At 44.6% G+C, this 108,609-nt stretch carries 106 protein-coding genes and 1 other annotated feature; of the genes, 47 read left to right on the top strand and 59 right to left on the bottom strand.

From position 1 onward, the window contains the following. Nucleotides 1-81: 81 nt before the first annotated feature. From rplL to DW938_RS05755, 11 genes are all read right to left on the bottom strand, one after another. Nucleotides 82-453 carry a 50S ribosomal protein L7/L12 gene (gene rplL / locus DW938_RS05805; protein ID WP_117891382.1) on the bottom strand — a complete coding sequence of 124 codons (372 nt, stop codon included), beginning with the start codon at nt 451-453 and terminating at the stop codon, nt 82-84. A gap of 66 nt (nt 454-519) precedes the next feature. After that, complete coding sequence (gene rplJ / locus DW938_RS05800; protein ID WP_022288200.1) at nt 520-1,029, bottom strand: 50S ribosomal protein L10; 510 nt, start codon at nt 1,027-1,029, stop codon at nt 520-522. Nucleotides 1,030-1,071: 42 nt separating this feature from the next. Further along, nucleotides 1,072-1,205, bottom strand: a sequence feature (ribosomal protein L10 leader region). A 64-nt stretch (nt 1,206-1,269) separates the two neighbouring features. Then, the gene (locus tag DW938_RS05795; RefSeq protein ID WP_118124166.1) at nt 1,270-1,695 is read right to left on the bottom strand and encodes a F0F1 ATP synthase subunit epsilon; all 426 of its coding nucleotides are present in this window, start codon (nt 1,693-1,695) and stop codon (nt 1,270-1,272) included. A 27-nt stretch (nt 1,696-1,722) separates the two neighbouring features. Continuing rightward, nucleotides 1,723-3,117 carry a F0F1 ATP synthase subunit beta gene (gene atpD / locus DW938_RS05790; RefSeq protein ID WP_118124170.1) on the bottom strand — a complete coding sequence of 465 codons (1,395 nt, stop codon included), beginning with the start codon at nt 3,115-3,117 and terminating at the stop codon, nt 1,723-1,725. A gap of 28 nt (nt 3,118-3,145) precedes the next feature. Beyond that, nucleotides 3,146-4,030: an ATP synthase F1 subunit gamma gene (gene atpG / locus DW938_RS05785; RefSeq protein ID WP_038672510.1), complete on the bottom strand. Its 885-nt coding sequence runs from the start codon at nt 4,028-4,030 to the stop codon at nt 3,146-3,148. Nucleotides 4,031-4,059: 29 nt separating this feature from the next. Continuing rightward, on the bottom strand, nt 4,060-5,574 hold the full coding sequence (gene atpA / locus DW938_RS05780; protein WP_337399820.1) for a F0F1 ATP synthase subunit alpha: 1,515 nt from the start codon (nt 5,572-5,574) through the stop codon (nt 4,060-4,062). Next, nucleotides 5,571-6,077 (bottom strand): ATP synthase F1 subunit delta, encoded by a 507-nt coding sequence (gene atpH, locus DW938_RS05775; protein ID WP_118124165.1) that lies wholly within the window; start codon nt 6,075-6,077, stop codon nt 5,571-5,573. Before atpH ends, atpA begins: the two co-directional genes overlap by 4 nt. Continuing rightward, nucleotides 6,074-6,559 carry a F0F1 ATP synthase subunit B gene (gene atpF, locus DW938_RS05770; protein ID WP_046441676.1) on the bottom strand — a complete coding sequence of 162 codons (486 nt, stop codon included), beginning with the start codon at nt 6,557-6,559 and terminating at the stop codon, nt 6,074-6,076. The genes atpH and atpF overlap by 4 nt, the downstream gene beginning before the upstream one ends. 34 nt (nt 6,560-6,593) lie before the next feature. Continuing rightward, a complete protein-coding gene (gene atpE, locus DW938_RS05765; RefSeq protein WP_022288193.1) occupies nt 6,594-6,812 on the bottom strand; it encodes an ATP synthase F0 subunit C in 219 nt (72 codons plus the stop codon). Nucleotides 6,813-6,859: 47 nt separating this feature from the next. Continuing rightward, complete coding sequence (gene atpE / locus DW938_RS05760; RefSeq protein WP_022288192.1) at nt 6,860-7,078, bottom strand: ATP synthase F0 subunit C; 219 nt, start codon at nt 7,076-7,078, stop codon at nt 6,860-6,862. 27 nt (nt 7,079-7,105) lie between these two features. Beyond that, on the bottom strand, nt 7,106-7,801 hold the full coding sequence (locus DW938_RS05755; RefSeq protein WP_022288191.1) for a F0F1 ATP synthase subunit A: 696 nt from the start codon (nt 7,799-7,801) through the stop codon (nt 7,106-7,108). 276 nt (nt 7,802-8,077) lie between these two features. Here DW938_RS05755 and DW938_RS05750 point away from each other — a divergent pair, with 276 nt between their 5' ends. Then, nucleotides 8,078-8,983, top strand: a complete 906-nt coding sequence (locus tag DW938_RS05750; protein WP_118124164.1) for a LysR family transcriptional regulator — start codon at nt 8,078-8,080, stop codon at nt 8,981-8,983. A 280-nt stretch (nt 8,984-9,263) separates the two neighbouring features. On the opposite strand, the gene DW938_RS05745 is transcribed toward DW938_RS05750, so the two are convergent. Together DW938_RS05745 and DW938_RS05740 are read right to left on the bottom strand one after the other, a co-directional pair. Further along, a complete protein-coding gene (locus DW938_RS05745) occupies nt 9,264-10,163 on the bottom strand; it encodes an FAD-dependent oxidoreductase (RefSeq protein ID WP_118124163.1) in 900 nt (299 codons plus the stop codon). A 71-nt stretch (nt 10,164-10,234) separates the two neighbouring features. After that, nucleotides 10,235-10,687: an Rrf2 family transcriptional regulator gene (locus DW938_RS05740; RefSeq protein ID WP_118124162.1), complete on the bottom strand. Its 453-nt coding sequence runs from the start codon at nt 10,685-10,687 to the stop codon at nt 10,235-10,237. Nucleotides 10,688-10,973: 286 nt separating this feature from the next. Between DW938_RS05740 and DW938_RS05735 the strand changes: the two genes are divergently transcribed. From DW938_RS05735 to DW938_RS05705, 7 genes are read left to right on the top strand one after another with little or no spacing between them, the layout of a single operon-like run. Next, nucleotides 10,974-12,200 (top strand): PLP-dependent transferase, encoded by a 1,227-nt coding sequence (locus DW938_RS05735; RefSeq protein WP_118124161.1) that lies wholly within the window; start codon nt 10,974-10,976, stop codon nt 12,198-12,200. Between the two features lie 12 nt (nt 12,201-12,212). Then, nucleotides 12,213-13,076 (top strand): 4Fe-4S binding protein, encoded by an 864-nt coding sequence (locus tag DW938_RS05730; protein ID WP_038672496.1) that lies wholly within the window; start codon nt 12,213-12,215, stop codon nt 13,074-13,076. Then, nucleotides 13,069-13,314 carry a sulfurtransferase TusA family protein gene (locus DW938_RS05725; RefSeq protein WP_022288185.1) on the top strand — a complete coding sequence of 82 codons (246 nt, stop codon included), beginning with the start codon at nt 13,069-13,071 and terminating at the stop codon, nt 13,312-13,314. Before DW938_RS05730 ends, DW938_RS05725 begins: the two co-directional genes overlap by 8 nt. Further along, nucleotides 13,314-13,631, top strand: a complete 318-nt coding sequence (locus DW938_RS05720; protein ID WP_118124160.1) for a thioredoxin family protein — start codon at nt 13,314-13,316, stop codon at nt 13,629-13,631. The genes DW938_RS05725 and DW938_RS05720 overlap by 1 nt, the downstream gene beginning before the upstream one ends. Nucleotides 13,632-13,644: 13 nt before the next feature. After that, nucleotides 13,645-13,851 carry a sulfur carrier protein ThiS gene (gene thiS / locus DW938_RS05715; RefSeq protein ID WP_022288183.1) on the top strand — a complete coding sequence of 69 codons (207 nt, stop codon included), beginning with the start codon at nt 13,645-13,647 and terminating at the stop codon, nt 13,849-13,851. After that, on the top strand, nt 13,851-14,663 hold the full coding sequence (gene thiF, locus DW938_RS05710) for a thiazole biosynthesis adenylyltransferase ThiF (RefSeq protein WP_117865199.1): 813 nt from the start codon (nt 13,851-13,853) through the stop codon (nt 14,661-14,663). The genes thiS and thiF overlap by 1 nt, the downstream gene beginning before the upstream one ends. After that, a complete protein-coding gene (locus DW938_RS05705) occupies nt 14,660-15,070 on the top strand; it encodes a M67 family metallopeptidase (RefSeq protein ID WP_117858160.1) in 411 nt (136 codons plus the stop codon). Before thiF ends, DW938_RS05705 begins: the two co-directional genes overlap by 4 nt. A 173-nt stretch (nt 15,071-15,243) precedes the next feature. Here DW938_RS05705 and DW938_RS05700 read toward each other — a convergent pair whose 3' ends face one another. Further along, a complete protein-coding gene (locus DW938_RS05700) occupies nt 15,244-16,521 on the bottom strand; it encodes a glycoside hydrolase family 5 protein (protein ID WP_117858157.1) in 1,278 nt (425 codons plus the stop codon). A 256-nt stretch (nt 16,522-16,777) separates the two neighbouring features. Between DW938_RS05700 and DW938_RS05695 the strand changes: the two genes are divergently transcribed. The 6 genes from DW938_RS05695 (at nt 16,778) to DW938_RS05670 (ending at nt 22,017) form a co-directional block, all read left to right on the top strand. Further along, a complete protein-coding gene (locus DW938_RS05695) occupies nt 16,778-17,947 on the top strand; it encodes a cation diffusion facilitator family transporter (protein WP_118124159.1) in 1,170 nt (389 codons plus the stop codon). Between the two features lie 97 nt (nt 17,948-18,044). Further along, entirely contained in the window at nt 18,045-18,248 is a 204-nt protein-coding gene (locus DW938_RS05690; RefSeq protein ID WP_022288179.1) for a DUF1858 domain-containing protein, read from the top strand. Nucleotides 18,249-18,323: 75 nt separating this feature from the next. Next, nucleotides 18,324-18,995 carry a class I SAM-dependent methyltransferase gene (locus tag DW938_RS05685; RefSeq protein ID WP_118124158.1) on the top strand — a complete coding sequence of 224 codons (672 nt, stop codon included), beginning with the start codon at nt 18,324-18,326 and terminating at the stop codon, nt 18,993-18,995. A gap of 23 nt (nt 18,996-19,018) precedes the next feature. Beyond that, on the top strand, nt 19,019-19,504 hold the full coding sequence (locus tag DW938_RS05680; protein WP_118124157.1) for a spore coat associated protein CotJA: 486 nt from the start codon (nt 19,019-19,021) through the stop codon (nt 19,502-19,504). Continuing rightward, complete coding sequence (locus DW938_RS05675; protein WP_118124156.1) at nt 19,488-20,249, top strand: Nif3-like dinuclear metal center hexameric protein; 762 nt, start codon at nt 19,488-19,490, stop codon at nt 20,247-20,249. The genes DW938_RS05680 and DW938_RS05675 overlap by 17 nt, the downstream gene beginning before the upstream one ends. Nucleotides 20,250-20,265: 16 nt before the next feature. After that, nucleotides 20,266-22,017 carry an NFACT RNA binding domain-containing protein gene (locus DW938_RS05670; protein ID WP_118124155.1) on the top strand — a complete coding sequence of 584 codons (1,752 nt, stop codon included), beginning with the start codon at nt 20,266-20,268 and terminating at the stop codon, nt 22,015-22,017. 46 nt (nt 22,018-22,063) lie between these two features. On the opposite strand, the gene DW938_RS05665 is transcribed toward DW938_RS05670, so the two are convergent. Then, nucleotides 22,064-22,573, bottom strand: a complete 510-nt coding sequence (locus DW938_RS05665) for a hypothetical protein (protein WP_118124154.1) — start codon at nt 22,571-22,573, stop codon at nt 22,064-22,066. Nucleotides 22,574-22,746: 173 nt separating this feature from the next. Here DW938_RS05665 and DW938_RS14735 point away from each other — a divergent pair, with 173 nt between their 5' ends. From DW938_RS14735 to DW938_RS05615, 11 genes are all read left to right on the top strand, one after another. After that, on the top strand, nt 22,747-22,917 hold the full coding sequence (locus DW938_RS14735) for a YlcI/YnfO family protein (RefSeq protein ID WP_171028765.1): 171 nt from the start codon (nt 22,747-22,749) through the stop codon (nt 22,915-22,917). Between the two features lie 298 nt (nt 22,918-23,215). Beyond that, nucleotides 23,216-25,462, top strand: coding sequence for an NPXTG-anchored protein (locus tag DW938_RS05660; RefSeq protein WP_147342363.1), 2,247 nt, complete (start codon nt 23,216-23,218; stop codon nt 25,460-25,462). Between the two features lie 79 nt (nt 25,463-25,541). Next, nucleotides 25,542-27,521, top strand: coding sequence for a DUF4430 domain-containing protein (locus DW938_RS05655; protein ID WP_118124152.1), 1,980 nt, complete (start codon nt 25,542-25,544; stop codon nt 27,519-27,521). Between the two features lie 10 nt (nt 27,522-27,531). Beyond that, nucleotides 27,532-29,253 carry a prenyltransferase/squalene oxidase repeat-containing protein gene (locus DW938_RS05650; protein WP_181984379.1) on the top strand — a complete coding sequence of 574 codons (1,722 nt, stop codon included), beginning with the start codon at nt 27,532-27,534 and terminating at the stop codon, nt 29,251-29,253. Beyond that, nucleotides 29,241-30,173 carry a MoxR family ATPase gene (locus tag DW938_RS05645; RefSeq protein ID WP_117891398.1) on the top strand — a complete coding sequence of 311 codons (933 nt, stop codon included), beginning with the start codon at nt 29,241-29,243 and terminating at the stop codon, nt 30,171-30,173. Before DW938_RS05650 ends, DW938_RS05645 begins: the two co-directional genes overlap by 13 nt. Further along, a complete protein-coding gene (locus DW938_RS05640; protein ID WP_118124150.1) occupies nt 30,170-31,138 on the top strand; it encodes a DUF58 domain-containing protein in 969 nt (322 codons plus the stop codon). Before DW938_RS05645 ends, DW938_RS05640 begins: the two co-directional genes overlap by 4 nt. Before the next feature lie 17 nt (nt 31,139-31,155). Beyond that, nucleotides 31,156-33,177, top strand: coding sequence for a transglutaminase family protein (locus DW938_RS05635; protein WP_118124149.1), 2,022 nt, complete (start codon nt 31,156-31,158; stop codon nt 33,175-33,177). Then, entirely contained in the window at nt 33,174-33,704 is a 531-nt protein-coding gene (locus tag DW938_RS05630; protein ID WP_117897180.1) for a DUF4430 domain-containing protein, read from the top strand. Before DW938_RS05635 ends, DW938_RS05630 begins: the two co-directional genes overlap by 4 nt. Beyond that, nucleotides 33,701-34,567: an energy-coupling factor transporter transmembrane component T gene (locus DW938_RS05625; protein WP_118124148.1), complete on the top strand. Its 867-nt coding sequence runs from the start codon at nt 33,701-33,703 to the stop codon at nt 34,565-34,567. Before DW938_RS05630 ends, DW938_RS05625 begins: the two co-directional genes overlap by 4 nt. Beyond that, nucleotides 34,540-36,180 (top strand): ABC transporter ATP-binding protein, encoded by a 1,641-nt coding sequence (locus tag DW938_RS05620; protein WP_118124147.1) that lies wholly within the window; start codon nt 34,540-34,542, stop codon nt 36,178-36,180. The genes DW938_RS05625 and DW938_RS05620 overlap by 28 nt, the downstream gene beginning before the upstream one ends. Beyond that, nucleotides 36,170-36,856, top strand: coding sequence for an ECF transporter S component (locus tag DW938_RS05615; RefSeq protein ID WP_118124146.1), 687 nt, complete (start codon nt 36,170-36,172; stop codon nt 36,854-36,856). Before DW938_RS05620 ends, DW938_RS05615 begins: the two co-directional genes overlap by 11 nt. Nucleotides 36,857-36,887: 31 nt before the next feature. Here DW938_RS05615 and DW938_RS05610 read toward each other — a convergent pair whose 3' ends face one another. Beyond that, nucleotides 36,888-39,569 (bottom strand): cation-translocating P-type ATPase, encoded by a 2,682-nt coding sequence (locus DW938_RS05610; RefSeq protein WP_242992401.1) that lies wholly within the window; start codon nt 39,567-39,569, stop codon nt 36,888-36,890. A 180-nt stretch (nt 39,570-39,749) separates the two neighbouring features. On the opposite strand from DW938_RS05610, the gene DW938_RS05605 reads away from it, so the two are divergent. Next, nucleotides 39,750-40,541, top strand: coding sequence for a Bax inhibitor-1/YccA family protein (locus tag DW938_RS05605; RefSeq protein ID WP_117863366.1), 792 nt, complete (start codon nt 39,750-39,752; stop codon nt 40,539-40,541). A 130-nt stretch (nt 40,542-40,671) separates the two neighbouring features. On the opposite strand, the gene DW938_RS05600 is transcribed toward DW938_RS05605, so the two are convergent. The 5 genes from DW938_RS05600 to DW938_RS05580 form a co-directional block, all read right to left on the bottom strand. Then, the gene (locus DW938_RS05600) at nt 40,672-43,032 is read right to left on the bottom strand and encodes a phosphoketolase family protein (RefSeq protein WP_118124144.1); all 2,361 of its coding nucleotides are present in this window, start codon (nt 43,030-43,032) and stop codon (nt 40,672-40,674) included. A 276-nt stretch (nt 43,033-43,308) separates the two neighbouring features. Continuing rightward, entirely contained in the window at nt 43,309-43,629 is a 321-nt protein-coding gene (locus DW938_RS05595; protein WP_022288164.1) for an AzlD domain-containing protein, read from the bottom strand. After that, complete coding sequence (locus tag DW938_RS05590) at nt 43,623-44,333, bottom strand: AzlC family ABC transporter permease (RefSeq protein WP_118124143.1); 711 nt, start codon at nt 44,331-44,333, stop codon at nt 43,623-43,625. Before DW938_RS05590 ends, DW938_RS05595 begins: the two co-directional genes overlap by 7 nt. 34 nt (nt 44,334-44,367) lie before the next feature. Next, nucleotides 44,368-44,898 carry an isochorismatase family cysteine hydrolase gene (locus tag DW938_RS05585; RefSeq protein ID WP_118124142.1) on the bottom strand — a complete coding sequence of 177 codons (531 nt, stop codon included), beginning with the start codon at nt 44,896-44,898 and terminating at the stop codon, nt 44,368-44,370. A 591-nt stretch (nt 44,899-45,489) separates the two neighbouring features. Beyond that, on the bottom strand, nt 45,490-45,696 hold the full coding sequence (locus tag DW938_RS05580; protein WP_022288161.1) for a DUF378 domain-containing protein: 207 nt from the start codon (nt 45,694-45,696) through the stop codon (nt 45,490-45,492). 274 nt (nt 45,697-45,970) lie between these two features. On the opposite strand from DW938_RS05580, the gene DW938_RS05575 reads away from it, so the two are divergent. The 4 genes from DW938_RS05575 to DW938_RS05560 all read left to right on the top strand — a co-directional run bounded on the left by DW938_RS05575 (nt 45,971) and on the right by DW938_RS05560 (nt 50,407). Continuing rightward, nucleotides 45,971-46,975 (top strand): aldose 1-epimerase, encoded by a 1,005-nt coding sequence (locus DW938_RS05575; RefSeq protein WP_117927232.1) that lies wholly within the window; start codon nt 45,971-45,973, stop codon nt 46,973-46,975. Between the two features lie 112 nt (nt 46,976-47,087). Next, a complete protein-coding gene (locus DW938_RS05570) occupies nt 47,088-49,547 on the top strand; it encodes a glycosyl transferase (RefSeq protein ID WP_118124141.1) in 2,460 nt (819 codons plus the stop codon). A gap of 26 nt (nt 49,548-49,573) precedes the next feature. Then, nucleotides 49,574-50,086 (top strand): hypothetical protein, encoded by a 513-nt coding sequence (locus tag DW938_RS05565; RefSeq protein ID WP_118124140.1) that lies wholly within the window; start codon nt 49,574-49,576, stop codon nt 50,084-50,086. Between the two features lie 99 nt (nt 50,087-50,185). Next, a complete protein-coding gene (locus DW938_RS05560) occupies nt 50,186-50,407 on the top strand; it encodes a helix-turn-helix domain-containing protein (protein WP_242843639.1) in 222 nt (73 codons plus the stop codon). A gap of 120 nt (nt 50,408-50,527) precedes the next feature. On the opposite strand, the gene argF is transcribed toward DW938_RS05560, so the two are convergent. The 9 genes from argF to DW938_RS05515 form a co-directional block, all read right to left on the bottom strand. Further along, complete coding sequence (argF, locus tag DW938_RS05555) at nt 50,528-51,442, bottom strand: ornithine carbamoyltransferase (protein ID WP_022288156.1); 915 nt, start codon at nt 51,440-51,442, stop codon at nt 50,528-50,530. Nucleotides 51,443-51,519: 77 nt separating this feature from the next. After that, nucleotides 51,520-52,704 (bottom strand): aspartate aminotransferase family protein, encoded by a 1,185-nt coding sequence (locus DW938_RS05550; RefSeq protein WP_117876979.1) that lies wholly within the window; start codon nt 52,702-52,704, stop codon nt 51,520-51,522. A gap of 32 nt (nt 52,705-52,736) precedes the next feature. Beyond that, nucleotides 52,737-53,594, bottom strand: a complete 858-nt coding sequence (gene argB, locus DW938_RS05545; RefSeq protein ID WP_022288154.1) for an acetylglutamate kinase — start codon at nt 53,592-53,594, stop codon at nt 52,737-52,739. 34 nt (nt 53,595-53,628) lie between these two features. Then, nucleotides 53,629-54,885 carry a bifunctional glutamate N-acetyltransferase/amino-acid acetyltransferase ArgJ gene (gene argJ / locus DW938_RS05540; protein WP_118124139.1) on the bottom strand — a complete coding sequence of 419 codons (1,257 nt, stop codon included), beginning with the start codon at nt 54,883-54,885 and terminating at the stop codon, nt 53,629-53,631. Between the two features lie 462 nt (nt 54,886-55,347). Then, entirely contained in the window at nt 55,348-56,295 is a 948-nt protein-coding gene (gene argC, locus DW938_RS05535; protein ID WP_118124138.1) for an N-acetyl-gamma-glutamyl-phosphate reductase, read from the bottom strand. 135 nt (nt 56,296-56,430) lie between these two features. Further along, on the bottom strand, nt 56,431-56,874 hold the full coding sequence (locus DW938_RS05530; RefSeq protein ID WP_117863358.1) for a hypothetical protein: 444 nt from the start codon (nt 56,872-56,874) through the stop codon (nt 56,431-56,433). Continuing rightward, nucleotides 56,855-58,228 (bottom strand): argininosuccinate lyase, encoded by a 1,374-nt coding sequence (gene argH, locus DW938_RS05525; RefSeq protein WP_118124137.1) that lies wholly within the window; start codon nt 58,226-58,228, stop codon nt 56,855-56,857. Before argH ends, DW938_RS05530 begins: the two co-directional genes overlap by 20 nt. A gap of 107 nt (nt 58,229-58,335) precedes the next feature. Then, complete coding sequence (locus DW938_RS05520; RefSeq protein WP_117876987.1) at nt 58,336-58,770, bottom strand: pentapeptide repeat-containing protein; 435 nt, start codon at nt 58,768-58,770, stop codon at nt 58,336-58,338. Between the two features lie 79 nt (nt 58,771-58,849). Further along, entirely contained in the window at nt 58,850-60,085 is a 1,236-nt protein-coding gene (locus DW938_RS05515; protein WP_038672450.1) for an argininosuccinate synthase, read from the bottom strand. Nucleotides 60,086-60,560: 475 nt separating this feature from the next. On the opposite strand from DW938_RS05515, the gene DW938_RS05510 reads away from it, so the two are divergent. From DW938_RS05510 to DW938_RS05495, 4 genes are all read left to right on the top strand, one after another. Continuing rightward, nucleotides 60,561-61,097, top strand: coding sequence for a flavin reductase (locus tag DW938_RS05510; RefSeq protein ID WP_118124136.1), 537 nt, complete (start codon nt 60,561-60,563; stop codon nt 61,095-61,097). Nucleotides 61,098-61,127: 30 nt separating this feature from the next. Then, nucleotides 61,128-61,325: a ferredoxin-thioredoxin reductase catalytic domain-containing protein gene (locus tag DW938_RS05505; protein WP_022288146.1), complete on the top strand. Its 198-nt coding sequence runs from the start codon at nt 61,128-61,130 to the stop codon at nt 61,323-61,325. Between the two features lie 17 nt (nt 61,326-61,342). After that, the gene (gene trxA, locus DW938_RS05500; RefSeq protein WP_117858087.1) at nt 61,343-61,666 is read left to right on the top strand and encodes a thioredoxin; all 324 of its coding nucleotides are present in this window, start codon (nt 61,343-61,345) and stop codon (nt 61,664-61,666) included. Between the two features lie 193 nt (nt 61,667-61,859). Further along, nucleotides 61,860-63,671 (top strand): beta-L-arabinofuranosidase domain-containing protein, encoded by a 1,812-nt coding sequence (locus DW938_RS05495; RefSeq protein ID WP_118124135.1) that lies wholly within the window; start codon nt 61,860-61,862, stop codon nt 63,669-63,671. 223 nt (nt 63,672-63,894) lie between these two features. On the opposite strand, the gene DW938_RS05490 is transcribed toward DW938_RS05495, so the two are convergent. The 14 genes from DW938_RS05490 to fabD all read right to left on the bottom strand — a co-directional run bounded on the left by DW938_RS05490 (nt 63,895) and on the right by fabD (nt 77,963). Further along, nucleotides 63,895-64,725, bottom strand: a complete 831-nt coding sequence (locus DW938_RS05490; RefSeq protein ID WP_118124134.1) for an AraC family transcriptional regulator — start codon at nt 64,723-64,725, stop codon at nt 63,895-63,897. Between the two features lie 211 nt (nt 64,726-64,936). Further along, a complete protein-coding gene (locus tag DW938_RS05485) occupies nt 64,937-65,896 on the bottom strand; it encodes an ABC transporter permease (protein ID WP_022288142.1) in 960 nt (319 codons plus the stop codon). Then, nucleotides 65,889-66,995 carry an ABC transporter permease gene (locus DW938_RS05480; RefSeq protein ID WP_117858082.1) on the bottom strand — a complete coding sequence of 369 codons (1,107 nt, stop codon included), beginning with the start codon at nt 66,993-66,995 and terminating at the stop codon, nt 65,889-65,891. Before DW938_RS05480 ends, DW938_RS05485 begins: the two co-directional genes overlap by 8 nt. Then, entirely contained in the window at nt 66,988-68,523 is a 1,536-nt protein-coding gene (locus DW938_RS05475) for an ABC transporter ATP-binding protein (RefSeq protein WP_242992399.1), read from the bottom strand. Before DW938_RS05475 ends, DW938_RS05480 begins: the two co-directional genes overlap by 8 nt. Before the next feature lie 153 nt (nt 68,524-68,676). Continuing rightward, entirely contained in the window at nt 68,677-69,828 is a 1,152-nt protein-coding gene (locus DW938_RS05470; protein ID WP_117877001.1) for a BMP family ABC transporter substrate-binding protein, read from the bottom strand. Nucleotides 69,829-69,873: 45 nt separating this feature from the next. Beyond that, complete coding sequence (locus DW938_RS05465; RefSeq protein ID WP_022288138.1) at nt 69,874-70,449, bottom strand: xanthine phosphoribosyltransferase; 576 nt, start codon at nt 70,447-70,449, stop codon at nt 69,874-69,876. Nucleotides 70,450-70,650: 201 nt separating this feature from the next. Continuing rightward, nucleotides 70,651-71,433, bottom strand: a complete 783-nt coding sequence (locus DW938_RS05460; RefSeq protein ID WP_118124133.1) for a hypothetical protein — start codon at nt 71,431-71,433, stop codon at nt 70,651-70,653. Between the two features lie 122 nt (nt 71,434-71,555). Next, nucleotides 71,556-74,096, bottom strand: a complete 2,541-nt coding sequence (locus DW938_RS05455) for an EAL domain-containing protein (protein WP_118124132.1) — start codon at nt 74,094-74,096, stop codon at nt 71,556-71,558. 184 nt (nt 74,097-74,280) lie between these two features. Beyond that, nucleotides 74,281-74,409, bottom strand: coding sequence for a hypothetical protein (locus DW938_RS15255; protein ID WP_278278277.1), 129 nt, complete (start codon nt 74,407-74,409; stop codon nt 74,281-74,283). Nucleotides 74,410-74,439: 30 nt separating this feature from the next. Continuing rightward, complete coding sequence (locus DW938_RS05450) at nt 74,440-74,955, bottom strand: shikimate kinase (protein WP_117905015.1); 516 nt, start codon at nt 74,953-74,955, stop codon at nt 74,440-74,442. 26 nt (nt 74,956-74,981) lie between these two features. After that, complete coding sequence (locus tag DW938_RS05445; RefSeq protein WP_118124131.1) at nt 74,982-75,830, bottom strand: shikimate dehydrogenase; 849 nt, start codon at nt 75,828-75,830, stop codon at nt 74,982-74,984. 165 nt (nt 75,831-75,995) lie between these two features. Beyond that, on the bottom strand, nt 75,996-76,475 hold the full coding sequence (locus tag DW938_RS05440) for a dCMP deaminase family protein (protein ID WP_022288133.1): 480 nt from the start codon (nt 76,473-76,475) through the stop codon (nt 75,996-75,998). 18 nt (nt 76,476-76,493) lie between these two features. After that, nucleotides 76,494-77,021: a hypothetical protein gene (locus DW938_RS05435; protein WP_118124130.1), complete on the bottom strand. Its 528-nt coding sequence runs from the start codon at nt 77,019-77,021 to the stop codon at nt 76,494-76,496. An 18-nt stretch (nt 77,022-77,039) separates the two neighbouring features. Next, the gene (gene fabD, locus DW938_RS05430) at nt 77,040-77,963 is read right to left on the bottom strand and encodes an ACP S-malonyltransferase (protein WP_118124129.1); all 924 of its coding nucleotides are present in this window, start codon (nt 77,961-77,963) and stop codon (nt 77,040-77,042) included. 413 nt (nt 77,964-78,376) lie between these two features. Between fabD and DW938_RS05425 the strand changes: the two genes are divergently transcribed. From DW938_RS05425 to DW938_RS05370, 12 genes are all read left to right on the top strand, one after another. Beyond that, nucleotides 78,377-79,384: a beta-ketoacyl-ACP synthase III gene (locus tag DW938_RS05425; protein WP_242992397.1), complete on the top strand. Its 1,008-nt coding sequence runs from the start codon at nt 78,377-78,379 to the stop codon at nt 79,382-79,384. 90 nt (nt 79,385-79,474) lie between these two features. Beyond that, a complete protein-coding gene (gene fabK / locus DW938_RS05420; protein ID WP_118124128.1) occupies nt 79,475-80,413 on the top strand; it encodes an enoyl-[acyl-carrier-protein] reductase FabK in 939 nt (312 codons plus the stop codon). 18 nt (nt 80,414-80,431) lie between these two features. Continuing rightward, a complete protein-coding gene (gene fabG / locus DW938_RS05415; protein ID WP_038672431.1) occupies nt 80,432-81,166 on the top strand; it encodes a 3-oxoacyl-[acyl-carrier-protein] reductase in 735 nt (244 codons plus the stop codon). 91 nt (nt 81,167-81,257) lie between these two features. Beyond that, nucleotides 81,258-82,490: a beta-ketoacyl-ACP synthase II gene (fabF, locus tag DW938_RS05410; protein WP_117891419.1), complete on the top strand. Its 1,233-nt coding sequence runs from the start codon at nt 81,258-81,260 to the stop codon at nt 82,488-82,490. Nucleotides 82,491-82,505: 15 nt separating this feature from the next. Beyond that, the gene (accB, locus tag DW938_RS05405; protein ID WP_038672426.1) at nt 82,506-82,982 is read left to right on the top strand and encodes an acetyl-CoA carboxylase biotin carboxyl carrier protein; all 477 of its coding nucleotides are present in this window, start codon (nt 82,506-82,508) and stop codon (nt 82,980-82,982) included. Nucleotides 82,983-83,002: 20 nt separating this feature from the next. Continuing rightward, entirely contained in the window at nt 83,003-83,434 is a 432-nt protein-coding gene (gene fabZ, locus DW938_RS05400; RefSeq protein WP_022288125.1) for a 3-hydroxyacyl-ACP dehydratase FabZ, read from the top strand. A 38-nt stretch (nt 83,435-83,472) separates the two neighbouring features. Further along, a complete protein-coding gene (locus DW938_RS05395; RefSeq protein ID WP_038672424.1) occupies nt 83,473-84,843 on the top strand; it encodes an acetyl-CoA carboxylase biotin carboxylase subunit in 1,371 nt (456 codons plus the stop codon). Continuing rightward, a complete protein-coding gene (gene accD, locus DW938_RS05390; RefSeq protein ID WP_118124127.1) occupies nt 84,843-85,721 on the top strand; it encodes an acetyl-CoA carboxylase, carboxyltransferase subunit beta in 879 nt (292 codons plus the stop codon). Before DW938_RS05395 ends, accD begins: the two co-directional genes overlap by 1 nt. After that, nucleotides 85,714-86,529 (top strand): acetyl-CoA carboxylase carboxyltransferase subunit alpha, encoded by an 816-nt coding sequence (locus tag DW938_RS05385; protein ID WP_022288122.1) that lies wholly within the window; start codon nt 85,714-85,716, stop codon nt 86,527-86,529. The genes accD and DW938_RS05385 overlap by 8 nt, the downstream gene beginning before the upstream one ends. Before the next feature lie 110 nt (nt 86,530-86,639). Continuing rightward, nucleotides 86,640-86,873 (top strand): acyl carrier protein, encoded by a 234-nt coding sequence (acpP, locus tag DW938_RS05380; RefSeq protein WP_038672418.1) that lies wholly within the window; start codon nt 86,640-86,642, stop codon nt 86,871-86,873. Nucleotides 86,874-87,048: 175 nt separating this feature from the next. Beyond that, complete coding sequence (locus tag DW938_RS05375) at nt 87,049-87,453, top strand: NUDIX domain-containing protein (protein WP_046439839.1); 405 nt, start codon at nt 87,049-87,051, stop codon at nt 87,451-87,453. Between the two features lie 225 nt (nt 87,454-87,678). Further along, the gene (locus DW938_RS05370; protein WP_118124126.1) at nt 87,679-88,224 is read left to right on the top strand and encodes a hypothetical protein; all 546 of its coding nucleotides are present in this window, start codon (nt 87,679-87,681) and stop codon (nt 88,222-88,224) included. A 92-nt stretch (nt 88,225-88,316) separates the two neighbouring features. Here the strand turns inward: DW938_RS05370 and DW938_RS05365 are convergent, their stop codons facing one another. The 5 genes from DW938_RS05365 to DW938_RS05345 all read right to left on the bottom strand — a co-directional run bounded on the left by DW938_RS05365 (nt 88,317) and on the right by DW938_RS05345 (nt 98,183). Continuing rightward, nucleotides 88,317-89,810, bottom strand: a complete 1,494-nt coding sequence (locus DW938_RS05365; RefSeq protein ID WP_118124167.1) for a sodium/solute symporter — start codon at nt 89,808-89,810, stop codon at nt 88,317-88,319. A gap of 241 nt (nt 89,811-90,051) precedes the next feature. Beyond that, nucleotides 90,052-90,156, bottom strand: coding sequence for a DUF3789 domain-containing protein (locus tag DW938_RS05360; protein ID WP_118124125.1), 105 nt, complete (start codon nt 90,154-90,156; stop codon nt 90,052-90,054). Nucleotides 90,157-90,214: 58 nt separating this feature from the next. Further along, complete coding sequence (locus DW938_RS05355; RefSeq protein ID WP_022288117.1) at nt 90,215-90,814, bottom strand: hypothetical protein; 600 nt, start codon at nt 90,812-90,814, stop codon at nt 90,215-90,217. Between the two features lie 82 nt (nt 90,815-90,896). Next, complete coding sequence (locus DW938_RS05350) at nt 90,897-92,045, bottom strand: SLC13 family permease (RefSeq protein ID WP_118124124.1); 1,149 nt, start codon at nt 92,043-92,045, stop codon at nt 90,897-90,899. A gap of 369 nt (nt 92,046-92,414) precedes the next feature. Next, nucleotides 92,415-98,183 carry a DUF3320 domain-containing protein gene (locus DW938_RS05345; RefSeq protein ID WP_118124123.1) on the bottom strand — a complete coding sequence of 1,923 codons (5,769 nt, stop codon included), beginning with the start codon at nt 98,181-98,183 and terminating at the stop codon, nt 92,415-92,417. Nucleotides 98,184-98,419: 236 nt separating this feature from the next. On the opposite strand from DW938_RS05345, the gene DW938_RS05340 reads away from it, so the two are divergent. Continuing rightward, nucleotides 98,420-101,170: a glycoside hydrolase family 3 protein gene (locus DW938_RS05340; RefSeq protein WP_118124122.1), complete on the top strand. Its 2,751-nt coding sequence runs from the start codon at nt 98,420-98,422 to the stop codon at nt 101,168-101,170. A gap of 224 nt (nt 101,171-101,394) precedes the next feature. On the opposite strand, the gene DW938_RS05335 is transcribed toward DW938_RS05340, so the two are convergent. The 10 genes from DW938_RS05335 to DW938_RS05295 form a co-directional block, all read right to left on the bottom strand. Next, nucleotides 101,395-101,664: a hypothetical protein gene (locus tag DW938_RS05335; RefSeq protein ID WP_117877033.1), complete on the bottom strand. Its 270-nt coding sequence runs from the start codon at nt 101,662-101,664 to the stop codon at nt 101,395-101,397. A gap of 13 nt (nt 101,665-101,677) precedes the next feature. Beyond that, a complete protein-coding gene (locus DW938_RS05330; protein ID WP_118124121.1) occupies nt 101,678-102,169 on the bottom strand; it encodes a gamma-glutamylcyclotransferase family protein in 492 nt (163 codons plus the stop codon). A gap of 11 nt (nt 102,170-102,180) precedes the next feature. Further along, complete coding sequence (locus DW938_RS05325; RefSeq protein WP_118124120.1) at nt 102,181-103,293, bottom strand: amidoligase family protein; 1,113 nt, start codon at nt 103,291-103,293, stop codon at nt 102,181-102,183. Between the two features lie 60 nt (nt 103,294-103,353). Then, nucleotides 103,354-104,970, bottom strand: a complete 1,617-nt coding sequence (locus DW938_RS05320) for a recombinase family protein (protein ID WP_118124119.1) — start codon at nt 104,968-104,970, stop codon at nt 103,354-103,356. After that, nucleotides 104,906-105,847: a recombinase family protein gene (locus DW938_RS05315; RefSeq protein ID WP_118124118.1), complete on the bottom strand. Its 942-nt coding sequence runs from the start codon at nt 105,845-105,847 to the stop codon at nt 104,906-104,908. Before DW938_RS05315 ends, DW938_RS05320 begins: the two co-directional genes overlap by 65 nt. A 106-nt stretch (nt 105,848-105,953) precedes the next feature. Then, nucleotides 105,954-107,480, bottom strand: a complete 1,527-nt coding sequence (locus tag DW938_RS05310; RefSeq protein WP_118124117.1) for a recombinase family protein — start codon at nt 107,478-107,480, stop codon at nt 105,954-105,956. A gap of 72 nt (nt 107,481-107,552) precedes the next feature. Next, nucleotides 107,553-107,666, bottom strand: coding sequence for a DUF3789 domain-containing protein (locus DW938_RS05305; RefSeq protein ID WP_117897719.1), 114 nt, complete (start codon nt 107,664-107,666; stop codon nt 107,553-107,555). A gap of 12 nt (nt 107,667-107,678) precedes the next feature. Then, nucleotides 107,679-107,837, bottom strand: coding sequence for a hypothetical protein (locus tag DW938_RS14730; protein WP_181982725.1), 159 nt, complete (start codon nt 107,835-107,837; stop codon nt 107,679-107,681). Beyond that, nucleotides 107,830-108,177: a type II toxin-antitoxin system PemK/MazF family toxin gene (locus DW938_RS05300; RefSeq protein ID WP_117864168.1), complete on the bottom strand. Its 348-nt coding sequence runs from the start codon at nt 108,175-108,177 to the stop codon at nt 107,830-107,832. The genes DW938_RS14730 and DW938_RS05300 overlap by 8 nt, the downstream gene beginning before the upstream one ends. Before the next feature lies 1 nt (nt 108,178). After that, nucleotides 108,179-108,382, bottom strand: coding sequence for a hypothetical protein (locus tag DW938_RS05295; protein ID WP_117905928.1), 204 nt, complete (start codon nt 108,380-108,382; stop codon nt 108,179-108,181). Nucleotides 108,383-108,609 lie beyond the last annotated feature (227 nt).

Genomic DNA, 108,609 nt, shown 5'->3' with positions numbered 1-108,609 from the left:
GATTTCCCAAAAGCAGGAAATCTCGGCTCTTTGAGCGCTGTTTTTTTTACAACGCCTTTAATTATTTGTGCAAACTCAGAATTACTTGAGCTCAACAGAAGCGCCAGCAGCCTCAAGCTTTGTCTTGATCTCCTCAGCGTCAGCCTTTGAAACACCTTCCTTGATAGCCTTAGGAGCACTCTCAACGAGTTCCTTAGACTCCTTAAGACCAAGACCTGTGATCTCCTTAACAGCCTTGATAACAGCCATCTTAGCATCGCCGAATGAAGTCAGAACTACGTCGAACTCTGTCTTCTCCTCAGCAGCAGCGCCAGCAGCACCAGCAGCTGGAGCAGCAGCAACAGCAGCTGTTACACCGAATTCTTCCTGGATAGCGTCAACAAGCTCTGAAAGCTCGAGAACGGAAAGTTTCTTGATCTCTTCTACAAAATTCATAATCTTCTCTGAAGCCATGATAAAAATCTCCTTTTTATTAAATAATTTTTCGGGTCAAAGCCCATTCGTTAAGCGGCATATAAATTATGCAGCCTCGTTGTCCTTGTCCACAACAGCCTGAAGTGTTGCGGCAAGCTTCTGGATAGGGCCCTGAAGGGAACCAACCAGCTGTGCGAGCAGTGTTTCTCTTGAAGGGATCTTCGAGAGAGCCTTAACGCCTGCCTCGTCATAAACGTCCTCACCAATGTAACCAGCCTTGAGGAAGAACTTTTCGTCCTTGCAGTCCTCAGCAAACTTACCGAGTATTCTTGCAGGAGCTGTCTGGTCGTCGTTAGAGATAGCGATAGCTGTTGTACCCTCGAGTACGTTTGTGATACCGTCAAGACCAGCTTCCTTAAGAGCAAATCTCAGGATAGTGTTCTTCTCAACGAAATAACTTACGCCAGCCTCTCTCAGCTCTTTTCTGAGCTTTGTATCCTCTTCAACAGTGATACCCTTGTAATCAACGAGTACGCCTGCAGCAGAGTTCTTGAGCATTTCAACGAGCTGTGCAACTCTTTCCTTCTTAGCGGACAATGTCTTTTCGCTTGGCATTTCAATTTCACCTCTTTGAACTAATTTACGCAAACCGTAAACTAACAAAAGAAAAAATCCCTTTCGTCGCAAGACAAAAGAGATACAAAGTCATAACTACTTTGCTATTCCTTTCCTCGGCTGGACTTCTGCAGTTTCCTGCTGCCAACTGTCTTTAGATACGAATGCTCTAATATTATAACAGACCCCTGACCTTTTGTCAAGAGCCTGTTACATTTCTAATGTAAATTTTTTGTGAACTTAAATATTTATCTTATGCTTTGTATACTTGCTTGATATTTTAAGTCTTGCTAAAGCCTTGTTAAGAGCCGCCTGCGTGTGGTAATATTCTGAAATGCTCTGCTTCTGCCTGAGCTTCTCCTCAGCTCTCTCCTTGGCGGCTTCTGCACGCTTTTCGTCTATCTCCTCAGGGCGTTCCACAGTGTCCGCAAGAAGCGTCACATATGACGGCATTATCTCCACAAAACCGTCGCTTACCACTGCATAGTGCCACTCGTCCCCCGTCCTGAAACGCAGCTCACCTGCGTTAAGACAGGTTATCATGGGCTGATGATTAGGCAGTATTCCGAAAGAGCCGTCCTGACCCGGAAATATAAGCTCGTCACATTCTCCCGAATAGAAAACGTGGTCGCTGGCAAGTATTTCAAGCTTGAATGTCTTTACCATTTCAGCTTCTCCTTTCGGTGAGGGTCATCACTCGTTTTCAAGCTGTTTAGCCTTTTCGATAACATCGTCGATAGTGCCTGCGTTAAGGAATGCAGCCTCCGGATATTCGTCCATTTCGCCGTCGATTATCTTCTTGAAGCCTCTGATCGTTTCTTTCAGAGGAACATATTTGCCCTCTATGCCTGTGAAGTTTTCTGCAACATGGAAAGGCTGTGAAAGGAATTTCTGTATCTTTCTTGCCCTGTAAACAGCCGTCTTGTCGGCGTCGTCAAGCTCCTCCATGCCCAGGATAGAAATGATATCCTGAAGTTCCTTGTATTTCTGCAAAAGCTCCTGAGTCTTTCTTGCAACTTCGTAATGCTCCTGACCTACTACGTCAGGCTCCAGTATTCTTGAAGTTGACTCCAGAGGGTCAACGGCAGGATAGATGCCCTGCTCAACTATCTTTCTTGACAGCACCGTTGTTGCGTCAAGATGCGAGAACGTGATAGCAGGTGCAGGGTCTGTCAGGTCGTCCGCAGGGACGTATACAGCCTGAACAGATGTGATAGAGCCTTGCTTTGTGGAAGCGATACGCTCCTGCAAAGCGCCCATTTCGTTTGCAAGGGTTGGCTGATAACCAACGGCTGACGGCATTCTGCCAAGAAGTGCAGATACCTCAGAGCCTGCCTGAACGAATCTGAATATGTTGTCTATGAAAAGCAGTACGTCCTGATGTTCCTTATCCCTGAAATACTCAGCCATTGTAAGTCCTGTCTGAGCAACTCTCATTCTTGATCCTGGTGGCTCGTTCATCTGACCGAACACTAGGGCTGTCTTTTTGATAACGCCTGAGTCTGTCATTTCGTGCCATAGGTCATTGCCCTCTCTTGAACGCTCTCCAACGCCTGTGAATATGGAATATCCGCCATGCTCTGTGGCAACGTTTGTGATAAGCTCCTGAATAAGTACAGTTTTACCAACGCCTGCACCGCCGAACAGACCTATTTTACCGCCCTTTGCATATGGAGCAAGAAGGTCTATTACCTTTATGCCTGTTTCAAGGATCTCTGTTGCAGGCTTCTGATCTTCAAATTTTGGCGGCTCTCTGTGTATCTCCCAGTAGTCGTCAGCCTTGACAGGCTCGCCGCCGTCAATGCTCTCACCAAGGACATTGAACATTCTTCCAAGGGTAGCGTCGCCTACAGGAACTTTTATGCAAGCGCCTGTGGCAGTGACCTCCATATCCTTTTCAAGTCCGTCGCTTGAAGCAAGCATGATAGCTCTGACAGTGTTGTTGCCAAGCTGCTGAGCCACTTCCATGACCTTTCTCTTGCCGTCAAGCTGTACAGTAAGAGCGTCCTTTATCATAGGTAGCTTGCCGTTTTCAAATTCAACGTCAACGACAGGTCCCATTATTTCAACGATCTTTCCTTTTTCCATTTTAATCTCAACACCTTTCCCGAAAGCCTTAACTCTCGTCCTTTTGAGCATTTGCTCCGCTGACGATCTCGGTTATCTCCTGTGTGATAGCCGCCTGTCTTGCTCGGTTATACTGCAATGACAGCTCCTTTATCATCTCCGAAGCACTTGTGGTAGCACCGCTCATGGCGGTCATTCTGGCATTCTGCTCACTAGAGAACGCCTCTACCAAAACGCCGAATATAAGACCTTTCATGTAGTTCGGCACAAGATGATCCATTACCTTTTCAGGACTTGGTCTGAACGTTACGATATCGTGATCCTGCTTTTGCAGAGGGTGTTCAAAGTCCTCACGCTCCAGCGGAAAAAGCTTGAGCATCTCAGGCTCCATATCCATGGAATTTATCATCTTGGTGTAAATAACATAAACCTCGTCAAGATATTTTCTCTCAAAAAGATCTGTGACAGTTTCGGCGATCGCCCTCGCCCTGTAAAGGGTAGGATTTTGAGCCGTGTAAAGGAATTCGGCGTCGATTGTCACGTTCTTTCTTGAAAAATAATGTCTTCCGATCTGTCCCACAACGAAAAGGCAGGTGTTCTTGTGCTTAGCCATTTCCTGCTCTGCAAGCTTTAAAACGTTGTGGTTATAAGCTCCTGCCAGACCCTTGTCGGCTGTTACCACTATGTAGCCTATCATTTTGTCCTCAGGCTTTTTCTCCTCACGCTGGTCGAAATACTTGTGCTCGAACTCAGGTGTGTGGAGCAGTATGTGGTGAATGGTAGACTGGAGCTTTTCAAAGTAAGGCTCGGTGTTTTCAAGCCTTTTCTTGGCTTTTTTCAGATTTGAGGAAGAGATAAGGTACATAGCGTTTGTGATCTTCATGATCTCGCTTACGCTTGCGATCCTTTCTCTTATCTCTCTCATTCCTGCCATGCCTTATGCCTCCTTTCGGTGCAGAGCCCTTATCTGCCCTGCTTAAATTCCTTTGCGGCAGCAACTATCTTTGCGTCAAGCTCGTCTGTCATGACCTTTTTGTCGTTTATCTCGGCAATTATATCGCTGTGATTTGCCTCAAAGTAGGAAAGCATATCCAGTGTGAATTTTCTTATCTCCTTAACAGGCACGTCAAGCAAAAGCTTGTGCTGTGCACAGCAGAGGATAATTACCTCCTCGTGCATTGAATAAGGGTGATAGAGCGGCTGTTTGAGTATCTCAACGAGCCTGTGACCATGGTCGAGAAGCTCCTGCGTTGTCTTATCAAGCTCAGAGCTGAACTGTGTGAACACTTCCATTTCTCTGAACTGTGCAAGGTCGATACGCAGATTGCCTGATACTTTCTTTACTATCTTGGTCTGTGCCGCACCGCCTACACGGGATACTGAAAGACCAACGTTTACAGCAGGTCTTACGCCTGAGAAGAACAGCTCTGTTTCAAGGAAGATCTGTCCGTCTGTGATAGAAATAACGTTTGTAGGGATATATGCGGAAACGTCGCCTGCCTGTGTTTCGATTATAGGCAGGGCAGTGATAGAACCGCCGCCGTGGGCGTCGTCAAGTCTGCATGAACGCTCCAGCAGTCTTGAATGAAGATAGAATACATCTCCAGGGTAAGCCTCACGTCCCGGAGAACGTTTCAGAAGCAGGCTCATTGCTCTGTATGCAACTGCGTGCTTTGAAAGGTCATCGTATACTATAAGAACGTCCTTGCCCTTATCCATGAAATATTCAGCCATTGCTGTGCCTGCGTATGGGCATATGTACTGCAAAGGCGCAAGGTCGCTGGCCATAGCTGTTACAACTATGGTGTAATCCATAGCACCATGCTTTTTCAGATCCTCAACGAACTTTGCGACTGTGGAAGCTTTTTGTCCGATAGCCACATATACGCATATCATATCCTTGCCCTTTTGGTTAAGAATGGTATCAAGAGCAATGGAAGTTTTACCTGTCTGACGGTCGCCTATGATAAGCTCACGCTGACCTCTGCCGATAGGGAACATTGAGTCGATAGAAAGTATACCTGTTTCCAGCGGCACTGTAACAGACTTTCTGTCGCAAACGCCTGCGGCTTCACGTTCGATAGGGTAATAATCGTCATACTCTATCTCGCCCATGCCGTCGATAGGAGCGCCCAGAGCGTCAACAACTCTGCCCAGAAGCTTTTCGCCAACGCCGACGCCTGCCCTTTTCTTTGTTCTGACTACCTTTGAACCTTCCGTAAGACCATGGTCAGAGCCAAGAAGAACGCAGCCGAGAGTTTTTCTCTCCACATTCTGAACTATTCCTTTAACGCCTGTTTCAAATTCAACAAGCTCACCATACATTGCATGATTAAGACCGTAAATATTTACGATACCGTCATTTATGGATATTATCCTGCCTGTTTCGTTGACCTGAGTTTTCGCCTCAAAGTCAGCTATCTCACTTTTAAGCACCGAGATAATATCGCTTCTGCTTGAACCTGCCAAGCCGTTCACCTCCCTGATATCCTGTTCTGCAAAGCTTTTATCATACCCTGAACGCTCTTGTCATACTCGACCCCGTTCACTTCAAGACGATAGCCGCCCATGAGGGCTTCGTCGGTATTCACTTCCAGCAGAACATCGCTCACGCCGTATTTCTTTTTCAGCGTTTCTTTTATTTTATCCGTCTGTGCCTTTTCAGGCGGGCAGACGCAGTAAAGCTCAGCTTTAAGTATATTTTTGCTTTTGAGAACCTCCTCATCGTATGCGTCAAAAATGTCGCTTATCTTATCCATGTGACCCCACTGACACATAACTTTCAGAAAGTTTCTCATGTCCTCAGGAAAAAGCCTGTCTATAACTTTCTCCTTTTCCTTTATTTCCACAGCAGGGCTTGCGAGAGCATCCCTAAGCTCGTCACAGCTTTCAAAAAGCTCTCTTGAAGCCTTTACGCTCTCAGCCTTTGGCGAAAGCTCAAAAAGCACTCTGCCGCAGACTTCCTCAGGATAAAAGATCATTTGGCAGCACCTACCTCGGAGAGAAATTCATCAACAGTTTCTCTGTCGGAGTCGCCTCCCACATTTTTCTTAATGACCTTAGCAGCCGCCAGTATAGCAAGGTCTGCGATCTGGTATTTTGCGTCGTCCATAGCCTTTTCCTTTTCGTTTGCAATGGACTTTTCAGCTTCTTTCATTATCTTAGCAGACTCGGCTCTTGCATTTTCAAGCATAAGGTCGCATTCTCTGCCTGCCTGTGCTTTAGCCTTGTTTGTTATCTCAACAGCCTGACTGTGTGCGTCGGCTATCTCAGCTTCATAGTCAGCTTTTATTTTTTCAGCGTCCGCCTTAGCCTGTGCCGCACCGTCAAGGTCGCTTTGTATCTTTGCAGACCTCTCGTCCATCATTTTGCACACGGGCTTGAAAAGAAACTTTTTAAGGAGCAGATACAGTACCAGCAGATTTATTATTACCCATACCAAACTTATATCAAGACTTATCATAGCTATGCTCCTTTCATAAAGATGTTTTGTTTTATTACTTCAGGAAGAAGATGATAAGGATAGCTACGATAAGACCATAAATAGCGGTTGCCTCTGCAAGTGCGCAGCCGAGAAGCAGTGAGCTTCTTATATCCTTTTTTGCTTCAGGCTGTCTTGCGATAGACTCTGTTGCCTTTCCTGTTGCAAGACCTATTCCGATGCCTGCGCCTATTCCTGTAATAACGGCTACAGCCGCACCAATTGCTACTAACATGATATATACCTCCGTTTTTATTCTTTTACTTTTCTACGCTTATTCTCTTACTTCAGGAAGAAGATGATAAGGATAGCTACGATAAGGCCGTAGATAGCTGTTGCCTCTGCAAGTGCGCAGCCGAGAAGCAGTGAGCTTCTTATATCCTTTTTAGCCTCAGGCTGTCTTGCGATAGACTCTGTTGCTTTTCCTGTTGCGATACCTATTCCGATACCTGCTCCTATTCCTGTAATAACGGCTACAGCCGCACCGATTGCTACTAACATAGATCATACCTCCGAATTTCTGTTATCTTAGTCGTCGTCCTCTATTGCTTCATTTATGAACAGGGACGTGAGGAACACGAAAACATATGCCTGAATGAAGCCGTCGAAAATATCAAAGTATGCCGAGAATGCCAGCGGTATCACTATCGGGCAAACGGCGTCGATAAGCTCCATGATGATATAAGATGCAAGCACGTTTCCGAAAAGTCGCATACAAAGCGACAGCGGTCTGATAACAAGCTCCATTACATTCAGCGGAGCGATTATCGCCACAGGTTTGGCAAAGCTTTTCAGCCAGCCCTTTGTTCCTTTTGCTCTTATTCCTGCAACCTCCACAAGCACAATGCTCATGATCGCAAGTCCTGCGGTAACATTCAGGTCTTTTGTAGGCGGTGTAAAGCCCAGCAGACCGATGATGTTCGCAAAGCCTATGTAGATAATGACAGTTGCAAGGAACGGAAAATACGCCATACCCTTTTCTCCAAGCTGTTCTCTGAAGAAATCTCTGAGAAAGCCTACGAATGATTCAAGCATCATCTGTTTCCTGTCAGGGATAAGTTTAAGGTTTCTTGTGAGAAGTATTGAAGCTATCACAAGTATCGCCATTATTATCCATGTTACCACGCAGGACACAGGAACGGGTATGCCTCCGAAAATCGGTATCCTGAAAGCTACTTTGTTTTGCATAGCCTCGGAAAGATTTTCGGAAATTCTCTCCAGCATTTTATCACCTCCAAAAAAATAAAACCAATAAGAATGCCAGCCTCATAAGGGTATAATAAGGTCCACACCGTTTACCCCCAAGCGGTCTAATGCAATCGTCATTGATTTTATCATGATAAAACTATTTTTTGTATGCGTCCCCCTATGGGCGCAGTGATGTAAGACTTGCTTTTTGTCTACGAATATATTATAATACAATCATAAGCATATGTCAAATAGATATTTTCTATTGTAAACATACTCATAGTGTATGGATAGAGAGGAGAGAAACGGTTTATGAGAGAGATAAATTTCGAGCATTATAAGATATTCTATTATGTGGCAAAGTTCCAGAACATAACAATGGCGGCGAACTATCTGTTTTTGTCGCAGCCGAGCATAAGCCGATGCGTAAAAAATCTTGAGGACGAGCTTGGGTGTAAGCTTTTTGTGCGGTCAAAAAAGGGCGTAGAGCTAACAACGGGCGGAGAGATGCTCTTTAAGCATATATCCATAGCCTGCAAGCATATATTCTCGGCAGAGGAGGAGCTTGCGCTGATAAGCGAGCGTGACAGGGCGATAGTAAGGCTTGGAGGAAGCGAGGTGGCACTGCAAAGCTTTCTTATAGACCGCATTGTAGAATTTCACAGAGAACACCCGAAGATACAGATAAAGATAGACAGTATGTCCACCCCTGACGCTATAGAAGCGCTGAGGGCAAATCTAATAGACGTGGCTGTAGTTACCTCGCCGTTTGCAGACAAAACGGGGCTTAACATAAATGTGATAAAGAAGCTTCAGGACATCGTTGCCGCAGGAAATGGCTTTTTCTATCTTAAAGACAAGGAGATATCCCTGCATGAGCTTGTGAAATATCCTCTTATATGCCTGAAAAATACCACCACCACCCGAAACTATCTTGACCACATATTCAGACAGCACAATCTGCTTTTGCGACCTGATATTGAGCTTACGTCCATAAACTTTGTAATGCCAATGGTAAAGAACAATCTTGGCATAGGCTTCATGCAGTATGCGACCACCAAGGCGGAGATAGAGGCAGGGAACATCTTCAGGGTGAACACAAAAGAGCAGATACCGCCCAGGAGCATATGTGCGGTGACGGCTTCCCAGTATGAAACTCCTGAGCCTGTGCAGAGGTTTATAGACAGCCTGCTTGAAAAGGAAAGCGTGAATATATAAAAGCAATTTGGGGCGTTGGTGACAGCGTCCTTTTTTTGCGGTTTACACACAACGTTTGGCACATTGTTTCAAACACTATACGGCACGTCTACACAAATTCGTGATAAAACCAAACCTTGCCGCCCTCAGAGCGGGCTGTCGAGGGCGCCAGCCCCTACATTTATACCTGCAGTTTCTACTGCCGCAAAATCGCTGTCGCCCTTTGCAGGGGTTACTTTGTATAAGGATATAGAAAAAGCGGTGCAGAGTTTTACGCTCCGACACCGCTTTGTTTTGCTTTTTACAGCTCCATTATATATTTTTCCGCAGAAGAAAGTGCGTTTGCACCGTCTGCCGCTGCTGTTATTACCTGCCTGAGAGGTGTAGTACGGACATCTCCTGCCACAAAAAGACCCTTTGCAGTGGTGATCCCGTCCTCGCCTGCTTTCACATATCCGCTTTCGTCAAGCTCGCAAACGCCCTCTAAAGCTTGTGTATTCGGCACGCTTCCGATTGCGCAGAACACTCCGTCCACGGCAATGTTCTTTTCTTCGCCGTTTTGTATATAGGTAATACCCTCTGCATTCTCGCCCCCTGTTACCTCTTTTATAACTGCGTTCATAACAGGCACGATATTATCTGTTTCAGCGACTTTTTTCTGCAAAGCCTTATTTGCTCTGAACTCGTCACGTCTGTGGATAAGGTAAACAGTTTTTGCAAGCTTTGAAAGATAAAGTGCGTCGCCAAGTGCAGTATCTCCTCCGCCCACAACAGCCACAACTTTATCCTTATAGAAGAAGCCGTCGCACACTGCACAGTAAGAAATGCGCTGTTTCTCACCGCCTGCCACGGCAAGATGACGATATGAAGTGCCTGCGGTGTAAATAACCGTTTTTCCTTCTTTTACAGAGCCGTCCTTGAATATGACCTTCCAGCCCTCGGCTGTTTTCTCAAAGCTCTCAGCCTCACCCTCGTAAAACTCAGCACCAAGAGTTTCAGCCTGCTCTCTGAACTTTTCTCCAAGGTCATAGCCGTTTATGCCGTAAAGACCCGGGTAGTTCTCAACTCTGTCTGTAACAGATATCTGACCTGTGCCCATGTAGTCCTTTTCGCACACCAGTGCGGAAAGCATTGCTCTGCCTGCATATATCGCCGCAGTAAGCCCCGCAGGACCACTGCCTATTATTATAACGTCATACATAAAAACACTTCCTTTATATATAGTATACACTCTCTGTCCTTAATTATAAAATGAAAACCGACTTTTGTCAATCAGATATAATACATAGGCTCTGAAACGTTCTCTGCTGACTCTTTATTATAGAAGTCAACGAGCTGTCTGAGGGTTACAGATTCTGTGTAGCTTTTCAGCTTGTTCTCTAATCTCAGCCATATAAAATCGTCAAGCACCTGTGCAAATTCTGTGTTTTCGTCATTTACTACCGCAACATCGCTTCCAAGCACCGATGGGTCGAGAGCGTCGATTATTTCTTTGAGTGTTATCTTCTCTGGCTTTTTGTTGAGTATATATCCGCCCCTAGAGCCTTTTATGCCTTTTATGAGCCTTGCCTGCCTCAGAGAAGTAAGCACCTGCTCAAGATATTTTCCTGAAAGTCCACGTCTTTCTGCCACGCTGTATACTGTCACTGTTTCGCCGTTTTCTGAGTTCATTGCAATGTCTGCAATGGCAATTATGCCACATTCTACTTTTGTTGAAATTTTCATTTCTGCACCTCCCTAGAAATGACAATCTTATCATTTCTCATGCTTTTTATACTTGTCCTATTATTCATAGTAATCCTATCAACATAATATATTTTATACTTTTTTGAGCAAACTGTCAAGAGTTTTCATAAAAATAAGGGCATATTTTAAAAGAAATGTTAAATCTATAGTAATCCTATTGACTTTATATGATTTATGTTGTATAATATCTACAGTAACAAAGAACATCGCACCTTGACAGGCGTGCGGTGATAGCTATATAATAAGAAAACAGGGGGCGTTTCCTTTGAAATTCAATACAAAATTGCTCCATGGCGGATTTGGACCTGAGAAAACAACAGGCTCAACGCTCACTCCGATATATCAGGTGAGTGCCTTTGCGCAGGAGTCGGCTGAGCAGCTTGAAAAAGTATTCAATAATAAAGCACCGGGATATGCTTACACAAGAATAAGCAACCCGACAGTGGCGGCTTTTGAGAACCGAATGAATACCCTTGAAAAAGGTGTTGGCGCAGTGGCATGTTCATCAGGCATGGCGGCTGTTACAATGTCGCTTCTGAACATTCTTGAAGCAGGGGACGAGATAATATGCGGCGCAGGTCTTTTCGGCGGCACTATCGACCTTTTCGGCGACCTTGCGGCATTCGGTATCAAGACCAAGTTCGTAAAGCACGTTACAAAAGAGGAAATAGCCCCTATTATAAATAGTAAGACCAAAGCGGTCTTTGCCGAGCTTATCGGAAACCCTAATCTTGAAATAGTTGATATAAAGTCGGTGGCTGACCTTGCCCATGAAAACGGTGCGGTGTTTATACTTGACAGCACAACGGCTACACCTTATCTTATAAATCCATTTGACTACGGTGCTGATATCGTGGTACATTCCACGTCAAAGTATATAAACGGCGGAGGAAATTCCATAAGCGGCGTAATAATCGACAGCGGAAACTTCAAATGGGATTATGACAAATTCAAGGGACTGGCAGAATATAAGAAATTCGGGAAGTTTGCTTATATCGCAAAGCTGAGAAACGGCATATGGAGAAACGTGGGCGGCTGTCTTGCTCCGATGAACGCATTTATGAACAGCGTGGGACTTGAAACACTGGGTCTTAGAATGGAGCGATGTTGCCACAACGCTTTGAAGCTTGCGGAGTTTTTTGAAAGCTGTGAGGGCATTGAAGTGAACTATCCTGCACTGAAAGCCAGCCCGTTCTATGACCTTTGTCAGGAAGAGCTTGGCGGCAAGGGCGGTGCTATACTCACCATAAGAGCAGGCTCGAAGGAAAGAGCATTCAAGCTTATAAACGGCTTGAAACTTGCAACAAATGCAACTAATATCGGAGATACGAGAACGCTCGTTATCCACCCTGCAAGCACTATCTACGCTCACGGAAGCGAGGAGCAGAAGACAAATGCAGGCGTGTTCGGCGACACAATTAGGATAAGCGTCGGAATTGAGGACGCATCGGATCTGATCGAGGACTTTAAACAGTCCATAGAAAAACTTTAGGAGGAATTTACTATGGCAGTTGACTACGCAACACTTAAAAAAGGCGGTTTCATGCGCCAGAAGCAGAAGAATAACTTTTCACTTAGACTTAGAGTTGTGGGCGGAAACCTTACGGCAAAACAGCTTGCAACTATTGCGGAGGTGTCTGATAAATACGGCGAGGGCTATGTTCATCTTACATCACGTCAGAGCGTTGAGATACCTTTTATAAAGCTTGACGATATTGACGAGGTAAAGGCGGCTCTTGCAAAGGGCGACACAGAACCGGGCGTTTGCGGACCGAGAGTAAGAACTATCACAGCTTGTCAGGGCGCTGCTGTCTGTCCAAGCGGCTGTATAGATACATACGCTCTTGCAAAGGAGCTTGACGAAAGATATTTCGCAAGGGAGCTTCCTCACAAGTTCAAGTTCGGCATCACAGGCTGTCAGAACAACTGCCTTAAAGCGGAAGAAAATGACGTTGGTATCAAGGGCGGCATAAAGGTAGAATGGCGTGAAGCTGATTGTATCGGCTGTGGCGTGTGCGTAAAGGCTTGCCGTCAGGGTGCGCTTACAATGGAGGACGGAAAGATAGTCCTTGACAAAGAGAAGTGCAATTTCTGCGGACGCTGTTTTAAGGCTTGTCCTACAGAAGCGTGGGATACTATCCACGGCTATATAGTTTCATTCGGCGGACTTTTCGGCAACCATATCAACAAGGGCGAAACTGTTATCCCATTTATCGAGGATAAGGAAACTCTTATGAAGATTTGCGATACCGCTATACAGTTCTTTGACGATAACGCAAAAGCTGGCGAAAGATTCAAGTTCACTATCGACAGAGTGGGCAGAGAGAAATTCACAAATACTATACTGGAGGTTTATAACAATGGCTGATTTTAAAATAGACGATACAGTGGATATCACCACGGTGGTTTGCCCGACAACATTTGTTAAGGCAAAGGTAGCTCTTGAGGAGCTTGACGACGGACAGATACTTTCTATAAAAATGAATGACGGCGAGCCTGTTCAGAACGTTCCAAGAAGCATTAAGGAAGAGGGTCACAAGATACTGAAGCTCATCGATAATGAGGACGGCACTTATGACCTTATCGTACAAAAGGTGGGAGATTAATGTCAGTAAGAGCAAATAAGGATACTTTCGAGAGCGAGATAAACGAGGCAGGAAAGCTTGTTATCGCAGATTTCTATTCAGATTCCTGCGTTCCATGCAGGCGAATGTCACCGCTTCTTGCGGAAACTGAGGAGGAAGACCCGGAGGGCATAAAGCTTGTGAAGCTCAACATAAACTTTGACGGGGAAACCGCTCAGAAGTATAATGTCACAAGCGTTCCGACACTTGTGTTCTTCAAGGACGGAGCAGAAAAAGCAAGACTTACGGGAGCTGTAAAGAAGTCACAGCTTTCCGAAACAATAAATTCAATAGATTAAGGAGAAATGTATCATGACTATAACAGTAGCAGGCAATAAAAAGGACGTTGCAGAGGGACTTACAGTGGCACAGCTCGTTATCGACGAGAATGTTGAAACACCACAGTACGTTACAGTAACTATCAATGACGAATTTGTAGAAAGCGGCGCTTTTGAAAGCACAGTTCTTAAAGACGGCGACGTTGTAGAATTTCTTTACTTCATGGGAGGCGGACAGTAATGGCATTTACAGACGAACAGCTCGAGCGTTACTCACGCCACATCATTCTTAAAGAGGTTGGCGCAAAGGGACAGAAAAAGCTACTTAACGCAAAGGTACTTATAATAGGCGCAGGCGGACTTGGCGCACCTGCCGCTATGTATCTTGCCGCAGCAGGCGTTGGTACTATCGGCATTGCAGACGCAGACGAGGTAGATCTCTCAAATCTGCAAAGACAGATCATCCATACAACGCAGGACGTTGGCAAGGCAAAGGTTCTTTCCGCAAAGGAAACAATGGAGGCTATCAACCCTGACGTCAAGGTGAATACATACCGTACCTTTATCGACAGCGAGAACATCATGGATATAATCAAGGACTATGATTTCGTTATCGACGGCACTGATAATTTTCCTGCAAAGTTTCTTATCAATGACGCCTGCGTAATGGCTAAAAAGCCATTTTCACACGCTGGTATCATCAGATTTAAGGGTCAGCTCATGACTTATGTTCCAGGTCAGGGACCATGCTATAGATGTGTGTTCAAGAACCCACCTCCGAAGGACGCTGTTCCTACTTGCAAGCAGGCAGGCGTTATCGGTGCAATGGGCGGCGTTATAGGAAGCCTGCAGGCAATGGAAGCTATCAAGTATATCCTTGGAGTTGGCGAGCTTCTCACAGGCTATCTGCTTACTTATGACGCACTTAAAATGGAGTTCAGAAAGGTAAAGCTCCCTCAGGATACAAAGGGCTGTGCAGTATGCGGCGAGCACCCTACTATCACAGAGCTTATCGACTATGAACAGGCAGAATGTGACGGTGTACATCTATGATAAAACTCAGCAAAAGCGATTATGAAAAGATACTGCACCACGCTGAAAGCGAGCTTCCAAACGAAGCCTGCGGTCTTATCGGCGGAGTAAAAGAGGGCAGTGACAAGATAATAAAAAAGGTCTATCTTCTCACGAACATAGACCACTCAAACGAGCATTTTTCTCTTGACCCTAAGGAGCAGCTTGCTGCTATCAAGGACATGAGAGCAGAGGGACTTGTTCCTCTGGGCAACTGGCACTCACACCCTGAGTCACCTTCTCGTCCTTCTGATGAGGATAAAAGGCTTGCTTATGACAAGACCGCAAGCTATATGATACTCTCACTTATGAACAGAGATGAGCCTGTGCTCAATTCTTTCCATATCGAGGGAACAGATTCCACAAAAGAGGAACTTGTGATAGAATAGCAAAAAGTAGGGGCGAACAGCGTTCGCCCGCAATTCGCCCACTCTCGTTTCGTAAGACACAAACAAAAAGCAGTACCCCAACAGGTACTGCTTTTATTATTTCATCATGCAGATCAAACGGGCGAACGCTGTTCGCCCCTACAAATGTATCAGCATATTTGCGTGTGAAAAACTTATGAAGCCTTTGCGCTCTTTCTTACCTCTGTGTAGCCTGCCGGTGACGGGATCTCATAATCGTCTGTGGAGTTTATGGCTCTCATCATGCCTGCGATAAGGTCAGGCTGTGTGATAGTGTAGTCAAATCTGTTTATGATGCCAAAGCCCTTGTTGCCGTTGTAGCCGTTGTCCCAGTATACACAAACAACGCCGTTTTTCTTTGCCGCCTTGATAAGATATTCAGCCCAGTAACGTCTGAACTCATTGTAGTCTGCAAACTTTTCTGTCTTGTCCTGTGCGCCAAATTCGCCGATAACAACAGGATAACCTTGACTTACAAACTTCTCGTTAAGAAGTGCCATTTGGCTGTCAACATGATCCTCCTGACCCCAGTTGTCATAATTCTTTACCGCATATTTGCCCCACTGAGTTTTTGCGGTCTTGTTCTCGTCAATAGTGAAATTGAATGGGTCATAATAGTGAACTGATATCATGATACGCTTGCCGTCAGCCTTGCAGCCGTTGTCGGTCGGTATCTTGAAGTTGTAATCATCTCCTGCTGTGTATTCAATATTGGTGTTCCAGCCTGGGAGAAGCAGCCAGCGTTTTTCATTGTTTGAACCTGTTGCTCTTACTGAGTCAACGAATATCTGATTGTATGCGTTTATGTTTTCATAAGCATTAGCGTCAGGCTTGCCGTAGTCGTTGTTGAATTCCTCGTTCATGGACTCGAAGATAAGGTGCTGGTCATAGTCCTTGAAACGGTCTGCTATCTGAGTCCAAACCTTGCCGTACTTGTCCTTTATCTCCGTCTGCTTGTCATCGTCCTCAGCACAAAGCAGCCAACTGTGGTCAACAGTGTAATATCCGTCACCATGCATATTAACTATAGCGAACATATCGTTGTCAACAACATAGTCAACGACCTCCTGAACTCTGTCCAGCCAGTCAGTGTCTATCTTGTAGTCAGGGCCGTCGCCTATCATGTCAAGATAAGAAACAGGTATTCTTACTGTCTTGAAACCCTGTGCCTTGACAGTGTCGATAAGCTCCTTTGTTATCTCAGGATTGCCCCAGCAAGTTTCGCTGGGAAGTCCGCCGCTGGAAGCTTCAAGCTGATTGCCTAAGTTCCAGCCAAGCCCCATGGCTTCTGTTATCTGTGTCTGGTCAAGCTCTGTCCACTTCTTTGCAGTGTCTTTTGCCTCGCTGTCGGAGTTTTTTCCGCAGCCTGCCACAGCCGCTGTCATAACTCCTGCCAGCAGCAGAGCCGCAGCTCTCGATATGAATTTTCTCATTTTTTATATAACCTCTTTCCTTTTTGCGTATGTAAACGATTAATGCTAATGACTATTATAGCACACTGCACAAATTTTTTCAATAGTGAAAAGAAAATTTTATTATGTGGTTGAAATGAGAAATAAGTGGCTGCATATTGCCTGCTGCGGCGAATATCCATATAAATAAGCATTTGCACTTGATTTTGTAATATTATGTGTTATAATAGTAGATAAACTTATAAGTTTACTTTGGTAAACAAAAGGGGATATTCATATGGCAGCACTTCTTATAAGATTATTTATAAAAGACAGAGATAACGTGAAAGATAAAAACGTCCGAAAAAAATATGGCTACCTAGGCTCATGTACTGGTATAGTCCTTAATATCATGCTTTTCCTCGGTAAGCTTATTGCAGGACTTGTGTCAGGGGCTGTGTCCGTTATGGCGGACGCTTTTAACAACCTTTCTGACGCAGGCTCGTCTATAATGTCGTTGGTTGGCTTTAAAATGGCAGCCAAAGCCGCAGACGAAGATCACCCTTTCGGTCATGGCAGAATGGAGTATATCTCAGGTCTTGTCATATCCTTTATTATTATGATGATGAGCATTGAACTGGGAAAATCTTCTTTTTCAAAGATCTTTGCCCACGATAAGCTTGCTTTCTCGGTAATGACCTTTGTGATACTTGGCTGCTCAGTGGCTGTGAAGCTTTGGATGTGGTATTTCTATAGAAAGCTTGGCAAGAAGATAAACTCTACCTCGCTTTTCGCCTCTGCCGCTGACAGTCTTTCCGATTGTGTCGCAACAGGAGCTGTTATGCTTGCAATGGTATTCTCTGCGTTCACAGGCATAAACATAGACGGCTATGTGGGCGTTCTCGTTGCTCTCTTTATCTTCCGCTCAGGCTTTATGACCTGCAAGGACAGCGTTTCGCCGCTTCTCGGCTCAAAGCCCGATAAGGAGTTCGTTCAGGATATTGTTGATACCGCAATGAGCTTTCCTGAGATAATCGGTATCCATGATCTGCTCATACATGATTATGGCGTAGGGAATACCGTTATCTCCTTTCATGCTGAAGTGCCATGCGAAATGGACTTTATGGCGGCTCATGAGCTTATAGACGATCTTGAGGATAGCATGAAAGAAAAATATCACTGCGCAGTGTCTATACATATGGATCCGGTGGCAGATCATGACGAGCAAACTATCGAAACTAAAAAGATAGTAACAGACGTTGTGAAGTCTATCGACCAATGCCTTAGCATACACGATTTCAGAATGACAAAGGGAGAAAACCGTGAAAATCTTATTTTTGACGTGGTAGTGCCTTTTGATTTCAGACTTTCAGACAGCGAGGTAAAAGCAAAAATATCAAAACGGCTCACAGAATTTGACGGAAGATATAACGCTGTTATAAATGTTGATAAGGGCGATATATTATAATAAAAAGGGCTTGCTTTTTTTCGCAGGATTGGTTATAATATAGGTATAACGCAAAGCGTTTGCAATGCGTGGTCTATCATGATAGGAGGAATATAAAATGGCATTCACAGTTACAAAGGATACTATTATAGGCGATATAATGGACGCTGATGAAAATACAGCACCATACTTTATGGAAATGGGTATGCACTGTCTGTTCTGCCCTGCGTCAAGAGGCGAAACTCTTGAAGAGGCTTGTGCTGTTCATGGCGTTCCTGTTGAGGAAATGCTCGAAAAGCTCAACAAGCATTTTGCAGAATAAGCGTTTGGAACTATTTTCGCCGCCCAGCCGCCTTTTCAGGGGGCGAGCGGCGATTTTTTTCTTTGGAGGAAAGCTTTGGATAAAAGACTTGTGACCTGTGCAAAGCTTTGTACGGGAGATTTTGTATGCGACGTGGGGACAGATCATGGTTATCTGCCCTGCTTTATGATAAAGGAAAATATGTGCAAAAAGGCTCTCGCTTGTGATGTTGCACCATTGCCGCTAAAGTCGGCTGAGGAGCATATCCGCCGTGAGGGGCTTTCAGACCGCATTGGAACGGTGCTTTCAGACGGGCTTGACAATGTTCCGCCGGAGGGCATAACAGACGTTGTTATGGCAGGCATGGGCGGAGAGCTTATTGCAAGACTGCTTGAAAAATGTCCGTGGGTGAAAAACAGCGTGAACCTCGTTTTACAGCCTATGACAAAATGGGACGTGCTTAGAAAGTGGCTTTATGACAACGGCTTTGAGGTAAAAAAAGAGCTTGCCTGCACAGAGGGGCAGTTTGCATATTCTGTCATGCAGGCGGTGTATACAGGCAAAACGCCGTCTTATGAATGTGATGACAGATATTTGCAGTTCGGCTTTGTTGAGCCTGAGGGCGAGGGGAAAGAGTATATCGCAAGGCAGGCAAAAAGAATTTTTGTTGCAGGCAGCGGAATGATGAAGTCCGAGGACAAAAAGGAGCTGGGAGAAAGGCTTGTTAAGCTTGCACAGAGCGAGCTTGAAACGTTGAAAAAAATATGATACAAAAAAACATGGGGGCAAAAATGAAATTTCTGAAAGCTTTGGGGATAGGCATAGCCATGCAGCTTTCCGTGACGATATTTTCGGTGTTGCTTATCGTAGCGTTCTGTATGGTAAGTTCCGGCGGTGCAAGCGTGATATTAAGCGGCGTTGTTGCTTTGGGTGCGTATATAGGTTTTTATTTTAAATTTAAGAAACCAAACGTGGGCAAAGCCTTTTACTGGCTCAGCTTTACATTTATTCCGCTTGTTATACATACCATTGTTATGACTTTTGTCTATACTCATTGCGAAAAAGATGTGGCAGAGGCTTTGTCGAGAGGCACATTGTTTCCCGCACTCAACTATCTGCCCTTTGTCGCTATGATGCCTGCATTGGTGGTTATCGTAGTGACAACATTCATCACGGGCTTTTACGAACTTCTTGACGCAGTTATCAAGGATAGAAATACCCCTGACAGCACATCAGACACACAAAAAGGAGCTGACAAAAATGACAACAGTTTATGATATTTATAGTTTTATAGAGGATATAGCCCCATACCGCTTGCAGGAGGGCTATGACAACAGCGGTCTTAACGTGGGGGAAATGTCCGCAGAGGTAAGGAGCGTGCTGGTGGCACTGGATTGCACCGCTGAGGTGGCAAGAGAGGCTTGTCAGCGTGACTTTGACCTTGTTCTCACCCACCACCCTGTTATTTTCAGAGGATTAAAGACCCTCGTGCCCAACGATCCTGCTGTGATACTTGCGGCAGGGGGAAAGAACGCTCTTTCCATGCACACAAATTTCGACTCCGCAGAGGGCGGAATGAATGACGTGCTTTGCAAAATGCTTGGTCTTAAACCTGAGAGTGCTTTGCATGAAGAGCATGGCGTGGGCTGTGGATATGTCTGCGAGTTTGACGGCATGAACGTCCGTGAGCTTGCTCAGAGAGCAAAGGACGTTCTTGGCTGTAGAGTAGTCCGTTTCAGCGGCGGCGAGCGTGAGATAAGGCGTGTGGGAGTATGCTCAGGTTCAGGCGGTTCGTTCCTTGCTGACGCCGCAGAAAAAGGCTGTCAGGTGCTTTTGACAGGGGACGTAAAGCATGACGTTTTTATAGACGGCGGAAATATGGGTGTTTCTGTTATAGACGCAGGTCATTTCTATACGGAAAATATCTTCTGCGAGTTTATCGCTGGTGAGCTGAAAAACAAGTTCAGCGGTCTGAGAGTAGAGATAGCCGTAAGCAACAGGGATATAGTTGAAGTAATATAAAAAGCAGGTAAGTAAAATGGCATTGGACGGAATTTATCTGAGCTTGCTCAGAAAAGAATTTGACCCTCTTATTGACGGCAGGGTGGATAAGATACATCAGCCTTCACGAGAGGAGCTTATAATGACTATCCGCACTAAAGAGGGTGCGCAGAAGCTTATGTTCAGCACAGGTGCAGGCTCGGCAAGGGTCCATATAACAACGGCGGATATAGAAAATCCGAAAACACCGCCTATGTTCTGTATGCTCATGAGAAAGCATCTTGCAGGGGGCAGACTCACTGCCATTAGGCAGGACGGCTTTGAGCGTATACTTTTCTTTGACTTTGAAGCCACCAACGAAATGGGCGACAGGGTGAATCTCACACTTGCGGCGGAGATAATGGGCAGGCGTTCAAATCTTATCCTCTATCATGAGGACGGCAGGATAATAGACAGCATAAAGCGTGTGGGACAGGAAATGTCATCAGTGAGAATGGTTCTTCCCGGTGCGCAGTATGCTTTGCCCCCGAGAGAGCAAAGGCTGAATCTTATGGAATGTACAAAAGAAGAATTTCTTGCAAAGATAGCCGAAAACCCCACGGCGGAGCTTTCAAAGGCAATAATGAAAACGCTTGAGGGCATTTCACCAGTGTTCGCAAGGGAAGCTGTGTTCTTTGCGGCAAGGGGTGCTGAGATAACAGCCGAACAGCTAAGCGGAGACACTGCGGACAGACTGTGGTTTTATTTTTCAAAAGTCCGTGACAGCATAAATGACGGCACTAACGTCTACACAGTGCTGAAAACAAAAGAGGGCAATCTGAAAGATTTCTGCTTCTGCGATATCACGCAGTATGGTGCGCTCATGGTGACAAAAAGCTTTGAGTCGCCAAGTGTTCTTCTGGACTATTTCTATGCGGAGAGGGATTCCCTTTCAAGAATAAAGCAGAAAGCTAACGACCTTTTCAAGCTTCTTATAAACACCTCCGAGAGAACTCAAAGGCGTGTGCAAAATCAGCGTGAAGAGCTTAAAGAGTGCAAGGACAGGGAAAAATACCGCATTTACGGTGACCTTATCACTTCAAATCTCTATGCACTTGAAAAGGGAATGGCGTATGCTGAGGTGCAGGACTTTTATGACGAGAACTGCCCTACAGTGAAGATACCACTTGACAAAAGGCTTACCCCAACACAGAACGCTCAGAAGTATTATAAGGAGTACAGAAAGCTTGACACCGCAGAGAAAAAGCTCACTGTGCTTATTGCAGAGGGCGAGCAGGAAGTCAAGTATCTGGATTCTGTTTTCGATTCTCTCACGAGGGCGCAGACGGAGGGGGATATAGCCGAGCTTCGTGAGGAGCTTTTTCAGGAGGGCTATGTAAAGCGCTCAAAGTTCAAGGGCAAGCCTCCAAAGGCTCTGCCGCCTATAAGATACCGTTCTTCTGACGGATATGAAATAAGGGTAGGCAGGAACAATAAACAGAACGACCGCCTCACCTGCAAGGAAGCAGAGAAAACTGACCTTTGGCTCCACGTCAAAGATATCACAGGAAGCCACGTTATCGTCACCTGCGACGGGGAAATGCCACCTGACAGGACAATAGAGGAAGCGGCAATAATCGCCGCCTGCAACTCAAAGGGAAGAAATTCCTCCAGGGTTGACGTTGACTACACTTTCATAAGAAACGTGAAAAAGCCAAACGGCTCAAAGCCGGGCATGGTTATTTTTACAAACAACTACACTATCACTGTCAAGCCTGACACGGAGTTGGAGGAGAAACTGAGGGTATAATTCAGCCCCCGTATGTTTACGATACATATGGGGGCTTTTTTTGTTGTTATTTGTTGGTTATTGCTTCAACTATTCTGTCGGTTTGCTGACGATTGTTTGTGTCGTCAAGTCGATTAGAGATAAGCTGATTTATAAGATTTTCTATTTCAAGAGCTTTTGACCGATCAAATATCAGGACTGATATTTTCAGTGATTCTCCTGATGTTGTTTTTATCGTAATAACAGTCTGAAACGAAGTTATAATAATTAAAACACCTAAAAGAATAAGTATGATAGGTGCAAGTGATGATGAAAGTGAAAGTATCTTTGAAGCTGAAATAACACTAAATCCAGACCACATAAGTATAATGCCAAACAGAAGTATCACACCTATACAATTAAATGTTCTTGTTACGGTTGCAATCTGATTTACAGGTATAACGTCAGTTTTTGTGCCTATGGCAAGAAGGGAGAAAAGAATATTTGGTGTTTTGAGTTTTACAAAATTTTGTTCGTGTGTTACCTCTCCTTTGAGATATGCCGTTGGAAGTGATATCCTGTACTTTATTGTTTTCATAAATAAATGCCCCTTTTCTTATTTTTACTAAAGCGTTGCTTTACGCTTATTATAGCATACTTGTTTTAAAATTGCAAGTATTTTTTACTTGCAATTTTAAGTCTATTATTTATGAATGTTTTTAGTTAGAATTATAGCATGGGAACAAGTTTAAAAGCAGCGGGGTGTGCTAAATGTTTGAGATAAAGAAGCCGACATCATCAAATAAAACAATAAGAATGCCTGACACACTAATAGAAAAACTTGAAAAGCTTGCGGCACAGAATGATATTTCTTTTAATCAGCTCGTTATACAGTGTTGTGAGTATGCATTGGAAAATTTAAATTCTGCCGATGACACATAGGGTATAGCCTAAAGCTATATCCAACAAAGTTTCAGTCTATGAGTTTATGAAAATGCCACAAAAACGGCGTTGTATCGGGCTTATTAGTGGTGTAAAAAGGTTATTGAATAATCCATAGCGATATGGTATAATTATCATGATGTGAATATTAAGAAAGCACAGTTTGAAAAGTTGTTAGCTGAGTAGAGCGTGTCAGGGCGAAAGCCTTGCCGTCAGGGAAGCAGGTCCAAATCCTGCACAACCGCCATTACTGTGTTTGACAGGCTTTTTGTGCGCTGTCATAAGTCAGGTATCTGCTGTGTTTTCGTTGACTATTTCTGTCTTGGGCGATGAAGATGACGGTCTGCTTTATCGCTGTGCAGGCAGTAAAGCGGATAGAATGCTTTTTCGTTTCGGCGGAAAGGCATTTTTTGCTGTGGTCGGGGTGTTCATAAAAAGTGCATTGACGGCGGAACAGTGTGTATCAACGAAAGGACAGAAAAGAATGAAGAAGAAAATTTTGAGAACAGCCAGCTTCGCTCTTGCGACTGCTCTTAGTCTGAGCGTGTGTGTAAGCGCATTTGTTTCAGACGGAACAAACAACAACGTAACAACATCAGTCCTCCCTGACAGTGCGGATAACGCAGTGCTTAACTGGGCAACTAAGGTAGGAAAAAGCTGGAACGATGGTCCGTCGCCTGTGGCTATCGTTGGAGATGATATCGTTTATACATCCGGCGACAAGCTCATGAGAATGAACAAGGAAACTGGCGTTGTGGATTCAGTAGTCGGACAGCGAGCAGGCACGAACAGCTACGCTATCCAGCCTGTTACTTATGCAGACGGCATGATATTCTCAGCCTTTAACGGCGGAATTCAGGCATTTGACGCTGACACCCTCGAGTCGCTGTGGGTATACAAGGACAGCGTTGGCGGACAGTCTGTAAGCCCTATCTACTATAATGACGGCTGTATCTACACAGGCTTCTGCAACTATGGTTCAGGAAAAGACGATCAGTATGTCTGCATAGATGTTAAGGACGAAGATCCTGACACAACAGATGAAGAGAAGTCACCAAAGTGGACATTCACAAACAAAAGCGGTTTCTATTGGGCAGGCGCATATGCAACTGACGATTTTGTCGTTCTCGGCATGGAAAATGCAAAGGCAAACACTACCGACCCTGCAAGAATAGTTACTCTTGACAAAAACTCAGGAAGCGTTATAGATACTGAGTATACAGTAGGCGGAGGAGTAAGAAGCACTATTTCTTACGATAAGGATACAGACGCTTATTATTTCACATCTAACGGGGGCTATTTCTATAAGGCAACAATAGACGATGAGGGCAATTTCACAAAGCTTGACAGCATTGCACTTGGTGGCGCAAGCACATCATCTCCTACAGTTCTTAACGGCAGAGCTTATGTTGGCGTAAACGGCTCAGGCTGGGGCAACTATAAGGGCAGTGCTATCGCAGTTATCGACCTTGACAGCTTTGAGATAGCATACAAGGCAGAAACAAAGGGCTATCCACAGACCTCAGGTCTTGGCGTTGTGAATGAGAACGGCTATAACTATGTTTACTTTTCAGAGAACGCATCAGCAGGCGCTATCCGCTATGTAAAGGATAAAAAGGGCGTAACAGAAGTTCTTGATGCTCAGATAGTAAACGGAAAGAAAACAGCTCCGTCACTTTTCACACCAACGGGCGCTCAGGCACAGTACGCTATAGCTGACCTTGTTGCAGACGAAAACGGCACTATCTACTTCAAGAACGATTCAGGCTACATAATGGCTGTCGGCTCAGAGGTGGAAAAGCTTGTGACCGAGAATGCTAAGACAGTATGCAAAGAGGGCGAAGCTTATGACGCTTCCGACTTGAAGGTTTATGCAGTTCTCAAAAACGGCGTGAAGAAGGACGTTACAGATTATGTGACTATCGACGATACTGCTCTTACAGCAGACGATGATTTCGTTACTGTTACATACAAGTATGGTATGTACAGAGATAAGACAAACGAGGGCGCTGCAAACACAACCGGCGTTGCCGTTTCACCTGTTGAAGCAACTATCGACGTAACAGTTCTTGCAGCAGAGGATTATGACAGCGTAAAGGCTGTTGAGAAGCTTATCAGTGACCTTGGCGAGATAACACTTGACAGCGAGAATGACATCAAGGCAGCAAGAGTCGCTTATGACGCTCTTGGCGACCTTAAGGAATATGTAGGCAATGTTGACGCTCTTACGGCCGCAGAGGAAAAGCTTGAAGAACTCAAGACACCAAGCTCTTCATCAGAAGCAGAAAGCTCTGTAAGCTCATCTGACGTATCTTCCGAAAGCACAGTATCTTCTGCAAACTCTGAGGATACATCTTCTGCCACTTCATCAGCCGCAGAGTCAGTAAGCAGTGCTGACACATCAAAGGCGGCTGACAGCTCATCAAAGACAGCAAATAACGCAGGTGCGGCTAACCCTAACACAGGTGCGACAGCAGGCGTTTGCGTAGCAGGTCTTGCACTTCTTATCAGCGGAGCGCTTACAGTTTCAAGAAAGAGAAAGTAAAAAATTAAGACAATTAAGATATAAGTTATTTTGCAGGATACTCGCCCTCTATTTTCAGGGGGCGGGCATTTTCTGTGATATGAAAAGTGAGAATATTATGAAAAAGCATACACAAAAAAACAGGCAAATAATAATGCTGTCAGCAGCGGCGTTTTTTATCGCAGCGGCTTTTTTGTGTATGCGTTTTTATAATATGAGCAGTTATAAGACCCCTGAAAATCCGTTTTCAGTACTGTCTGAAAGCCTTGCGGAGGAGGACGGACAGGGCGGAGAAGGCTATGAAACAAGCTCTCAGCCAAAGGACGAAAGCTCTGATATGGACAGCTCACAGGCAGATGACAGTGATAACACTGATAGTAGCGACAGCAATACAGATACAACAGAAAGCTCTCCGCAGGCTGACAAAAGCGACGGAAATTCCCCGACAGTAAATGGCGGGAACACAAATGTTACCATAAATGCCCAAGGCGAAAATAAGTCTGACGAGGTAAAGAAAAAGCCTGACAGCAAGACCGAAACTGTCAAAAAGAACACCGACACAGAATATTTCACCACCTCTATAAAAGAGGGCGAGCGTGTAAAAAAGCCACTTTATGAGTTCACAATAACACATAAAAACAAAGCTCTCACAGTGCAAAAAGTTCAGGTCACTGTAAACGACAGCGTTGTAAATCAGTTTTCGGGCAGCGTTACCCTTCACGCAGGAAAAAACACTATCCGTGTTGCCTGCACTTATACCGACAAAAGCGGTCAGGTGAAAAGGGCTTATAAGGACTATACAGTTTATTTTGACAAAAAGGAGATAACCTTTGACACCGACCTTGCGGATAAGGATACTGACTCAGACAGCATAACATTTTCAGCCACAGCTTTTTACGGCAGTGATAAAATACCTTTGACAGTTAAAGTCAACGGTGAAAAGCTTTCCGGTGGTGAAACTTTTACCGCACAGCTTTCTGAGGGCGAAAATATTATAACTCTCTCTGCGGAAAAGGACGGCTCAAAGGCTGAAAAAAGCTTTAAGATAAAATACACTCCTGCGGAGTTTTCAATCGATACCGACCTTTACGACCGCACTGTAAATGACGCCGATTTTAGCTTCTATGCGAGAATGAAAGGTCAAAGCGGCAGTGCAAAGCTAAGCGTTATTCTAAACGGCAAAAAGCTTTCGGGCAGAGATAATTATACCTGCACCCTCCAAAGCGGTGATAACCGTATAAGGCTTTATGCAAAAGACGGTGAAAAAAAAATAGACAGATATTTCACTGTCACCTATGTACCCATTGCTGACGATACCACAAGACCTGAGATAACGTATATAAACGTCACCAACGGACAGACAGTGAAAGGCTCGGGCTTCACCCTCAGATTTAACGCACAGGACTATCAGGGTGGAAGGATATATGCCGACAAGACAGAGGTCTGGCTCAATGGGCTTTCTGTTGAGTGTATCGCACAGGACAGGAACTCAGCCTATTATCTCCAGCTTTCGGGCGGGGCAAATCTTCTTGAAATAAGGGTGTATGACCCCGAGGGCAGATATGCGGATCATGCCTATACCATAAATTCTGTCAGCGCACAAAAGGGCGAGCAGACAGGCGTTATAACAATGAGCTTTGACGCCGATACCATAGGGCTTGGACAGCTTGTCGCAGGCTCAGAGGTGGCAATATACGAGGGGGACACAGGCGTTGATGTTATAGAGCGTTTTCTCCAGCAAAACGGCTTCACAGGTGATTTTACAGGCAAGGACGATCAGAGATATCTAAGCCGAATACACAAAAATGGTGCGTTTGCAGGTGGAGCAGTAAACAGCGAGCTTGCGGAGCTTATAAAAAATGACGGCATTGCAGACAGCAACACACAGTATGCCGATAGCCTTGGAGAATTTGACTACACCTACGGCTCAGGCTGGGTGTATACTGTAAACGGCAATATGCCTGCATACGGCATGGGCAAGGTGAACTTTACCGACGGCGACACTGTTAGGCTTGCGTTCACAGTTGCCTACGGCAGAGATATAACAGGTTCACAGGATAGCTATGACAAAACATGGTAGGAGGATATTGTTGAAAACGAGAGGTTTTCTTGGCAGATTAGTGGCGGTGTTTGCAGGGGCAGTAATGCTTCTGACAAATGTTCCTGCGGTGAATGCAGATAAAAGTGATAGGATAACTGAAAGCGCAGAAAAGGTCTGTCAGTGGCAGCGTGACAAAATGGGCATTTCTCAGGACGAGAGCATTTTTTCGGGGGATTTTCTGCAAAACGCAGGCATAGGAAGCTCCGATTGGCTTGCCATAGGCATTTCACGCTTTGGTTTTGAGGAGGACTATGAGGCTTATCTCACTGCGCTTTCTCAGCGTGTGAAAGCTCTTTCAGATACCGACAACGCTACCGAGTGGCAGAGGTGCGCTATAACAGCCTCCGCAATGGGAGGCGACCCTGCCGACATTGAGGGCATAGACCTTGTAAAAGGCGGTGTTTACGGCAGAGATGAAAATAATTCCGTAGGCAAACAGGGTCTTAACGGCTGGATATTTGCACTTTTGACCCTTGATACAATGGGTTACAAGACCCCGGAGGGTGCAGAGTTTGACAGAGAGCGTATACTTGACGAGATAGTTTCTTCGCAGAATACCGATGGTGGCTTTTCGCTGTCAAAAGGTGAAAGCGATATCGACATCACCGCAATGGCTTTGCAGGCGATTGCCCCATATTACAATGATTTTTCCCGTGACGATGTTAGAAAAAGCGTTGACAAAGCGGTGGAGTATCTGAGCGGCAAGCAGGACAACTCAGGTACGTTCGGAAGCGCAGAAGCTGATTCGCAGGTAGTAATAGCACTTTGCTCGCTTGGTATAGACCCCGAAACTGACAGCCGTTTTGTGAAAAATGCCGACCTTTTGACCGCCCTGCTTTCCTATCAGAACAGCGACGGTGGATTTTCACATGAAAAGGGCGGCGATTCTGACGAGCTTGCCACAGGGCAGGCACTTTGCGCACTTGCGGCACAAAAGCGTTTTGAACTTACGATGCGACGTATTTACGATATGAGAGAGGAGCTTTCAGTTCTGCAGCGTGAAAAGCTTGACGGCATAAACGGCAGGCTTTCGGATATCTCAGACGAGGAGAGCGCAGAAAAAGCCTTGAAGCTTTTCAATGACTTTGATTGTGACGAACGCACATATGTGAGATACGGTGCAGAGCTTGAAAATGCGGCAGAAAAATACAGCCTGACCTTGAGCGACAGGGCTTTCACAGTGGAGCTTGCACAGACAGACCATGGAAACGGTTGTGTATACAGTATCGAGAAAACGGAAATATATAAGGGCAAGAAAGGCTTTACAAAAAGCGACAGGAACAAGCTTGAAGCCCTGAGAAAAAACGGTGTTACTTCGGGAGACTGCACTGCTACGGCTGTGCTTTTAGCCCATGCAAAGGCTGACGAGAGCCTTTCCGACAGGGATAAGATAATATCAGAGCTTGAAGAAATGAACGCCAAGGCAAACGAGCTTTACAGTGAGATATCAGACCTTAACAGTATCATAAGCCGTGAGCTTTATCCTGTTGACAGCGTTGGAAAAGACAAAAAGGAGCTTTTGGAAAAGACCGCAGAGAGAATAAAAAAGCTTCCTGAAAGCGAGCGGAAAAAGGTTACTTCTGCCGACGAGATAATAAAAGAGGCGGAGGATAAAAACGTGACAGTGTATGTGATATCTGCGGCAGCGGTGCTGTGCGCAGTGGGAGTTTTCACAGTGGTAAGAAAGAAGGGTAAAAAATGCGTGAGATAACAGATGAAGTAAAAAAGGTCATAATCGGCAAGGACGAAGTGGTGGATATGGTGTTCGCCGCAATTTTGGCGCAGGGTCATGTGCTTATGGAGGACGTTCCGGGCGTGGGAAAAACTACTCTTGCGGTGGCGTTTTCAAAGGCTTTGGGGCTTGAAACAAAGAGGATACAGTTCACCCCTGATACTGTGGCTTCCGACATCACAGGCTATACGGCTTTTGACAGACAGGCGCAGGGCTTTACTTTTCACAGCGGTGCGGCAATGACGAATATACTTCTTGCAGACGAAATAAACAGAACCTCAGGCAAGACGCAATCTGCCCTTTTGGAGGTCATGGAGGAGCGTGCCTGCACAGTTGACGGCAGAACATATCCTTTGCCTGAGCCTTTTGCAGTTATAGCAACACAAAACCCTACAGGCACAGTTGGCACGGCGGCACTGCCTGTTTCACAGCTTGACAGATTTATGATAAAGCTTTCCATGGGCTATCCTGACAAGGCGGCAATGCGAAGCATAATGTCAGACCGAAGCAGTTCAGACCCATTGGCAGATGTGAAAGCCGTCTGCACCGCTGAAAAGCTTATAGAAATGCAGAAAAAGGCAAAGGCTGTTTTTGTTGACGACAGCGTTTATGACTACATCTCAGACCTTTGCGACGCCACAAGGCATAATGAAAATATTTCTCTGGGCGTATCCCCAAGAGGTGCTTTGGCGCTTTGCAGGATAGCAAAGGCGTGGGCGTGCTATAAGGGCAGAGAATATGTCGTTCCCCAGGACGTAAGAGATTTTTTTGTCCATGTTTGCAGCCACAGGATATCTCTTTCTGCAAAGGGCAGGCTCTCAGGACTTGCGGCAGAAAGTGTGCTTGACGAGATACTTAAAAGCGTAAAATGCCCTGAGAATGAGGAAAAACGCAGATGAAGAGGCTATGCTTCTGCCTTTGCACAGCTTTGGGCATACTGCTTTTTGTGCTGAAAAAGCCCATTGGCATATCGGTGCTTGGGCTGTGCGCAGTGCTTTTTGTATTGTCAGTATGTGTAAATATATTCTCGAAGAAAAAGCTGTCAGCAACACTGGTAAGCGACGGCACAGGCTTGAAAAATAAGGACATGAGCCTTAAATTTATCTTCACAGGAACTTGTGGCGAATACAGCAGTAAACTGCGGCTTAGAAATATGCTCACAGGGCAGTGCGATGATATAAAGGTGCATTTTATCATCAGCAGAGAGCCTGCTCAGGTGGATATCACTGTAAAAAGCGACACCTGCGGAAAGATAAAAGCAGAGTTTTTGACACTCCGAGCCTTTGATCTTACAGGGCTAACATGGAAAAAGGCGCAGTGCGAAATAAAGGGCAGTGTGAACATAATGCCTGATGCTGCAGAGATAGATGAGAGCGAGGAAGCAAAGCTCAAGGAAGCCCTTGAAAGCGACTTTTTCAGCAATGAAAACGAGGGCTTCGACCACAGCGAGCCTATCGGAATAAGAGAATATCGTCAGGGGGACAGCTATAAATCGGTGCATTGGAAGCTGTCTTTCAGACTTGGCGATATCTACGTCCGTGAATATGGCGAGCCTGTTACTGACAGCCTTTGTATCTACGTTGAAACAGGCGGAAATGTCCCCGCAAAAGATTATGACCGCATTGCCGCAAAGGCACTGAGCCTTTCAATGTATCTTTCAGACGGCGGTATAGGGCATTACATGGCGTTTTACAGCTTTTCTCAGCAGAGAAAAGTTTTCGAGCATATCGACAGCGCAGACAGCTTCACTGTCGCTCTGGACAGCCTTCTTTCTTCACAGCCTGAGCAGGGAAAAGAGCGACTGACGGAGTTTTCAGAGCTGTTTGAAAGAAGCGGTATAAGCCGTGTTATCGAGATAAAATAGTAAAAGAGGTGACAATTTTGACAGCAAGTGTTTGCTATGTGGAAAAGCACTTTTCAAAGGGTGTTTATATCATGCAGAGCCTATTTGGTGCAGTGACAATGCTCCTGCTGTCATTGTCGCTTGGTATGGGCTGGCGAGCCTTTGTTCTGGTAGGTGTGTGCATATTGACAGCCCTTGCAGGGGTATCAAAAAAGACTTTGCCTATACCATTTTTTGCCGCACTATTGTCGGCGGTGATATTCCACAAGAAGTTTTTAACAAGCCTTGCAGGGCTTTTGAACTGCGTCTTGACCGCCCACGGTAAAAGCGCAGGAGTAGTGGAAATGCTTGTGGAAAAAAGCTCAGACCCTTGGTTTGCTCTTTGCGTGGGTGCAGTGATAGTTTCCACAGTGCAGAGCATTTTCAGCCGTCTTGACAGCAGAGTTTTTACAGTGGCAATGCTTGCGCTGTTTTTGTGCGCAGGTATCTTTATTGATATCCCTCTGTACTATGCCACTGCAGAAGTTGCGTTAGGTATCCTTGCATTGACGTTTCCCGGCAGCATAAAAGGCGATTTGAAGCCCTTTGTGCTTATACTTACAGCATTTTGCGCAGTGCTTCTAGCCTGCCTGACAGGGCTTTTTGATAAGCTTTCCAACTTTGCCTTTGCCGATCGCTTTAATACGAAAAGTGAGTATGAGATCATAATGGAGCACCCACAGCCCTTGTATCTTCTGGAGAGCCGTTTTGAGAAAGAAACTAACGGCGTGTGGGGGGAGCTTAGCGGTGAGGAGAAATATGCCTACTCAGACGAGTTTTATTGGCTTGATAAGCTTGATCTCTCACCGGCTTTTCAGACCGCTTTGCTTGACAATGCCATTGGTATATCCGACAGCGGCAATGTTACAGTAAACATCAAAAATGGCGGAAAGCCCCTTTATACTTATGGCATGACCGCCGCAGAGAACGCTTTTTCCGACCCAAAGATAATAGGCGGAAGCTTTGAGAACACCAAAAGCTATTACAGGCTTGCGGTGTCGGAAGGCTATCTCACAAAGCCTTTTGGCACATTTGATACCCTGCGCACTTCTGAGCCTGCGGATTATCTTGCCGCAGAAAAGGGTTATCGTGACTATGTTTATTCCACCTGCCTTGACATATCAGCCGAGGACAAACAGCTTGCCGCAAACCATTTTGATCTGCAAGGTTCTCAGGGTAAACTGCGGTCTGATATGCTAAGCTTTTTTGTGTCAGACACAGTGCTTGACAGGTCAAAGACCTATGGGGGCGAAAGCTCTTTTGCAGATATGCTTGAGGTAACTTGCCGTGGGGGCGAGGAGGATTTTGCTGCCGCCGCTGTGAAGATCTTCCGTGCAAAGGGCGTTCCTGCCAGACTTTGCAGAGGATATTTTATCACATCAGATATGACCAAAGGCCTTACAGATAACTCAGCCCTGACCGTCACTTCAAAACAGCTCCACTATTGGGCGGAGTATTACAAAGACGGCATAGGCTGGCAGCCTTTCGAGGTCTGCCCCGATTATGTTGGCATGATAAAAACTGACGACAGCTCTGTAAAAGCAAAGCCCACCAACCAAGGCGGCGAAGCCCTTGCTCCCGAGGACGAGGACAAACCAAGGGAAGAGATCTTTGAGGAGAACAAGACTAAACCTGCGGAGAAAAGCTATGCGGTATATATCGTTATCGGTGCGGTAATACTTATACTCTGCCTTATTGTGGCAATAATAGCTTTGGTAAGAAAAAGAAAGTTTGCCGCTCTGCCTGACAGCAAAAAGGTGGAGAAGCTGTTCTTTGCAGGCAGAAAAAAGCTTTGCGGCAGGGATTTCTCAGACCATACGCCAAGGGAGCTTTCCGAGAGCATAAAAAAGACCTTTGGCGCTGATATGGCGGAAAGCTTCGCAGAGTGCGAGAAAATATACGAAAAGGCGAGATTTTCAAGGCTCGAGATAACCAAAGAGGAAATGGCAGTGGTTAAAAATTTCGCAGATCAGGCAAAGAAAGCCAAAAAGCTCAAAGTTCAGGAGGGAGCAGAAAAGTGAAAAAGGATATCGCTCTGCTCATAGTCATAATTTTAGCAGCGGCAGCGGTCATAAAGGGAGTTGATATCCAGTCTGTTGACGAGTATTACAGCCTGCACAGCGACGATACCGCAAATGCCGCTCACACTGTCACTCTGACAGTGGATTGCTCTGATATTTTGGATAATTACGATATGCTTGACAAAAATCTCCGTGACGAGTGCTATGTTCCCTCAGACGGCATTGTTATGCCTGCGGAAAAATATGTCCTCCGTGAGGGCGACACCGCCTTTGATCTGTTGGAAAAAGCTACAAGGTGCGGGAAGATACCACTTGATTATCAAGGCTCAGAGGATAACATTTACAACACGGTGTATGTCCGTGGCATAAACAATATCTACGAGTTTTCCTGCGGTCCGTCCTCAGGGTGGACCTATACGGTAAATGGCGAAAGCCCCGATAAGGGCTGTTCACAGTATGTCCTCAATGACGGTGACAGCGTGGAGTTTTACTACGTTTGCGACTACACAAAGGAGGCGGTGAAATGAGGTTGTCAGCTTTTCACCCTTTGACCGCCCTTGTGTATTTTGCGGCTGTGCTTGCGGGGACAATGTTCTGCTTTTCACCAGCCGTTGGTATATGCTCGGCAGTGGGAGCGTTCCTGTTCTGTGCCATAACTCAAAGCTGTAGACAGACCGCATCAGACCTTGCTTTCTACATCTTTCTTACCGCCGTTTTGACTGTCACAAATCCACTTTTTTCACATAAGGGCGTAACGCCGCTGTTTTTCGTAAACGGCAAGGCTTACACAAAGGAAGCACTTTTTTATGGCTTGACCGCCGGCTTATCCCTCACCGCTGTGATAATGTGGTGCAAAGCTCTTGGAAAGGTGCTTACAAGGGAAAAGCTCCTATACATTTTCGGTCGAAAAACGCCAAAAGCTGCCCTTGTGATAACAATGACAATGGGCTTTATCCCAAAGCTCAAAAGGCTTCACAGACAGCTTTTGGACTCTTTGAACTGCTCTGGTGCGAACATCTCCGACAGCCGTTTTGACCGCCTGAAAAAAGACTGCACAGTGTTCACAGCCCTTTGTGCAGGCACGCTTGAAAGGGGAGCGGACACAGCCGCTTCAATGAAAGCCCGTGGTTATGGTATCCAGAAACGAAGCTTTGCACACTCGTTCAAGTTCAGAGCATGGGACGGCATTTTTGTGGCGGTTTTTGCAGTTATCTTTGCATTGGTGCTGATATTTTCCGCAAAGGGCGAGCTGTCCGCCGCTTTTTACCCTGTGATAAAGCTTGAAAACAGCGTTTTTCCTGTGGGAATGTTCGCATTACTATGCGTTTTCCCGTTTATTCTTGAAGTAAAGGAGAGCATAAAATGGAAATATTGTCTTGCGAAAATGTAGCTTTCAAATATAACGAAAGCACGGACTATGCCATTTCTGACTGCACTTTTTCAGTGAAAAAAGGCGAAAAAATAATGCTCTGCGGTGCTTCGGGAAGCGGAAAATCTACTTTGCTCAGGCTTCTGAAAAGAGAGCTTTCCCCAAGGGGCGAGCTTTCCGGAAACATCACCCGTATGGGCAAGGGAAGAAGCGAACTTTCTGCCCGTGAAAGTGCCGAAAAGATAGGCTTTGTAATGCAAAGCCCTGACAGCCAGACGGTATGCGACAAAGTATCGGCTGAGCTTGCTTTCGGGCTTGAAAGCTTTGGTGTGAAAAGTGGAGAGATACAAAGCCGTGTTGGTGAAATGGCGGCTTTTTTCGGTATCGAGCCGCTCTATGACAGGGATATCTCCACACTTTCGGGCGGTCAGAAACAGCTCGTTGCTCTGTGTTCCGTCATGACCACAGACCCTGATATCCTGCTTCTGGACGAGCCTACCGCACAGCTCGACCCCGTTGCCGCAAGGGAGCTTCTTGGCATTTTAGACCGCCTTAACAAAGAAATGGGCGTGACTATCATCATTGCCGAGCATGATCCCGAGGAGCTTTTTGACTCCTGCGACAAAATTTTGTATCTTGCAAAGGGCAAAACCGAGTTTTTCGGAACGCCTGCCTTGACTGCAAAATATTTTGTGGAGAACGCTCTGGAGGGTTTTCTTCCTGAAACATCAAAGGCTTTCTCAGGGCTTTGCGACGACCTGCCCCTCAATGTAAGACAAGGCAGGGCGAAGCTTGAAAAGCTTGGCGTGACGGATATTCCAAAGCAGGCTGTCACTGATACAGAACGTGCTGAGCCTTATGCCCTGCAGTGCAAAAATCTGTGGCAGAGATATGAAAAAAACTCTCCCGATATCCTCAAAAGCTGTGACCTTGGTATCAGAAAAGGGGAGTGCTATGGGCTTTTAGGCTCGAACGGCGGCGGAAAATCAACGCTTTTGCGTGTGATATGCGGACTTTGCAAGCCTTATATGGGCACTGTTTCACTTTTCGGGAAAAAGCAGAAAGCCTATAAAAACGGCTCGCTTTTTCGTGAAATGCTTGCATTTTTGCCCCAAGAGCCTGTGACAATGTTTGTAAAAGAAAGCGTCCGTGAGGATCTTTTGCAAAGCGGTGACAAAGTCACAGTGGAAAATGTTTCACAGCGCATGGGCATAGAACATCTTCTTGATCGCCACCCTTGGGATCTCAGCGGCGGCGAGATACAGAAATGTGCCTTTGCGAAGATACTTCTTGCCGACCCGAAAATAATTGTCCTGGACGAGTGTACAAAAGGCATGGACAGTTTCGCCAAAAAGGCTCTTGGTGATATTCTTTTGGGCCTAAAAGCCGAGGGCAGGACGATACTTCTCGTGACCCATGACCTTGAATTTGCCGCACAATACTGCGACAGGTGCGGACTTCTTTTTGACGGGAAGATAGTCGCAGAGGATAATGCCGTGGAGTTTTTCTCCCACAATCGCTTTTACACCACCGCCGCCGCAAGGCTCACAAGGGGCTTTTTCAGTGGTGCAGTGACGTCAACAGCCGTAAGAGAACGGCTCGAAATGGTGAAAAGAGGTCTAAATGAGCAGTAAAAAACTTGTGTCAGGGCTTATCTATCTTCTTGTCATACCCCTTGTGTGCTTTGGCGGCATAATGTTTTTCAGAGAACGCTTCTATTCTTTCGTCACCGCCGCACTTGCCATTCTTACCGTGGCAGGCTATTTTCTCCACTTTGAGAAAAAGCACTCCGACAGTACACAGCTTGTGATAATAGCCGCCATGACCGCATTGTCCGTTTTCGGCAGGATAGTTTTCAGCTTTCTGCCGGGCTTTAAGCCCTGCACCGCTATCGTTATCATAACCGCCCTCTATATGGGAAGAGAATCGGGCTTTATGACAGGCGCAATGACTGCCCTTATCTCAAACTTCTATTTCGGACAAGGTGCGTGGACGCCTTTTCAAATGCTGGTGTGGGGTCTGACCGGATATTTTGCAGGAATGTTGGCTGATAAGCTTATAAAAAGCAAGCCGCTTCTCGTGACCTACGGCATAATCTCAGGAACGGCATTCTCTCTTATCATGGACTTGTGGAGCTGTCTGTGGGCTGATAACACCTTTATTCTCAGCAGATACCTTGCCCTTGTTGGCTCGTCAGCTTTTTTTACCCTTATATACGCAGTTTCCAACGTGTTCTTCCTGCTGGTTTTATCAAAACCCTTCGGCAGGATATTTAAAAGACTGGATAAAAAATATGGATTAAAAAATTAGACCGACAAAGCTCTGCCCTGTCGGTCTTTTGCTATCCCTGCGGGGCGTTCACTGTTACGTCAGGAGATTTTTTGCCCATAAAAAGCTTTGGTATTATACCTGCCCCAACAGGCACGATAGCCGCCGCTGCCGCCGCCACAAGAAACTCTCCAAGGCTCGGAACGGCTGTGAAAAATACCTTTTGCAGAACAGGGAGCCATATGCCTGCAAACAGCGCTAATGCTGATATGAATACAGAGAAAAGCAGGAATGGGTTTGAAAGATAAGGCACAGTGAAAATTGTCTTATCTTCCGATTTACATTCAAACACATGGATAAGCTGACTAAGTACAAGTGTTATAAGCGCACCTGTTCTTGCAGTGCCGAGAGAATGGGTGTTAGTGAGCAGAACAGTGAAGCTTGCAAGGGTGCAGATACCGATAAGAAGCCCTCTTATGACGATACGCCACATAAGACCGCCGCTGAAAAAGCTGTCGTCCTCTTTTCTAGGGGGCTTTTTCATTACCGAGCTTTCCACAGGCTCAAGCCCCAGCGCAATTGCAGGCAGGCTGTCTGTAACAAGATTTACAAGAAGTATCTGAGCTGGAAGCAGTACCATTGGAAGGCCCATTAAAATTCCACCGAGCATTGTAATGACCTCTCCTATGTTGCAGGAAATAAGGTAGCGCACGAATTTTCTTATGTTCTGATATATGGTCCTGCCCTCCTCAACGGAGTTCACAAGGGTGGCAAAATTATCGTCAAGAAGTATCACGTCAGCCGCCTGCTTTGTGACCTCTGTACCTGATATTCCCATTGATACACCTATGTCGGCTTCTTTTATAGCAGGTGCGTCGTTTACCCCGTCGCCTGTCATTGCACAAACGTGCCCACGGCTTTTGAATGCCTTTACTATCCTGAGCTTGTGTTCAGGTGTCACCCTTGCGAACACACGGCAGTTTTCTATTACCTCGTCAAGCTGTTTGTCGTCCATTCTGTCAAGCTCGTCGCCTGTCAAAGCGATAGAACCTGCTTTCATAATGCCGGCTTCTTTTGCAATAGCCTGTGCAGTGAGCTTGTGGTCGCCTGTTATCATAACTGTCTTTATGCCTGCACGCTGACATTCCGCCACCGCCTTTGCGGCTTCAGCCCTGAGAGGGTCTTTCATTGCCATTAGTCCAAGAAAAGCCCATTCCCCGTCCACCTGCTGTGAAAATGCTATCACACGCAGACCTTTTGAAGCGTATTCGTTACACTTGTCAAAAGCCTGTTTTCTCATTGCTCCGCCAAATGTCAAAAGCTCGCCGCTGTCAGAAAAAACGTGGCTGCATTCTTTTATGATAACGTCAAAAGCGCCTTTCCTGAATGCCGTTGTAACCCCCTTTTCGTCAGCGCATATTACAGTCATGGAGCGTGTTTCACTTTCAAAAGGCAGCTCGTCAGTTCGTCTGTAACCAAGGGAGCTGACGTTTATACCTGAGTTTGCGCAGGCTATGAGTATAGCTGTTTCTGTAGGGTCGCCCTCTGCACAAAGCTCGCTTTGCCTGCCGCCTCTGTCACGTTTTTTTATCTTCTCAGGAGGGCAGAGCCTTGCGTTGTTGCAGGCTGCGCCGCACAAAAGTATCCTGCCAAGGTCAGGGCTTTCCCATGCTTTGAGGGCTTTGTCATCAAAGCTTGCTCCCTCTTTTGTTACGCCGTAAGCACGGCTTTTCTCGGTGCAGGTGAAAATGTCAGTAACTGTCATTTTATTCATTGTCACAGTGCCTGTCTTGTCAGTGCAGATAACAGTCGCACAGCCGAGTGTTTCCACTGAATGAAGCCTGTGTACAAGTGCTTGACGCTTTAGCATTTTTCTGACCGCAAGGGCAAGCGCTATAGTCACAGTGGCAGGCAAGCCCTCAGGTATTGCGGCAATGGCTATGGTTATTCCTGTCATTGCCATGTTGAGAACAGGTTCGCCCCTTAGTACGCCTGCAAGAAAGACTATCACACACACTGCAAGGCAGATGATAGCAAGAGTTTTGCCAAGCTCTCCGAGTTTCTTTTGCAATGGAGTTTCAGGCTCTTTTATCTCATCAAGCATAGTTGAGACCCTGCCCATTTGGCTTCGCTCACCTGTTGCCACCGCCGTGACCTCCCCAACGCCCTTTGTGACAACTGTTCCCATGTATACCATGTAATCCTTGTTCAAAGCGGTAAAATCTATCTCAGATGTACGGCATTTCTTTACCGCAGGCACAGCTTCGCCGGTGAGTGCGGATTCGTCGCATGATAACGCCCTTGATGAGTTTATGTAGCCGTCGCAAGGCACTCTGTCACCTGCTTCGAGAGTAAAAACATCTCCTGCCACGACCTCCGATGCAGGAATTTTCACAAGCCTGCCGTCACGATATACCATGGCGGTGGGAGCGGTCATGTTTTCAAGCTTTTCCAGAGTTTTTTCACAGCGGTATTCCTGAATAAATCCCAGCGCAGCGTTAATGATAACTATAAGCACGATAGGCACAGCGTCAGCATATTGCCCAAGTGCTACGGATATCACCACCGACACAAGAAGTATCATCACCATAACGTCATGAAACTGTCCTGCAAAAATTTTCGCCGCAGAGGTCTTTTTCTTTTTGGCAAGGCGGTTCTCTCCGTCCGTACTGAGCCGCTTTTCAGCTTCCGCAGTTGTTAGCCCCTTTCTTGTGGTCTGGTTTTCCGTAAGCTTCTTTTCAAGTATATCCAGCACAATGTATCTTCCTTTCCGATTTTTTGGCTTTTGCCTTTGTTTATATCATATGCGGACAAGTCCGAAAAAATAACTTTGCACTTTTGCCTGAAAAATCATATTGACTTTTTTAAGAAAATATGTATAATAGTATATAAGCCAAAAAATAAATATTGGCGAAAAAATAAAGGAGGCAAATTCATGAACGATTATAATAATTTTTCTGAAAGCTATTCAAATCCACGAGTGAAAAAGCTGCGCTCTTTTGCACAGTCCACTTACGGCATGGAGGCGGCAAGCTATAAGGGCATTGCAATGAAGACCTTGTATTTTGTTGCAGTTTTCGCCGCAGGCATGGGAGCATATTTTTACATTCACAACTTCTTCGGCGGTGGTGCGCAGGCTTTTTCCACTGAGTATACTATCTTTGTCGGCGCTCTTATTGCAACAGCAATAGCAGGACTTGTGGCTTCATTCGCTCCGAAAACAACGGCGGTAACAGGCTCTATCTATTCCGCAGGCATGGGATATGCCCTCACCTTTATGTCAATGATCTACGCAATGCAGTGGAAAGGCATAATAGTTGAAGCCGTTACACTGACGCTTCTCACAGTTGCAGTGCTTGCAGTTATCTATTCAAAGGGCGTTCGTGTGGGAAGCAGAATGAAAACTGCTCTTATCACCTGCCTTTGGGTCTCTATCATAGGCGGATTGCTTTTCATGCTTCTTGCATGGCTCGCACCTCATTCAGCTATCTACACTTCAATCGTTGCAATAAACAACGGCCCTATCGGCATACTTTTCGCTGTTATTGGCGTTCTTATCGCCGCAGCGCTTCTTATGTGCGATTTTGAAACTATCCAGATGACAGTTGAACAGGGGCTTCCTGCTCAGTATGAATGGTATGCAAGCTATGGTCTTATCGTAGGCGTTATTTATCTTTATCTTAAAATACTGAACCTTCTTGCAAAGATAGCAAACAACAGAAAGTAATTTATAGACTTAGCACTTTTTATCCCTCGTCGCAAGGCGGGGGATATTTTTATGCACAAAAAAGGAACTCCCGAATAAACGGAAGTCCCTTTTTGTGTGGGTATATTTAATTAATAGAAAGGCTTTTTTATCAGATATCCCATTTCCAATCTCTGATCTCAGGCATATCAAGACCATACTCAGCAATATACTGCTTGTGTTCAACAAGCTTGTCCTGCATGAGCTGGTGGAGATAAGCGCCTGTGTTTCCGAGCTGTGGAAGTCTCTTGATAACTTCCATAACAAGGTGGAAACGGTCTATCTCGTTTTGAACTCTCATGTCGAATGGGGTTGTGATCGTACCCTCCTCGTTGTAGCCGCATACATAAAGGTTGCGGTTGTGACGGTGATAGAGAAGCTCGTGGATAAGTGTAGGATAGCCGTGAAATGCAAATACGATAGGCTTGTCCTTTGTGAACAGTGCGTCAAAGTCAGCGTCGGAAAGTCCGTGTGGGTGCTTTGACTGTGGCTGAAGCTTGAACAGGTCAACAACGTTGATAAATCTTATCTTTACCTGTGGAAGATTCTTTCTCAGGATAGTTACTGCTGCAAGTGCTTCAAGTGTAGGTGTGTCGCCGCAGCAAGCCAGAACAACGTCAGGCTCCTGACCCTGATCGTTTGAAGCCCATTCCCAGATACCGATACCCTGTGTGCAGTGCTTAACAGCCTGCTCCATTGTGAGCCACTGCTGTCTTGGGTGCTTTGATGTTACCATTACGTTTACATAGTTCTTTGAACGTATGCAGTGATCAAAGCATGACAGCAGACAGTTTGTGTCCGGTGGGAGATACATTCTTACAACGTCTGCTTTCTTGTTTGCAACGTGATCGAGGAAACCCGGATCCTGATGTGTAAATCCGTTGTGATCCTGCTGCCATACATTAGAAGAAAGTATGTAGTTAAGTGAAGCTATCTTCTGTCTCCATGGGAGCTGTGAAGTAACTTTGAGCCACTTAGCGTGCTGTGAGAACATTGAGTCAACTATTCTGATGAAAGCCTCATAGCTTGCGAAGAAACCATGGCGGCCTGTGAGCAGATAGCCCTCCAGCCAGCCCTCGCACATATGCTCAGATAGCATAGAGTCCATAACACGACCGTCAGCGGCAAGAAACTCGTCGTTGTCGAGCTTGTCAGCGTTCCAATCTCTGTTTGTTGCCTCAAAGACCTTGCCAAGTCTGTTTGACATTGTCTCGTCAGGTCCGAAGATACGGAAGTTTCTGCTTTCTTCATTAAGCTTGAATATATCTCTTACAAATCCGCCAAGCTCTATCATATCCTGTGCTTCAACTGCACCAGGAGCAGGCACATCAATGCCGTATTTCCTGAAATCAGGAAGTCTGAGATCTCTCAGAAGAAGTCCGCCGTTGGCGTGTGGGTTTGCACCCATTCTTCTGTCGCCTGTAGGAGCAAGCTCCTCAAGCTCAGGGATAAGTCTGCCCTCTTTTGTGAAAAGCTTCTCAGGGTGATAGCTCTTGAGCCAATCCTCAAGCATTTTCAAATGCTCAGGAGCTTCCATTGTCATTGGTACCTGATGCGCTCTGAATGTACCCTCTATCTGCTTGCCGTCTACAACCTTCGGACCTGTCCAGCCCTTTGGTGAACGGAATATTATCATAGGCCACTTTGGTCTTTCAGTAACGCCGTTTTCTCTTGCGTTCTTCTGGATAGCCTTTATTTCCTCGATAACAGTGTCAAGAGTTTCAGCCATGAGCTTGTGCATTGTCATAGGATCGTCGCCCTCGACAAAGTATGGCTTCCAGCCGCAACCCTCAAAGAAGCTCTTTATCTCTTCATGAGAAATTCTTGAGAATACAGTTGGATTTGATATCTTGTAGCCGTTAAGGTGAAGTATAGGAAGTACGGCACCGTCAGTCTTAGGATTCAGGAACTTGTTTGAGTGCCATGCTGTTGCAAGAGGACCGGTTTCAGCCTCACCGTCGCCGACAACGCAAGTTGTGATAAGGTCAGGGTTGTCGAATACAGCACCGAATGAGTGTGCAAGTGAATAACCAAGCTCACCGCCCTCGTTTATAGAACCTGGGGTTTCAGGCGCAACGTGTGATGAGATTCCTCCTGGGAAAGAAAACTGCTTGAACAGTTTCTGCATACCCTCAACATCTCTTGAAATGTTAGGATATACCTCAGAATAAGAGCCTTCAAGATAGGTGTTGGCTACCATGAAGTTTCCTCCGTGACCAGGGCCTGAAATATAGATCATGTCAAGGTCATATTTCTTGATGACTCTGTTAAGGTGAACATAGATAAAGTTCTGACCAGGTACAGTACCCCAGTGACCAACTATCTTTTTCTTGACGTGATCCATTGTGAGCGGCTCACGGAGAAGCGGATTGTCAAGCAGATAGAGCTGACCTGCCGAAAGATAATTGGCAGCTTCCCAATACCTGTTCATTTTCTCCAAGAGCTCAGGAGAAATGTTCATTGTGTCTGACATTGCAATACCTCCATATATTTTGTCATAGATCAAAAAAACAGTAAACGTTTTCACACAATAAGATTATATCACAGCCCAGAATTTTTTGCAAGAAAAGAATATGAAACTAGCCGAAAATTTTATACTCCATTTACGACATTTCATATGCTATATAAAAATAGTAATAATAAAGACCTCTCCGCATATAGCAGAAAGGTCAAAGTATGTCTAAATAACAGTAAAGAACATATGCAACGTCCTTAGCCGGTAGGCTGTCGAGGACGCCAGCCCCTACATTTAGATAAGCTGACAAATAAGTATCACGCAGAAGCTTGCAAGGCAGGCAAATGCCGCAACTATGATAAGGCTTTTTTCCTTGAATGCAAGCACGCAGGCTGTTATAAGTCCTGCTATGGAAGCCGCAAGGTTTCCCGTTGAGAATAGTATGGACGGGAACGTCATTGCTCCAAGCACCGCATATGGCACATAGTAAAGAAAGCTTTGCACAAATCTGTTTGTTATCTTGCCCTTGAATATCACCAACGGCAGGGCACGAATAAGATAGGTCACTCCTGCCATAATGAAAAGATAAATGAAGAAATCTCTTATACTCAGCATTGACCGTCCTCCTCATTTTTCACAGGCATGAGAGCCGCCATTATCCCTGCGGAAAGAACGGTGCAGATTATTATGGAAAATCCTCCGGATACCTTATTAAGAATAGGCAGCCACTTGAAACAACAGCTAAGAAGAGCCGCAAATATCGCCGCCATTGCAATGCCCTTGTTTTTCTTTGCAGGCGGTATTATTATTGCAAGGAACATTCCGTATATTGCAATGCTAAGTGCACTTATGACTATCTCAGGAAGTATTTTTCCTGCCGCCGCACCTATAAGAGTCCCCAGCGACCAGCCTGCTACAGGTAAAGCGATAAGCCCATACATATACTGCCTTGAAACTTTCCCTATATTTCCCATTGCCATGACAAATATCTCGTCTGTCACTCCGAAGCCTACCAGCCAGCGGTGTATTCCCGACAGTGACTTGTCAGCTTTCTGTGATAGAGATATTGACATAAGTGCATACCTCAGGTTGATGATAAACTGGGCACAAGCCATTTCTATCCAGAAACCGCCCCCCGACAGCATAATGTCAAGTCCTGCAAACTGACCTGCCGAGGTCACATTGCAAATAGAGATAAGCACAGTTTCCCACCAGCTCAGACCACCTTTTACGCCTTGAAGTCCAAATGTAAAAGATACCGAAAGATACCCCAAAGCAATAGGTATGCCGTCTTTAAGACCTTTTTTGAAACCACTCATAAATCATTCCGCCGAAGCGGTGTTCCCCCTCAAATCAAAAATTATCTATCCTGCACTGACATGACGCCATTGTAACAAGTGCCGCCTTGTGGCTTTCTTCCGTTACTCCTGCGCAGGCGTTTGCGTCAACTATGACCTCGCATTCAGGACAAAAAGCTTTTATTAGCAAAGCGTTTGATACCACGCAAATGTCTGTGCAAAGTCCGCAAAGCTCTATCTCGTCCCCTGCCTTTGTTATTTCAGCAAGGTGCTGTGCAAGCTCAGCCGAGCCGAATGTGCTTTTTTCATAGACCTCTGCGCTTCCACCGATAGCCTCAGCTACCTGAGTCTCAGGCTGCCAGCCCTCGGTGCCTTTTATGCAATGCTCCACAGGGAGCTTTTTTCCCTCAGGCGTTTCAAGATAATCCTTGAAATGCGTGTCAAGGGTCATGAATACAGTGCTGCCCTGAGCCTTGTAACTGCGTATTTTTTCACAGACAGCAGGAACGATCGTTTCTGCCATTTTTGAACCAAGACTGCCCGTGACAAAATCATTCTGCATATCAACAACTATAAGATATCTCATATTCTATTTACTCCTTTCTCTCACGACGAAAACGTTTTGACAGGTAAGAACTGACATATTGTTTTATTAGTCCATAAAGTAACATTATAACTCTAAAATATGAATTTTTCAACGTGTGCATAAAATGGGCAAAAAAAATGCTGAGCAACGGTGCTCAGCAGAAAATAAAATAAAAAAACTATGTGTAGAACAAAAGAAAGGAGACAACAAAACGGATGTTAAATCAAACAAATTATGTTCAATATCCTTAACATCAATTAAATTATAACCTCTTTTGTAGCGATAGTCAAGAAAAAGTTGCAAAGAACTTGTTAATTTTCTGAAAATTCGGGATTTTGCACAAATATTTCGTTGACATTATGCTAACAATGACATCTGCGTGAGGTCTGAACTTAAATCGACTTAAAAAAGTAAAATATCTTATCCATTTTTAGCGTCTGTGATGTTCAAATTTTAATGTTTAAATCAAAAAAAATAAGGTCATGACAGCAGGAAAGAGAGCCGATTTTAGAATATGCAGCAGGCAAACCCGTGATAAAATGCTGCCCTCTGAAACAAGCTCCCTCTCCTGCCGCCATGACCTGCAGGGGACTACTGCTCGGTGACAAGTCTGTTGTCTTTGAAAAACAGTGAAATGCACCAGATAGCCGAAATAGCTACCAAAACGTAGATGATCCTGCTTAGTATCGCCGCAGCACCTCCGAAAAGAAATGCCACAAGGTCGAACTGGAAAATGCCCACAAGCCCCCAGTTTATGCCGCCTATTATGAGAAGCAGCAGTGCGATCCTATCTATCATGAGAAACTCCTCCTTTGATTGTTAAAAATATAGAGCAGTCCGTCTGTCAGCGGGCTGTTAATTGTAGTATTGTCATATTTTTTTGGATTATTCATTGAACGTTTGGTAAAAAACTACTAAAAAACACAGCGAAAATTCTATATAAAAATCTGCGTTTTGTACTAGACAAAAGCGACGGGCTATGTTATAATAATTGTATGTTAATCGTTTAAGTAAAAATGTATGGTAAGGCGTGAGGCAGATCATCGCTTTGCACTATGGGGGCGTTACTTTTTTGAATAATATAGACCTTAAATTCATGTTTAAAGATACGGAATGTGTCAGAATGCAGTCGGGAAAGTATTCCTGCGTTATCGCACCAAAACTTGGTGCTGCTGTGCTGAGGCTTCGTGACGAGGAAAACGGCATAGAGGTGTTCAGATATCGTGATGACTGCACTCTCAAGACTATAAATAAGGCGAGAGAGATATGGGGACTGCCTACTCTTTTCCTGCCTAATCGCTTTGATAAGGGCATTATAAAGACCTCTGACGCAGTGTATCAAATGCCTGTAAATGAGAAAAAGCTTGATAATTTTATCCATGGCTGGGTGCATAAGAGAGAACACGAAATAGAGTGTTATTCAACACAGGATAAAAAAGCTGTGCTTGTTACTTCTTATACCTTTGACAAGAATGACGAGATGTATTCTTATTTTCCGGTGGATTTTAAAATATCCTATACGTTTACGCTTTCTGAAAACGGTCTTTTGCAGGAGATATACCTGACAAACAACAGCGACAAGGCTCTGCCTGTTTCCATATGTACTCATACCTGCCTTAATGCGCCAATGTGCGACGGCGGCAGGGAGGAATCAATGAGAATGTGCGTGCCGATAATCGAAAAGTGCGAGCTTGACAAGAGATGTCTGCCAACAGAAAAGCTTTTGCCTCTTAAAAAGAAAGACCTTGAATATAAAGAGGGTACAAAAATGCCTACCCTGCATAATATCTCAAACGATATGTACACCGCAGGCATGAACAAGCTTGACGGTAAGGACTTCTATGGCTCTTATGTTGTGGATACTGACAATGGTCATAAGGTTTGCAACGAGGTGTCAAAAGAATTTAAGTTCTGGAATATGTGGAACGATAAGGGCAATAAAGGATATTTCTGCCCTGAACCAATGACAGCTATGATAAACTCTCCTAATCTCAGCCTGCCTAACGAAGTGAGCGGATATGAGGAGATAACAAAGGGTCACACATTCAAGTGCTGGCAGAGATTCTTTACTGAATAATAGAAAATGCAGTAGGGGTGAACTGAGGTCACCCATTGATATATGCATTTGTATGGGTTATAATTAAGAAATTAATTAACAATAGATAAAATACGAAAGGTGGAAATTATTGATGAAATTTGGTCATTTTGATGACGTGAAAAAGGAATATGTCATCAGCAATCCAAGAACGCCATATCCATGGATAAACTATCTTGGCACACAGGAGTTCTTCTCACTTATCTCCAACACAGCAGGAGGCTATTCCTTCTATAAGGACGCAAGACTGAGAAGAATAACTCGTTATCGTTACAACAACGTGCCTATCGACATGGGCGGAAGATATTTCTATATCAAAGACGGCGAAACTATCTGGAATCCGGGCTGGTCACCGGTAAAGACAGAGCTTGACGCTTATGAGTGCCGTCATGGTATGGGCTATACTATCATCACAGGTAAGAAGAACGGACTTAAGGCTGAGGCTACATTCTTTGTTCCTCAGAACTATAACGGCGAAGTTCAGCAGGTAGTTCTCACAAACGAGAGCAATGAAGAAAAAACATTCTCATTCTTCTCATTTGCAGAGTGGTGTCTTTGGGACGCTCAGGACGACTGCACAAACTTCCAGAGAAACTTTAGCACAGGACGTGTTGAGGTAGTAGGTTCAACTATCTATCACAAGACAGAATACAGAGACAGAAGAGATCACTTTGCATTCTATACAGTAAATGATGAGATAGACGGCTATGATACAGACAGAGATTCATTTATCGGTCTTTATAACGGTTTCCATAACCCACAGGCTGTTGAAGCAGGCAAGGCTAACAACTCATTTGCAGACGGCTGGTCACCTATCGCTTCACACTACATGAAGATAACACTTGCTCCGGGCGAGTCAAAGACCCTTGTATTTATCCTCGGCTATGTTGAAATGCCTGTTGACAAGAAGTTCGAGGCTGACGGCGTTACTATCAATAAGGAAAAGGCTCTCGCAATGATCGAGCAGTATAACACTCCTGAAAAGGTAGCCGCAGGTCTTGAAGAGCTCAAGGCAACTTGGGACAGACTTCTCAGCGTTATAAATGTTGACACACCTGATGATAAGGTAAACAGAATGGTAAACATCTGGAACCAGTATCAGTGCATGGTAACATTCAACCTTTCACGTTCCGCATCATATTTCGAGAGCGGTATCGGCAGAGGAATGGGCTTCAGAGATTCCAATCAGGATATCCTCGGCTTCGTTCATCAGATACCGGACCGTGCAAGACAGCGTATCATCGACATCGCTTCTACACAGCTTCCTGACGGCGGCTGCTATCATCAGTATCAGCCTCTTACAAAGAAGGGCAACTCCGATATCGGCGGCGACTTCTCAGACGACCCACTGTGGATGATCCTTTCAGTTTCCGCATATATCAAGGAAACAGGCGATTGGTCTATCCTCGACGAAATGGTGCCATACGACAATGACGAGTCAAAGGCTAAGCCAATGCTCGATCACCTTAAGGTATCATTCTATCACGTTGTAAATAACCTCGGCCCTCACGGTCTGCCACTTGCAATGAGAGCTGACTGGAACGATTGTATCAACCTTTCATGCTATTCTGACACTCCGGGCGAGAGCTTCCAGACTTATACAAACCCTAAGTTCGCAGCTGAGGGCGGTTACTCGAAGGTAGCTGAGTCTGTAATGGTGGCAACACTCTTTACATACACAGGCCCTAACTATGTGTCTATCCTCAAGCACCTTGGCAAGGACGATGAGGCTGCCGCAGCACAGGCTGAGATCGACAAGATGAAGAAGAACGTTATGGAATCTGCATTTGACGGCGATTGGTTCCTGAGAGCTTACGATTCCACAGGCGCAAAAATGGGTTCTAAGGAATGTGAAGAGGGCAAGATATTCATCGAACCACAGGGCTTTGCAGTTATGTCTGAAATAGGCAAGGACGAGGGCGCTGACATCAAGACACTTGATTCTATCGACAAGTACCTCAATACAAAGTATGGTCTTGTTCTTAACAACCCTGCTTACTCAAAGTACTATATCCAGTATGGTGAGATATCCACATATCCGGGCGGATATAAGGAGAATGCCGGTATCTTCACACACAACAACGCATGGATAATCTGTGCAGAAGCATACGCAGGCAGAGGCGACAAGGCGTTCGAGTATTACAGCAAGATAGCTCCTGCATTCAACGAGGAGATATCTGATCTTCATAAGACAGAGCCTTATGTATACGGTCAGATGATAGCTGGTAAGGACGCAAGCAGATTTGGCGAGGGCAAGAATAGCTGGCTCACAGGTACAGCCGCATGGAACATGGTAGCTATTTCACAGTACATTCTCGGAGTACAGGCTGACTTTGACGGCTTGAAGATAGATCCATCTATCCCTCACGAGTGGGACGGCATGACAGCAACACGTCAGTACAGAGGTGCAACATACAACATCACTGTTAAGAACCCTGACCACGTTTGCAAGGGCGTAAAGAGCGTAACTGTTGACGGCAAGGCAGTAGAGGGCAATGTTCTCCCTGTAGCTGAAAATGGTGCAACAGTAAATGTTGAGGTCGTAATGGGCTAAGCAATACAAATTTTAAAGGCGAGATTATGTTTTTTTGGAAAGACAAAGAAAAAAATAAACCAACTACAATTGAGCATCCTGTATTAGGAACTTTGATTAAAAAAACAGATTGGTACACAAAGAAGAGCTTTATCATTACATTATGGGATAAAACTTTTGACCTGTATCTATGTATATACTCAAATCAAAAAGATGCTGTAATTTCATTTGAACAAGAAGAAGCAATCAGATATTATCTTAATAATCAGATTCAAATCGAACGAGATATTCAAAAAATGTTGTTGAATTTTTTTCACACTTCAGATTGTTCTTTGATTGAAAAGAGTATACAAATTGAAGGATTGAATTTTACAAGGAATGGAGCTATCAGCATTGGTTTAATAGCTGATTTTTCTGATGAGTTTCTTGAAAAACATATTGGAGAAGATGTTATTTTTACAGATTCTTTTGGGATGTCAGTTTATCCGATTAAGGCGGTGCTTCCAAATGAGAAAGTATATTACAACTTCAATAATAAATACGAAGGAGACCAGCTTTAATATGAATGTGTTTGACAGCATAATTACCGGACTTAACGAGGCAGTTGACTACGAAAAAGGTAAAATTTCTGCTAAAAAACAACTCTTAGAATAGAGCCTTTGCCTGATATATCTGCTGAAGATATAAAAGCGATCCGAAAAAAGCTGGGATTTACGCAGGCGGTATTTGCCGCGGTGATCGGAGTTTCGACAAAAACTGTTGAGGCGTGGGAAACAGGTACGAACCAGCCTATCGGTCCTGCACGCAGAATGATCTCACTCATTCAGTTTGACCCAGAAATTCTGCAAAGCTACCATATCGTAAATGAAAATGTTATTTAACTATGACCGCAGTTCTTTGAGGACTGCGGATCTTTTTATCCCGTCACATCAAAGACCTTTTTGATGTGTTCAACACAAAAAAGCCGCCCACCAGCGTGGACGGCTTTTGTCATATGCGAATTATTCCTGCGGCCCCATTACTTTGACCATAACGGCTTTCTGTGCATGAAGTCTGTTTTCAGCTTCCTCGAATATCTCATTTGCGTGAGCCTCGAATACCTTTTCGGTTATCTCCTCCTCACGGTGAGCAGGCAGACAGTGCTGTACCATTGCGTCAGCCTTTGCAACAGCCATGATATCGTCATTTATCTGATAGCCCTTGAATGCGATCTTTCTCTTCTCAGTCTCAGCTTCCTCGCCCATTGAAGTCCAAACGTCTGTGAAAAGTACGTCAGCGTCCTTTGCAGCCTCAAGAGGAACGTCTGTCATTGAGAACTTGTCGCCGTAGCCCTTAGCAAATTCAAGAACCTCAGCAGCAGGCTGATAATCCTTAGGGCAAGCGATAGAAACTTCCATGCCTACTTTAAGTCCACCAACGATAAGCGAGTTTGCCATGTTGTTGCCGTCGCCAATGTAGCACATTTTCAGACCCTCAAAGCGACCCTTGAACTCTCTGATAGTCATAAGGTCAGCAAGCACCTGACAAGGGTGGCAGAAGTCTGTCAGACCATTTATTATTGGGATAGAGCCATATTTAGCAAGATCCTCAACCTCTTTCTGCTCAAAAGTACGGATCATGATGCCGTCAAGGTAACGTGAAAGAACACGGGCTGTGTCCTGAACAGGCTCGCCTCTGCCTATCTGGAGGTCACGGTTTGAAAGGAAAAGTGCCTGACCGCCAAGCTGGTACATACCTGTTTCAAAAGAAACTCTAGTACGGGTAGAGGACTTCTGGAATATCATTCCGAGAGTTTTGCCTTTAAGAATGTGATGCTCGATACCGTTTTTGTTTTCGTATTTGAGCTGGTCTGCAAGATTGAGAATGTCGAGGATTTCCTCCTTGGAAAGGTCGAGCATTTTAAGTAAATGTTTCATAATATTTCCTCCGTAATTGATTTTTATTTGGTATTGCGTATCAAACGGGCGAACACTGTTCGCACCTACGCACTTTGTTATTTCTCGTCAAGAACTTTTTTCAGTATAGCAAGTCCCTTGTCTATCTGCTCATATGAGATATTCAGCGGCGGCAAAAATCTCAGCTTGTCCTTTGCTGTGAGAATAAGAAGTCCGTTTTCAAAGCACTTGTTAAGCACATCAGCGGCTTTCTTGGTTTTGAGCCTTACACCTATCATAAGACCAAGTCCGTCAACGCCCTCAACTTCGTCTATTTCTGCAAGCTTTTCTCTGAAATACTCGCCCTTTTTGCGAACTTCTTCAAGAAACTCAGGCTTTGTCACCTTGTCAAGAACTGCGTTTCCGCCTGCGCAGGAAATAGGATTTCCACCAAACGTTGAGCCGTGTGTACCCTTGCCAAGTACCTCACTGCACTTCTTGTTAGCAAGGCATACGCCTATTGGAACACCGCCTGCAAGACCCTTTGCAAGTGTGGTTATGTCAGGCTTTACGTTGTAAAGCTCAGATGTGAGGAGCTTGCCGGTTCTGCCAACGCCTGTCTGTACCTCGTCTGCGATAGTGAGAATATCCCTCTTTGCACACTCAAGCATGATAGTGTTCACAAAGCTCTGTTGAAGAGGTATAACTCCGCCCTCGCCCTGAACAAACTCGAACATTACAGCGCAAACCTTGTTGTCAAGCTTGTTGAGCTTGTCCATAAGATCGTCAATATCATTAGCGATAACATTCTCAAATCCGCCAACGAACGGGAAGAAGTAGTTGTGGAAAACCTCCTGTCCTGTTGCAGAAAGAGTGCAAAGCGTTCTGCCGTGGAAGCTGTTTACAAGGGTGATGATGATATTTCTCTCAGCGTCTTTGCCGTATTTGTCAAAGCTGTATTTTCTTGCAAGCTTGATAGCGCACTCGTTAGCCTCTGCGCCTGAGTTGCCGAAGAACATTTTCTCATAGCCTGTTGCCTCGCAAAGTCTTTTTGCAAAGTCAGCCTGTACCTTTGTGTAATAGTAGTTTGAGGTGTGCTGTATCTTGTGTGCCTGATCGCAGATAGCGTTCACCCAATCCTCGTCGCAGTAGCCAAGGCTGTTTGTGCCGATACCGGAGCCGAAGTCGATATACTCTTTTCCGTCCTCGCCAACAGCCGTCTGACCATGACCGCTTTCCATAACAAGACCTATTCTGCCATAGGTCTGCATAACGTGTTCGTTGAACTGTTCTATGGTGTTCATTTTTATCACTCTTTTCAATATGTATTGATATTTTATATAAACTGTGTACCGATACCCTCGTTAGAGAGCAGCTCGATAAGTATCGAGTGCGGTACTCTGCCGTCAATGATAGTGGTCTTTTTAACGCCACGTCTTACGGCTTCAACACAGCAGTCTATCTTTGGTATCATTCCGCCGCTTATGATGCCTTTCTTTTTGAGATAAGGCACATCGCTGACGTTTACCTGTGGGATAAGTGTGGAATCATCGTCCTTGTCCTCCAGCAGACCAACTATATCCGTCATAAGTATAAGCTTTTCCGCTCTCAGACAAGAAGCGATTCTCGCCGCCGCAGTGTCAGCATTGATATTGTAAGACTGTCCGTCCTCGCCAACGCCAACTGTGGAGATTATAGGAACATAACCGTTGTTAAGTGCGTCAACTATAGGCTTTGTTGTTACCTTTTTGATGTCGCCCACAAAACCAAGGTCTACTTCGCTGTCAAGCTTCTGCGCAAGTATCATCTGACCGTCACAGCCGCAAAGACCGAGAGCCTTTCCGCCGTGAAGCTGCAAAGCGCAAACAAGCTCCTTGTTTACCTTTCCGCACAGTACCATTTTAACGATATCTATAGTTTCTGCGTCAGTGTATCTCAGTCCGTTTATGAACTTGCTTTCAATGCCGACTCTTTTGAGCATTGCATTTATCTCAGGGCCACCGCCATGAACAAGAACTACTTTTATGCCTACCTCGCTTAGAAGCACGATATCGCTCATAACAGCTTCTTTAAGCTCAGCGTTTGTCATAGCGTTGCCGCCGTATTTTACAACGACTATCTTGTCGTGGTATTTCTGAATGTGCGGCAGAGCGTCAATAAGTATCTGACTCCTGATTTTATTGCTTATGTCCATTTCTCATTCTTCTTTCCTATACTGATTTTATGTCTTAGCTTCTGTAATCGCCGTTTATCTTAACATAATCATATGTAAGGTCACAGCCCCATGCAGTGGCAGTGCCCTCGCCGTCGCCGATAGAAACGCTTATTGTTATCTCGTCCTCAAGAAGAACGGTCTTAGCCACTTCCTCAGAGAACTCTATGCCTGCACCGTTGTGGCAAACGTGTATCTCTCCTGCCTTTGATGACAGTGAAACGTCCACCTTGTTTATGTCAAAATCAGCTTCAGCGTATCCCACAGCGCAGAGTATCCTGCCCCAGTTAGCGTCAGCACCGAACATTGCACACTTGAAAAGTGGCGAGCATATAACGCTCTTTGCAACGATTATAGCGGTGTCAAGGTCTTTTGCACCTGTTACAGTACATTCAAGAAGCTTAGTTGCGCCCTCGCCGTCCTTTGCGAGCATCTTAGTAATGTTCATCATAACGATATAAAGAGCTTTTTTGAACACCTCGTAGCTCTCACCCTCGGCTGTTATCTCAGGGTTTCCTGCAAGTCCGTTAGCCATAACAGCGCAGGTATCATTCGTTGACTGGTCGCCGTCAACAGACAGACAGTTGTATGTTATTTTCACTATCTCAGTGAGTGCCTTTTTGAGCATTTCAGAAGAAACAGCGCAGTCTGTAGTGATAACATTTAGCGTAGTCGCCATGTTAGGGTGTATCATACCGCTGCCCTTGCCCATGCCACCAACGTGGCAGATCTTGCCGTCAAGCTCAAACTCAACAGCCACTTCCTTTTTCACTGTATCAGTAGTCATGATAGCGATAGCGGCTTTTTCGTTGCCTTCATAGGAAAGTCCCTCATAAAGCTCGTCTATCTTAGCTTCGATAGGTTCAAGAGGGAGTATCTGACCTATGACGCCTGTCTGAGCGATAAGAATTTCCTCTGGCTTAACGCCCATTTTCTCGGCAGTCATCTCGCACATTTTGTAAGCCTTTTCCTCACCGTCAGCGTTGCAGGTATTGGCATTTTTGGAGTTAAGGATAAAGCCCTTAGCCTTGCCGCCTGTTTTAGCAAGATTTTTCTGAGAAACAGTAACAGGAGCACCCTTGACCTTATTCTGAGTAAAAACGCCGGCGGCTGAACACATAACGTCAGACTCCACAAGGCAGAGGTCAGGCTTTTTTGTAGGGTTTTCCTTTATGCCGCAATAAAGACCGTTAGCCTTAAAGCCCTTTGCAGCACACACGCCGCCGTCTACATACTTATAGCCGTCGAAATTTTTCTTTGATATCTCTTTCATATTCAAAACTCCTTACAAAATTTTCACACTAATTAGATCAGGACAGATTTTTTCTATTAATTATTTCTGTAGGGGCGAACAGCGTTCGCCCGCTTATTTTTTCCGCACTTTTATATTCGCACTCATTGGTCGGGGATTGCTCTCCTTTGTGGGGAGCTTATTGTCGCCGTTGGCGAGTCATTTGAAGACGCTTCGCTGTTCAAATGACAAAAGCGGCGGAGTTTTGTTGGTTTTTAGGCTTGGTTGAGAAATTTTACTTCGGTTTGTTTTATTTTTTTGTCCGCCGCTTTTTTTAGACCGTACTTTTGTGGTGGGGGCTCTGCCCCCTGTTGGGTTTGATTTTGCTTTTGGCTTTATTTTGCCCCCGCTGGGGCTGCTCGCCCCCGTCCCTCGGCAGGGCTAACGCCGCCCTGCACCGGCGATTTTTTGTGCGGTGCTTTTGGTTTGTTTTTTGCTTTTTTGTTATTCCAAGCCCGTTGCTTCGTTTATCCCCAACATTATATTCATATTCTGTATTGCTGCGCCGCTTGCGCCTTTTCCAAGGTTATCAAATCTCGACATAAGCAAGATCTGATCTTCATTTCCGCAGACAAATATCTGCATATTATTTGTTCCGGCCAATGTATTTGCTGCGATAAATCCGTCAGGAAGCGTTTCCGTTCCACCAAGCTCCATTACCTTAACGAAATGCTGACCAAGATAATGCTCCGCCATTATTTCATGGATATTCTCAGGTGTATACTTCTTTGTCAGACATCTTGTCACCAGCGGCACAGAAACAACCATACCATTATAATAGTCGTCCACTATCGGATTGAACGTAGGCTTATATTTAAGTCCGCACACCGCCTGCATTTCAGGGATATGCTTGTGCTTCTGTCCAAGTGCATACTGACGTGGAGAATACATTTCCTTTGTTTTATTTTCGCTCTCCATAGCGGCTATCATTTTCTTTCCGCCACCGCTGTAGCCTGAAACTGCGTGGCAGGTAACAGGATAATTCTCAGGAAGCACTCCTGCCTTTACGAGAGGATAAACAAGGCTTATAAAGCCGCTTGCATAACAGCCTGGGTTTGCAACTCTTTTTGAATTGCGGATATTCTCTCTATGCTTTTCGGAAAGCTCAGGGAAACCATAGTCCCATGCAGGGTTTGTTCTGTGAGCGGTGGAAGCGTCGATTATCCTGACATCAGGGTTTGTGCAAAGTGAAGCCGCCTCTATTGCCGCTGCGTCAGGCAGGCAGAGAAAAGTGATATCCGATGAGTTTATCATCTTTGCTCTCTCGTTCACGTCCTTGCGATTTTCCTCGTCAATGAGCATTATCTCAACGTCATTTCTGTTCTGAAAACGCTCATATATCTGAAGTCCCGTTGTTCCCTCTTTGCCGTCAATAAAAACTCTTGTTTTCATTTTTCTTCATATCCTTCTAAAAAACTTTATGATTTTGTCTGCCAATAATCTGTATGCTCATGCAAAGGCAAACTTTTGTAGGGGCGAACAGTGTTCGCCCGTTTGGCTGACAGCTCTTTAGCCGTCTGCATACTTTTAATTATCGTCCAAAATGTTCTTGTATTCAGGTTCTTTTTTCAGCTTTTTACGCTTTTTATCTTCTTTTGCGGCGTTTATTGCGTCCTTGTCTGCAAAGCAGTTTCCGATACCTGCGGCAAAGCCTGCGGTCAACACAGTGAGTACGATAAAGTTCGGCACTACCGACCTTGCTTCCTCCACGAAGATATATTCTATCACCGAAACCGCTATCATCACAGGCGCAACATACCATTTCAAGCCGTAGTTCTTAGCGTGTCGGTAGCAAGCCCACCATGTACACACAGGGTACACCACCGTAAATCCCACCGCAAACAGCGGATATATCACAAAAAGCTTAGCTGTAAAAAGCCACATTATAACTGTCGCAAGCTCCCACAGCACAAGATATAGCAGTGCCGCCTTAACAGGGGAGCGGTGTTTATCAAAGCTTATTTCTGACATATTCTATCTGAGCTTTTACAGACTCAGGCGCAGGACCGCCTGCCGCTTTTCTCTGCATTACGCAGGTTTCAAGGCTGATAGCGTCATAAACGTCCTTGTCAAAGTTGTCAGTAAGCTTCTTGTACTCCTCCAATGGGAGAGTTTCAAGTGTACAGCCCTTTTCAATGCAGGTGTGAACGAGAGTGCCTGTTATCTTGTAAGCGTCCCTGAAAGGCATACCCTTTTTAACAAGATAGTCAGCACAGTCTGTAGCGTTGATAAAGCCCTTGGCTGCGGCGTTTCTCATGTTCTCAGGGATAACTCTCATTGTGGCGAGCATCGGGTCGAAGGTTTTAAGACAAAGCTTAACAGTGTCGATAGCGTCAAAAATAGCTTCCTTGTCCTCCTGCATATCCTTGTTGTATGCAAGTGGCAGACCCTTCATCATAACGAGCAGTGTGTTAAGATCGCCGTAAACTCTGCCTGTCTTGCCTCTGATAAGCTCAGTAACATCAGGGTTTTTCTTCTGTGGCATGATAGACGAGCCTGTTGCATAAGCGTCGTCAAGCTCGATGAATTTGAACTCCCATGAGCACCAAAGTATTATCTCCTCAGAAAATCTTGAAAGGTGCATCATAAGCAGTGAGATAGCTGAGCAAAGCTCGATGCAGAAATCTCTGTCTGAAACGCCGTCAAGTGAGTTCTGTGTTATCTCGTCAAAGCCAAGCAGGTCGCAAACTCTCTGTCTGTTTATAGGATAAGTTGTAGATGCAAGAGCACCGCTTCCCAAAGGCATGATATTCGTTCTCTTGTAGCTGTCCTCAAGTCTTGAAATATCTCTCAGAAGCATATTTGCATACGCCATAAGGTGGTGAGCAAATGTGATAGGCTGTGCCCTTTGAAGATGAGTATATCCCGGCATAACAGTTGTGAGATTTTTCTCTGCAATGTCAAGGATAGTGTGTTCAAGCTTTTTCACAAGCTCGATTATCTCTTTTGTTTCGGCTCTGAGTATCATTCTCACGTCAAGTGCAACCTGATCGTTTCTTGATCTTGCCGTGTGAAGTCTTTTGCCTGTGTCGCCAAGCCTTTTGGTAAGCTCAGCCTCAACAAACATATGAACGTCCTCTGCAGTAGGGTCGAACTGTAATTTTCCCTCGTCGATATCCGCAAGAATACCCTTAAGTCCCTGGACTATTTTTTCGCTTTCGTGCTTTTCGATTATACCGCACTCGCCCAGCATTGTGGCGTGTGCCATAGAACCCTCTATATCATAGCGGTACATTCTTGCGTCAAAGGAAATAGATGAATTGAAATCATTGACTCTTTCGTCAACTTCCTTTGTAAATCTTCCTGCCCACATTTTTCCTGCCATTTTAAAACCGTCCTTTATGTTTATTTCAAGTTATCAAATATAAAAAATGTATGGGCAAAATGACCCCAAAGGATCATCCTGCCCCAATACATTTCAATAAGTGCGGATCACATTTCCTTTTCGTGCTGTTCAAGCAGCTTCTGGATATCCACGCCGTTGATCTTCAGACCGTCTATCTTGCAATCGTTTATCTCAACGTTTGTAAGGTCACAGTGAATGAACTGTGAGTTCTTAAGATCAGGATTTTTAAACTCAACATTGTTCATGATAGAGCAGCCAAATCTCGAGTTGCTGAGATTTACGCCCAAGAACTTTGTGTTTACCATATACATATCTGCAAAGTCGCTTTCTTTCATGCTGACGTTGTTGAAATGTGTCTCATCCATATTAACGTCATCGAAAACGGCTTCCTTAAGATTTACGTTCGAGAACTTTGCTCCGCCGAGGTTTACGTCCTCAAAAGAGGAGTTCGGCAGGCTGTCATAAGAGATCTCGACCTTCTTGTCTATTGCAGGCTCAAAAATGCTGTTGTTATCTGACATATCAAAACCTCCGTGAAAAATATTATACAAACTTTTTAAGGCTATACACCTTTATGCTCTGTGAAACAGAACGTCGCTATTAGTCCTTCTTAGCGTTTCTCTTCTGCTCGAGTTTAGCTCTTACCTTGATAGGCAGACCGAAGAGGTTGATGAATCCTGCTGAATCAGCCTGATTGTAAACATTGTCCTCATCGAATGTAGCAACTTCTTCATCATAGAGAGTATATGGAGATGTTACACCTGCGTTTATCATGTTGCCCTTGTAAAGCTTCAGCTTAACGTCGCCTGTAACAGTCTTCTGTGTTTCTGTAACAAATGCGCTCATAGCTTCACGGAGAGGAGTGAACCACTGACCATTGTAAACAATGTCAGCAAACTTGATTGAAAGATACTGCTTAACTCTTGCAGTTTCCTTGTCAAGTGTGATAGTTTCAAGAACTTCATGAGCCTTGTAAAGGATAGCTCCACCTGGAGTTTCATAAACGCCTCTTGACTTCATGCCAACAAGTCTGTTCTCAACAAGGTCAGCAAGACCGATACCGTTTGCACCGCCAAGCTCGTTAAGCTTTGTAACAAGCTCCTTGCCGTTCATCTCAACGCCGTCAACTGCTGTTGGGATACCCTTTTCAAAGTGGATAGTTACATAAGTTGGCTTGTCAGGAGCCATGATAGGTGAAACGCCCATTTCAAGGAAGCCCGGCTTCTCATACTGTGGCTCGTTTGCAGGATCTTCAAGATCCAGACCCTCGTGTGAAAGGTGCCAAAGGTTCTTGTCCTTTGAGTAGTTTGTTTCTCTGTTTATCTTCAGAGGAATGTTGTGTGCCTCAGCATACTCGATCTCCTGCTCTCTTGATTTGAGATCCCAAATTCTCCAAGGAGCGATTATCTGCATATCAGGAGCGAAAGCCTTGATAGCAAGCTCAAATCTAACCTGATCGTTGCCCTTGCCTGTGCAGCCGTGGCAGATAGCGTCAGCACCCTCTTTGATAGCGATCTCAGCTATTCTCTTTGCAATGATCGGACGTGCAAATGAAGTGCCGAGGAGGTACTGGTTTTCATAAACAGCGCCGGCCTGAACTGTTGGATATACATAATCCTCGATGAACTCTTCTGTAAGGTCCTCGATATAGAGCTTAGAAGCGCCTGTCTTGATAGCCTTTTCCTCAAGACCGTCAAGCTCTGTGCCCTGACCAACGTTTCCTGAAACAGCGATTACTTCGCAGTTGTTGTAGTTTTCCTTGAGCCACGGAATGATGATAGATGTATCAAGTCCGCCGGAATAAGCAAGGACAACTTTTTTGATCTCTTTTGCCATAACAAAATTCCTCCATTGTATGTAGTAAGTATGTTTGTATAATATTTTCACGGCTCTCATGCCGATAAAAATATTATACACCTTTATACAGCATTGTCAAGTGCTTTTGCATAAAAATTTTATATTTATACACATTTCAAGGCTTTTTGATGTATATTCTCAGATAATATACAATTTATTCTGTATAAACTTCAAAAGATATACATATCGGGCGCTGTAACGGCATAAAATAAAACAGCTAAACCAAAAACACAAAAACAGCTTTACAAATACTTAATACAATTATATCACTATTCTTCAAAAAAAGCAACACAAAAAAGCCCTGTTTTAACGATTTTTGTACAATATTTCAGGGTTTTCAAGGGGTTGCAATTTCATAAGAAATGATATATAATATACTCAGACGTTTTCTATACGATATTGGTGTACAATAAGTATGATAAGTCTGACATAATACTGAAAGGCGGTAATGAAAATGAGCAGTTTCAACGGTTTCAAAGAGGTAACAGAAAAGCTTGACGCTATTGACTTCAATCCATACAAAAAGATAGGCAAGGAGTGGTTTCTTGTAACAGCAGGCGACGAGAGTGGCTGGAACACAATGACAGCTTCTTGGGGCTTTGCAGGCGTTATGTGGGGAAAGAACACCTTCACCACAGTTATAAGACCACAGAGATATACAAAGAAATTTATCGACAAGGCAGAATATTTTACCATAAGCTTTTTCAAAGAGGAGTATAAAAAGGCACTTTCATTCTGTGGCTCACATAGTGGATGTGATTGCGATAAGGCAAAGGAAACAGGTCTGACCCCTGTGTTCGTGTCTGAAAACGGCGTGGAGGTAACAGCTTTTGCGGAAGCTGATATGGTGCTTGTGTGCAAAAAGGCTTATGTTCAGGAGATGAAGCCAGAGTGCTTTGTTGATACTGAAAACGATGAGAAATGGTATTCTGACAAGGATTATCACTATCAGTATATCGGCGAGATTGTAAAGGCATTTGTCAAGGAATAATCTAAGCATATCTGCAAAGGATAGGTAGTAATGGTACGTCTTAATGATGATAAAGAAATGGTAAAGAGCATAAAAGAGGGGCTTAAACGCACAGGTGGCTATTGTCCGTGCAGGATACAGCGCACAGAGGAAAACAAGTGTATGTGCAAAGAGTTCCGCGAGCAGATAGCCGACCCGAATTTTGAGGGCTTCTGCCATTGTATGCTCTATTACAAAAGCAAAGACTAGAAAAGGAGCTGTGAAAAATGTCTGTAAAGGTCATAACAAAGGATAATTTTGAAAACGAAGTAATGCACTCGGAAAAGCCTGTCCTGCTTGACTTCTGGGCAGCATGGTGCGGTCCGTGCAAAATGCTTTCACCGCTGGTGGATAAGTATTCTGAGGAGGACAGTTCTGTAAAGGTGGGGAAGGTCAACGTTGACGAGGAAAACGAGCTTGCATCCGCTTTCGGTATCTCGAGCATACCTGCCCTTTTTGTTGTGAAACATGGCAAGGTAGTTGCTTCAACTGTCGGCTATATGCCTGAGGAGGAGCTCAAATCTTTTGTGGCTTCGGCAAAGGCGAAGTAAAAACAGTTTATCATAACATAACAAAGCAAAGCGTAGGGGCGACCTTTGGTCGCCCATTTCTTTTGTTGTATCGTAATTGGGCTATGAATACCTAAGCTTTGTCCATAAAATCTCGGGTTTTGTCCACTTGAAAGATATGCGGTTTGCTGTTATAATCAAGTATAGAAAAAATAAAATTTCGGAGGTATCTTCTATGCTTGATAAAGTGAACAGACATAATGTGTCGCTTCTTTCAGGACTTTTTCGTGAAAGAGCCGACCTTAACAGAAACTATCTTTTTGGGCTTGACTCCACTTGCCTTTTGCAGAATTTCTACCTGGAAGCAGGCGTTGTAATGCCGGGGCTTCAGGTGGTGGACGATCCTGCAGGAGCAAAGCTCCACTGGGGCTGGGAAGCTCCTACCTGCCAGTTGAGAGGTCATTTTCTAGGTCATTGGCTGTCTGCGGCGGCAGCTTATTGCGCTTCAAATGAGGATATTGAGCTTAAAGCAAAGCTTGATAAGATAATAAGCGAGCTTGCACGCTGTCAGCAGCTCAATGGCGGCGAGTGGATAGGCTCTATCCCTGAAAAGTATTTCGATATGATGGCAAGAGGTCAGTATGTGTGGTCGCCTCAGTATGTAATGCACAAGACTGTCATGGGTCTTACTGACGTGTATAAATACACAGGCAATGAGCAGGCTCTTGACGTTGTGAGCAAGCTTGCAGATTGGTATGTTCATTGGACAGACGAGATGCTGAAACGTTCACCCGACACCATCTATAAGGGCGAGCAGGGCGGTATGCTCGAAGTCTGGGCTGACCTTTACGGCATAACAAAAGACGAAAAGTATATGAAGCTTGCCGAACGCTACAGCGGAAACTGCGTTTTTGATACTCTTGATAAGGGCGGCGACGCTCTTACAAATGACCATGCAAACGCAGGTATTCCGCTTTCTCACGGTGCGGCAAGAATGTATGAGATAACAGGGGATGAAAAGTGGAAAACGCGCACAGAGAGATTTTTCAAGTGCGCTGTCACAGACCGTGGAACATACGCCACAAGCGGCGCAAACTCAGGTGAGTTCTGGGTGCCGCCTCATCAGCAGGGTCATTTCCTTGGTGCGTCAGATCAGGAGTTCTGCACTGTATACAACCTCGTAAGAACTGCCGACTACCTCTTCAAGTGGACAGGTGACACAAAGTATGCAGATTACATCGAGCGTTGCCTTTATAACGGTTTCCTTGCACAGCAGAACGCTTCTACCGGTATGCCAACATATTTCCTGCCTCTTAAACACGGCTCAAAGAAAAAATGGGGCAGCAAGACCCACGATTTCTGGTGCTGTCACGGAACAATGGTGCAGGCTCAGACTCTTTATCCTGACCTTGTCTATTTTACAGACAGTGAGGGCGTTATTGTCAGCCAGTATATACCTTCAAAGGCTGATATCACAGTATCAGACAAGCCTGTTCATATTGAGCAGACAACTGATATGAAAAACTACAACAGCCAGACTTTCTTTGACGAACATTCTGACTTCACAATGGCACGCTGGTCAATGAAGTTCACAGTAAGCTGTGAAGAAAAGACAGCTTTTGTTCTGAAGCTTCGCCTGCCTGAATGGGTAAGCGGTGAGCCTGAAGTGACAGTGAACGGCAATGCAGTAAAGGCTGAGATCGCAAACGGCTATATAAAGCTGGCAGGGGAGTGGCAGAACGACACAGTTGGTCTTTTCTTCCCGTCAGAAATAAGAATGGAGCGTCTTGAAGATATGCCATACCTTGCGGCAGCAGTTGACGGACCGATAGTTCTTGCAGGCATAACAGGCTGTGACTGCGGTCTGCACGGCGACTACTCAAAGCCTGCCGATATTTTCGAGCCACAGATAGAACACACCTACAGCACATTCCCATGGAAGCAGAACGAGTATATCACAAAGGGACAGGAATATAACATCACATTCAAGCCACTTTACGACGTTATGGACGAGGAATACACAGTTTATTTCTCTGAGAAGAAGTAAGTTTTTATCAAACCTTGTGTAGGGGCGAACAGTGTTCGCCCGCCTGTTTGCCTGCCTACCCATTTATCCTAACAAAATTTCAGAGGTTTACAATATAACAGAAAAAGCGATATCTCACAATTTTGTGCGGTATCGCTTTTTTATTTCACAAATTTACATGGCATTGCTAGGATAAACGGGCGACCCAAGGTCGCCCCCACAGCATAAAACACGAATTTGTGTTTTATTTGCTGTTGATATTCCTTTTCCTAAACGCCTCACGATATTGCATAGGCGTCATGCCCTCAAGCTTGCGAAAGGTCCTCATAAAGTATTTTTCGTCAAAAAAACCGCTTGAATAGGCGGTTTCCTTTATACTTATGCCCTCCGTTTCAAGAAGCCTTTTGGCGATGTCTATTCTAGTGCGGCTTAGATATTTTATAAGCGTACAGCCTGTTTCCCTCTTGAAGATAAGGGAAAGATATTCAGCGTTGTAGTGAAAATGCCGTGCTATCATCTCTGCCGTGAGCTTTTTCTGACAGTTCGATCTTATCCATTGGCAGATGTTGTATATCTTCGGGGATATCTCATGTTCATTCCCGGCGGCAAGATATTGCTGTGTTATCTCCATAAGAAGCATTGAAAGTGTGCAGACAGGGAGCATTTCAGTGTAAAGCCTTTCCTGTCGCTGATAGTCAAGAAGCTGTCTGAAAATGATGCTCACACGTCCAGGGTCTGCGGCGGTGAAATGCTCAGGGATAAGGTATGCAAAGCCGCTTTCAGGACAGCTTTCTCCACGGGTTTTCGGAGCAGAGAAGTGTACCCACATATATGAAAGCCTGCCTGCGCATGGCTTTGTGCCCCAATGTTCTGTGCCGGAGGGCAGGAGGACATATTCTCCCGGACACACGGCAAGATCGGTGTCGTTCATTGTGATAAAAAGCGTCCCCTCTGTCACAAAAATAAGCACATCACAGTTAAGCGTTCTCCTGATGTGCAGAAAACCACCATCATTCTCAAGACAGCCGCAGGTGAAAAACCTAGGCTGTGGGCATTTTTCGTATATATTGAGCATTTTCTCACCCCCTCTTTTATCTGATTATATCACATCTTCTGCATTTTGTCACTAGGGCAAAAATAAAAGCCCTGCAAAACGCAGAGCTTTTAAATATGTTGCTTTAGGTATTATCTGTAATATATTGTAGGGGCTGGCGCCCTCGACAGCCCGCTTTCTCAGGGCTTGAGAATTATTTTACACTTTGAAAACAATGCCAAGCTTCAATATCCTATCTCTCCTCACGGAAATAATTTATACCGCAGGATTGTGGCTGTGAACGCTCTCTTGATTTTTTCACAGAAGTGATGATAAGAACAAGAGCCGTTACAAGATATGGGAGCATATCAAAGAATGACTCAGGAACAGTGAAGCCGAGGTTTTTCGGGAAGTAGTATTTCAGCACCATGAATGCACCAAAAATATACGCTCCGTAAATGGCCCTTGCAGGATTCCATACAGCAAAGATAACAAGCGCTACAGCTATCCAGCCAAGACCGTTCACGCTGTTTGCCATCCAAACACCGCCGTTTATTACCATTGAGCAGAACGCTCCGCCTATTCCGCATATTCCTCCGCCGATAAGAACGTTTATGTATTTGTATTTCACAACGCTTATTCCCACAGCGTCCGCAACAGCAGGATTTTCACCGATAGTTCTAAGGTTAAGACCCACCTTAGTCTTTTTCAGATAGATAAACATTATCACAGCGATAACAATGCTCAGATACGTGAAAATGTTCTGTGAGAAAAGCACCTCTCCAAGAACAGGTATCTTGCTGAGAAGCGGTATGTCAATGTTTTTCAGACTGCTCATCACCCCGTCAGGCAGTTTGAGGTTGCCTGTAGGTGAAGCGGATATCATCTGCTCGCCTATGAAGTTTGAAAGTCCCGTGCCGAATATAGTCAGTGTAAGACCTGTCACGTTTTGGTTTGCCATCATTGTTATGGTAAGAAAAGCATAGATAAGCGAAACAAGCGCACCCATAAGAAATGCCGCAAGTATGGAAAGCCATAGACTGCCTGTCTTGTATGCTACCATAAAGCCTGCGCAAGCGCCCATTGCCATTGTTCCCTCAACGCCAAGGTTAAGGTGTCCTGCCTTTTCGTTCTGTATCTCTCCTACTGTGCCGAAAAGCAGAGGAGTACCCATATATACCGCATGGGCAAGGAATGAAATAAGTCTAGTCATTTTTCCTGCCTCCTCTTGTTACAAATCTGTATCTGATGAAGAACTCACAGCCAAGCACGAAGAACAGGATTATTCCCTGCAAAACGTCCGAGCAGTAAGGTGAAAGAACAAATTCAGACGATACAACAGTGCTGCCCTTTTCCAAAACTGCGAATAAGAATGACACCACGAGTATGCCGAATGGATTGAGGTTTGCAAGCCATGCAACTATGATAGCCGTGAAGCCTACTCCGCCTGCAACAGATGTTGAAAGTGTGTGTTCTGTTCCGCAAGCCTGCACCATTCCTGCGATACCGCAGATAGCACCGCTCAAAAACATCGTTCTTATCATTATCTTGCTAGGGCTCATGCCTGCATATCTTGCAGTTGCGTGGCTGTCTGATACTACAGTTATCTCGTAGCCCTGCTTTGTGTATTTAAGATAGATAAATACCAATACCACAAGCACCAGACCTATCACCCAGCCTACCTGCACACCGCCTAGCGAGTCAAGCCATGCGTTAAGGTCAAATCTTGCTATCTTAGGATATCCCTTTGACTCAGGATCCTGCCATGCGCCCTTTGTGAGCCAATCTATAACGTAAAGAGCGATATAGTTGAGCATAAGGGTGAGCAAAGTTTCGTTTGTGTCGAACTTTGCCTTGAAAAATGCAGGGATAATGCCGTACAGTCCTCCGCCTATCATCGCCGCAACGAACATCACAATGAAAAGCAGATAGTGAGGCATATCGTAATGATAAAGAGCGAAGTATGAAGCGAAAACTCCGCCCATTATTATCTGACCCTCTGCACCGATATTCCAAAACTTCATCTTAAACGCAAGCGTAATGCCAAGAGAAGATATAAGAAGCGGTATCATTATCTTTATGGTCTCTTTGAACGGCATAAAAGGGCTTGCGGCGTTCTTGCCGATAAAAGCACCCTTTACCATTTTCGCATAGTATGAAAACGGATCTTTGCCAAGAATAAGAATGAATATTCCGCCTGCACAAATAGCCAGAAGCACCGACAGAAGCCTTATGATAAGCTTTTGCTTGTTTGAGCGTTCAGCACGCTTGGCTATTCTTATAAGAGGCTCTTTTTTTATAATATCAGCCAATGCCCAGCACCTCCTCCATTGTCGAGCCTGTCATCATCATGCCCACCTGTTCCTTTGTGACCGTCTTTGCATCACAAATACCTGTTATCTTGCCGTGACAAAGCACCATTATCCTGTCGCAAAGCTCCAGAAGAACGTCAAGGTCCTCGCCTATGAAAAGCACAGCCGTGTTCTTTTTCTTCTGCTCGTTAAGAAGCGAGTATATAAGATATGATGAGTTGATGTCAAGTCCACGAACAGGATATGCGGTTATGAGCAGGTCAGGCTCACTGTGTATCTCTCGTCCAAGCAGGACCTTCTGAACGTTTCCGCCCGAAAGCATTCTTACAGGAAGCTCCGTTGACGGAGTTTTTATTTCAAGCTTTTCTATAAGTTCCTTTGAAAGCGCCTTAGCAGGCTTTCTGTCTACAAAGCAAAGCTTGCCCTGCTTGTATGTTTTAAGAAGCATATTGTCCGTCATACCCACCGAAGCGATAAGACCCATTCCAAGTCTGTCCTCAGGGATAAAGCTCATGCTTATGCCGAGATTTATTATCTCCTTAGGTGTCTTGCCTATGATGTTCTCCTTGTTGTAAAGCACTGCGCCCTTTTCTATCTTCTGAAGCCCTGCGATAGTCTCGCAAAGCTCTTTCTGACCGCTTCCTGCAATGCCTGCCACGCCAAGTATCTCGCCCCTGTTTATAACAAAGCTTACGTCATCGAGAGCAATGCTTCCCTCAGAGTTCTTTACCGTCAGATCGACTACGTTAAGTATCGGCTTTACGTTCACAGGTTCAGGTCTTTCTATTGAAAGCTCCACCGCCTTGCCTACCATAAGCTCAGTGAGCTGCTTTTCACTGCTCTCGGCAGTGTTTACAGTTTCAACGCTCTTGCCCTTCCGCAGTATGGTCACTCTGTCAGATATATCCATTACCTCGCCCAGCTTGTGGGTGATGATAATGATAGCACAGCCCTGAGCTTTCATTTTTCTCAGGATATTGAAAAGCTTTTCGGTTTCCTGCGGAGTAAGAACCGCCGTAGGCTCGTCAAGAATAAGTATTTTAGCACCCCTGTAAAGCACTTTCAGTATCTCAACTGTCTGCTTTTCACTGACGGACATATTGTATACCTTTTTGTCAGGGTCAACTTCAAGACCGAGCTGTTCAGAGATTTTCTTGATCTCATCTCTTACAGCGCCCTTGCTCTTAAGCTTGCCCTTTGTGCCTGCCACAATGTTGTCTGCGGCGGAGAACACCTCCACAAGCTTGAAGTGCTGATGTATCATGCCTATGCCAAGTTCGATAGAATCCATAGGTGAATTTATCGCCTCAGGCTTGCCGGCAATGTAGATATTGCCCTTGTCAGGGTGATAGATACCCGAAAGCATATTCATCAACGTGGTCTTTCCTGATCCGTTTTCGCCCAGCAGTGCAAGTATCTCACCGTATTTTACTTCAAGATCAATGCCGTCGTTTGCAACCACGCTTCCGAAAACTTTTGTTATACCGCTGCATTTTACAGCGATCTCAGCAGATATTTCTTCACTCATACTTTCAGCTCCTTTTTATGAACTTCCTTAGATTTGCTAATGTCATCAGAAACCGACAGCAGAATTACCTGCTGCCGTATGCTCATATCATTAACAAAACAGGCGGCAACCTGCACCGCCCGTATAAATGTTTTGTTAAGCTGTTAAGCCTTATTACTTGACCTCAACGTTCTTGAAGTACCAGTTGATTCCGCCTGTGATAGTAGCGTCGTCAAGAGTTTTGCCCTCTTCGCCAACTGTTTTGCCGTCGTTTGTTTCGATAACGCCGTCAAATACGTTGAATGAGCCGTCCTCAAGCTTAGCCTTAGCCTCGTCAACAGCCTTCTGCATATCCTCTGTGCAGAGATCCTTGTTCAGAGGAGCGATGTCTACAAGACCGTCAGCCATGCCGCCGTAGTAGTTCTCACACTTCCAGTTGCCATCTACGATCTGCTTTACCTGATATGTGTAGTATGCAGACCAGTTCCAAAGAGTTGAAGTAAGTGTAGCCTTAGGAGCGTCCTTAGACATATCTGTGTTGTAGCCTACGCCCCACTTGCCTGCACTTTCAGCCTCGAGCTGTGGGTTAGGTGTGTCGCAGTGCTGAGCGATAACGTCGCAGCCCTCAGAAAGAAGAGCCTTTGCAGCGTTTGTTTCCTCTGTTGGTGAATACCAGCTGTTTGTTACCTTTACATAAACCTTAGCGTCAGGATTTACAGAATAAACGCCCATTGCGAAAGCGTCGATACCGCCTGTGCACTCAGAGTTCTCGCTGCCCATAGCGGAAACGTAACCGATAAGATTTGACTCTGTCTTCATACCTGCAACGATACCGGTGAGATATCTTGCCTGATAAATTCTTCCGAAGTAGTTGTTAAGGTTCTTGCCGTTGTTCTTGTAGCCTGTGCCGTGGCAGAAATAAACGTCAGGATATTCTTCTGCAAGGGACTCCATTTTGTCCATATAGCCCCAGCTTGTGCCGAAGATGATGTTGCAGCCTTCCTCGATGCACTCACGGATAGCTGTTTCTGTAGCAGCAGGGTCGCTGTCTGATACGTTGTTTTTTCTTACGATCTGATCGTCTTTAAGTCCAAGCTCCTTCTGCATACCAACGATACCCTGATCGTGAGCATATGTGTAGCCTGAACCGTCGGCAGGGTTGCCGATGTGTATAACACCGATCTTTACAGTGTCATAGCTGAGAGTTGCCGTCTGATTGTCAGCCGACTTCTGTGATGCTTCGTCCTTAGCAGATGTACAAGCTGTAAGAGCTGTTACAGCAAGAGCCGCAGAAAGAACGAGCGCAAGAATACGTCTTACCTTCATGTTTGATCTTCCTCCATAAAATATTTATTGGTAACGCTTTGTGCGTTAGTCCCTGAAAGTGATAGTGCCGTTGTCCATAGAGTCAACGATAGCAAGAGATTCGAGCTTTACGCCCATGTCACGGATAGTCTTTCCGCCAACCTGGAAGCCCTTTTCGATAACGATACCTGCTCCTGCAAGCTCAGCCCCGGACTGCTTTACGATATCTATAAGCCCCATAAGAGCACAGCCGTTAGCAAGAAAATCGTCTATAATAAGCACCTTGTCGCCCTTGCCGAGATATTTTTCAGATACCATTACGTCATATGTAACGCCCTTTGTGTAGGACTTTACTTGAGTAACGAACATTTCGCCGTCAAGATTTTTGCTGAGAGTTTTCTTTGCAAAAATAACAGGGCAGTTGTTAAAATGCTGTGCCGCAATGCAGGCAATGCCGATACCGGATGACTCGATAGTTAGTATCTTGTTTACGCCTGTTCCTGCAAATCTCTTTGCAAACTCCTCACCGATATCGTTGAAAAGCTTGACGTCCATTTGGTGGTTAAGGAATTTATCGACTTTGAGAACGTTTCCTTCCTTTACTACTCCGTCCTTAAGAATACGCTGTTTTAAAATTTCCATGATCTTTTCCTCACGATACAAAAAATAGTTAAATATATTATTTTACATCAAAAAGCAACTATATAAGAAAATTATACTACACTTTCGACGATTATTCAATTGCTATGGCACGTTAAAAGTTTAACATTCTATTAATTTTCACGTTCTTTTCTATATTGTGCAATAAAAAAATCCGCCTGAGATCTCAGACGGATAAAAGTTTTATTTTTCTTTTACTTTTCTTGAAGCTATCTTAGCCGTGTTCGGCATACAGAGCATAGCAGCGGAGCTTTCGTAGATTGTGACATATATAGGAGAGTTCGTCAAATTGCAGAAAATAAGGTTTTTCGTGTCACAGTCATAAAACTCCATAAGCTCGCTGTCAATATAATATCTCCCCAGCGTATCCCATGATTCCAGCTTTTCCTCGCTTTCCGCAAGCCCCACAGAATCAATGACCAGCCCAACGGTCACATATGCAAAAACAGGCACTACCATATCTTCCTTTTTGTAGAACATCTTGTTTCCATGTGGGTCAGTGCCGTAATAGCATATAACAAGAGTATCTTCAGGTAACTCATTTGCAACGTCAGCCTGTCCATTATCACAAAGCCTCTGGCAGATCGTGAAAAATTTATCAAGCTGTGCCGTGAGCTTTTCTCTCTGCATTTTAGCTGTTTCAGCAAGCTCACTGCTTCCTGTTTTTTGTGCGGCATTTTCAGCGATATCGCAGTCAAAATAATCGCTTGGCGTTTTAAGCTCATAAATGTTGTTTATTGTTTTGGCAAAAAGCTTTCCGTCCTCGGAGTATACCGAGGTCACAGGAGAACTGCGTATGAATTTTCCGTCAGGGAACTTTTGACTGCCATATACAAGACCTTGAACGCAGTAAAACACTGTGTCGTCCGTGATAGGGTCAGGGAAACAGCTTTGAGCCGTGTTTGGATATGAAAAAAGCGAATTTTTCAAATTTCTTATTGCCACACGCCACTTGTCAAGATACATTTTTTCTCCCTCGCTTTCAGCATTCATACCTATATAATATCAGATAGTGTATATTTTGTCAATAAAGCTGACAGCTTAATAATAGAAAAAAGCCCCCGCTTATCGCAGAGGACTTTTTCAGATCATTTCGTCCGGCTAAAATATTTTTCGTTTGCACTGCCTGAAATATTGATCTTTAAAAGATTGTTCGTTCTCAGACGTACCAGCTCATCTATATACGGCTTCATAACAAAGTCTGAAACTCTGTTCTTCAATTTTGTCATGCCTTTAAGTACGCTATGAGCCTGGGTTATAGCAATAACGGGGAGTCTTCTCTCATCAATGTCAAGAGGAAATTCGTCGTCCTTGGAAATAAGCTGTATGTCAAAATAAATAAGGTCGATATCCTCGTTAAGAAGAAGCTTTTTCCCTTCCTGAATGGTTTCTGCAGTGAAAACAGTATTTTCCTGAGAAAGTATCTCTTCGAGCTGACAGCGTGCGTCGCTGTTGTTGCTTACAATAAGGATCTTGTGCTTTCGGTCTATTTCGTTTTGGATATAGTTCTTATAGTCGTTTATGCGTTTATCCGTCAACACCATGTCGGTCACGTCCGTGAAATACGCTATAAGCACAGAGCTTATACCTGTTTCGCTGATAAATCGTAAATGCGTCTTGAACCAGTGCTTCTTGCCGTTTATCTCGTGCATACTGAGAACACATTCTGCTCTGTCCTTGCTCTCTATTGCCTTGTTTACAGAGCTTGTGAATTTCTCTTTGCATTCGCTGTCAATGCAGTTCATAACATTGAGTTTGCCGTACACACTGCTGTCATAGCCGTATTTTTGTGAAAACGCCTTGTTTGAACATACCATTACCACTGTGCCGTCCGGAAAACATTCATATATCGTAGCAGGCTGGTCGATGCTGTCGATATATGCCAGCAATCCTCCGCCCTTGCCCCACAGCAGGTCGTTTACTGACGTCCCGTTCTCAGGCACAGGCTGTTCCTCCTGATCTGAAATAAGCTTTTCATACTCTGCCGCAGGCAAAGGCTTTGAATAATAGAAACCCTGAATGTAGTCACAGCCTACGCTTTTCAAAAATTCTACCTGCTCCGCTCTGTCAACGCCTTCCGCTATAACAGGGATATTGAGCCATTTGGCCATTCTGATAACAGAAGAAATTATAGTTTCTGCACGGCCGTCATACTTTGCCTTGAACATGAACATCATGTCCATTTTTAGCATATCCACCTGAACATCTTTGAGTACGTTCAGGGAAGAATAGCCACTGCCAAAATCGTCCATGAGGATAGTAAAGCCATTATTTCTGAGCTGGCTAGTGATATCATCTATCATTACATTGTCGTCAGTATAAACGCTTTCCGTTATCTCGATGTTGAAATACTTAGGCTCAACGTCATACTTTTTCGTAAGTTCGATTATTATTTTTGAAAGATTAGGGTTATAAAGATTGACCCTTGAAACGTTTACAGACACAGGGAAGAGCGGAACTCCGCTGTCTTTCCATTCCTTGAGCTGTTTGCATACGCATTCCCATATGTAGAAATCAAGCTTTGAGATAAAGCCGTTCTTCTCAAATATAGGGATAAACACACCAGGTGAGATAAATCCCTTGGTAGGGTGTATCCACCTTGCAAGAGCCTCCGCACCCACAGGCTTGTTTGTCTTTACATCATACTTAGGCTGATAGTAAGGCACGAACTCATTATTTTCAAGAGCGTCGCTCATTTCATTTATTATATTCTGCTCATTTTCGATAGAAAGCCGCATTTTGTCATCATAAAAAGCATAGCTTTTCATATAATGCCCTTTTACAGTTTTAGCGGCAAGAGCGGCACGGTCGCACATGAAGGATATTGGCAGGCTTCTGTCAGTCACCACATAAACACCGTAAACGATCATGATGTTATAGCTTGCGGACAGTTTTTTCATGTTTTCAACAGCCTGCTCTATCTGCTTTACTGTTTCTTCCTTGCCCTGATAAGGGGTGAAGATACCGAAAACGTCTGCGTCTATCCTACCAAAGGTACAACATTCCGTTGTTTTTGCAAAATCTCTTATACGTTTTGCAACATGCTTTAGCAGTCTGTCTCCATACGCAGTGCCGAAAAATGAATTTATAAGCTTGAAACGGTCGATATCTAGTCTTAGAAAAGCGAACTGCTTGTCAGGATTAGCCTTAAGAAGTGCCTTTGATGCACTGAAAAATTTATTCTTTGAATATATCTCCGTAAGAGGGTCGTAGTTCATAACGTTATTAAGCTCTTTGAGCAGCGATACCTGACTTCTTGCGATAACGTTTTTGAGCCTTAGCTTTATAATATCAGCGTCATAAGGCTTTGGAACAAAGTCCCACGCACCGCTTTCAAGCACCTTCTTTTCAGTGTCTCTGTCTGATTTTTCTGTTAGAATAATAACAGGTATCTGAGATAAGGTTTTATCATGCTTTATTTTATCCATGAACTCATATCCGTCCATTTCGGGCATTATGATATCCAGTATTATAGCGTCAACTTTTTTATCCTGTTTTTTTAGCATTGTAAGAGCCTGTATGCCATTTTCTGCTTGGATCACAGTATAGTCAGAATGTAGTATGTCGCAAAGTATAGATCGGTTCGTTGTGCTGTCGTCAACGACAAGCACGGTTTTCTGTATGTCCATTTGCAACTCCCTTCTGTCATATTGCAGTTTAATATAACGTTTTCATACCATAAGTATACAACATGTCGGTAGGATTTTCAACATTTTTTATCAGTGCTTGCAGACTTTTCGTATTATTCGTTATAAATAGCTATTTTTGATTATCCAAGATACAAATAATTTGGTACTGTTTGCACAAGCCGTACTATTTATTATGACAAAGCTTTTCCGTTTTTGACATCATCACAAGCAGACGTATGAAGAAAAATGCAAGATAAACGGGCATAGGCTTAAGGCTCGCATGGTTTGCGATAAGTCCGAAAACAGGGGGCATGAAGGTCGCCCCCTGCAGGGAAGAGCTAAATCAGCCCTGCCCAAAATCAAATCTCTTGTAAAGCTTCTGTATCTTAGAAGCGATGACGATAGGCGGATAACCACCGCTTATGACATAGTGCGAGTGAGCAAGATATAAAGGTCTGCGGTAGTCAAACCGCTCTGAAAGCTGTTCTCTGGTGGAGTTGTAAGCAATAGGTCTGTTAGGGTCGTTTTTTATGCGTCCGTAGCAGGTGTTGAAATATGTGTCGATAAAGACCACCATGCCCGATCTTTTAGCCACCTTGCCGTTCTCCTCCGAAAGCAATGCTCCGCCGCCTGTTGCAACAACGCCGCCAATGTCAGCAAATGCTGCAAGAGCCTCGGTTTCAAGCTTCCTGAAATGCTCCTCACCGTATTTGTCGAATATTTCAGGTATGCTCATTCCTGCCGTATCTTCGATATACTTGTCAAGGTCAACGCACTGACAGCCCATTTTTTTCGCCAAGATCTTTCCCACAGTAGATTTTCCGCAGCCCATAAAGCCGCACAAAAAAATTGGTCTCATATTTACTATCCTTATTATAATGTATTTTACTTAAAATCCTTCTCCACAGCGATCTCCATTTCGTCTATGATAGACTGAACTTCCTCGTCTGTGTATTCGTCACCGTCCCATATCTCGTGAGCGGAAACCGCCTGCCAAACCAGCATTGCCATGCCTCCGACAGCGTTCTTGCCCATAGCCTTGGCTTTCTGCATGAGCAAAGTCTCACGAGGATTGTATATAACGTCAAATATCGCACCGCTCGCATTTATAACTTCATCAGGAACAGGGCAGGCGTTTGTCTTAGGATACATTCCCACAGGGCAAGCGTTCATAAGCAGCTCGTAGTGAACGTCGGTCGGTATCTCAGTGTTTAGAACAATAGTTATCCTGGCGTCAGACTTCATAGCCTTTATCTCTTTCTCTACCTGCTTAGCCAAAGGCATATCGTTCTCCAGTACCGCAATGTAAAGGTCAGCCCCGGCAAGAGCCGCCTCAATTGCCATCATTCTGCCTACTCCGCCGCAGCCTATAAGCAGTATCTTTCCTGTGAAGTCGATATTCATTGCACGAACAGTTCTGAGAAAGCCGTCGCAGTCAGTGTTGTAACCAACGTGCCTGCCGTTTTTGTTGTCAACGCAGTTCACAGAGTGATAACGCTTTGCCGACTGGTCAAGCTCATCAGTGTATTCGATAATGCCTATCTTGTGTGGAATAGTGATGTTGTAGCCGTTAAGAGAATTAAGATACTCCGCCTTGTCTTTAAGTTCCTCAGGCTTTACCTCCAGTATCTCGTACTCAAACTCACGTCCTTTCAGCTCAAAAAGCCTGGCGTGAATAGGGGGCGACATAGTATGTTTAAGCGTTTCTCCAAGTATAGCGTATTTTCTTGACATTTTACATTCCTTCTTTATAAAAATTTCCGCATATCAATAATGTATATCCGTAGGGGCAACTTGCAATTTATTGCACAAACCTTAATAACCGCACAATGTACAGTAGGGGCGAACAGTGTTCGCCCGCATTGTCGCCTGAAACTGTTTCGGCAGGATAATTGCCTTTTACAGCCTTATAGTTATCTCACGGTTAGTAGGTATATACCTGCGTATCTTTACCCCTGTCAGCTCAAACATTTTCTTAGAAGCCTTAACTCCGTCAGTGTCGGCGTATTTGTCCTCCCAGTAAACGACTTCCTTTATGCCGCTTTGAATGATAGCCTTTGCACATTCGTTGCATGGAAAAAGTGAAACATATATCTTGGCATTCTGTAAGCTTCCTGCCGCATGGTTGAGAATGGCGTTAAGCTCGGCATGACACACAAATGGATATTTCGTGTCAAGAAACTCACCGTTCCTGTCCCACGGCATCTCATCATCAGAACACCCGGTAGGCATACCGTTGTAGCCTACTGACAATATCTTGTTATCCTGAGAAACTATGCACGCTCCTACCTGCGTGTGAGAATCCTTGCTCCTCTGTGCAGATAGCAGTGAAATGCCCATAAAATATTCGTCCCATGATATGTAGTCATTGCGTTTCATTTTATACACCGCCTTTTATCAGGTATCTTCATCATCAATGTCTGATATGCTCAGCATTGTCACCTTGCCGTCATCATCAAAAAAGAAAGTCGCCAAAAAGCCCCTTTTCTTGTATTTCCATGCGTCTGCGTCGGGACTGTCAGGCTTGCCGAAAACTTTTTTGACTTCCGCCTTGTCATCGCCGCATTTTACCCCTGCAATGCTCATTCCCTTTTTGTCGGAACTGCTTTGTGCCGCACTTATCTGACGTATCTTCGACTTCCTGCCGATATCGTCAACACTGTCTGCTTCTACCTTCGCAGTGCCTATTATACTGCCGTCCTGCATAAGTGCCACCGAGAATATCCCCTTGCCGTTTGAGTTTCCCGAAAAAGGATAATCCAGCGTGTATTCATATTCCTCGCCAATATCGTCCAGAGTACACGGTATCTGTATATCCTTGCCGTTTATCTTTATCTCCCACGCACATTTTCCACAGGCACTCAGACAAACAAGCATTGCCACCGCCAATGCCAACAGCAAAGCCCTTTTCATAGCCTTTTTCATTTTTCTCCCCTCGATATTTTAACTCAGAGAAGCAAGAGCCTTTTCCATTGTGGCATTGTTCTCAATGTTCACAGCGTTCTTGCCCTTGAGAGTTTTCTTTACAAGACCCGTAAGCACCTTGTTAGGACCAAGCTCGATAAAGTTCTCATAGCCTGCCTTTTCCATTTCTGCAAGCTCAGAAGTGAACTTAACGGGTGAAACGATGTGCTTGGCAAGCATATCAGGCATAGCAGAAAAATCTTCAAGCTTTGTTCCAAGAACGTTTGAGTAGAAATCAACGTTTGCAGTCTTGAACTCAACTGTCTTTGCAGTTTCAATAAATTCATCAGCCGCACTCTGCATGAGCTTTGAGTGGAAAGCAGACGCAACGTTGAGCTTTATAGCCTTTTTCTTCATCTCCGCAAACTTTGCCGCAGTCGCCTCGCAAGCCGCAGTATCACCAGCGATAACTGTCTGAACGGCTGAGTTGTAGTTTACAGGAACAACATAGCCCTCTGTTTCCTCGCATATCTTCTCGACCTCTTCAGCAGGCAGACCGATTATAGCATACATTGAGCCACTGTTAGCCTCTGCGGCTTTCTGCATTGCAGCCGCTCTCGCCTTGATGAGCTTGAAGCCGTCCTCAATAGTTACAACACCTGCTGCTACCATTGCAGCATATTCGCCCAGTGAGTGACCTGCTACGCCGTCAAATGTGATGCCCTCAGCCTTTGCGGCTTCAAAAGCGGCAAGCGAGCAAGCCATTATAGCAGGCTGTGAGTTCACTGTCTTGTTAAGCTCAGTGTCAGGGCCGTCAAATGTTACCGCTCTCAGGTCATATCCCAGCACCTTTTCCGCTGTGTCGAAAACCGCATTTGCAGCATCATACTTTTCGCAAAGTTCCTTAGCCATTCCTACATACTGTGAGCCTTGACCGGAAAATAAGAAAATGTTTTTTGACATAAAATTTTACTCCTTTGTGGTTAAATTTATACATAGCCGCCTGATAAAATCAAAGCCGCCTTATCTCATATCTGTAAATTTCTGAAAGTTATCTACGCCGAATTATTGTTTTATGATTTAATTTTTGCAAGATATTTTCAAAAATAGACACATAATATTAACTAACGCCCTAAAACTTGTGAAAAATTCTCTAAATGTTTAAATTCATCAAGAGTTGTTCATAATTTGTTATTGACGTATCTAAAAAAACAGTTTATAATTATAATGTTATGATATGTGTTATATAGTTAAAAAATTAACTAATTATATTTTGATATAATATATTTTGACTTGCTCCATATGAACAAGAACATTATAGCACAAATTGCGGAAATATACAATATATAATATAGAATTTTCAGGAGGAAAAATCAGTGGGAAGTAAAGTAACAGGCGTAAAGATCAAGGGCATAGGCAAATATGTGCCTGAAATGGTCGCAACAAACGAGGATTTCACAAAGATCGTTGAAACAAGCGACGAGTGGATAACTCAGAGAACAGGCATCAAGCAAAGACACATCACAAATGGCGAGCCTACATACTATCTTGGAGCAATGGCGGCAAAGGCTGCAATGGCTGACGCAGGAGTAAAGGCAGAGGATATCGACCTTATTATTGCCACAACAGTAACAGGGGATTATTTCACTCCGTCACTTTCCTGCCTTATCCAGAGAGAGATAGGCGCGATAGGCTGTATCGCATTTGACCTTAACGCTGCTTGTGCAGGCTTTGTTTACGGCTTTGATACCGCAAAGAGATATCTCCAGACAGGCGACGGAATAAAGACCGTCCTTTTGGTAGCCTCTGAGGAGCTTTCAAAATTCGTTGACTATACCGACCGTTCTTCCTGCGTGCTTTTCGGTGACGGCGCAGCCGCTTTCGTCCTTGAAACAGCAGAGGATACTACATATTCAAGTTTCCTTGGCGCAGACGGCAACGGTGCAAAGTATCTTGCTTCCCGTGCTTTGAAGTCTGAGAACGCTTTCAGAACCAATACCGAGGAATTTGATATGGATATGCCTGAAACAAAGGATTATTTCTTCAAGCAGGACGGCAAAGAGGTCTATAAGTTTGCCACAAAGGCACTTCCAAATGCAGTTGAGCAGGCTTGTGCAAAGATCGAAATTTCCCCTGATGAACTTGATTGGATAGTGCCGCATCAGGCAAATATAAGAATAATCGAAACTGCCGCAAAGCATCTTGGCGTTTCAATGGACAAGTTCCCGGTATATATCGACCGCTATGGAAACACATCTTCCGCATCTATCCCTATCGCATTTTGCGACGCAGTTGCAGAAGGCAGGATAAAAAGAGGCGACAAGGTTTGTCTTGTAGGCTTCGGCGGCGGACTTACTTATGGTGCGGCTGTTTTCGAGTATTGATGATAAATATACAGTTTATATTCGGTACATAATAAATTGTTATTATGTATTATGGCATAAAATTTGCTTTTGACAATAAGGAGAACTACTATGACTACTACAAAGACAAGAATAACTGAACTTTTGGGTATAAAATACCCTATCTTTCAGGGCGGTATGGCTTGGATAGCTGAGCATACTCTCGCTTCCGCAGTTTCAAACGCAGGCGGACTTGGCATAATCGCAGGCGGCTCTGCACCTATCGACTACCTGAGAGATCAGATAAGACAGACAAAGGCGGCTGTAAACGGCAAGCCTTTCGGTGTTAATATCATGCTCATGAGCCCTAATGCCGACGATCTCGCTCAGCTCGTTATAGACGAGGGCGTACCTGTCGTAACAACAGGTGCAGGCAACCCAGGCAAGTATATGGCTGCATGGAAAGAAGCAGGCATAAAGGTGATACCTGTCGTTCCGTCAGTTGCTCTTGCAAAGAGAATGGAAAGAGCAGGCGCTGACGCTGTTATTGCAGAGGGAACAGAGTCAGGCGGACATATCGGTGAAAACACAACCATGTGTCTTGTACCACAGGTAGTTGACGCAGTTGAGATACCTGTTATCGCCGCAGGCGGAATAGCAGACGGCAGAGGAATAGCCGCTTCATTCATGCTTGGCGCAGAGGGCGTACAGCTCGGCACACGTTTCCTTGCCGCAGAGGAGTGTCAGATAAACCCTGTTTATAAGGAGCTTGTTGTAAAGGCTAAGGATACAGACAGTATCGTAACAGGCAGACATACAGGTCACCCATGCAGAAACGTTAAGACAAAGTTCTCAAAGAAGCTTGCAAGCGGCGAAGCAAATGGCACTATCACACCTGAGGAGTTTGAGGAGATAACCCTCGGTTCACTGAGAAAAGCCGTTCAGGACGGAAACCTTGAAGAGGGTTCTTTCCTCTGCGGAGCTATCGCAGGCATGGTAAAGAAGGTCGAGCCTGCAAAGGATATGATAGAGGAAATGTTCACAGAAGCAGAAAAGCTTCTCGGCAAGTAAAAGACGGAGGAAGATAAAATGGCAACAGCATTGATAACAGGTTCTGCAAGAGGAATAGGTGCAGCAATAGCACTCAGACTTGCAAAGGACGGCTATAATATTGCTCTCAACGATATCTCAGAGGCAATGTTTGAAGATAACGATATAATGGATAAGATAAAGGCAGAGGGCGTAGAGTGTGAAAAGTTCATCTGCGACGTTTCAAGCTATGCACAGGTAGAGGAAACAGTCAAGGCAGTAAAGGCTCGTTTCGGCACTATCGACGTTCTCGTAAACAACGCAGGAATCACTCGTGACGGTCTTATGGCTCGTATGAGCGAGGAGCAGTACGATATGGTAGTTGCTGTAAACCAGAAGAGCGTGTTCAATATGTCAAAATTTGTGGGCAGCGTTATGATGCGACAGAAATCAGGCAAGATAATAAATCTTGCGTCAGTTGCAGGACTTTACGGCAACCCCGGACAGATAAACTATTCCGCAACAAAGGCGGCTATCGTCGGCATGACAAAGACAGTTGCAAAGGAGCTTGGTTCAAGAGGTATCACCTGCAACGCTGTAGCCCCCGGATTTATCAAGACCCCTATGACAGACAAGCTCACAGACGCTCAGAAGCAGGCTATGATAAATCAGATAGCAATGAAGCGTTACGGCGAAGTTGACGAGATAGCAGGCGTTGTATCCTTCCTTGCCTCCAAGGACGCAAGCTACGTTACAGGACAGGTAATAGAAATAAGCGGCGGACTGATGATGTAGCCACTCACCGTGACGGGCATTTTACGTCATGTAGATTTGTTTTACGGAATGTAGATTTGATATGTTTTAAATGATACTAAGGAGTGTTTAAATGAGAAGAGTTGTTATCACAGGTATGGGTACAGTAAACCCTCTTGGCAAGAACGTAGAGGAATTTTGGGCTAATATCAAGGCTAACAAGAACGGCCTGTCTTATGTTGACCAGTTTGATACCGAAAATTTTCCTGTAAAGATAGTCGGCGCTGTCAAGGATTTTGACTGCACTGAGTATATAGATAAAAAAGAAGCAAAGAGAATGGATAGATTTACTCAGTTCGCTGTTTGCTCTGCAAAGCAGGCTCTTAAAATGGCCGGCTCTGATTTCAAGGACGTTGATCCATTTAAGGCTGGCGTTATAATCGGTGTTGGTATCGGCGGTCTTAACATGACCGAAAAGGAAGTAACAAAGTTCAACGAAAAGCCTGATAAGGTATCGGTTTTCTTTATCCCTATGATGATAGGCAATATGGCGGCTGGTACTGTTGCAATGCATACAGGCTTTAAGGGCGATAATTTCTGTACCACCACAGCTTGCGCTTCAGGTACTCACGCTATCGGCGAAGCTTTCAGAAAAATAAAGGACGGCTATCTTGACGTTTGCCTTTGCGGTGGCTCAGAGGCTTGTATCTCTCATTTCGCACTCAGCGGCTTCAACAATATGAAGGCTCTCTCAAAGGCAACAGAGCTTGACAAGGCTTCAACTCCATTCGACCTGAACAGACAGGGCTTTGTTCTTGGCGAGGGTGCAGGCATACTTTGCCTTGAGGAGTATGAGCACGCTAAAGCAAGAGGTGCAAATATCATAGCTGAAATAGCAGGCTATGGCGCAACAGGCGACGCTTATCACATGACAAGCCCATCACCAACAGGTGAGGCTGCCGCCCATGCAATGAAGTATGCCTATGAAGAAGCAGGTCTGAAGCCTGAGCAGGTGAACTACATCAACGCTCACGGCACATCAACAGGTCTTAACGATAAGTATGAAACAACAGCTATCAAGCTTGCTCTTGGCGAAGAAGCCGCAAGAAAGACGGTCATAAACTCCACAAAGTCTATGACAGGTCACCTTCTTGGTGCGGCAGGTGGCATGGAAGCTATCGTTACTGCACTTTCTGTACAGAACGACTTTGTTCATAAGACAATAAACTACACCACTCCTGACCCTGAGTGCGACCTTGACTACTGCGTTGAGGGCAACAGAGAAATGCCTGTCTATGCAGCACTTTCAAACTCTCTGGGCTTTGGCGGACATAACGCTACTATCTGTATCAAGAAGTGCGACTGATAAGGAGAAACTGATATGAGCGAAAAAATTTATGGTCAGTTTGACCTTGAAACAATAGAGAAGCTTGCCGATATCGTGAAGAATAAAGACCTCGGTGAGATAACAATAGCTGACGGCGACAAGGTGATAACAGTGAAGGGCAAGAAATGCCCTCCTCCTGCACCAATGGGAATGCCTATGCCAATGGCTGTAGGCACAGCTTTACCTGCTGCCCAGACAGCACCGGAAGCGTCGGCAACATCAGCACCAGTAACAGGCGGCAAGGCAGTTAAAGCCCCTATCGTGGGAACATTCTATGCCGCTCCGTCACCTGATTCAAAGCCGTTCGTAAGCGTTGGCGACAAGATAAAGAAGGGCGACACTATCTTCATTATCGAGTCCATGAAGGTAATGAGCGAAGTACAGAGCGAATTTGACGGCGTGGTAAGAGAGATATGCGTAAACAGCGGCGACGCTGTTGAGTTCGATCAGACCATAATGATACTTGACTAAACTGATTTGGAGGAAAGACAATGGCAGTTGTTTTGAATAAAGAGCAGATCATGGAAATAATCCCTCACCGTGACCCTTTTCTGCTTATCGACGAGGTAAACGAGCTTGAAGTGGGCAAGCGTGTAAAGGCTACAAAGTATATAAAGGCTGAGGACTTTTGGTTCAAGGGACATTTCCCGAACTATCCTGTTACCCCGGGTGTACTTATGGTAGAGATGTGTGCGCAGGCAGGTGCAGTTGCACTGCTTTCACTTCCTGAGAACAAGGGCAAGATAGGTCTGTTCGGCGGCATAAACAACTGTAAGTTCCGTCAGCAGGTAGTGCCTGGTGATAAGCTGGATATCGAGGTGGAGATAATCAAAGTCAAGGGTCCTATCGGCGTTGGAAAGGCACTTGCTTCTGTAAACGGCAAGAAGGCTGTTTCCGCTGAGATAACTTTTGCGATAAAGTAAGGTATCTCTTATTCTAGTCATAATTAGTGAGGCATAATATGTTCAAAAAAGTATTGATAGCGAACAGAGGCGAGATCGCTGTCCGCATTATAAGAGCCTGCCGAGAGCTTGGCATACATACTGTTGCGGTATATTCCACCGCCGACAGAAATGCTCTCCACGCTCAGATAGCAGACGAAGCCGTTTGCATAGGTCCTGCACCAAGCAAGGACAGTTATCTTAATGTCAGGGCGATAATCTCCGCCTGCGAGATAACAGGTGCAGACGCTATCCACCCGGGCTTTGGCTTTTTGTCTGAAAATCCGTCCTTTGCGAGAATGTGCGAAAAGTGCGGCATAACTTTCATAGGACCAAGAGCCGAGTCTATTGAAATGCTTGGCGATAAAGCGCAGGCAAAGGAAACAATGAAAGAAGCAGGCGTGCCTGTTATAATGGGTTCAGACGGCGCTATCTCAAATATCCATGCGGCGCATACCCTTGCAAGAGATCTTGGCTACCCTGTTATGGTAAAGGCTTCAGCAGGCGGCGGAGGACGTGGCATAAGGATCGTTCACTCCGACGACGAGCTTGAAGCGCAGATGACTGCCGCAAAGCAGGAAGCTCTTGCTTGCTTCGGCAATGACGAGATCTATATCGAGAAATTCATAGAAGACCCTAAGCATATCGAGATACAGATACTTGCGGATAATTACGGCGACGTTATCTATCTGGGCGAGCGTGACTGCTCCATGCAGAGAAGAAATCAGAAGGTCCTCGAGGAAGCCCCTTCCCCTGCAAGCTTTATGAATGAGGAGCTTCGTGCGAAAATGGGCAAAGCCGCTTGTACAGCCGCTAAGGTCTGCGGCTATAGGAATGCAGGTACTATTGAGTTCCTTGTGGATAAAAACGGCGAGTTCTATTTCATGGAAATGAACACCCGTATACAGGTGGAACACCCTATCACAGAAGCTGTTACAGGCGTTGACCTTGTAAAGCAACAGCTTCTTATCGCATCAGGACAGAGATTGTCTATAAAGCAGGAGGATATAAAGCTGACAGGTCATGCAATAGAGTGCCGTATAAATGCGGAAAATCCGCTTCTTGATTTCAGACCGTCACCTGGCAGGATAAAGTCGCTCTTTATCCCAGGAGGCCCTGGAATAAGAGTAGATACTGCAGTTTATCAGGGCTATGAGATACCGCCTTATTACGATTCCATGATAGGCAAGCTCATCGTTCACGGTAAGAACAGAGAAGAAGCTATTGCGAAAATGACATGGGCGCTGTCTGAGTTTATCGTAGACGGCGTTGCAACCAATGTTGATTTCCAGCTCAAGCTTATAAGACGCCCTGAGTTTTTAGAGGGCAATTACGATAACGGTTTTCTTAACCGTACCGACATTTTGGCAGATGAGAGGAGTAAGGAATAATGCTTGAAGATCTGTTTTCTGTCGTTAAAGTAAGATTTAACGGCGATAAGGCGGACGATGACAAGAAAAAGACCGATATCCCAAAGGGTCTGCTTTTCAAGTGTCCAAGATGCAGAAACGTCACTTTTATGGAGGAGTTTCAGGCAAACGGCAAGGTTTGTCCTCACTGTAACTATCATTCAAGACTTACCGCAAAAGAACGTCTTGATATAACCATAGATAAGGGTAGCTTTGAGGAATTTGATAAGGATATGGTATCAAAAAATCCTATAGATTTCCCTGACTATGAAGCAAAACAGCAGGCTTTGAGGGAAAAGACAGGACTTAAAGACGCTGTCCTCACAGGAAAGGCTGCTATAAGAGGAGAGAAGATAGTAATAATCGTTATGGACTCCAACTATATGATGGCTTCAATGGGCAGCGTTGTGGGCGAAAAGATAACACGAGCTATCGAATATGCCACCGCAAATAAGCTCCCTGTTATCGCATTCACGGCCTCAGGCGGAGCAAGAATGCAGGAGGGTATAGTTTCCCTTATGCAAATGGCGAAAACAAGCGGTGCTGTGGCTAGACATAACCAAGCAGGTCTGCTTTATATCGCAGTTATGACCGACCCTACCACGGGCGGTGTAACAGCTTCCTTTGCGTCACTGGGCGACATCATAATCGCAGAGCCAAAGGTGCTTATCGGATTTGCAGGCAGACGTGTTATAGAGGGTACTATCAAGCAGAAGCTTCCTGACGATTTCCAGTCTGCCGAGTTCATGCTTGAAAACGGCTTTGTTGATATGATAGTTGAGCGAAAGAAAATGAGAAGAGTTCTCGCTCATATACTCAGACTTCATAAGCCAGCAAAGGAGGTGTCCTCAAATGAGTGAGCTGACAGCTTGTCAAAGACTTGATATAATCAGACACAAGGGCAGACCGACTGCCAAGGACTATATCCCTCTTATATTCGACGATTTCTTTGAAATGCACGGAGACAGACTTTTTGGTGATGACGGTGCTGTTATGGGCGGCATAGCCTATTTTAAGGGCATACCTGTTACAGTTATCGCAGAGGTAAAGGGCAGAGATCTTGCAGAAAATCAGAAGTGCAATTTCGGTATGCCCCACCCTGAGGGCTATAGAAAGGCTCTCAGGCTTGCAAGGCAGGCTGAGAAGTTCCATAGACCTGTTATATGCCTTGTTGATACAGCAGGCGCATTCTGCGGCGTAGAAGCTGAGAAGCGTGGTCAGGGCGAAGCGATAGCCAAAAACATCATGGAGTTCATGACCCTCAAGACTCCTGTTATCTCCATAATACTCGGAGAAGGCGGCTCGGGAGGAGCGCTGGCTCTTGCAGTGTGCGATGAGCTTGCAATGCTTGAAAACGCTATCTATTCGGTAATATCACCGAGAGGCTTTGCAAGTATCCTGTGGAAGGATTCCACAAGAGAGCGTGAAGCCTGCGATATAATGAAGATAACCGCCGAGGATCTTACAAGACTTGGCGTGTGCGACCATATAATTTCCGAAGCCGACGGCGGCGCACATAACGACCCACAGCTCACTGCGGAGAATATCTCTGACTATATCGAGGGCGCTTTGAAAAGAAAATTGCAAAAAGGTCTTGACGAATTGCTTGAGGGGCGGTATAATAAGTTTAGAACTGTGGGCGAGTTTGAGGAAAGTTCGCAGGAATGAGTTTTTTTGATGATCATGCCGAATGATTTGCCGACTTATGAGCGGCGGCGGCTGACATAAATGCTGCGCTGAGCGGCAGACCCAGTAAAGTACAGAATGGAGGTAAAGTAATGGTATTTGATAAGATCAAGGACATTATCGTAGAGCAGCTCGACGTTGAAGAGGACGCAGTAACTATGGAGGCTTCTATCACAGAGGATCTCGGCGCTGACTCACTGGACGTAGTTGACCTTGTAATGAGCATCGAGGAGAGCTTTGATGTAGAGATCCCTGATGAAGAGGTCGAGAACATCAAGACTGTTGGCGATATCGTTAAGTATATCGAGAACAAGGTCGAGGAATAATCTTTGACTGTTTCAAAAAGCTGTGCTTTTGCACGGCTTTTTTTATTTTACCTGATTTGTGGAATATGCACAAAATGGGAGTATATTTATTAAAGGGTATAGACAAATGAGGGCTGTTGTGATATAATTAAATCAATGAGTAAATATTGGGGCTAAGCTCCGGAAAGGAAAAATGATGCTGCATGAAAAATCCTGCGGTGCTATCGTTTACAGAAAGTATCACGGCAACACCGAGATACTGCTGATAAAGCATATCAACAGCGGTCATTGGTCATTCCCAAAGGGTCACGTTGAGGGCGATGAAACAGAGGAAGAAACTGCCAAGCGTGAGATCATGGAGGAAACGGGGATAGACGTAAATCTTGATACCACGTTTCGGGAGATAGTGTCCTATTCACCAAGGAAGGACACGCAGAAGATCGTTGTCTACTTTATCGGCAAGGCAAAGAACACCGACTACACTCCTCAGGAAGAGGAGATCGCAGACATACGCTGGGTCGAGATCGGCAGGGCAGGACAGGTCCTGTCTTACGAAAACGACCGCAGTATTGTAAACAAGGCGAAGAAATTTATAATCTGAAAAGAGTTCCATAAAATGCGTTCAGGTGTTGAACGGTGTTTTATGGAACTTTTTGTTTGTCTATTTGATGTTTTGCACATTTTGGCAGTGGAAAGATTGGATAAAATGTGCATATAAATGAGCAGACAAATGATGTATAATATAGTAAAGAAATGTTTATTTAAACTTTGTAGAGCAGACGATAGGAAATTTATAAAGCATAGATTTTTGTAGGGAGGAGATAATATGAAAGCAAAAAACATTAAGAAGATGATCGCATTGACAATGGCTTTGCTCAGCGTGGGGCTTTATGGCTGTTCAAATGCGGCTGACAGCGCTGTGGAGGATAAAACCACAACGACCACCACGACCACCACGACCACAACGACCACGGCTGCGGTAAGCATTGATAGTGCAGAGGACAAGACTGTTGAAAGAGACACAACAGTTTCGGCAAACCTTTTGGGTGACGGCGTTCACACCGAGCTTGACGCTTGGGATATCGAGGACGAGGAGCTTAAACAGAAGATATTTGACTGGTATGACGATTTCAAGGCTGGCAAGTTTGAGGAGGTTTCGAAGGCTGAGGTCGATGCTGGCGACCGCAGAGCAGGTCCAACTCCGCTGAACATTTACTTCTTTGATGAGGATAATCAGCCTGTAAAGGTGATAGAGTCGCTGAATAGTGAGGCGGATTTCATCATTGACGGCAAGTATTACAAGTTCAACGATAGTTCAGACAATATTATTAAAGACGTTTATGCCAACAGAAAGGGCAGTACGGAAGAATAAAAATAAGACCGTAGAGGATTTTCTGCGGTCTTTATTTGTGTGTAGGGGCGACCTGCGGTCGCCCGAAGATTTGCGGACTTTATTTTAGATTATTACAGCTCGCTGTCATTATAGCACTCAAACACCTTTTCAGCATGAGCCTTGTCAGCGTCGCTCTGCCTTGTGATAAGGCTAACGATAGGTACAAGAACAAGTCCGAAAAGCATTGCAAATGCGCCTGCGTTGATAGGCGAGGCAAGGTTTATGCCCCAAAGTGTGCCTGTGTGTCCTGCAAGGGTGTAGTATGCCATGTGTACCACCGTTATGCCTACTCCTGCGATAAAGCTTGCCATGCAGGATGCCTTTGTTACGCCCTTCCAGAAAAGTCCGTACATAAACGGCGCAAGAAATGCTCCTGCAAGTGCGCCCCATGAGATAGACATGAGAGTTGAAATTACTGTCTGTGGATTTTCAAGGGTGATTATTGCAAGCACAACTGAGATGATAAGAAATACGGCAATGAAAATTCTCATTGTGATAAGCTGTTTTTTCTCGTCCATTTTTTCTTTCATTATCGGCTTGATAAGGTCGATAGTCAAAGTGGAGCTTGATGTAAGCACCAGCGATGAAAGTGTTGACATTGAAGCCGAAAGCACAAGAACGATAACAAGTCCGAAAAGCAGTGAAGGAAGCTTTTCCATCATAGTCGGAACTATTCCGTCAAAACCGCCCTCCGGAAGTCCGTCAACGCTCTTGACAAAAAGTCTGCCGAAGCCACCAAGGAAGTAACAGCCGCCTGCTACCACTACTGCAAAGAATGTGGATACGATGGTGCCTGTTTTGATAGCCTTGTCGTCTTTTATTGCATAGAATTTCTGCACCATTTGCGGAAGTCCCCATGTGCCGAGAGAGGTAAGAATAACAACGCCTGCAAGATTTATAGGGTCAGGTCCGAAAAGGGAAGCGTATGTGCCTTTGTCGCTATTTGCGTCAGGAATATCACCAAGCAGGTCAAGAGAATTTTCAAGACCGCCGTTTTCGCCAAGCACTGCAAGCACTACCGCCGCAATGCCCACCAGCATTACTATTCCCTGAATAAAATCGTTCAGTGCTGTAGCCTTGTAGCCACCCATGATAACATACACCGCAGTGAAAACTGCCATACCGATTATACAATATTTGTAAGGAATACCAAAACCCTTCTCAAAAAGTCTTGACAAGCCGTTGTAGACCGAAGCCGTATAAGGGATAAGGAATACAAACACGATAAGTGCCGAAACTATCTTCAAAGGCTTGCTGTTGTATCTCTTTTCAAAATACTCAGGCATGGTCTTTGCCTCAAGGTGCTTTGACATTATCCTTGTACGTCTGCCCAAAACTTTCCATGCAAGCCATGAGCCTATGACGGCGTTTCCAATTCCTACCCATGTGGAAGCTACACCGTAATTCCAGCCGAATTTTCCTGCGTAGCCTACAAAAATTACTGCCGAGAAGTATGAAGTTCCATATGCAAAGGCTGTGAACCATGCTCCAAGACCTCTTCCTCCCAGTACAAAATCATTGACGCTTGCCGATTTTCTGCGGTAATAAACACCTATGCCTATCATAAGTGCAAGGTATAATACCAATACTATCCACCTTGCTGTCAATCCAATACACTCCTTTTACTTCATGTGTCGCTTTAAAGCTTTTATGCTTTTGCGTTTTTACTTGCTAAAGTACAATGATACTATTATAGTACAAAGCGGAGTATTTGTCAATACGGACAGGCATAAAAAAAGCCACCGCAAAGGGAAATTTTGCGGCAGCTTTTTTGGTGAAAATCACGAAGTTTACCTGTGTAAAACATCATCGTTCATCGTGACGGTCGCTTTCGCCTGCGGTGATACAAAGGCACATTGTCACAACGCCCACAAAACCGCCTATCAGCGTTCCTGCAAAAAATTCAAGCATAAAAACACCTCCTGCGGATAGTGTGGGCATTTCTTGACAGCGTTATTCAGCGGTATGGTCACATGAGGGCGTAGTTTCCGTTTATATCCTTGACATGGCGAAGCTCAACATAAGCCGAGCGGTAAAAACCGAAGGTTCGGGATAGGTCAAGAAAGCGGTAAAAATCATTGTATGGTCGGTCGGAAAGATAGAAAACAATGATGTGCTTTTTGTGTTCCCCCTGACGAACGCTTGTTATCTTCATTGGATAGCCGAACTTGTCAGCCAATTTTTGAAGCTCTTCCGCCATGCGCACGAACTTTTCTTCCTCGGATTTTATTTTGGCTTTTTGTGCGGAAGAAAGATTTTTGTAGCGTTTATAACCTTTTTCAGCCGCCCAAAAGGGGCAGTCCTCAAATTTCTGAAAGAAAACGCACTGCTTTTCACCGCATTTGTGGTTTCTGTAAATGCTTTTTGTAACATAGCCTTTGTGCAGGTCGCAGTGACAGAAGCCTATAAGCTTGCGCCTTTGAACATAAACATAATCTCCCGAAACAAGCTTTGCGCCTTTAAGCTCATCGTCTTCACGTTGCGAAACGGCTTTTTCCTTTTTAGGAATGTAATTCATGTTGAAACTATTGATATACTTGTCCCAGTAGTTGTCATCACTTTGCTGCATAATGCTTGCACCTTTCACCTTTTTAAAGTATTATACCATACTAAAACAAATTTGTGGTAACATTTTTTGGACAGATGAAGGATTATACTGCGATCATTATGATAAGAGCCATTACAGCGAGAAAAGCGATATTTGCGGCTGTGAAATATGCGAAATATCTGCCTTTGATATGGGGGTGGCTGCGGCATATCTGCTTGTAGGATATAAGGCTAGCCATGGAGGCGATAAGAGTGCCAAGGCCGCCTATGTTCGTTCCTATTATAAGTGCGTTCAGCTTGTTGGTGAAGCCTGAAAGGAGTATAGCGCATGGAACATTGCTTATTATCTGACTTGCGGCAACGGCAATAAAAAGCTCGTGACCGTTTATTATGCTGCTGAGGACACTGCGGAAAATCTCTACTCTGCCCATATTTCCGATAAAGATGAAAAATCCGCAGAATGTAAGAAGCAGTGAGTAATCAACTGTTTTAAGCACGTTTCTGTCAGCAATGGCAGAGAAAGCAAGTGCGCAGAGGGTTGTTATCTGCCATGGGATAAGCCTTGCAACTGTAAGCAGGCAAAGGACAAAAAGCAGGACGTATCCTGAAAGCTTTGTCTTGTCTTTAGTCGAATATGTATCGAAGTTTTCAGCAGTTATATCTGTCTTGACAGACAGCTTTCCTGACTTTTTACACACTGCAAGCGTCCACAGAAAAAGCATCGCTCCTGCCACAATAGTAAAGGGAAGCATAATTACAAGAAAATCTTCCAGCTTCATATCTGATACACCAAAAAGGTATAGATTCTGAGGATTGCCTATAGGCGTGAGCATACTGCCAAGATTTGCGGCAATGGTCTGCAGAACGACAATGGGTATGAGAAGCTTGTTGCCTGCTTCACCGAGAGTTGATAGGGCGGTGAGAGTGAGGGGAACAAAGGTCAGAAGTGAAACGTCATTTGTTATGAACATACTTGAAAAGAAGCAAAGCCCCACAAGCACTATGGAAAGCTGAAATGCGGTATTGACTTTGCTTATGATAAATTTTGCACTGCGTTCAAAAATGCCAAGACCTTTGCAGCCCTCGGTCACTGTCATAAGAGAGAACAGAAGTCCAAGCGTTCGGAAGTCGATATAACTTGCATATGCTTTGTCAGGTGTGACGAAAAATGCAGATATAACGGCTAAGAGCATTGCCACTATCAGGACGGTTTCTTTTTTAGCGAAAGTGATCGCTTTGTTTATGTTTTTCATTTTATCATTTCCTGTCGTTTATTCATATGATAAAATTATATCATGAAAATGATATTATTACAAGATTTTGAGCTGCTTTAAGAAAAAAACTTGACAAGTTTAAATAACCATGTTATGAAAGAGAAAAAGAAAAGTTCCTTTGCAGTTCTTGAAATGGTGTTTTATATCACTGCGCTAATGTGTTCTCACAAGGCAGCGTTCAGGGTGCAGGCTAACATGAGATTGAGCCTGAGGCACTGAAAAAGACTAACGGTATCTACAAGCACATGGTTGAGATGCAGCTTTGCTCGGAGAAATGGAAATACTGATATGAATAGAAACCACCGCTGGGAGGAAAACTCTCGGCGGTGGTTTTGGTTTGTTTGCGTATTATTTTGCGGAGATGTTTCCGCTTTCTGATTTTTTGATAAGACCTGCGGTGAGAGCTTTTTTAAGGGTGTAGCTTATTACGCTCTCTGTTATGCCCACGGCTCTTGTATAGCCGAATTTCTTGGCTGTTTCTCTTACGAGGTCGGCTTCTGAAAGGCTTATCTGCTGGCAAAGCACTTCTTTCACGGCGTTTATTATCTCCTCGGAGGGGATATCCTCCATGCTTCGCTTGTTGGTATCGTCGCTTGTGCGATAGATAGAATAGCTTTCAGGGGATTGACCCTCTTTCCAAAGGAAAACTCTGTTTTCATCGGCTGTGGCGAATGGTGAAACGCCTTGTGCGGCATCGGCAAAGACGCTTTCCACTCTTGAGCCGCTTCGTGTTATGCCCCATGCGGTGAAAACTTTTCTCATGAAAAGCTTCTCGCTTATTGGTGCTTCGACAGCGATTATCTTTTCGGCTGTTTCCCTTATTTTCTGCTTGTTTTCGGGCTTATAAAAGTCATCAGATGTACCCATTATGCCAATATCTGCGGTCACATAGGGCTGTGCAAAGGCTGATGTGAGGGCGGAAGCTTCTTCTCTTTCAAACTGCGCTGTGGCATAGACGGCAGGCTTTGAGGGGGGAGCGGTTTCGGCTTCATGCTTTGGTGCGCTGTCTATGGCGGCTTTTATGTTTCCGAGAACTCGGTCCTTATCGTCAAACCAATCGAGCGTCCACACTCTCAGGATATTCCAGCCAAGACCGTTAAGCACGCTTGGCTGTAGGATAAATCTATCCTGTGCGGTTGAGCTGTGGAGAGTGTTTTCACCATCAAGGAGTATGCCCAAGAGATACTCCTTTTCGTTGTCAGGGTCGATTATGCCGATATCAACTTTGAACTCGGAGCTTCCGATGTTGCATTTCACCCCATAGCCAAGCTCTTTTATGGCTTTTGCGATACACTCTGTTACAGTGCTGTCGCTTGTGCTTTTTGTGGTGCTGTGGGATGTTACGGCAAGCTTTCCACGCTCGGCAAACTCCAGAAAGCCTTTAAGTCCTGCAACGCCCTCGGAACGTGTTCTTGAAAGGTCTATCTGCTCAGGACGGAGGACAGAGTAGACTATCATGGCTTTTCTTGCACGGGATATTGCTACATTAAGTCTTCGCCAGCCGCCGTCACGGTTGAGAGGGCCGAAGTTCATTGAAACTTGTCCCTTTTCGTCAGGACCATAGCCGACGGAGAAGAGTATAACGTCACGTTCGTCACCTTGGACGTTCTCAAGGTTTTTAATGAAGACCGGCTCCGGTGACTTTCTGTCAAGCTCTTCAAGCTCAGGGTGGTTTGCCCACTCTTCGCAGAGCATATCGTCAATGAGATTTTGCTGAACGGAGCTGAATGTTACAACACCTATGCTGTCATTGCGGAGCTTTTCATCGCTCATTCGTCTTATTATCTCGTCAACAACGGCTCTTGCTTCCGCCTTGTTCTGCTTTGTTCTGCCCTTGTCATAGTGACCCTCGGGGTGGATAATGCTCACCTTTGAAATGAGGTCGTTATGGGACGGGAATGTGAGAAGCTTATTGTCATAGTATTTCATGTTGCTGTAGGCTATAAGGCTCTCGTGGCGTGAACGATAATGCCATTTGAGATACTGCTGCGGCATGGAGATAGCAAGGCAATCGTCAAGGAGGCTTTCAAGGTCTTCTTTTTCGCTGTTTTCTTCGTCTACCCTGTTTGAAGAGAAGAAGTTTGTTGGTGGGAGCTGTTTAGGGTCGCCCACAATAACAACGTTCTCGCCCCTTGCGATAGTGCCTGCGGCTTCGGCTGTTGGCAGCTGGGAAGCTTCGTCAAAGATAACAAGGTCGAATTTCGGGAATGACGGGTCTATATACTGTGCAACTGATATGGGGCTCATGAGCATACAAGGGCAGAGCTTGCGGAGAAGATTTGGTATCTTATCGAAAAGGCTTCTAAGTGACATCATTCTGCCGTTGCTCTTTATGGCACGTTTGAGTATGCCCATTTCAGAGGTGGAAGCACAGGCTGAGCCTTGGGCAGGTATTTTTGCGGAAAGACGAGCCAAAAGCTCCTGTATAGTCAGGCGTGAGAATTTATCGAGAGTGTCTTTGAACTGTGTGATAAGGTCGTTTGCACTGTTACTGCTGAACTGGCTAAGACGTTTATCGCTGTTTATTATCATAAGTGCAAGCTGATAGTTTAGCGTGCAGGAGTATGCTTTTTCTACGTTTTCGCTGTCAACATTGCCTGTGCGGTAGCTATCGCTGACACCTGAAAGTCCGTTGTCGGAAAGCTCTTTGTCAACGCTGTTGAACTGGGCGGCGTATCTAAGCTTATCGGCGCTTTCGGCATAGGTATTAAGCTTTTCTGCAGATAAGCCAAGCCAATCTGCACTTGCTTCTATGGCGGTCATGTTGGCTGAGAAGCTGTCCTCAAAGGCTGAAAGCTTTTCAAGGAACGAGGAGAGAGCTTGTCCTTCAGAAGTGCAGTTTGCTTTTCCGATAGTCTGAGCCATTTGTGCAGGGTCAGCACCCGCTTTCTGCTTAATGGCATTCATAATGCTGTCGGTTTTTGAAACGGCTTTTTCAAGGGCATTCCAATCGGTCTGCTCGTTCATGTAAATACCTGTGAGAAGCGCTGTTACATCTGACGGCAGGCTTCGCAGAAAGTCTTTCTTTTCGCTTATGGTGCAAAGCTTATCGAGAATTTCACCAAGGTTTGCTTTTGTAACGGAAGCAGGGTCTTTGGCATGGAGCTTTATTCCCTTTGTGAGCTTTCCAAGCTTCATGGCTTTTGGCAAAAACCAGCTTTGCTCTGCCTGCTTATAGAGCATTTTCGATTCTGACGCAGGAAGGTCAAAAATGCTTTTTTCAAAATGGCTGAGGATATCGGTGCAGAGAGCGGTATACTCTTTTCCTATGGCAAGAGTATCTTTGATCTTTTGCAGGGTGATATCATAGTGAGGTGCGCAGAGAAGTCCGTCAAGAAGTTCACCGTCAGCGGTGGAAGCTTTGTATATGTGGGAAAGCATTTTTACTGCTGTCTTGTCAAGGTCGCCGCTGTAGCTATAAGCCTGTGCGAGAGTTTGAGCGCACTGAGAGGAAGCGGTGGCTTTTTGGGCAAGGTCGGCGGCTTCAGTGTGGAACTTGTCACGCTGTTCCATAGAATATGATGTAATGCCGATGTCTTTAAGTGGGAAGTTGGCAAAGTCGCCTGTTTCGGCTATGGCTATTGAATATCTATGCACAAGGTCGCTGAAACGGTCGAGAGTTTCCTTTGTTATGTTTGTGAAGATATCTTTTGAAACTGATATTTTGTCTTTTTCGGATATACTGCGCTCATAGGCTGATATAGCTTCATAAAGGGTCACACCACAGTTACGCTTTTCGTGAAGTGCGGTTATGGTATCGTTGAGCTGGGCTTTCTGAGCTTTGAGCCTTGCGGCTTCGGCTGAATACTCCTCGGGAGATTTTATTTTGCCCACTTCAAGGGCTTTGTCAAGCTCTGCAAGGACAGTGGTCTTGTTTGTTTTATTGGAGTGGAGTTCAAGGCAGAACGGATCAAGCCCTAGATTTGCAAGACGTTTCTGCACCACGTTGAGGGCTGCCATTTTTTCGGCAACGAACAGCACGCTTTTATCATTATAGAGGGCGTTTGCTATCATATTTGTGATAGTCTGAGATTTTCCTGTTCCCGGAGGGCCGTGAAGGACAAAGCTTTGTCCGCTTCCTGCTGCGGCAATGGCGGCAAGCTGTGAGGAGTCTGCACTCATTGGCACTGCCATGTTTTCAAGGTCAAGGTCGGAATCTATATTTTCAGGGGTTATGCTTATATCCTCGGGGGCATAGGTGAGAGAGCCAGCCATAAGGCTGGACACCACCTTGTTTTGGCTTATCTCCTCTGAGCGGTTGCGAAGGTCGTTCCACATTACGAACTGGCTGAACGAGAACAGACCGATAAAGGCATATTCCTCGATGTTCCAACGCTTTTTGCCCATAACCGCCTGACGGATAGTATTGAAAACAAGTGGCAGGTCTATGCCGTGTTCGTCAAGTGGGAGAGGGTCAAGACCTGTGATACTGATGCCGTGGTCTTGGCGGAGGTATTCAAGAAGCGTGACGTTTATCTGAGTTTCTTCCTGTCTGCTCCTTATTATATAGCCCTTATTGCGTGTGTTGCGGACAATATCTATAGGGATAAGCACCAAAGGGGCATAGCGTGGCTTTTCGGAAAGGTCGCTTTCATACCAGCGGAGAAGTCCCAGAGCGAGGAAAAGGGTGTTGCTGCCGTTTTCCTCCATGCTCACCTTTGCGGAGCGGTAGAGGCTTTTAAGGGCAGAGTCAAGGTCAGTTTCGCTGAGGAAAGTTCTTATGCGGTTGTTTTTGAACTCGTTCTCGGCGATATTTGTCACAAGGTCCTTTTCGTTCTCGATAGCGAATATTTTTGCGTCACGAGTGGAAACTGTCCACTCGGTAGGTATTTCCATGATACGGAAGTCACTTCCGCTTGCAAGCTCGTCCTCAAGCTTTCCAAGGTCTGCGGTCATAAGCTGCATGGTGTTCTTTGTGACACGGAAGTTCAAAAGAGAATTTCGCAGGCTGAAATCAAGGAGCTTTCTTTCCCATATGCGCATTTTTGTGACGGGCTTATCGTTGCCCTCTGCCACTTTGCCAAGAAGCGAGCTGTTAAGCTCGGAGGGGGCGAGCATTTCTTTTGGCTTGTCGGATCCTTCTGCAAGCTGCATACCTGAATAGGTTTGCTCGGGACGCAGTGGGATAGGTCTTATGCCACTTCCACGGGTACGGATAATGTCTATGACGCACTGAAATTCCATGTTGCTTATATGGTCTTTGCCGTGTTTCATGGCATGGTCGAAACGCTCGACATCGTGAACGTTGCTGTCAACAAAGTCTGTACACTCCACAAGGAGCATTTCTTCGGCATTTTCTGCAATGCGCTTTTCAATGGCGGAAACATCGTCGACGCAACAATCTGCGAAAGTTTCGTTTTCAAGCCAACAGCCGCAGAATGCGTGACCTGTCATGAAAAACAGCAGAGGGTGAAGTCCCACCGCTTCAAGGCAGGCGGCATAAAGCACCGCAAGGTCAAGACAAGTGCCCATTTTTTGCTCCAAGACCTTATGCGGCAGGCGTATCCTCTGACCTATGACCTCATAGCTTGCAGGGGGATCGTTGTAGACTATTTTCTGCTGAACAAGGGCGGCAAAAATTGCTGCCATTTGAAGCTTCACGTTGTTTGGGTTGTTGGTCTGATAGCCTGTGAAAGAGGGGTCGCCTTTCCACTTTTTCAGGAACGTGGAAGCGTCATGAATGACTGGGGAGAGCGCAGGGTGATTTGGCGTAACAAATGCGGCTATCATCTCAGGCATTATGTTCAAACCGCTCCACTGATCGCAGGCGAGAAGCTCTATAGTGTTCTGATAGGTGAAGATATTTTCACCATTTTGAAGCACCTCAATGGTGATATTGCCCACCATTTTTTCTGTAAGAGAGAAAAGAAGATCTGTGTTGGTAGATATTCTCACGGGGGATATCTCGGCAGAACTTTTTGCGGGGATAGAGCCGATATAATATGTAAATTCCTTTGCAAACTCAGGCTCAAAGGTTATTTTAAGTCCGATATTCTCAAGGGCTTCCTCTGAGTTGTTATTTACTACAAGACTTCTTATGACAGGGACATAGTTTTGCTGCATGGCAAAGTTTATAGATGCGTTTATGTGTCCGCCGACAGTGACGATATTATCCACTTTTAACCCCTCCGACAATAATTTTTTTAATAAGGAACACCGAACAAGAAGCGTGTGGTGCAGTCATATGTACTCATTATAGCACAAATAAACACATTGTGCAATATTTTTCCTGAGGACAGGATATGTTATATAAAAAGTAAACCCATTGTTCATAGTATCTTTATTGAATAGGTGGGAGGGTTGTGCTATAATACACTTTGAAATTCAATAGAAAATTTGGAAAGGTGAAAGCTATGGAAAGAATACTTGATTGGAACAAATATCTTGATACTGCGGCGAAAATGGTTTCTGAGGGAATCGTTATGCTCAAAAATAATAACAATGCTCTGCCGCTTGATACAGACAAAGAGGTGGCTGTTTTCGGACGCATACAGTTTCATTATTATAAAAGTGGAACAGGCTCGGGAGGAATGGTGAACGTTACTAAGGTAGTGAACATTCTGGACGGGCTTATTGATAATGGCGTAAAGGTCAATGAGAAACTTCTTGACACATACAGAAAATGGGACAAGGAAAACCCATTCGACTTAGGCGAGGGCTGGGGCGGAGAGCCGTGGTCGCAGAAAGAGATGCCACTTGACGAGGGGCTTGTCAAAGAAACTGCAAAAAGCTGTGAAACTGCCATTGTGATAATAGGCAGGACGGCAGGTGAGGAGCAGGACAACAGGCTGGAGGCAGGCTCTTATTTGCTAAGCGATGACGAGATAGCTATGCTCACGGTGGTGAGGGAGCATTTCAAAAAAGTTGTTTTGCTTCTCAATGTGGGAAATATCATAGATATGACCGACATAAACAGAATTGCCCCTGACGCTGTGCTTTATGTTTGGCAGGGGGGAATGACAGGCGGAAAGGGTACAGCGGACGTTTTGACCGGAAAGGTCAGCCCAAGCGGAAAGCTTCCTGACACTATCGCATCCAAGGCGTTGGACTACCCTTCGGACGCTAATTTCGGCAGGGAGAAAAGCAGGGATATTTACGCTGAGGATATTTATGTGGGATATCGCTATTTTGAGACTTTTGCTAAAGAAAAGGTGCTTTATCCGTTCGGATTTGGTCTTTCATACACTGCGTTTGAGATAAAGACGGTAAAGGCTGAGATAACAGAGGGGGCTGTGAAGCTTTCTGCATCGGTGAAAAATATCGGTTCTTACAAGGGCAAAGAGGTAATAGAGGTCTACTGCGAAGCTCCGCAGGGCAAGCTCGGCAAGGCGGCTAGAGTGCTTTGCGGCTTTGAAAAGACCAGGGAGCTTGTACCGCAGGAAGAGCAGGTGGTTGAGATAGCAGTGGATATCTCAAAGCTTGCTTCTTATGACGATTCGGGTGTGACGGGCAACAAGTCATGCTATGTGCTTGAAGCAGGGGAATATAAATTCTATGTGGGCAGTGACGTGAGAAGTGCTGAATATGCTTGCAGTTTTGAGCAGGGTGAGGATCTGGTAACAGAAAGGCTCACTCAGGCGCTTGCTCCTGTGGAGAGTTTTGAGAGGATAAAGCCTGTTTGCGAGGGCGGAGCTTTCAGCATTGGCAGAGAGGCTGTGCCTGTGTCTGAGGTAGACGAAAGTGCAAGGCGTTTGGAGAAGCTTCCGAAAGAGATAGCATACACCGGTGACAAGGGCATAAAGCTTTGGGACGTTAAGAACGGCAAGAACACAATGGACGAATTTATTGCACAGCTTTCAGACTATGACCTTTCCTGCATTATAAGGGGCGAGGGCATGGGAAGCCCTAGGGTCACGGCCGGTACGGCTTCGGCGTTCGGGGGAGTGTCAGAAAATCTCAATGGCTTTGGAGTACCTGCGGGCTGCTGTTCGGACGGTCCGTCGGGTATGAGGCTTGACTGCGGCACAAAGGCTTTCAGCCTGCCGAACGGCACTATGATAGCTTCTTCGTTCAACAAGGAGCTTACAAGGGAGCTTTTCACTTTTATGGGGCTTGAAATGGCAGCAAACAAGGTGGACTGTTTGCTTGGCCCCGGAATGAACATTCACAGACACCCTTTGAACGGCAGAAACTTTGAGTATTTCTCGGAAGATCCTTTTCTTACCGGCAAAATGGCGGCGGCTGAGTTAAAGGGCATGGCTGGTGCAGGGGTGACGGGTACGATAAAGCACTTCTGCGCAAACAATCGTGAGACGAACAGGCATTTTATCGACTCGGTGGTATCGGAAAGAGCGATCAGGGAGATATATCTAAAGGGCTTTGAGATAGCGGTAAAAGAGGGAGGAGCTTCCTCTGTTATGACCACATATGGCAGAGTAAACGGCTTGTGGACGGCAGGAAACTTTGACCTAAACACTGTGATACTTCGTGAGGAATGGGGCTTCAAGGGCTTCACCATGACGGACTGGTGGGCGAACATAAACGTTCGTGGAAAAGAGCCTGACAAGACGGATTTTGCGGCTATGGCTAGGGCGCAGAACGATGTTTACATGGTTTGTCCTGACGGCGAAAAGAATGGCGACAACACCCTTGCCGCCCTTGAAAATGGCGGTATAGAGAGGTGTGAGCTTCAGAGAAATGCGGCGAACATATGCGGTTTTCTTCTTCATACTAATGCTCTTAAACGTGCGGAGGGTATTGGAGATGTTGTCAAGGTGATAAACCGTGAGGACGAGGAGCAGGAGGACGACAAGCCTGTACAGTTTTACAAGGTAGACCGTGACATAACTCTTGACCTTAGTGATGTTGACACAAAGAAAGGCACTTCTTACAGCTTTGCCCTTGACCTATCAAACTTCGGTATTTACAGGGTGATAGTTACGGCAAGCTCTACACAGAGTGAGCTTGCGCAGATACCTATGACGTTGTTCAGCATGGGAACTGCGGTGGGTACGTTCACGTTCAACGGCACTGGCGGCAAGGCTGTTTCAATGGAAAAGGAAACGCCTATGTTCTCACGCTTCACAACTTTCAGGATATACTTTGCACAGAATGGGCTTGACCTGCACAGTATCAGGTTTGAGCTGACGGACGAGAAACGTTGATTTAAGGCTAGCGTTATGTTTTGTGCAAGTGAATAAACAGCAAGATCGGTCAGTAGATCCCAAATGGGATTACTGACCGATTTTTTGTGGTATTTGTCGGTGATTTGGGCATGAAAAAAGGACTATCGAATGATAGTCCTGAAACTGTCTTGCTGATACCAAATGGATGCATATCTAAAACAATATAAATTATGACCATTCCGATTAAAAATTATTTCTACCGGTCAATGTTCATTGAACTCATCACTCATTCTACGGTATTCCTTCTCCTCACAGTCAATATAATCCTTAGCAAATTGTTCCACTTCTTCAAGACTGTCTTCCAGCAGTTCAAAATCCACCGCCGCCGAAAAAACATCAATCTCAAGCTTTTCAGACTCATCAGCAAAAACTTCTATAGTAAAGCCTTTACAGCGAATATCATTACCGTCCTTATCCTCCCGATGCAGATCAGTATCGGGAGATATTTTCACATAAAAACCATTGTATTTCATTCAACCACTCTCCTTAAAATTTCATCTGCATATCGTCGTCAAGATCATAATCCTCGTCAAATTCATCATTTACTGAATGTTCAATAAATAGTGAATTTTCCAGAGCTGTAATTAGGTAACTCTCGTCCAAACCGTTTTCTTTGTACCCTTGTAAAATAGTGTTATAATATCTGCTGCTCGGCGGAGAAAGCTCCCCATAATTTATCAGATATGCCATACCAGTACAAACTTTCCCATTCAATTCAAAGGACATATTTTCCTGCCTGTAAAACCTCGGATAGCCCTCGTATCTGTTGAGATTTGGTAAATCCCTTTCGTCAAGCTCCCATATCAGAACAGGAACACTTGCCCCTTTATTCGGAACAATGGTTGCAACGCCTCTAAATTCCAATTCATAATCCTTGATTTCCGCCGTTCCTACAACCTTTGAATGAGGACATCTGTATGCCATTTGCTCCAAATTTATATTGCTTCCATATGCAATATATAGCTGTTTTTTACTCATTGTGACCTCCATTACATACTCATTTCAAACGATTCTTCTTGTTCATCTTCGTACTCCATAATTTCCTCACATTCGCTTTCTGACGGCTCTGAAATTTCATCGGGTACATTTTCGTTTAACTCTCGAACCTCGCTTACAGGCTCGACACGCTGCTCACGGACGGCTTGCCGTTCAGCTTCACGCTTTTCTTTCAGCTTTGCCCTTGCAGCGATTCCGTCCTCCGGGTGCCGCCATGCAATATCGCCATCCAAATGTTTTAGCAAATGCGTTCTGCAATTCTTGAACTCATCTCCGATAAGTCCAAGATTCAAAAGCCATACACGAAAGCTGTACCGCATATTATCGCTTTGCGAAACGTGCGGAGAACAGTATTTCTTAGTCATTGCCGCATTGCTTATGGCAAGCGCAAGAACTATCTGACTTCTTACCTCTCCTGCATGAAGACTTCCGTTGTATGCCCTTATCTCGTAATGACCATGCTGAAAGAATGAGTGCAGATTGCAGATAACATATCGGCTATTTGAGTAATGCTGAAACTGTTCGCTCATTCTGCCGTGATACCAAAGCCCCTTTATTTCTTCCATATCTTTAGGCTTTTTTCGGTTAATTTCCTCGATGAACTGCTTATCCATCTTGTGACAGTAGGATTCACGAGCAGAAGAAACCTGCAAAGCGTCCCACAGAAAGTCCTCCTTACTTGCAAAAATATTTACAAGATTGCGTATCTGCTGCGGAGTGTAATCGTCTGCCGAAATGTGAATATGCGTGCCTGCACAATATCTCGGACCCGTTACTCCGCCCGCTTTTCTAAGAACTCGTACAACCTCCTGCAAAAGCGGAATATCCTCATATTCAAGAACAGGAGAATTCATTTCCACACTGTAGGATTTGGACGCTCGGTCGCCGTTTGCATTGTAACAGCTGATACTTCCGTCGTACACAATAGACCAATCCCTTCTTTTAATATCTTTAACCGTATATTTATCATAAGCGCCACCCTCATGGACAACCTCTCCTCCCAGAACACCTGAAATTGCTTTTGCCGCCTGACAGCGAGTTAAGCCTGTCATTTCTATCTCAATTCCATATGAACGGTTTTTTATTCCTTCAAAATTTCCTGCCAATGTAACACCTCCCAACAAAAACAGCCTGCAGATTTCTCCGCAAGCTGTAAATTTTAATCGTTATTCAATTTCCGTTCTGACCTCGTATCCGCCCTTGAAAATTACCAGTATTTCGGTCTTACTCACAACCTTTACACATTCTATCAACTTGCGTATCAGCACATTATCGAATATTTCCAACTCAAACTTTTCATGCTCTATCATGTTCATAATTTTATTGAGCTTTTCCTGAGTTTCAGCAGAAGTCTGATTTTGTGATTTCAGCATTGCAAGCCGTTCGCTCAACTGCTGTTCTTCCGCATAAAGCTTTGCAAACTCACTGTCAAGCTTATCCTCATCGCAACCGCCCGAAGCGATTAAGTCCACTAAATCATTTCTTGCTTGGTCGATTTCCCTAAGCCTTTTTTCGGCAGCTAAAATATCCTCCTGCCCCTGACATTCAAGCACAGAGCCGATATTTGCTTTCAAAATCCTCACAATATCATTTCGGCAGGAATAGTAGTTATTTATCGCCCGAATTATCGCCTTATGGAGTTGTTCTTCTTTTATCGTCGGCGAATCGGGACAGTACTTTTTGCCGTGTTCCAAACGGCTGATACATCGCCAGACAATTTGTTTTTTGCCGTTTCTTGACCATATCCTGCGTCTGTATGGAGTTCCGCAATGACCGCATATCAACAGCTCGGATAACGCATATTTTCCGCTGTATTTGCCTTGCTCAGTTTTGGTGTTATCACTGATTTTTCGCTTGGAAGTGCGCCTTGCAAGTTCCTGTTGTACTCGGTTATATGTGTCACGGTCAACTATCGGAGCGTGATGGTCAGTAACCAGATACATCGGTCGCTCTCCGTTATTTTTCACCACTTTGTGAGTTATGCAGTCCACCGTGAAAGTCTTTTGCAGAAGTGCGTCACCGACATATTTCTCTTTTTTCAGAATCCGCTGAACCTCGCCTTTACTCCAAATATTTTTGCCTGTAGCTGTCTTTCTGCCCTGAGCCATAAGCGTATCTGCGATATTTAAAAGCGTGTATCCGTCAAGGTACATATTAAAAATCAGCTTAACTGTTTCCGCTTCTTCAGGAACTATTTCAGGCTTGCCGTCTGCACCTTTTTTGTAACCGAGAAGATATTTATACTGAAACTGTACCTTGCCCTCACGGTAAGCTTTTTCTTTTCCCCAGCTTACATTTTTGCTTATTGACTCCGATTCTGCCTGAGCAAAACTTCCGTACAGAGCTATCATAAATTCAGAAGTCATTGTCATCGTATTGATGTTCTCTTTCTCGAAAATCACTCCGATCCCGAGGTCTTTCAACTGTCGCACATATTCCAAACAATCCACAGTATTTCTGGCAAATCTTGATATCGACTTGGTAATTACAAGGTCGATTTTCTTGTTTCTGCACATACGGATCATGCGATTAAATTCGGTACGTTTTTTTGTCTGCGTTCCGCTTATGCCCTCGTCAGCAAATATTCCTGCCAGCGTCCATTCCTTTTTTCGATTAATTAAATCAGTGTAATACGCAATCTGAACCTGATACGAATTTTGCTGTTCCTCCTGCTCGGTAGAAACTCGGCAGTATGCGGCAACTCTCAACTGGTGGTATTTACTGCGATTTTCCGCAGTCTGCACTTTCGCAGGAATTATCGTTACATTTGTTGCTGTGGTCATTTTCAAGCTTCCTTTCCGTTATATTTTTTATTCGCACTCCATTTATGAGTTCAACCTCTATGGTACAAAAATGGCTTATCCAAATTCGTGAAACACACGCTTTGAATAAGCCTATATCGAGCGTATTTAATTGTTCGTGATTTTTAAGAAGTGCCTTGATTTCCGCTGCTTTCTGCGGACTGTCATTGTAAGTACAGCAGTCGTACTTCATCTCGGCAAGCTTGAAAATCTCAGCTTTCACTCTGTCAAAATCCATTTGAAGGGAATCTGTCATCTGATTAATTTCATTTTGTTTTCTAATCACATCTACAGTAGGGGAATACACGCTTATTTCGCCGCCGTACTCTAAAAGGCTGGGATTTGCAATAGCAGTGTTTAAAACGGTCAGCACTGCACCTATTATCATTTGATCTGTCAGTCGATATTCATATTTAAAGCAATCGGGATTTCCACAGTTCCAATATTCACGTCCTTTGCCGTTAGTTCTTCTGAAAAGCTTTTCTCCGCATTCAAGGCAGTATGTAACCTTTCTGATTTCCTGTAAATCATCGCATATCGAATTAAACGTAGTAGCTTTTCTCACTCGCTTTTCATTGGCAGTTTTAAAGGTTTCCTCATCAATTATCTGCGGATATTTGTCAGTTCCGAGATACTTTTCATTTTCGATTATCCGCTTGACCATATTTTTGTTCCAACGGTCAGAATCCTCAGTATATCGTATTTTTTCGGACTCCATCAGTTTTGCGATTTGAAGTAAACTGCTGCCATTCAGATATTCTCTGAAAATCGTTGAGACTGCGTAAACTTCTTTCGGATTGGTAGTTATTTCGCCGTTTTTCATGCAGTAGCCGAACAAGATTACTCTGTTTCTTGCCATTGATATCACTCCTTTCAACCAACAAGGATACCACAAAATTCTGCGGAAATCCAGTGCCAAAACTAACAAAGAAATGCCCTGCAATTTTACTGCAAGGCATTTTCTGTTATATATTTTCTTTGAACTTCAATCCGCCAATCAAGTGAAACTCCAGCTCATGCTGATCTATTACCACGATCTTCTCAACGATACTCTCAAACGTAGATTCCTCAAACTCGGTTATCGGCTTATCTCGCTTTTCAAAGAAGTCGAACAGCATTTCTATCTGTTCAAGCGTTTCATCCTCATCGTCGGAACGTGAAAGCTTCTTCAGCTCAACTTGCAGCTTATTGATTTTAGCTGTAAGCTCCGTAGTCTGTTCAATATACTTAGCCTCGTCCAGAAATCCTTTTGTTTTCAGCCTTGCGAGTACATGGGTCTGCTCCTTAAGTTTTGCGATTTCTTTGTGAATATCCATAACATTGGTGTTTCCGCTAAATTTTTTCAGCTTTAAATCCTGTAACGACGTTTGGAGAGGTACAAGATTTTGCTTGTAATTGAATAACAGTTTGTTGTGAAGTATTATAAAACTCTGCCTAATAAACTTTTCCTCAATTCGTTTATTTGTGCATAGTTGCGCTAAATTATCATGCCTGCGGCAAACCCAGTATATTTTATCACCACTACATTTACGCTTATATTTTGTTCCGCAGTTGGCGCATATAATTTTTCCGCTGAACGGTGATTCTGACAATATGTTCTTATGCTTTCTACATTCTATTAGAGCTTGTGCTTTTTCAAACATTTCTTTTGATATTATCGATTTGTGTGTGGCTTGAATATAATATTGAATTAACTCACCTTTATTAGGGAGTTTTCTATACGGAAGTGTATTCGTGGTAAATGTTTTTTGATATTTTGAATCACCGATATACTTTTCATTGGACAAAATATATCGAATGCCGTAATAACTAAAATTATCCTTATATGATGAATACTTATTTTGACAAATTTCTGAAATTCGCTGATAACCAATACCATTCAGAAACATCTCAAAAATCTCTTTTACTATCTGAGCTTGTATTTCGTCAATAATTAACGAGCCACTACTTAACTTATAACCAAAGGGCGCAGAAAAAACATTTATTGTTCCTTTTTCAAATCTTTTCTGATAACTCCATTTTATATTTTTTGAGATCGAAGTTGATTCCTCCTGCGCCAAACCTCCCATAATTGTTATCATCATTTCATCGGTCATATTGGCAGTATCGATATTCTCTTTCTCAAAATATATCGTAATTCCCAGCGATTTCAGTTCTCTGACGTTTTTCAGACAATCCCTTGTATTTCGGGCAAAGCGGCTTATTGACTTGGTGTAAATTCTGTCAATTTTACCCTTTCGGCAGTCCTTCATAAGTCTCTGAAACTCGTCACGCTTGTCCTCACGGGTTCCTGTGATACCTTCGTCGGCATATATGTCGATCAGTTCCTCTGTTTCCGAATCCTCAAAAAAATGACTGTAATACCTTGTCTGAGCCATAATGGAATTGAGCTGATCTTCGCTGTCTGAGCTTACTCGGCAATATGCTGCACAACGGATTTTTGCTGTTTGTTCTTCTGCTATTGTAGGCTGTATCACCGTTACTGTCGGCATTTTCTCACTCTCCTTTCAACCAACAAGAATACCACAAATCTTTTCAGAATGATATTACCAAACCCGACAAAATTACTTGTCCGAATTTGACATATTTTCATCTGCCTGCTTTGCCGCAGTACAGAGACACATTGCGAATACTCCTGCTGTACCGCCTGCAAGCAATCCAATAATAAATCCTAACATATCAATACCTCCTCACGCTGCGTCCCTTGAAGACGGGAACTGACCGTATATATCTTCCGTATTTTTGCTGTTAAAATTCTGTTTATCGTCTGCATCAAGAATTTCATCAAGCTTGTCCGCAAATACTCTTGCCATAAAATCACAGTATTCTGCTTGTCCAAATTTAGTCATCAAAATCAACTCCTATACTTATTTTCATCGCTTTTTCTACTTTTTCCATAAGTTCAAAATCAACTGAACCCACGTAACTTTTCAATCGGTATCTGTCTATCGTCCGTATCTGTTCCGCAAGCACGATTGAATCCTTGGGCAATGTTTTTGAACCTCGGATATGAATATGAGTGGGAAGATAATGCTTTTTTGCCGTCGAAAGCGGAAGAACCACGATCGTTGGGCTGTGCCTGTTTCCCACATTATTCTGTACCACCAGCACAGGACGAATACCGCCTTGCTCTGAGCCGACCACGGGATTCAAATCTGCGTAAAAAATATCTCCACGTTTAATCAGCATTTCATTCACCTTTTCTGTATCTTACACACTTATGAAACGGACAAAACAGTACGTCGGTATTCCTGTCATACCACACACAGCCTTTGCATGGGTGATTATCTGAAAGCTTTATGCACGGGATTCTAACATCAATGCCGAATTTACTTGATTTTAGCTGAAAGTCAAATAGCTTCGGCGTTTCTTTTTCTTCTGATATATCATTCATACTATCAGCCTCCTGTTCTTGTGAATTTAATATGTAAATGGCGTTGTAAAAAAACAGCGCTCAAGGAGTCGAGATTTCCTGCTTTTGGGAAATCTTGACTCTTTTTTATGCCAGATCGCAAAAATAACTATTTTGGCTGAATTTTGGGTACAGCAAACACAGCGGCACAAAAACTGCGTTTTTGCCGTGTTGAAAATCTGGAAAATATTCTAAATTTATGCCGCTTT

The sequence above is a fragment of the Ruminococcus sp. AM43-6 genome (assembly GCF_003461785.1).
Taxonomy (GTDB): Bacteria; Bacillota; Clostridia; order Oscillospirales; family Ruminococcaceae; genus Hominimerdicola; species Hominimerdicola aceti.
This window is presented reverse-complemented; position numbering and strand designations above follow the sequence as displayed.

Coding starts and splice junctions, on each gene's coding strand:
- DW938_RS05375 (WP_046439839.1), top strand. CDS start 87,049: ATGCTGCATGAAAAATCCTGCGGTGCTATCGTTTACAGAAAGTATCAC.
- rplJ (WP_022288200.1), bottom strand. CDS start 1,029: ATGCCAAGCGAAAAGACATTGTCCGCTAAGAAGGAAAGAGTTGCACAG.
- accD (WP_118124127.1), top strand. CDS start 84,843: ATGCTTGAAGATCTGTTTTCTGTCGTTAAAGTAAGATTTAACGGCGAT.
- fabK (WP_118124128.1), top strand. CDS start 79,475: ATGACTACTACAAAGACAAGAATAACTGAACTTTTGGGTATAAAATAC.
- DW938_RS05750 (WP_118124164.1), top strand. CDS start 8,078: ATGAGAGAGATAAATTTCGAGCATTATAAGATATTCTATTATGTGGCA.
- DW938_RS05570 (WP_118124141.1), top strand. CDS start 47,088: ATGAAATTTGGTCATTTTGATGACGTGAAAAAGGAATATGTCATCAGC.
- DW938_RS05385 (WP_022288122.1), top strand. CDS start 85,714: ATGAGTGAGCTGACAGCTTGTCAAAGACTTGATATAATCAGACACAAG.
- atpE (WP_022288192.1), bottom strand. CDS start 7,078: ATGTTAGTAGCAATCGGTGCGGCTGTAGCCGTTATTACAGGAATAGGA.
- DW938_RS05330 (WP_118124121.1), bottom strand. CDS start 102,169: ATGAGTAAAAAACAGCTATATATTGCATATGGAAGCAATATAAATTTG.
- DW938_RS05565 (WP_118124140.1), top strand. CDS start 49,574: ATGTTTTTTTGGAAAGACAAAGAAAAAAATAAACCAACTACAATTGAG.
- DW938_RS05655 (WP_118124152.1), top strand. CDS start 25,542: ATGAAAAGTGAGAATATTATGAAAAAGCATACACAAAAAAACAGGCAA.
- DW938_RS05620 (WP_118124147.1), top strand. CDS start 34,540: ATGGAAATATTGTCTTGCGAAAATGTAGCTTTCAAATATAACGAAAGC.
- DW938_RS05795 (WP_118124166.1), bottom strand. CDS start 1,695: ATGGTAAAGACATTCAAGCTTGAAATACTTGCCAGCGACCACGTTTTC.
- DW938_RS05615 (WP_118124146.1), top strand. CDS start 36,170: ATGAGCAGTAAAAAACTTGTGTCAGGGCTTATCTATCTTCTTGTCATA.
- DW938_RS05665 (WP_118124154.1), bottom strand. CDS start 22,573: ATGAAAACAATAAAGTACAGGATATCACTTCCAACGGCATATCTCAAA.
- DW938_RS05720 (WP_118124160.1), top strand. CDS start 13,314: ATGTCAGTAAGAGCAAATAAGGATACTTTCGAGAGCGAGATAAACGAG.
- DW938_RS15255 (WP_278278277.1), bottom strand. CDS start 74,409: ATGCCCCCTGTTTTCGGACTTATCGCAAACCATGCGAGCCTTAAGCCT.
- DW938_RS05355 (WP_022288117.1), bottom strand. CDS start 90,814: ATGCAGCAAAGTGATGACAACTACTGGGACAAGTATATCAATAGTTTC.
- DW938_RS05645 (WP_117891398.1), top strand. CDS start 29,241: ATGCGTGAGATAACAGATGAAGTAAAAAAGGTCATAATCGGCAAGGAC.
- atpG (WP_038672510.1), bottom strand. CDS start 4,030: ATGGCAGGAATGAGAGAGATAAGAGAAAGGATCGCAAGCGTAAGCGAG.
- DW938_RS05600 (WP_118124144.1), bottom strand. CDS start 43,032: ATGTCAGACACAATGAACATTTCTCCTGAGCTCTTGGAGAAAATGAAC.
- DW938_RS05725 (WP_022288185.1), top strand. CDS start 13,069: ATGGCTGATTTTAAAATAGACGATACAGTGGATATCACCACGGTGGTT.
- DW938_RS05335 (WP_117877033.1), bottom strand. CDS start 101,664: ATGAAATACAATGGTTTTTATGTGAAAATATCTCCCGATACTGATCTG.
- DW938_RS05440 (WP_022288133.1), bottom strand. CDS start 76,475: ATGAAACGCAATGACTACATATCATGGGACGAATATTTTATGGGCATT.
- DW938_RS05520 (WP_117876987.1), bottom strand. CDS start 58,770: ATGTCAGATAACAACAGCATTTTTGAGCCTGCAATAGACAAGAAGGTC.
- DW938_RS05370 (WP_118124126.1), top strand. CDS start 87,679: ATGAAAGCAAAAAACATTAAGAAGATGATCGCATTGACAATGGCTTTG.
- atpF (WP_046441676.1), bottom strand. CDS start 6,559: ATGATAAGTCTTGATATAAGTTTGGTATGGGTAATAATAAATCTGCTG.
- DW938_RS05305 (WP_117897719.1), bottom strand. CDS start 107,666: ATGTTAGGATTTATTATTGGATTGCTTGCAGGCGGTACAGCAGGAGTA.
- DW938_RS05605 (WP_117863366.1), top strand. CDS start 39,750: ATGAACGATTATAATAATTTTTCTGAAAGCTATTCAAATCCACGAGTG.
- DW938_RS05350 (WP_118124124.1), bottom strand. CDS start 92,045: ATGAAAAACATAAACAAAGCGATCACTTTCGCTAAAAAAGAAACCGTC.
- DW938_RS05585 (WP_118124142.1), bottom strand. CDS start 44,898: ATGAGATATCTTATAGTTGTTGATATGCAGAATGATTTTGTCACGGGC.
- thiF (WP_117865199.1), top strand. CDS start 13,851: ATGGCATTTACAGACGAACAGCTCGAGCGTTACTCACGCCACATCATT.
- DW938_RS05705 (WP_117858160.1), top strand. CDS start 14,660: ATGATAAAACTCAGCAAAAGCGATTATGAAAAGATACTGCACCACGCT.
- DW938_RS05435 (WP_118124130.1), bottom strand. CDS start 77,021: ATGAAAAAGGCTATGAAAAGGGCTTTGCTGTTGGCATTGGCGGTGGCA.
- DW938_RS05530 (WP_117863358.1), bottom strand. CDS start 56,874: ATGTCAGAAATAAGCTTTGATAAACACCGCTCCCCTGTTAAGGCGGCA.
- accB (WP_038672426.1), top strand. CDS start 82,506: ATGAGCGAAAAAATTTATGGTCAGTTTGACCTTGAAACAATAGAGAAG.
- DW938_RS05300 (WP_117864168.1), bottom strand. CDS start 108,177: ATGCTGATTAAACGTGGAGATATTTTTTACGCAGATTTGAATCCCGTG.
- argB (WP_022288154.1), bottom strand. CDS start 53,594: ATGGACATAAGCAATAAAATCAGGAGTCAGATACTTATTGACGCTCTG.
- DW938_RS05295 (WP_117905928.1), bottom strand. CDS start 108,382: ATGAATGATATATCAGAAGAAAAAGAAACGCCGAAGCTATTTGACTTT.
- trxA (WP_117858087.1), top strand. CDS start 61,343: ATGTCTGTAAAGGTCATAACAAAGGATAATTTTGAAAACGAAGTAATG.
- DW938_RS05395 (WP_038672424.1), top strand. CDS start 83,473: ATGTTCAAAAAAGTATTGATAGCGAACAGAGGCGAGATCGCTGTCCGC.
- DW938_RS05340 (WP_118124122.1), top strand. CDS start 98,420: ATGGAAAGAATACTTGATTGGAACAAATATCTTGATACTGCGGCGAAA.
- DW938_RS05450 (WP_117905015.1), bottom strand. CDS start 74,955: ATGAGACCAATTTTTTTGTGCGGCTTTATGGGCTGCGGAAAATCTACT.
- DW938_RS05510 (WP_118124136.1), top strand. CDS start 60,561: ATGAGCAGTTTCAACGGTTTCAAAGAGGTAACAGAAAAGCTTGACGCT.
- fabF (WP_117891419.1), top strand. CDS start 81,258: ATGAGAAGAGTTGTTATCACAGGTATGGGTACAGTAAACCCTCTTGGC.
- fabD (WP_118124129.1), bottom strand. CDS start 77,963: ATGTCAAAAAACATTTTCTTATTTTCCGGTCAAGGCTCACAGTATGTA.
- DW938_RS05755 (WP_022288191.1), bottom strand. CDS start 7,801: ATGCTGGAGAGAATTTCCGAAAATCTTTCCGAGGCTATGCAAAACAAA.
- DW938_RS14730 (WP_181982725.1), bottom strand. CDS start 107,837: ATGACTAAATTTGGACAAGCAGAATACTGTGATTTTATGGCAAGAGTA.
- DW938_RS05670 (WP_118124155.1), top strand. CDS start 20,266: ATGGCATTGGACGGAATTTATCTGAGCTTGCTCAGAAAAGAATTTGAC.
- DW938_RS05595 (WP_022288164.1), bottom strand. CDS start 43,629: ATGCTGAGTATAAGAGATTTCTTCATTTATCTTTTCATTATGGCAGGA.
- DW938_RS05505 (WP_022288146.1), top strand. CDS start 61,128: ATGGTACGTCTTAATGATGATAAAGAAATGGTAAAGAGCATAAAAGAG.
- argJ (WP_118124139.1), bottom strand. CDS start 54,885: ATGAAAGAGATATCAAAGAAAAATTTCGACGGCTATAAGTATGTAGAC.
- DW938_RS05675 (WP_118124156.1), top strand. CDS start 19,488: ATGACAACAGTTTATGATATTTATAGTTTTATAGAGGATATAGCCCCA.
- DW938_RS05365 (WP_118124167.1), bottom strand. CDS start 89,810: ATGATAGGCATAGGTGTTTATTACCGCAGAAAATCGGCAAGCGTCAAT.
- DW938_RS05730 (WP_038672496.1), top strand. CDS start 12,213: ATGGCAGTTGACTACGCAACACTTAAAAAAGGCGGTTTCATGCGCCAG.
- DW938_RS05470 (WP_117877001.1), bottom strand. CDS start 69,828: ATGAAGGTAAGACGTATTCTTGCGCTCGTTCTTTCTGCGGCTCTTGCT.
- DW938_RS05690 (WP_022288179.1), top strand. CDS start 18,045: ATGGCATTCACAGTTACAAAGGATACTATTATAGGCGATATAATGGAC.
- DW938_RS05485 (WP_022288142.1), bottom strand. CDS start 65,896: ATGACTAGACTTATTTCATTCCTTGCCCATGCGGTATATATGGGTACT.
- argH (WP_118124137.1), bottom strand. CDS start 58,228: ATGGCAGGAAAAATGTGGGCAGGAAGATTTACAAAGGAAGTTGACGAA.
- fabZ (WP_022288125.1), top strand. CDS start 83,003: ATGGCAGTTGTTTTGAATAAAGAGCAGATCATGGAAATAATCCCTCAC.
- atpE (WP_022288193.1), bottom strand. CDS start 6,812: ATGTTAGTAGCAATTGGTGCGGCTGTAGCCGTTATTACAGGAATAGGC.
- DW938_RS05590 (WP_118124143.1), bottom strand. CDS start 44,333: ATGAGTGGTTTCAAAAAAGGTCTTAAAGACGGCATACCTATTGCTTTG.
- DW938_RS05515 (WP_038672450.1), bottom strand. CDS start 60,085: ATGGCAAAAGAGATCAAAAAAGTTGTCCTTGCTTATTCCGGCGGACTT.
- DW938_RS05455 (WP_118124132.1), bottom strand. CDS start 74,096: ATGGACATACAGAAAACCGTGCTTGTCGTTGACGACAGCACAACGAAC.
- DW938_RS05445 (WP_118124131.1), bottom strand. CDS start 75,830: ATGTCAAGAAAATACGCTATACTTGGAGAAACGCTTAAACATACTATG.
- DW938_RS05680 (WP_118124157.1), top strand. CDS start 19,019: ATGAAATTTCTGAAAGCTTTGGGGATAGGCATAGCCATGCAGCTTTCC.
- DW938_RS05740 (WP_118124162.1), bottom strand. CDS start 10,687: ATGAAAATTTCAACAAAAGTAGAATGTGGCATAATTGCCATTGCAGAC.
- DW938_RS05640 (WP_118124150.1), top strand. CDS start 30,170: ATGAAGAGGCTATGCTTCTGCCTTTGCACAGCTTTGGGCATACTGCTT.
- acpP (WP_038672418.1), top strand. CDS start 86,640: ATGGTATTTGATAAGATCAAGGACATTATCGTAGAGCAGCTCGACGTT.
- DW938_RS05460 (WP_118124133.1), bottom strand. CDS start 71,433: ATGTATCTTGACAAGTGGCGTGTGGCAATAAGAAATTTGAAAAATTCG.
- DW938_RS05465 (WP_022288138.1), bottom strand. CDS start 70,449: ATGGAAATTTTAAAACAGCGTATTCTTAAGGACGGAGTAGTAAAGGAA.
- DW938_RS05310 (WP_118124117.1), bottom strand. CDS start 107,480: ATGCCGACAGTAACGGTGATACAGCCTACAATAGCAGAAGAACAAACA.
- DW938_RS05315 (WP_118124118.1), bottom strand. CDS start 105,847: ATGGCAAGAAACAGAGTAATCTTGTTCGGCTACTGCATGAAAAACGGC.
- rplL (WP_117891382.1), bottom strand. CDS start 453: ATGGCTTCAGAGAAGATTATGAATTTTGTAGAAGAGATCAAGAAACTT.
- DW938_RS05320 (WP_118124119.1), bottom strand. CDS start 104,970: ATGACCACAGCAACAAATGTAACGATAATTCCTGCGAAAGTGCAGACT.
- DW938_RS05475 (WP_242992399.1), bottom strand. CDS start 68,523: ATGAGTGAAGAAATATCTGCTGAGATCGCTGTAAAATGCAGCGGTATA.
- DW938_RS05360 (WP_118124125.1), bottom strand. CDS start 90,156: ATGCTTGAATTTTTTGCAGGAACGCTGATAGGCGGTTTTGTGGGCGTT.
- argC (WP_118124138.1), bottom strand. CDS start 56,295: ATGAAAACAAGAGTTTTTATTGACGGCAAAGAGGGAACAACGGGACTT.
- fabG (WP_038672431.1), top strand. CDS start 80,432: ATGGCAACAGCATTGATAACAGGTTCTGCAAGAGGAATAGGTGCAGCA.
- DW938_RS05550 (WP_117876979.1), bottom strand. CDS start 52,704: ATGAACACCATAGAACAGTTCAACGAACACGTTATGCAGACCTATGGC.
- DW938_RS05490 (WP_118124134.1), bottom strand. CDS start 64,725: ATGCTCAATATATACGAAAAATGCCCACAGCCTAGGTTTTTCACCTGC.
- atpH (WP_118124165.1), bottom strand. CDS start 6,077: ATGATCTTTTATCCTGAGGAAGTCTGCGGCAGAGTGCTTTTTGAGCTT.
- DW938_RS14735 (WP_171028765.1), top strand. CDS start 22,747: ATGTTTGAGATAAAGAAGCCGACATCATCAAATAAAACAATAAGAATG.
- argF (WP_022288156.1), bottom strand. CDS start 51,442: ATGAAACATTTACTTAAAATGCTCGACCTTTCCAAGGAGGAAATCCTC.
- thiS (WP_022288183.1), top strand. CDS start 13,645: ATGACTATAACAGTAGCAGGCAATAAAAAGGACGTTGCAGAGGGACTT.
- DW938_RS05625 (WP_118124148.1), top strand. CDS start 33,701: ATGAGGTTGTCAGCTTTTCACCCTTTGACCGCCCTTGTGTATTTTGCG.
- DW938_RS05695 (WP_118124159.1), top strand. CDS start 16,778: ATGGCAGCACTTCTTATAAGATTATTTATAAAAGACAGAGATAACGTG.
- DW938_RS05580 (WP_022288161.1), bottom strand. CDS start 45,696: ATGATAGATAGGATCGCACTGCTGCTTCTCATAATAGGCGGCATAAAC.
- DW938_RS05700 (WP_117858157.1), bottom strand. CDS start 16,521: ATGAGAAAATTCATATCGAGAGCTGCGGCTCTGCTGCTGGCAGGAGTT.
- DW938_RS05495 (WP_118124135.1), top strand. CDS start 61,860: ATGCTTGATAAAGTGAACAGACATAATGTGTCGCTTCTTTCAGGACTT.
- atpD (WP_118124170.1), bottom strand. CDS start 3,117: ATGGAAAAAGGAAAGATCGTTGAAATAATGGGACCTGTCGTTGACGTT.
- DW938_RS05745 (WP_118124163.1), bottom strand. CDS start 10,163: ATGTATGACGTTATAATAATAGGCAGTGGTCCTGCGGGGCTTACTGCG.